General features: G+C 64.9%; 98 protein-coding genes, 1 tRNA gene and 1 pseudogene (1 of these 100 running past the window's edge). 61 read left to right on the top strand and 39 right to left on the bottom strand.

Annotation, left to right across the window (positions count from 1 at the left end; genetic code table 11):
- From U5A52_RS21030 to U5A52_RS21015, 4 genes are all read left to right on the top strand, one after another.
- A protein-coding gene (locus U5A52_RS21030) for an NAD(P)/FAD-dependent oxidoreductase (RefSeq protein WP_321936085.1) crosses the window boundary here: on the top strand, nt 1-1,584 show its 3' portion. The gene continues 39 nt to the left of window position 1, outside the view; only the last 1,584 of its 1,623 coding nucleotides appear in the window; its start codon lies beyond the left edge, outside the window; the stop codon is at nt 1,582-1,584.
- 300 nt (nt 1,585-1,884) lie between these two features.
- Nucleotides 1,885-2,730 (top strand): translesion DNA synthesis-associated protein ImuA, encoded by an 846-nt coding sequence (imuA, locus tag U5A52_RS21025; protein WP_321912432.1) that lies wholly within the window; start codon nt 1,885-1,887, stop codon nt 2,728-2,730.
- Complete coding sequence (locus tag U5A52_RS21020; protein WP_321936084.1) at nt 2,639-4,237, top strand: DNA polymerase Y family protein; 1,599 nt, start codon at nt 2,639-2,641, stop codon at nt 4,235-4,237. Before imuA ends, U5A52_RS21020 begins: the two co-directional genes overlap by 92 nt.
- A 34-nt stretch (nt 4,238-4,271) precedes the next feature.
- Nucleotides 4,272-7,766 carry an error-prone DNA polymerase gene (locus U5A52_RS21015; protein ID WP_321936083.1) on the top strand — a complete coding sequence of 1,165 codons (3,495 nt, stop codon included), beginning with the start codon at nt 4,272-4,274 and terminating at the stop codon, nt 7,764-7,766.
- Between the two features lie 76 nt (nt 7,767-7,842).
- Here the strand turns inward: U5A52_RS21015 and U5A52_RS21010 are convergent, their stop codons facing one another.
- Together U5A52_RS21010 and U5A52_RS21005 are read right to left on the bottom strand one after the other, a co-directional pair.
- A complete protein-coding gene (locus U5A52_RS21010; protein ID WP_321936082.1) occupies nt 7,843-8,754 on the bottom strand; it encodes an SDR family oxidoreductase in 912 nt (303 codons plus the stop codon).
- 11 nt (nt 8,755-8,765) lie between these two features.
- On the bottom strand, nt 8,766-8,972 hold the full coding sequence (locus tag U5A52_RS21005; protein WP_321912425.1) for a heavy-metal-associated domain-containing protein: 207 nt from the start codon (nt 8,970-8,972) through the stop codon (nt 8,766-8,768).
- 161 nt (nt 8,973-9,133) lie between these two features.
- On the opposite strand from U5A52_RS21005, the gene cueR reads away from it, so the two are divergent.
- From cueR to U5A52_RS20990, 3 genes are all read left to right on the top strand, one after another.
- Nucleotides 9,134-9,559, top strand: a complete 426-nt coding sequence (gene cueR, locus U5A52_RS21000; RefSeq protein ID WP_321912423.1) for a Cu(I)-responsive transcriptional regulator — start codon at nt 9,134-9,136, stop codon at nt 9,557-9,559.
- A 297-nt stretch (nt 9,560-9,856) separates the two neighbouring features.
- Nucleotides 9,857-10,006, top strand: coding sequence for a DUF3563 family protein (locus tag U5A52_RS20995; RefSeq protein WP_321912421.1), 150 nt, complete (start codon nt 9,857-9,859; stop codon nt 10,004-10,006).
- A gap of 194 nt (nt 10,007-10,200) precedes the next feature.
- Nucleotides 10,201-10,593 carry a hypothetical protein gene (locus U5A52_RS20990; RefSeq protein WP_321936081.1) on the top strand — a complete coding sequence of 131 codons (393 nt, stop codon included), beginning with the start codon at nt 10,201-10,203 and terminating at the stop codon, nt 10,591-10,593.
- Nucleotides 10,594-10,625: 32 nt separating this feature from the next.
- Here the strand turns inward: U5A52_RS20990 and U5A52_RS20985 are convergent, their stop codons facing one another.
- Both U5A52_RS20985 and U5A52_RS20980 read right to left on the bottom strand, forming a co-directional pair.
- Nucleotides 10,626-11,471 (bottom strand): 23S rRNA (adenine(2030)-N(6))-methyltransferase RlmJ, encoded by an 846-nt coding sequence (locus tag U5A52_RS20985; RefSeq protein WP_321912419.1) that lies wholly within the window; start codon nt 11,469-11,471, stop codon nt 10,626-10,628.
- A gap of 252 nt (nt 11,472-11,723) precedes the next feature.
- Nucleotides 11,724-12,695, bottom strand: a complete 972-nt coding sequence (locus U5A52_RS20980; RefSeq protein ID WP_321936080.1) for an aldo/keto reductase — start codon at nt 12,693-12,695, stop codon at nt 11,724-11,726.
- A 271-nt stretch (nt 12,696-12,966) separates the two neighbouring features.
- Between U5A52_RS20980 and U5A52_RS20975 the strand changes: the two genes are divergently transcribed.
- Nucleotides 12,967-13,770, top strand: a complete 804-nt coding sequence (locus U5A52_RS20975) for a 3-hydroxybutyrate dehydrogenase (protein ID WP_233882158.1) — start codon at nt 12,967-12,969, stop codon at nt 13,768-13,770.
- A gap of 29 nt (nt 13,771-13,799) precedes the next feature.
- A complete protein-coding gene (locus U5A52_RS20970; protein ID WP_321936079.1) occupies nt 13,800-15,077 on the top strand; it encodes a patatin-like phospholipase family protein in 1,278 nt (425 codons plus the stop codon).
- 99 nt (nt 15,078-15,176) lie between these two features.
- Here the strand turns inward: U5A52_RS20970 and U5A52_RS20965 are convergent, their stop codons facing one another.
- Entirely contained in the window at nt 15,177-16,376 is a 1,200-nt protein-coding gene (locus tag U5A52_RS20965; protein WP_321912412.1) for an amino acid aminotransferase, read from the bottom strand.
- 337 nt (nt 16,377-16,713) lie between these two features.
- Here U5A52_RS20965 and uvrB point away from each other — a divergent pair, with 337 nt between their 5' ends.
- From uvrB to U5A52_RS20935, 6 genes are all read left to right on the top strand, one after another.
- A complete protein-coding gene (gene uvrB / locus U5A52_RS20960) occupies nt 16,714-18,795 on the top strand; it encodes an excinuclease ABC subunit UvrB (protein WP_321912410.1) in 2,082 nt (693 codons plus the stop codon).
- Between the two features lie 295 nt (nt 18,796-19,090).
- Entirely contained in the window at nt 19,091-19,639 is a 549-nt protein-coding gene (locus U5A52_RS20955) for an iron transporter (RefSeq protein ID WP_201698127.1), read from the top strand.
- A 91-nt stretch (nt 19,640-19,730) separates the two neighbouring features.
- Nucleotides 19,731-20,084 carry a cupredoxin domain-containing protein gene (locus U5A52_RS20950; RefSeq protein WP_321912406.1) on the top strand — a complete coding sequence of 118 codons (354 nt, stop codon included), beginning with the start codon at nt 19,731-19,733 and terminating at the stop codon, nt 20,082-20,084.
- 66 nt (nt 20,085-20,150) lie between these two features.
- Nucleotides 20,151-20,996: an FTR1 family iron permease gene (locus U5A52_RS20945; protein ID WP_321912404.1), complete on the top strand. Its 846-nt coding sequence runs from the start codon at nt 20,151-20,153 to the stop codon at nt 20,994-20,996.
- A complete protein-coding gene (locus tag U5A52_RS20940) occupies nt 20,993-22,420 on the top strand; it encodes a 4Fe-4S binding protein (protein ID WP_321936078.1) in 1,428 nt (475 codons plus the stop codon). Before U5A52_RS20945 ends, U5A52_RS20940 begins: the two co-directional genes overlap by 4 nt.
- Nucleotides 22,421-22,550: 130 nt before the next feature.
- Nucleotides 22,551-22,958 (top strand): GlcG/HbpS family heme-binding protein, encoded by a 408-nt coding sequence (locus tag U5A52_RS20935; RefSeq protein ID WP_321936077.1) that lies wholly within the window; start codon nt 22,551-22,553, stop codon nt 22,956-22,958.
- 338 nt (nt 22,959-23,296) lie between these two features.
- On the opposite strand, the gene hemP is transcribed toward U5A52_RS20935, so the two are convergent.
- The 4 genes from hemP to U5A52_RS20915 form a co-directional block, all read right to left on the bottom strand.
- The gene (gene hemP, locus U5A52_RS20930; protein ID WP_321912397.1) at nt 23,297-23,557 is read right to left on the bottom strand and encodes a hemin uptake protein HemP; all 261 of its coding nucleotides are present in this window, start codon (nt 23,555-23,557) and stop codon (nt 23,297-23,299) included.
- Between the two features lie 177 nt (nt 23,558-23,734).
- Entirely contained in the window at nt 23,735-24,220 is a 486-nt protein-coding gene (locus U5A52_RS20925; RefSeq protein WP_321912395.1) for an SRPBCC family protein, read from the bottom strand.
- Between the two features lie 38 nt (nt 24,221-24,258).
- A complete protein-coding gene (locus U5A52_RS20920; RefSeq protein WP_321912394.1) occupies nt 24,259-24,657 on the bottom strand; it encodes an OsmC family protein in 399 nt (132 codons plus the stop codon).
- Nucleotides 24,658-24,793: 136 nt separating this feature from the next.
- Entirely contained in the window at nt 24,794-25,675 is an 882-nt protein-coding gene (locus U5A52_RS20915) for a pirin family protein (protein ID WP_321936076.1), read from the bottom strand.
- Nucleotides 25,676-25,796: 121 nt separating this feature from the next.
- On the opposite strand from U5A52_RS20915, the gene U5A52_RS20910 reads away from it, so the two are divergent.
- Nucleotides 25,797-26,837: a LysR family transcriptional regulator gene (locus U5A52_RS20910; protein WP_321912390.1), complete on the top strand. Its 1,041-nt coding sequence runs from the start codon at nt 25,797-25,799 to the stop codon at nt 26,835-26,837.
- Between the two features lie 429 nt (nt 26,838-27,266).
- On the opposite strand, the gene U5A52_RS20905 is transcribed toward U5A52_RS20910, so the two are convergent.
- The 9 genes from U5A52_RS20905 to U5A52_RS20865 form a co-directional block, all read right to left on the bottom strand.
- Nucleotides 27,267-27,686 (bottom strand): ExbD/TolR family protein, encoded by a 420-nt coding sequence (locus tag U5A52_RS20905; protein WP_133183537.1) that lies wholly within the window; start codon nt 27,684-27,686, stop codon nt 27,267-27,269.
- A gap of 18 nt (nt 27,687-27,704) precedes the next feature.
- Nucleotides 27,705-28,451: a MotA/TolQ/ExbB proton channel family protein gene (locus U5A52_RS20900; RefSeq protein WP_321912387.1), complete on the bottom strand. Its 747-nt coding sequence runs from the start codon at nt 28,449-28,451 to the stop codon at nt 27,705-27,707.
- Between the two features lie 47 nt (nt 28,452-28,498).
- On the bottom strand, nt 28,499-29,230 hold the full coding sequence (locus U5A52_RS20895) for an energy transducer TonB (protein WP_321936075.1): 732 nt from the start codon (nt 29,228-29,230) through the stop codon (nt 28,499-28,501).
- 288 nt (nt 29,231-29,518) lie between these two features.
- Nucleotides 29,519-29,773, bottom strand: coding sequence for a bacterioferritin-associated ferredoxin (locus U5A52_RS20890; RefSeq protein WP_321912384.1), 255 nt, complete (start codon nt 29,771-29,773; stop codon nt 29,519-29,521).
- A 363-nt stretch (nt 29,774-30,136) separates the two neighbouring features.
- The gene (murI, locus tag U5A52_RS20885; protein ID WP_321912382.1) at nt 30,137-30,997 is read right to left on the bottom strand and encodes a glutamate racemase; all 861 of its coding nucleotides are present in this window, start codon (nt 30,995-30,997) and stop codon (nt 30,137-30,139) included.
- 71 nt (nt 30,998-31,068) lie between these two features.
- Nucleotides 31,069-31,548 (bottom strand): bacterioferritin, encoded by a 480-nt coding sequence (bfr, locus tag U5A52_RS20880; RefSeq protein WP_233882110.1) that lies wholly within the window; start codon nt 31,546-31,548, stop codon nt 31,069-31,071.
- Between the two features lie 203 nt (nt 31,549-31,751).
- Nucleotides 31,752-33,275, bottom strand: a complete 1,524-nt coding sequence (locus U5A52_RS20875) for a fumarate hydratase (protein ID WP_321912380.1) — start codon at nt 33,273-33,275, stop codon at nt 31,752-31,754.
- A 52-nt stretch (nt 33,276-33,327) separates the two neighbouring features.
- Nucleotides 33,328-33,972: a TIGR00645 family protein gene (locus tag U5A52_RS20870; RefSeq protein WP_321912378.1), complete on the bottom strand. Its 645-nt coding sequence runs from the start codon at nt 33,970-33,972 to the stop codon at nt 33,328-33,330.
- Between the two features lie 176 nt (nt 33,973-34,148).
- Entirely contained in the window at nt 34,149-35,042 is an 894-nt protein-coding gene (locus tag U5A52_RS20865) for a DMT family transporter (RefSeq protein ID WP_321912376.1), read from the bottom strand.
- 356 nt (nt 35,043-35,398) lie between these two features.
- On the opposite strand from U5A52_RS20865, the gene acs reads away from it, so the two are divergent.
- The 3 genes from acs to U5A52_RS20850 all read left to right on the top strand — a co-directional run bounded on the left by acs (nt 35,399) and on the right by U5A52_RS20850 (nt 39,862).
- On the top strand, nt 35,399-37,381 hold the full coding sequence (gene acs / locus U5A52_RS20860; protein WP_321912374.1) for an acetate--CoA ligase: 1,983 nt from the start codon (nt 35,399-35,401) through the stop codon (nt 37,379-37,381).
- A gap of 100 nt (nt 37,382-37,481) precedes the next feature.
- The gene (locus U5A52_RS20855) at nt 37,482-37,847 is read left to right on the top strand and encodes a DUF4212 domain-containing protein (RefSeq protein WP_321936074.1); all 366 of its coding nucleotides are present in this window, start codon (nt 37,482-37,484) and stop codon (nt 37,845-37,847) included.
- Nucleotides 37,844-39,862 carry a VC_2705 family sodium/solute symporter gene (locus U5A52_RS20850; RefSeq protein ID WP_321936073.1) on the top strand — a complete coding sequence of 673 codons (2,019 nt, stop codon included), beginning with the start codon at nt 37,844-37,846 and terminating at the stop codon, nt 39,860-39,862. The genes U5A52_RS20855 and U5A52_RS20850 overlap by 4 nt, the downstream gene beginning before the upstream one ends.
- Before the next feature lie 665 nt (nt 39,863-40,527).
- Here U5A52_RS20850 and U5A52_RS20845 read toward each other — a convergent pair.
- The 3 genes from U5A52_RS20845 to U5A52_RS20835 form a co-directional block, all read right to left on the bottom strand.
- Complete coding sequence (locus tag U5A52_RS20845) at nt 40,528-41,160, bottom strand: hypothetical protein (protein WP_321936072.1); 633 nt, start codon at nt 41,158-41,160, stop codon at nt 40,528-40,530.
- Nucleotides 41,161-41,163: 3 nt separating this feature from the next.
- Nucleotides 41,164-43,479, bottom strand: a complete 2,316-nt coding sequence (locus tag U5A52_RS20840) for a M23 family metallopeptidase (RefSeq protein WP_321936071.1) — start codon at nt 43,477-43,479, stop codon at nt 41,164-41,166.
- Nucleotides 43,480-44,151: 672 nt separating this feature from the next.
- Nucleotides 44,152-44,242: transfer RNA gene (locus U5A52_RS20835), tRNA-Ser, on the bottom strand.
- A gap of 220 nt (nt 44,243-44,462) precedes the next feature.
- Between U5A52_RS20835 and U5A52_RS20830 the strand changes: the two genes are divergently transcribed.
- Nucleotides 44,463-45,668 (top strand): porin, encoded by a 1,206-nt coding sequence (locus U5A52_RS20830; protein WP_415774030.1) that lies wholly within the window; start codon nt 44,463-44,465, stop codon nt 45,666-45,668.
- 86 nt (nt 45,669-45,754) lie between these two features.
- On the top strand, nt 45,755-46,426 hold the full coding sequence (locus U5A52_RS20825; protein WP_321912366.1) for a nitroreductase: 672 nt from the start codon (nt 45,755-45,757) through the stop codon (nt 46,424-46,426).
- Nucleotides 46,427-46,446: 20 nt separating this feature from the next.
- Here U5A52_RS20825 and U5A52_RS20820 read toward each other — a convergent pair whose 3' ends face one another.
- Nucleotides 46,447-46,863, bottom strand: coding sequence for an HIT family protein (locus tag U5A52_RS20820; RefSeq protein WP_321912365.1), 417 nt, complete (start codon nt 46,861-46,863; stop codon nt 46,447-46,449).
- A 235-nt stretch (nt 46,864-47,098) separates the two neighbouring features.
- Between U5A52_RS20820 and cfa the strand changes: the two genes are divergently transcribed.
- Entirely contained in the window at nt 47,099-48,262 is a 1,164-nt protein-coding gene (gene cfa, locus U5A52_RS20815) for a cyclopropane fatty acyl phospholipid synthase (protein WP_321936070.1), read from the top strand.
- 67 nt (nt 48,263-48,329) lie between these two features.
- On the opposite strand, the gene crcB is transcribed toward cfa, so the two are convergent.
- The 5 genes from crcB to U5A52_RS20790 all read right to left on the bottom strand — a co-directional run bounded on the left by crcB (nt 48,330) and on the right by U5A52_RS20790 (nt 54,243).
- Nucleotides 48,330-48,710, bottom strand: coding sequence for a fluoride efflux transporter CrcB (crcB, locus tag U5A52_RS20810; RefSeq protein ID WP_321912362.1), 381 nt, complete (start codon nt 48,708-48,710; stop codon nt 48,330-48,332).
- 168 nt (nt 48,711-48,878) lie between these two features.
- Nucleotides 48,879-49,625, bottom strand: coding sequence for an SDR family oxidoreductase (locus U5A52_RS20805; RefSeq protein ID WP_321936069.1), 747 nt, complete (start codon nt 49,623-49,625; stop codon nt 48,879-48,881).
- Nucleotides 49,626-49,745: 120 nt separating this feature from the next.
- Nucleotides 49,746-51,224: a phenylacetaldehyde dehydrogenase StyD gene (styD, locus tag U5A52_RS20800; RefSeq protein WP_415774029.1), complete on the bottom strand. Its 1,479-nt coding sequence runs from the start codon at nt 51,222-51,224 to the stop codon at nt 49,746-49,748.
- Nucleotides 51,225-51,272: 48 nt separating this feature from the next.
- Nucleotides 51,273-52,253 carry a hypothetical protein gene (locus U5A52_RS20795; protein ID WP_321936068.1) on the bottom strand — a complete coding sequence of 327 codons (981 nt, stop codon included), beginning with the start codon at nt 52,251-52,253 and terminating at the stop codon, nt 51,273-51,275.
- Nucleotides 52,254-52,260: 7 nt separating this feature from the next.
- The gene (locus tag U5A52_RS20790) at nt 52,261-54,243 is read right to left on the bottom strand and encodes a primary-amine oxidase (RefSeq protein ID WP_321936067.1); all 1,983 of its coding nucleotides are present in this window, start codon (nt 54,241-54,243) and stop codon (nt 52,261-52,263) included.
- A gap of 207 nt (nt 54,244-54,450) precedes the next feature.
- Here U5A52_RS20790 and U5A52_RS20785 point away from each other — a divergent pair, with 207 nt between their 5' ends.
- The 9 genes and pseudogenes from U5A52_RS20785 to U5A52_RS20745 form a co-directional block, all read left to right on the top strand.
- Entirely contained in the window at nt 54,451-55,458 is a 1,008-nt protein-coding gene (locus tag U5A52_RS20785) for an AraC family transcriptional regulator (RefSeq protein WP_321936066.1), read from the top strand.
- Nucleotides 55,459-55,747: 289 nt separating this feature from the next.
- Complete coding sequence (locus tag U5A52_RS20780; RefSeq protein ID WP_321936065.1) at nt 55,748-57,199, top strand: APC family permease; 1,452 nt, start codon at nt 55,748-55,750, stop codon at nt 57,197-57,199.
- 153 nt (nt 57,200-57,352) lie between these two features.
- Complete coding sequence (locus U5A52_RS20775) at nt 57,353-58,564, top strand: porin (RefSeq protein WP_321936064.1); 1,212 nt, start codon at nt 57,353-57,355, stop codon at nt 58,562-58,564.
- A gap of 120 nt (nt 58,565-58,684) precedes the next feature.
- Nucleotides 58,685-59,428: a (Fe-S)-binding protein gene (locus U5A52_RS20770; protein ID WP_321912347.1), complete on the top strand. Its 744-nt coding sequence runs from the start codon at nt 58,685-58,687 to the stop codon at nt 59,426-59,428.
- Nucleotides 59,425-60,819, top strand: a complete 1,395-nt coding sequence (locus tag U5A52_RS20765) for a lactate utilization protein B (RefSeq protein ID WP_321936063.1) — start codon at nt 59,425-59,427, stop codon at nt 60,817-60,819. Before U5A52_RS20770 ends, U5A52_RS20765 begins: the two co-directional genes overlap by 4 nt.
- Nucleotides 60,806-61,393: a LutC/YkgG family protein gene (locus tag U5A52_RS20760; RefSeq protein WP_321936062.1), complete on the top strand. Its 588-nt coding sequence runs from the start codon at nt 60,806-60,808 to the stop codon at nt 61,391-61,393. The genes U5A52_RS20765 and U5A52_RS20760 overlap by 14 nt, the downstream gene beginning before the upstream one ends.
- A gap of 12 nt (nt 61,394-61,405) precedes the next feature.
- Nucleotides 61,406-63,655 carry a cation:proton antiporter gene (locus U5A52_RS20755; RefSeq protein WP_321936061.1) on the top strand — a complete coding sequence of 750 codons (2,250 nt, stop codon included), beginning with the start codon at nt 61,406-61,408 and terminating at the stop codon, nt 63,653-63,655.
- Complete coding sequence (locus U5A52_RS20750; protein ID WP_321912341.1) at nt 63,652-64,458, top strand: hypothetical protein; 807 nt, start codon at nt 63,652-63,654, stop codon at nt 64,456-64,458. The genes U5A52_RS20755 and U5A52_RS20750 overlap by 4 nt, the downstream gene beginning before the upstream one ends.
- Before the next feature lie 64 nt (nt 64,459-64,522).
- Nucleotides 64,523-64,768, top strand: a pseudogene (locus tag U5A52_RS20745) (hypothetical protein); the annotation flags it as partial.
- A 294-nt stretch (nt 64,769-65,062) separates the two neighbouring features.
- Here U5A52_RS20745 and U5A52_RS20740 read toward each other — a convergent pair.
- Together U5A52_RS20740 and U5A52_RS20735 are read right to left on the bottom strand one after the other, a co-directional pair.
- Nucleotides 65,063-66,427, bottom strand: coding sequence for an NYN domain-containing protein (locus U5A52_RS20740; protein WP_321936060.1), 1,365 nt, complete (start codon nt 66,425-66,427; stop codon nt 65,063-65,065).
- Between the two features lie 297 nt (nt 66,428-66,724).
- The gene (locus U5A52_RS20735) at nt 66,725-67,621 is read right to left on the bottom strand and encodes an IclR family transcriptional regulator (RefSeq protein WP_415774028.1); all 897 of its coding nucleotides are present in this window, start codon (nt 67,619-67,621) and stop codon (nt 66,725-66,727) included.
- A 162-nt stretch (nt 67,622-67,783) separates the two neighbouring features.
- On the opposite strand from U5A52_RS20735, the gene U5A52_RS20730 reads away from it, so the two are divergent.
- From U5A52_RS20730 to U5A52_RS20715, 4 genes are all read left to right on the top strand, one after another.
- Nucleotides 67,784-70,123 carry a cytochrome P450/oxidoreductase gene (locus U5A52_RS20730; protein WP_321936058.1) on the top strand — a complete coding sequence of 780 codons (2,340 nt, stop codon included), beginning with the start codon at nt 67,784-67,786 and terminating at the stop codon, nt 70,121-70,123.
- Nucleotides 70,124-70,170: 47 nt separating this feature from the next.
- Nucleotides 70,171-71,544, top strand: coding sequence for an MFS transporter (locus tag U5A52_RS20725; protein ID WP_321936057.1), 1,374 nt, complete (start codon nt 70,171-70,173; stop codon nt 71,542-71,544).
- Between the two features lie 320 nt (nt 71,545-71,864).
- A complete protein-coding gene (locus U5A52_RS20720) occupies nt 71,865-73,397 on the top strand; it encodes a class I adenylate-forming enzyme family protein (protein WP_321936056.1) in 1,533 nt (510 codons plus the stop codon).
- Between the two features lie 70 nt (nt 73,398-73,467).
- Nucleotides 73,468-74,625 (top strand): acyl-CoA dehydrogenase family protein, encoded by a 1,158-nt coding sequence (locus tag U5A52_RS20715; protein WP_321936055.1) that lies wholly within the window; start codon nt 73,468-73,470, stop codon nt 74,623-74,625.
- Nucleotides 74,626-74,677: 52 nt separating this feature from the next.
- Here the strand turns inward: U5A52_RS20715 and U5A52_RS20710 are convergent, their stop codons facing one another.
- Complete coding sequence (locus U5A52_RS20710) at nt 74,678-75,580, bottom strand: LysR substrate-binding domain-containing protein (protein ID WP_321912329.1); 903 nt, start codon at nt 75,578-75,580, stop codon at nt 74,678-74,680.
- A 307-nt stretch (nt 75,581-75,887) separates the two neighbouring features.
- Between U5A52_RS20710 and U5A52_RS20705 the strand changes: the two genes are divergently transcribed.
- The 13 genes from U5A52_RS20705 to U5A52_RS20645 all read left to right on the top strand — a co-directional run bounded on the left by U5A52_RS20705 (nt 75,888) and on the right by U5A52_RS20645 (nt 89,823).
- Nucleotides 75,888-76,793 (top strand): SDR family NAD(P)-dependent oxidoreductase, encoded by a 906-nt coding sequence (locus tag U5A52_RS20705; protein ID WP_321936136.1) that lies wholly within the window; start codon nt 75,888-75,890, stop codon nt 76,791-76,793.
- A complete protein-coding gene (locus tag U5A52_RS20700) occupies nt 76,793-78,085 on the top strand; it encodes an acetyl-CoA hydrolase/transferase family protein (RefSeq protein ID WP_321912328.1) in 1,293 nt (430 codons plus the stop codon). The genes U5A52_RS20705 and U5A52_RS20700 overlap by 1 nt, the downstream gene beginning before the upstream one ends.
- Nucleotides 78,086-78,144: 59 nt before the next feature.
- Complete coding sequence (locus tag U5A52_RS20695; RefSeq protein ID WP_321936054.1) at nt 78,145-79,344, top strand: acetyl-CoA C-acetyltransferase; 1,200 nt, start codon at nt 78,145-78,147, stop codon at nt 79,342-79,344.
- Between the two features lie 45 nt (nt 79,345-79,389).
- Entirely contained in the window at nt 79,390-80,565 is a 1,176-nt protein-coding gene (locus U5A52_RS20690) for a hypothetical protein (protein ID WP_321936053.1), read from the top strand.
- Nucleotides 80,562-81,698 (top strand): lipoyl protein ligase domain-containing protein, encoded by a 1,137-nt coding sequence (locus U5A52_RS20685; protein ID WP_321936052.1) that lies wholly within the window; start codon nt 80,562-80,564, stop codon nt 81,696-81,698. The genes U5A52_RS20690 and U5A52_RS20685 overlap by 4 nt, the downstream gene beginning before the upstream one ends.
- The gene (locus U5A52_RS20680; protein ID WP_321912321.1) at nt 81,695-82,486 is read left to right on the top strand and encodes an enoyl-CoA hydratase/isomerase family protein; all 792 of its coding nucleotides are present in this window, start codon (nt 81,695-81,697) and stop codon (nt 82,484-82,486) included. Before U5A52_RS20685 ends, U5A52_RS20680 begins: the two co-directional genes overlap by 4 nt.
- Nucleotides 82,487-82,507: 21 nt before the next feature.
- Nucleotides 82,508-83,377: a MaoC/PaaZ C-terminal domain-containing protein gene (locus U5A52_RS20675; RefSeq protein ID WP_321912320.1), complete on the top strand. Its 870-nt coding sequence runs from the start codon at nt 82,508-82,510 to the stop codon at nt 83,375-83,377.
- Nucleotides 83,378-83,409: 32 nt separating this feature from the next.
- Nucleotides 83,410-84,198, top strand: coding sequence for a citryl-CoA lyase (locus U5A52_RS20670; protein WP_321936051.1), 789 nt, complete (start codon nt 83,410-83,412; stop codon nt 84,196-84,198).
- 158 nt (nt 84,199-84,356) lie between these two features.
- Nucleotides 84,357-85,202, top strand: coding sequence for an FAS1-like dehydratase domain-containing protein (locus tag U5A52_RS20665; protein ID WP_321936050.1), 846 nt, complete (start codon nt 84,357-84,359; stop codon nt 85,200-85,202).
- A 38-nt stretch (nt 85,203-85,240) separates the two neighbouring features.
- Entirely contained in the window at nt 85,241-86,404 is a 1,164-nt protein-coding gene (locus U5A52_RS20660; protein ID WP_321912316.1) for an acyl-CoA dehydrogenase family protein, read from the top strand.
- 15 nt (nt 86,405-86,419) lie between these two features.
- Nucleotides 86,420-87,598 carry a CaiB/BaiF CoA-transferase family protein gene (locus tag U5A52_RS20655; RefSeq protein WP_321936049.1) on the top strand — a complete coding sequence of 393 codons (1,179 nt, stop codon included), beginning with the start codon at nt 86,420-86,422 and terminating at the stop codon, nt 87,596-87,598.
- A gap of 45 nt (nt 87,599-87,643) precedes the next feature.
- Entirely contained in the window at nt 87,644-89,023 is a 1,380-nt protein-coding gene (locus tag U5A52_RS20650) for an MmgE/PrpD family protein (protein WP_321936048.1), read from the top strand.
- The gene (locus tag U5A52_RS20645) at nt 89,020-89,823 is read left to right on the top strand and encodes a CoA ester lyase (protein WP_321912309.1); all 804 of its coding nucleotides are present in this window, start codon (nt 89,020-89,022) and stop codon (nt 89,821-89,823) included. The genes U5A52_RS20650 and U5A52_RS20645 overlap by 4 nt, the downstream gene beginning before the upstream one ends.
- A 100-nt stretch (nt 89,824-89,923) precedes the next feature.
- On the opposite strand, the gene U5A52_RS20640 is transcribed toward U5A52_RS20645, so the two are convergent.
- From U5A52_RS20640 to U5A52_RS20630, 3 genes are all read right to left on the bottom strand, one after another.
- Nucleotides 89,924-90,871, bottom strand: coding sequence for an electron transfer flavoprotein subunit alpha/FixB family protein (locus U5A52_RS20640; RefSeq protein WP_321936047.1), 948 nt, complete (start codon nt 90,869-90,871; stop codon nt 89,924-89,926).
- A gap of 14 nt (nt 90,872-90,885) precedes the next feature.
- The gene (locus U5A52_RS20635) at nt 90,886-91,635 is read right to left on the bottom strand and encodes an electron transfer flavoprotein subunit beta/FixA family protein (RefSeq protein ID WP_321912305.1); all 750 of its coding nucleotides are present in this window, start codon (nt 91,633-91,635) and stop codon (nt 90,886-90,888) included.
- A gap of 200 nt (nt 91,636-91,835) precedes the next feature.
- A complete protein-coding gene (locus tag U5A52_RS20630; RefSeq protein ID WP_321912303.1) occupies nt 91,836-92,828 on the bottom strand; it encodes a ferritin-like domain-containing protein in 993 nt (330 codons plus the stop codon).
- A gap of 518 nt (nt 92,829-93,346) precedes the next feature.
- Here U5A52_RS20630 and wecB point away from each other — a divergent pair.
- The 5 genes from wecB to U5A52_RS20605 all read left to right on the top strand — a co-directional run bounded on the left by wecB (nt 93,347) and on the right by U5A52_RS20605 (nt 102,668).
- Nucleotides 93,347-94,576: a non-hydrolyzing UDP-N-acetylglucosamine 2-epimerase gene (wecB, locus tag U5A52_RS20625; protein WP_321912640.1), complete on the top strand. Its 1,230-nt coding sequence runs from the start codon at nt 93,347-93,349 to the stop codon at nt 94,574-94,576.
- Nucleotides 94,577-94,702: 126 nt separating this feature from the next.
- The gene (locus U5A52_RS20620) at nt 94,703-97,006 is read left to right on the top strand and encodes a cellulose synthase (RefSeq protein WP_321936046.1); all 2,304 of its coding nucleotides are present in this window, start codon (nt 94,703-94,705) and stop codon (nt 97,004-97,006) included.
- Nucleotides 97,003-99,183 carry a glycosyl transferase family protein gene (locus tag U5A52_RS20615; protein ID WP_321936045.1) on the top strand — a complete coding sequence of 727 codons (2,181 nt, stop codon included), beginning with the start codon at nt 97,003-97,005 and terminating at the stop codon, nt 99,181-99,183. Before U5A52_RS20620 ends, U5A52_RS20615 begins: the two co-directional genes overlap by 4 nt.
- Nucleotides 99,180-101,726: an NfrA family protein gene (locus tag U5A52_RS20610; RefSeq protein ID WP_321936044.1), complete on the top strand. Its 2,547-nt coding sequence runs from the start codon at nt 99,180-99,182 to the stop codon at nt 101,724-101,726. The genes U5A52_RS20615 and U5A52_RS20610 overlap by 4 nt, the downstream gene beginning before the upstream one ends.
- A gap of 9 nt (nt 101,727-101,735) precedes the next feature.
- Nucleotides 101,736-102,668: a hypothetical protein gene (locus U5A52_RS20605; RefSeq protein ID WP_321936043.1), complete on the top strand. Its 933-nt coding sequence runs from the start codon at nt 101,736-101,738 to the stop codon at nt 102,666-102,668.
- A 46-nt stretch (nt 102,669-102,714) separates the two neighbouring features.
- Here the strand turns inward: U5A52_RS20605 and U5A52_RS20600 are convergent, their stop codons facing one another.
- A complete protein-coding gene (locus U5A52_RS20600; protein ID WP_321936042.1) occupies nt 102,715-103,332 on the bottom strand; it encodes a LysE/ArgO family amino acid transporter in 618 nt (205 codons plus the stop codon).
- Between the two features lie 143 nt (nt 103,333-103,475).
- Here U5A52_RS20600 and U5A52_RS20595 point away from each other — a divergent pair, with 143 nt between their 5' ends.
- Together U5A52_RS20595 and U5A52_RS20590 are read left to right on the top strand one after the other, a co-directional pair.
- Nucleotides 103,476-104,384 (top strand): LysR family transcriptional regulator ArgP, encoded by a 909-nt coding sequence (locus U5A52_RS20595; protein ID WP_321912291.1) that lies wholly within the window; start codon nt 103,476-103,478, stop codon nt 104,382-104,384.
- Nucleotides 104,385-105,176: 792 nt separating this feature from the next.
- Nucleotides 105,177-105,650: a DUF3331 domain-containing protein gene (locus tag U5A52_RS20590; RefSeq protein WP_051482004.1), complete on the top strand. Its 474-nt coding sequence runs from the start codon at nt 105,177-105,179 to the stop codon at nt 105,648-105,650.
- A gap of 212 nt (nt 105,651-105,862) precedes the next feature.
- Here U5A52_RS20590 and U5A52_RS20585 read toward each other — a convergent pair whose 3' ends face one another.
- Complete coding sequence (locus tag U5A52_RS20585; RefSeq protein WP_321912289.1) at nt 105,863-107,116, bottom strand: MFS transporter; 1,254 nt, start codon at nt 107,114-107,116, stop codon at nt 105,863-105,865.
- Between the two features lie 11 nt (nt 107,117-107,127).
- Nucleotides 107,128-108,165, bottom strand: a complete 1,038-nt coding sequence (locus tag U5A52_RS20580) for a PRC-barrel domain-containing protein (RefSeq protein WP_321912287.1) — start codon at nt 108,163-108,165, stop codon at nt 107,128-107,130.
- 532 nt (nt 108,166-108,697) lie between these two features.
- Here U5A52_RS20580 and U5A52_RS20575 point away from each other — a divergent pair.
- Complete coding sequence (locus tag U5A52_RS20575) at nt 108,698-110,098, top strand: NCS2 family permease (RefSeq protein ID WP_321912285.1); 1,401 nt, start codon at nt 108,698-108,700, stop codon at nt 110,096-110,098.
- Nucleotides 110,099-110,219: 121 nt separating this feature from the next.
- On the opposite strand, the gene U5A52_RS20570 is transcribed toward U5A52_RS20575, so the two are convergent.
- Nucleotides 110,220-110,615: a hypothetical protein gene (locus U5A52_RS20570; RefSeq protein WP_321936041.1), complete on the bottom strand. Its 396-nt coding sequence runs from the start codon at nt 110,613-110,615 to the stop codon at nt 110,220-110,222.
- A 141-nt stretch (nt 110,616-110,756) separates the two neighbouring features.
- On the opposite strand from U5A52_RS20570, the gene U5A52_RS20565 reads away from it, so the two are divergent.
- Genes U5A52_RS20565 through U5A52_RS20555 form a run of 3 tightly spaced genes read left to right on the top strand, consistent with a single transcriptional unit; the run spans nt 110,757 to nt 112,319 of the window.
- A complete protein-coding gene (locus U5A52_RS20565; protein ID WP_321936040.1) occupies nt 110,757-111,206 on the top strand; it encodes a metalloregulator ArsR/SmtB family transcription factor in 450 nt (149 codons plus the stop codon).
- Entirely contained in the window at nt 111,206-111,544 is a 339-nt protein-coding gene (locus U5A52_RS20560) for an SRPBCC domain-containing protein (RefSeq protein WP_321912279.1), read from the top strand. Before U5A52_RS20565 ends, U5A52_RS20560 begins: the two co-directional genes overlap by 1 nt.
- A gap of 34 nt (nt 111,545-111,578) precedes the next feature.
- Entirely contained in the window at nt 111,579-112,319 is a 741-nt protein-coding gene (locus U5A52_RS20555) for a thioredoxin family protein (protein WP_321936039.1), read from the top strand.
- A gap of 71 nt (nt 112,320-112,390) precedes the next feature.
- Here the strand turns inward: U5A52_RS20555 and U5A52_RS20550 are convergent, their stop codons facing one another.
- On the bottom strand, nt 112,391-112,573 hold the full coding sequence (locus U5A52_RS20550; protein ID WP_321912275.1) for a hypothetical protein: 183 nt from the start codon (nt 112,571-112,573) through the stop codon (nt 112,391-112,393).
- A 106-nt stretch (nt 112,574-112,679) separates the two neighbouring features.
- Nucleotides 112,680-113,585 carry an NAD-dependent epimerase/dehydratase family protein gene (locus tag U5A52_RS20545; protein ID WP_321936038.1) on the bottom strand — a complete coding sequence of 302 codons (906 nt, stop codon included), beginning with the start codon at nt 113,583-113,585 and terminating at the stop codon, nt 112,680-112,682.
- 116 nt (nt 113,586-113,701) lie between these two features.
- Between U5A52_RS20545 and U5A52_RS20540 the strand changes: the two genes are divergently transcribed.
- Nucleotides 113,702-114,634, top strand: coding sequence for a LysR family transcriptional regulator (locus U5A52_RS20540; protein WP_321936037.1), 933 nt, complete (start codon nt 113,702-113,704; stop codon nt 114,632-114,634).
- Nucleotides 114,635-114,758: 124 nt separating this feature from the next.
- The coding region (locus U5A52_RS20535; RefSeq protein WP_321936036.1) for an aromatic amino acid lyase at nt 114,759-115,343 on the top strand (585 nt) is incomplete at its 3' end.

Raw genomic sequence — 115,343 nt, 5'->3', positions numbered from 1 at the left:
GCCGAAAGCGATCTTGAAGCCGCGATTCGGGGACGCCTCGCGGAACTCGGCGTAGCGGCAGACGCGCTCGTCCGCTACACCGTCTTCCGCCGTGCGCACGATGCACGCAAGCGCTCGGATATCAAGCTGACCTATATCGTCGACATCGAAGTCAAGGACGAGGCGAAGGTGCTCAAGCGGATCGCCGGCAAGCCGCATTGCGGGGCGACGCCGGACATGACCTACCGCTTTGTCGCGAAGGCGCCGGAGCACTCGACGCGCCCCCGCCCGGTGGTGATCGGCATGGGGCCGTGCGGGCTGTTCGCAGGACTGATCCTCGCGCAGATGGGCTTTCGTCCCATCATCCTCGAACGCGGCAAAGCCGTGCGCGAGCGCACCAAGGACACTTTCGGCCTGTGGCGCAAGTCCGTGCTCAACCCTGAATCCAACGTGCAGTTCGGCGAAGGCGGGGCGGGGACGTTTTCCGACGGCAAGCTCTACAGCCAGATCAAGGATCCGAACCACTACGGCCGCAAGGTGCTCGAGGAGTTCGTCAAGGCCGGTGCGCCGGAAGACATCCTGTATCTGAGCCGGCCGCACATCGGCACGTTCCGGCTCGTGAGCATGGTGGAAAAGATGCGCGCCACCATCCACGAACTGGGCGGCGAAGTGCGCTTCGAAACGCGCGTCGAAGACATCGAGATCGAGCAGGGCAAGGTGCGCGCGCTCAAGCTCTCGAACGGCGAGACGCTGCCGTGCGACCACGTCGTGCTGGCGGTTGGCCACAGCGCGCGCGACACGTTCCAGATGCTGCACGATCGCGGCGTGTTCATGGAAGCGAAGCCGTTTTCGCTGGGTTTTCGCATCGAGCACCCGCAGGGGGTGATCGATCGCAGCCGCTTCGGCAAGTTTGCGGGCCACAAGGAGCTTGGCGCGGCCGACTACAAGGTGGTGCATCACGCGAACAATGGCCGGTCGGTCTATAGCTTCTGCATGTGCCCCGGCGGCACGGTGGTCGCGGCGACCTCCGAACCCGGCCGCGTGGTCACCAACGGCATGAGCCAGTATTCGCGGGCCGAGCGCAACGCGAATGCGGGCATCGTCGTCGGCATCACGCCGGAGGATTATCCTGGCGGCCCGCTTGCGGGCATCGCGTTCCAGCGCAAGTGGGAAGAGCGGGCGTTCGAGCTCGGCGGCGGCAATTACCAGGCGCCGGGGCAACTCGTGGGCGACTTTATCGCCGGGCGGCCGTCGACGTCGCTGGGCTCCGTGGTGCCGTCCTACAAGCCGGGCGTGCATCCGACCGATCTCAGCACCGCGCTGCCCGACTACGTGATCGAAGCCATCCGTGAAGCCCTTCCGCAGATCGACAAGAAGCTCGCAGGCTTCGCGATGCACGATGCGGTGCTCACGGGCGTCGAGACGCGCACGTCGTCGCCGCTGCGGATTCGTCGCAAGGACGATTACCAGAGCGTGAACGTCGAGGGTCTGTATCCGGCCGGCGAAGGCGCCGGGTATGCCGGCGGCATCTACTCGGCGGCCATCGACGGCATCGAGGTGGCGCAAGCCGTGGCGCTCAGTCTGACGTCGGCGCACGCGTCCTGATAGCGAAAAACGACGGGCGGGATGCGCCGGCGCGTCCCGCAGTTCGTCTTCCAGTTCGTCCCTCAGTGTTCCCCTTCAGCGCGCCCTTCAGCGTGCGCGCTACTCGCCTGCCTTAAGCGGCGTTTGCCCCGGACGTAAGCCCCAGCGTCCGGGAGTAATCAATCCCCCATTTCCCGCCTTCCTCCAATCCCATAAAATACTGTATAAATATACAGGTGGAGGCGAACCGGCCTCCTGCTTGCCGATGCCCCATTTCCTGCTGGGCAGGGCGGAGCGTTCCCATCAACCAGGCTACGAACCATGGCAGCAGCCGTGCAGACCACTGCGCAACTCGCCGCGCACTTGCCCCCCCGGCTGCAAAGCCGCGTGTGGCAGGGCGATCAGCTTGCGCACGCCAGCGAGCGCTCGGTGCCGAGCGGCCACGCCACGCTCGACGCCCAGCTTCCCGGCGCCGGCTGGCCCGCAGGCAGCCTGACCGAACTGCTCGTCGAGCAGGGCGGCGTGGGCGAGATGCGGCTCGTCGCTCCAGCGCTGCGCGCGCTTACCGCACAGGCGGGCCGGCACGTGCTGCTCGTCGCGCCGCCATGGCGCCCGTACGCCTGCGCGCTCAAGGCGTGGGGGCTCGCGCTCGAGCGCGTGATCTGGGTGCGTGCGGCCGAAGACGAGGCCGCCTGGGTGGCCGAGCAGGCGCTCAAGCAGGAAGGCATGGGCGCCGTGCTGCTCTGGCAGACGAAAGCGCGCCCCGACGCCGTGCGCCGTCTGCAGGTCGCCGCCCAGGATTCGCAGGCGCTCGCGTTTCTCGTGCGGCCGCTCGCCGCGCGCAACCAGTCGTCGCCGGCGCCGCTGCGCATGACCTGCTCGCCGGTGCCGCCGCCCGACGACGCGAACCTGAACCGGCGGCAATGGATGCAGCTTGCCGCGCTCTGCGTCGATATCTTCAAGCGCCGCGGGCCGCCGCCCGCCCAGCCACTCGTCATTACATTGCCGCTGCAGGACGCGGTGCTGCCCCAGCCGGACGCAGCCTCCGTCGTCATGCCGTGGCCCGGGGTCAATCATGCTGTGGATCGCCGTCACCTTGCCGTTGTTGCCGCTGGAGGCCGTCAGACCTCTGATGCCGCCGGCGCCGTCAACAGCGCGCCTGCCTGAAAGCGCCGATGCCGATGCCGTCAGCGCGCCGCGCTGCTACGCGCTCGCCGACCACACGCGCATCCTGATCGCCGATCTCGACGCGCTGCGCCTGGGCGTCGAGCCCGGCAACACGCGCTCGCATGCGCTGGCGCTTGCGCCGGGGCTCGTGCTGCTCGAAGCCGATCCGGCGCGCGAGACCCGTGCGTTCGAGGCGCTCGCGCTCGCGTTGCTCGCCTATACGCCCAAGGTGTCGTTCGCGCAGTCGCACACACTGTTGCTCGAAGTCGGCTCGGGTTTGCGTCTTTTCGGCGGCGTGCGCGCGCTGCTCGGGAAGGTTGCGGCGACGGTGGCGGGCTGCGGACACACCGCGCGCATCGCCTGCGCGCCCACGGCGTGGGGCGCGTGGACGCTCGCCCAGGCGCGCGTCACGCGTTCGTCGCGCCGCTGGCACGTGCTCAAGGAAACGACGCTCGCGCGCGTGCTCGATTCGCTGCCGGTCACGCTTGCGCCGTTCGCCGCGCAGCACGACCACGCGCTCACGCAGATCGGCTGCGCGACGCTCGGCGATCTGCGGCGGCTGCCGCGCGAGGGCATCGTGCGGCGTTTCGGCGACGGCGTGCTCGGCTGGCTCGCGCAGGCGCGCGGCGAAGCGCCTGATCCGCGTGTCTGGTTCGCCGCGCCGCCGTCGTTTCACGCGGCGCTCGAATTGCAGGCGCGCGTGGAGAGCGCCGAGGCGCTGCTCTTTGCCGCGCGCCGGCTCGTGATGCAGCTGGCCGGCTGGCTTGCCGCGCAGCACGCGGCGTTGAGCGGCTTCGAATTGCGTCTGGAGCACGAACTGGCTTCGCGGCATGCGCCGCGCACCTCGACGCTCGCGATCGCGTGGGCGTCGCCTTCGCGCGACGCCGAGCATCTGCTGTGGCTGCTGCGCGAGCGCCTGAATCAGACCGAGCTTGCCGCGCCCGTCATTGGACTTGCGCTCGTCGCCTCGCAGGTGAGCGAATACGCGGCACCCACCGACACGCTCTTTCCGATGGCCGAGGCCGCCGAAGCATCGCTCGGGCAGCTCTTCGAGCGCATCGGCGCGCGGCTTGGCGAGCAGAACGTGCTGCAGCTTTTCGTCGAGGACGATCATCGGCCCGAGCTGGCGATGTCGGCGCGGCCTTACCGCGAGAGCGGCGCCAAGCGTGCGCGCAAGCCGCGCAAGGCAGGCAAGCCGCAGCAGGAAGCGGACGCGAGCGCGCCCGTGCAAAGCGCCTTCGACCTGCCCGAGGTGCCGCTGCCGGCCCAGCCGCGTCCGGCGTGGCTGCTCGAAAAGCCGCTCAAGCTCGCGACGCGCGGTGACCGCCCGGTTTATCGACGGCCGCTGAAGACGCTCACACGCACCGAGCGCATCGAGTCCGGCTGGTGGGACGGCGAGGGCGTCGGGCGCGACTACTACGTCGCCGCCGACGACCAGGGCCGCATGTTCTGGCTGTATCGCGAGCGCATTGGCGGCCAGTGGTATCTGCAAGGCCTGTTCGGCTAGCGCTTGTTCGTCGCTCATTCGGGTTTCAGGAATCATGTCGACCAGCGGGACGGGCGCGCCGTCGCCTTCACAGTTGCCAGCGCAATCGCCTGCACAGTTGTCCGCGCAGTTGCCTGACTACGCGGAGCTGCACTGCCTCACCAACTTCACTTTCCTGCACGGCGCGTCGCGCCCGGGTGAGCTGGTCGAGCAGGCGATCCGCCACGGCTACCGTGCGCTCGCGATCACCGACGAATGCTCGTTCGCGGGCGTCGTGCGCGCCTGGAGTGCGCTCAACGAATACGACGAGGCGCGCAAGAAAGCGCATGACGAAGCCGTGCGCGAGGCCCGCGAACGCGGCGGCAACTCCGCCGCCGCGGCCTTGGGCCCGTTCGAACCGTCGCTGCATTTGCTGATCGGCAGCGAGCTGAATCTCGTCGATGAACATGGCGCGCCGTTCTGCACGATCGTTGCGCTCGCAACGAATCGCGAAGGCTACGGCAATCTGTGCGAGCTGATCACGCTCGCGCGCTCGCGTGCGGCGAAGGGCAGCTATCGCGTGCATCCCGCCGATTTCACCGAGCCCGATCCGGACTTCGAGCATCTGAAGCACTTGCGCGACTGCGTGCTGCTGCTCGTGCCGCAGCGCACGGCCACGCTCGCGCAAACGCTGCGCGCCGCGCACTGGCTCGCGGGCTTCGCGGCCGAACGCGCGTGGCTCGCGCTCGAACTCTGGCAAACCGGCGGCGACGACACGCAGATCGAAGTGCTGCGCCACGTCTCGCAGGAAAGCGGCCTGCCGCTCGTCGCGGCGGGCGGCGTGCTGATGCACGCGCGTTCGCGCAAGCCGTTGCAGGACACGTTGAGCGCGATTCGCATCGGCAAGCCGCTGGCTTCCTGCGGGCGCGCGCTGGAGGCGAATGCGGAGCGGCATCTGCGCTCGCGCGTGCGCCTTGGTGCGATTTATCCGCGCGAGGCACTCGACGCGACGCTCGACGTCGCGCGGCGCTGCACGTTTTCGCTCGGCGAGCTGGCCTACGAATATCCCGAGGAACTGGTGCCGCCCGGCGAAACCCCGCAAACGTGGTTGCGCAAGCTCGTGATGAAGGGCGCCCTGGAGCGCTGGCCCGACGGCCTGAACGACAAGCGCCGCAATCAGATCGAACAGGAACTCGAACTCATCGACGAGCTGAAGTACGAGAAGTACTTTCTCACGGTGCACGACATCGTCCGCTTCGCGCGCGAGCAGAAGATCCTGTGCCAGGGGCGCGGTTCGGCGGCCAACTCGGTGGTCTGCTATTGCCTGAAGATCACGGAGATCGACCCCGTGCGCATGAACATGCTCGTGGCGCGCTTTCTCTCTCGTGCGCGCAACGAGCCGCCCGACATCGACGTCGACTTCGAGCATCAGCGCCGCGAAGAAGTCATTCAGTACATCTACCGCAAGTACGGCACGCGCCGCGCCGCGCTGGCCGCGACGCTCATCACCTATCGCTCGCGCAGCGCGCTGCGCGACGTGGGCAAGGCGCTCGGCCTCGACAATGCGCTCGTCGAAAAGCTCTCGGGCGCGCATCAGTGGTGGGACGGCCCCGATTCGATCGCGCGCCATCTGGAGGAGGCGGGCTTTTCGCCGGACTCGCACGTCACGCAGCAGCTCATTCGTCTCACGCGCGAGCTGCGTGGATTTCCGCGCCATCTCTCGCAGCACGTGGGCGGTTTCGTGATCGCGCGCGACAAGCTCTCGCGGCTCGTGCCAATCGAAAACGCGGCGATGAAGGACCGCTACGTGATCGAGTGGGACAAGGACGATATCGACGCGCTGCGGCTCTTGAAAGTGGACGTGCTCGCGCTCGGCATGCTCTCGGCGATCCGGCGCTCGCTCGAATTCGTGGCGCTAAGGCGCGGGTTGCCGGAGATGCGCGTGCAGGACATTCCCGCCGAGGACCCGGCGGTGTATCGCATGTGCGCCAAAGCCGATACGGTCGGCGTGTTCCAGATCGAGTCGCGCGCACAGCAAAGCATGCTGCCGCGTTTGCGGCCGCGCACGTATTACGACCTCGTGATTCAGGTGGCGATCGTGCGGCCGGGGCCGATCCAGGGCGACATGGTGCATCCGTACCTCAAGCGCAGGCATGGCGACGAAGCGGTGGCGTACGCGAAGGAGGAATTGCGCCCGGTGCTCGAGCGCACGCTCGGCGTGCCGATCTTTCAGGAGCAGGTGATGCATCTCGCCATGGTCGCCGCCGACTACACCGGCGAGGAGGCCGACAAGCTGCGCCGCGCGATGGCCGCATGGCGGCGCGACGGCGATCTGCGTCCGTATCAGGCGGATCTCACGCAGCGCATGCTCAAGAAAGGTTACTCGCTGGAGTTCGCCGAACGCATCTGCAAGCAGATCGAGGGTTTCGGCGACTACGGCTTTCCGGAAAGCCATGCGGCGAGTTTCGCGCTGCTCGTCTACACGAGTTCGTGGCTCAAGCGTTACGAGCCCGCGGCATTTCTGGCAGGACTGCTGAACAGTCAGCCACTCGGTTTTTATTCGCCTTCGCAGCTCGTGCAGGATGCGAAGCGTCACGGCGTGCAGGTGCGTGCGCCCGATATCGCGTTGAGCGACTGGGCGTCGGTGCTGGAGCGGCGCGGCGCACCGGGGGAGCGGCTCGATGCCGGGGCGCTGCGCGTGCGCCATGCCGAGGTGCTGCGGTATCGCGCGCTGCTGGGCGCGGCTGCGCTGTTGCTGCGCGGCACGCTCAAGCGCGGCGGCCGGCGGCACAGGTTCATGGACGGCGCGAAGCGCGTCGTGCGCTCACGCATTGCGCTCGCGCCGCGGCGCTATGGACGCGACGGCCCGGCCGTGCGCCTCGGCTTCAGTCTCATCAAGGGCTTTTCCGAAGATGCCGCGCGGCGGGTGATGGAGGCGCGCGAGCGCGCACCGTTCACCGATGTCGACGACCTCGCGCGCCGCGCGGCGCTCACGCGGCGCGAACTGGAGGCGCTGGCGGCGTCGAACGCGCTTGCGAGCATTGCGGGCCACCGGCGCGAGGCATGGTGGGCCGTGACGGCGCAGCACGCGGTGCCTGCGCTGTTGCGCGATGCGCCCGTTGCCGAGGCGCCGCTCGCGTTGCCGCGTGCTTCCGAGGGCGCGGAAATCGTCGCCGATTATGCGAGCCTGCGTCTCACGCTCAATCGCCATCCGCTCGAACTGCTGCGCCACGGCCTCACCAAGCAGCGTTTTCGCACGGCGGAGCAACTGGCGCATTGCCGGCACGGCATGCTCGCGCGCGTGTGCGGCATCGTCACGGTGCGGCAGCGGCCGGGCACGGCGAACGGCACGATCTTCGTTTCTCTGGAAGACGAAACCGGCACCATCAACGTGATCGTGCACGCGGCGCTCGTCGAGTCGCAGCGCAAGGCGCTGCTCGGGTCTTCGCTGCTGGCGGTGGCGGGCGTGGTGCAGCGCGAAGGCGAGGTGGTGCACCTCGTGGCGCACCGGCTGGAGGACCACAGCCGGCTGCTTGGGCGGCTCGCAACGGAGAGCCGGAATTTCCATTGAATGTTCGCGGCGGGTTTCTACGTAGAAACCATGCGCGCAACGGCCTCGTGACGGGCCGCTGCGGTGCTCCCCCGCGCTATGCGCCGTCTTTCATGAAAGCGTCGAGCACGGCGCGAATCGCCGCGTCGAACGGCGTGCGGCGGCCCATGCCCAGTGTTTCGAGACGGCTCGAATCGAGATGGCAGTTGCGTGGGCGCGGCGTGGCGTCGGTGGGCGTCGGCTGTGCGAGCAGACGCGCTTCTACGCCCAGTGCCTGCGCGATGCGCTCGGCGATGTCGTACTTCGTCATCGGCTCGTCGCCGGACCATTGCGCGATGCCGCGCACGGGCGCGCCGTCCGCGCAGCGCAGCAGCAGTTCGCGGATCACGAACGCCACGTCGGGCGTGAAAGTGGGGTAGCGCGTGGCCCACGCGTCCATCGGCGCCGCCTGCGCCCCGGGCTGCGCCGACGCGCGGATAGCCGGCACGAGGCTCGTGACCGCCGATTCATGCCAGCCGACGATCGGCCCGTACAGCAAGGGCAGGCGCAGCACGAGCGCGTTGTCGCTGGTTTCGAGCAGGGCCTGTTCGCCTTCGAGCTTGCTGTGACCGTAGGCGTTGAGCGGATTGGGCGTGTCGTCGATACGGTAGGGCGGCTGCGTGCCGTCGAACACGTAATCGGTGGAGATCGAAAGCACCCACGCGTCGCGCTGGCGCGCCGCCGCAGCGACGCTGCGCACGGCATCGACATTGAGCGCACGCGCTGCCGCCGGATCGTGCTCGCACACGTCGGGGCGGCGCTCGGCGGCGGCCAGTACGATCGCGTCGGGCGCCTCGCGCTCGACGAATGCCTTCACGGCCTGCGCGTCGCGCACATCGAGCACGGTCTGCTGCGGGCCGCCATGGCGGAACGCGGTCGGCACGACCTGCCAGGGCGTTTCTGCGGCGAGTTCGCGGACGATGGCGCGACCTAGCAGGCCGGACGCGCCGATCACGGCAACCTTGAACATGGCGCGGCCTGTCAGACGCTGGCCGTGCCGACCACGGTGTAGCCGGCTTCGTCGATCGCCGACTTCAGGACTTCGGCGCTCTGGCTCGATTCGACCTTCACGCGACCGGCGGCCAGATCGATCTCGACTTTGGCTTGCGCGTCGTGTTCGTGGATCGCGCGCGTGACGGCGCCTACGCAGTGCTGGCAGCTCATGCCTTCGACGTTGAACTGGATCATCGTGTGTTCCTTTTTCAGAGATTGAGGCTTGCTACTACTCGATATGAGGCCGCCGGCGGATTATGCCAGCCGGGGCCAGTTGACGCGCTGGACCTTCCCATCATGGGAAGGTGTACGATCAAACCATTGATCAACCTTTGACCAGACAGCGGGAGAACGGCGTGAACATCGGCGAAGCGGCGCGCGAATCGGGCGTCACGGCGAAAATGATTCGCTACTACGAAAGTGTCGGACTGCTTGCGCCCAAAGGGCGTACGGAGTCCGGCTACCGGGTCTATGGTGCGCAGGAGGTGCATTCGCTGCGCTTCATCCGTCAGGCGCGCCGGCTCGGCTTTCTGGTGGACGACATCCGGCGCCTGCTGGCGCTCTGGCACGACCGCTCGCGCGCGAGCGCCGAGGTCAAGTCGATCGCGCTCGAACACGTCGCCGAACTCGACCAGCGCATCGCCGAACTGACCCAGATGCGCGACACGCTCGCCCATCTGGCTTCGCACTGCCAGGGCAACGACCGCCCCGATTGCCCGATCATCGAACGGCTTGCCGACACCGCCGCGACGGACTGCCACGAGCCCGGCCACGCGCACTGAGCGCAGGTGCAACCGCCATGGGCAAATTGCCGCAACCGCACTGACTAATTGCACTATGTTGGTGCGTTTGCGCGCGATTGCTGACAATCGCCTGCGAAAATGCTGAAAAATGTGTCGATAAAACATGATGTTGCCGATTCGTATCCCACCATCATTCCAAAATGGAATGCACGGTATTCGGGCAATTCACTAGCAAAGTTCGGTGCAACCGCTATAATACGGGTTATCCCTAATGAGGGTTATCCCTGATGCGAATTCACCGGGGATCGCCGAACCGAATCCTTGGAGCACACCATCATGTTTGCATTCCTTCTTGAAAAGCTGAGCAACTGGTTTGAAACTGCTGAACGTCGTCGCCGCGAAGCGTATCTCGCATCGTCGGCCGATATCGTCCAGCTCGAACAGCGCATTCGTTCGATCGAGTCGAACGGCTACAGCTCGCTGTAAGCCGGCGCTGCAGGCCACTGACCGGGTGTCGACCCGGTGAGAGCAGCACAGTTTCAAGCCCCGCATTGGCGGGGCTTTGTCATTTCTGCACCACCGATGGAGCAGAGTCTGAGCCTTCCCACCGCGGTAAGGTAAAGTCTTTTTTGCGACAAGCCGTCATAGCAATGGTGTCGCTATCTCTCCGGGGGCCGTTCATGGTGCAAGACCGCATTTCCCATCGCACATTGGTGTCGCCGCGCCGCGCGCCGCGGCGTTTTTCTGTTGCGCGTGCGGGGCTGATCGCCATCGCCATGGCGTGCGCCAGCGCCAGCGTGCATGCGGGGCAGCCGCTGATTCTGGATACGCAAAGAGGGATTAGCGACGGTCAACCGGGCATCGTTCTGCAAAACGCGCCGCTCTCGCACGAACCGATGGTGCAGGCGGCGCAGCCGGCGGGTCTTGCGCCGGATTCGTCGCAGCCCTATGTCGTCGCGCCGTATGTGGAAGTGCAGCAGGGCGGCGGTCGGCCGAATCCGCCGCCGCGGCCGCCACGCCCGCCTCATCGCGAAACGCCGCCGCTTCCCCAGCCGTTGCCGGCCGGGCAGTGACGCCTCAAGCGGAGTGAGGCGGTTCGCGCGGCTCAGTCGCCGCGCGACTCGATCTTGAACTGTGCGCCGGCGTCCTGGCCCAGCGTTTTCACGAGCCAGGGCAGCGCCTCTTTCATCGCCGCTTCGAGCGTGTAGGGCGGGTTCAGGATGAACATGCCGCTGCCGTAAAGGCCGAAACCGTCTTCGGGCGGATTGCTCACTGAAAGCGTGAGGTGCAGCCAGTTCTTGTCCTGCAGGCGCTTGAGTTGCTCCGGAAAGCGCTGCGACTCGGGGCGCGTGACCTGCGGATACCACACTGCATAGGTGCCGTTCGCGAAGCGCTTGAGGCTTTCCTCGACGCAGGTCAGCGTGCGCGCGTAGTCGCGCTTGTCCTCGAAAGACGGGTCGATCAGCACGAGCGCACGGCGCGGCGGCGGGGGCAGGAGCGCCTTGATGCCGTCGAAGCCGTCGCCTGCGTAGATCATCACGCGGCGTCCCGCGTCGTGGAAGCGGTGGCGCAGCACGTCGATTTCCGTGCTGTGCAATTCGAAGAGCCGCATGCGGTCCTGCTCGCGCATGAGACGCCACGCGAGATAGGGAGAGCCCGGGTAGAAGCGCAAGTCGCCATCGGGGTTCAGCGCCGCCACTTCGTCCACGTACTCGGCGAGCGCCGCAGGCAGGTCGTTGCGGCCCCACAGCTTGCCGATACCCGTGTCGAACTCGGCGTTCTTCGTGGCGTAGCCTTCGCGCAATGCGTAGGCGCCCGCGCCCGCGTGGGTGTCGATGTACCAGTACGCCTTGTCCTTCTTGCCGAGGTAATGCAGCAGTTGCACGACGACGGCGTGTTTCAGGACATCGGCATGATTGCCGGCGTGGAAGGCGTGACGGTAGCTCAGCATGATGGACGGGACACGAAGTCCGGTGAGAACGGGGAAAACGGCGGCGGCGCGATTGCTGCGCCGCCTGCCTGCGCCATACGCACACCGCTACCGAAGCAGCGGTGCGCGCAGCGAGGCCGCGTATTGTACGTCACCGCGAGTGCGCAGCCGCAACGCGAGTCACCCGCAGTACGCCAACCTCCCGGACGCGCTCAGGCGTGCCCCCATCCGACGGCGGCGAGCGCGCCGCGCGTTGCGGGCATGCGCGAGACGTCAGTCGTAAGCGTCGCCGACGATGGCCTCGATCTGCACCTTGACGTCCGGCGTGATCTTTTCCGCCACGTCGCGCGCCTTCATGTTTTCACCGATTTGCTCGATACGCGAGGCCCCGGTGATGACCGTGCTCACATGCGGATTCTTCAGGATCCACGCGAGCGCCAGCTGCCCCACCGAGCAGTCGAGCTGTTTCGCGAACTCGGCGAGCTTGCCGACGATCTCGTTCTTGTCAGGGTCGGTAACATTCTTGCGCAGCCAGTCGTAGCCCTGCAGTTCCGCGCGGCTGCCCGACGGCACGCCGCCGCGATATTTGCCGGTGAGCAGGCCCGAGGCGAGCGGGCTCCAGGTGGTGAGGCCGAGGCCAATGTCCTCGTAGAGCCGGCGGTATTCGTCTTCCACGCGCGTGCGATGGAACAGGTTGTACTGCGGCTGCTCCATGACCGGCTTGTGCAGGTGATGACGCTCCGCAATTTCCCACGCGGCGCGGATTTCGTCGGCGCTCCATTCCGACGTGCCCCAGTAGAGCGCCTTGCCGCGCGTGATCATGTCGCTCATCGCCCAGACGGTTTCCTCGACCGGCGTGTTCGGGTCGGGACGGTGGCAGAACACGAGATCGACGTATTCGAGCTGCAGCCGCTTGAGCGAGCCGTCGATCGCGTTCATGAGGTACTTGCGGTTGAGCGTGTGGTACTGGTTGGGCGCTTCGTTCAAGCCCCAGTAGAACTTGGTCGAGACCACGTAGCTCACGCGCGGCCACGCTAGCTCCTTGAGCGCCTGGCCCATGAGCTCTTCCGACTTGCCGCCTGCATAAGCCTCGGCGTTGTCGAAGAAGTTGATGCCCGCGTCGCGCGCCGCCGCGAGCGATTCGCGCGCGAGCCTGGCGTCGACCTGGTTTCCGTAGGTGACCCACGAGCCGATGGACAGTTCGCTTACCTGCAGGCCTGAGCGGCCCAGTCGCCGATAGTTCATTAACGCCTCCTTGTGAGCCGATAAAGCTAGCACGACTTGGCCATTGTTGCTGAACGGCCTTGCGGTGGCTGGCATGCCGCATTGCGCTTTGCACTGCGGCGAAAATCGCTTTTGCTTGTCTTGCTCGATGCTTGGACGAGACGGGTTCATGCACAATAGCCTGGTTGGCCGCGACGCAACATCCGGCCGGATGGCATAAGCCATTCGTCAGGTTTGACGGCGCGCGCTCCGAGGTTTCATCCTGTCCCGTTCACTCACCTGGAGGTGCCCGATGTCGTCTCTCTCACTGAACACGAAACTCGATGGCAAGGTCGCAGTCGTTACCGGCGCGGCCAGCGGCATTGGCAAGCAGATCGCCCTCACGCTCGCGCAGGCAGGCGCTGCGGTCGCCATCGCCGACCTGAACCAGAGCGGCGCGGACGCCGTGGCCGAAGAGATCAAGGGCGCAGGCGGCAAGGCCATCGGCGTCGCCATGGACGTGACCAATGAGGACGCCGTGAACCAGGGCATCGACCGCGTCGCGGCCGAACTCGGCCCGGTGGATATCCTCATCTCGAACGCCGGCATCCAGATCGTGAACCCGATCGAGAACTACGCGTTTTCCGACTGGAAGAAGATGCAGGCCATCCACGTGGACGGCGCATTCCTCACCACCAAGGCGGTGCTCAAGCACATGTACAAGGACGACCGCGGCGGCGTGGTGATCTACATGGGTTCGGTCCACTCGCACGAGGCGTCGCCGCTGAAGTCGGCCTATGTCGCGGCCAAGCACGCGCTGCTCGGCCTCGCGCGCGTACTCGCCAAGGAGGGCGGCAAGCACAATGTGCGCTCGCACGTGGTGTGTCCGGGCTTCGTGCGCACGCCGCTCGTGGAAAAGCAGATTCCGGAGCAGGCCAAGGAACTCGGCATCTCCGAAGAAGAAGTGGTCAAGCGCGTGATGCTCGGCGGCACAGTGGACGGTATTTTCACGACCGTCGAGGACGTCGCGCAAACCGTGCTGTTCCTCTCGGCGTTCCCGAGCGCTGCGTTCACCGGCCAGTCCTTCGTGGTGAGCCACGGCTGGTTCATGCAATAACGCAGGCATCGAGCGCAGGAGGCGCGGCAATGGCGCAACGCAAGAAAGGGCAGGTCCAGTCGAGCGCGGTCGACGACGAAGTCGGCGCGCATGCCGGTGCACAGTCCGGCGCGCATGCCGGCAACGCACCGCATCCGCATGTTTCCCAGTGCGGCCCGCAGGCCAAGGAGTGGGAAACCATCGCGCTCACGCTGCAGGGGGGCGGGGCGCTCGGCGCGTATCAGGCGGGCGTGTACGAAGGGCTCGTCGAGGCCGGCATTGCGCCCAACTGGATCGCGGGCATTTCAATTGGCGCGCTCAATACCGCCATCATCGCGGGCAATGCGCCTGAGCATCGCGTGGCGCGTCTGCGCGAGTTCTGGGAAACGATCTGCCAGCCGGCCTACAGCTTCCCGTTGCCGTCCTTCGTCGAGCACGCGCTCTTCAATGCGAATGCCGCCGTGCGCAAGACGTTCACGGCCATGCAGGCGGCAGGCGCGATCATGGAAGGGCAGAAGGGCTTTTTCGTGCCGCGCTTTCCGCCGCCGCTGCCTCATGGGTCGGGCTCGCCCGAAACGGCCAGCTACTACGACACGAAGCCGCTCAAGGCGACGCTGGAACGTCTGTGCGACTTCGAGCGCATCAACTCGGGCGAAACGCGCGTGTCGGTGGGCGCGGTCAACGTGGGCAGCGGCAACTTCGTCTATTTCGACAACAAGACCACGAAGCTGCGCCCCGAGCATTTCATTGCCTCGGGCGCGCTGCCGCCAGGCTTCGCGGCGGTGGAGATCGACGGCGAGTACTACTGGGACGGCGGCCTGATGTCGAACACGCCGCTCTACGAGGTGATCCAGACCACGCCGCGGCGCGACACGCTCGCGTTCCAGGTCGATCTCTGGAGCGCACGCGGACCGGTGCCCGACAACCTCATCGACGTGCAGGGCCGCGTGAAGGACATTCAGTATTCGAGCCGCACGCGTCTCGTGACCGACATCCTGCAGCGCTCGCAGCGTTACCGCCATGTGCTGCGCGAGGTGCTCGATCGCGTCGCGCCCGAGCATCGCAATGATCCGTGGGTCGCACTGGCGGACGAGCTGTCGTGCTCGAAGAAGTACAACGTAATCCACCTCATCTACCGGCAGAAGGAATACGAGGGGCACTTCAAGGACTACCAGTTCGGCATCTCGACCATGCGCGAACACTGGGCAAGCGGCTTGCTGGACATCCGCGCCTCGCTCGCGCAGCCGGGCTGGCTCGACAAGCCCGATAACGACTCGGGTTTCGTCACGCACGATATCCATCGCGACATGCGCGGCCACGGCGTCTGAGTCATTCGCGGCTTTTGCCACTCGACAAAGAAAAAGGCGTCCGTTCTTCGAACGGACGCCTTTTTTATCGGATCAGCACGCCGCGTTGCAGCAACGCCTTTACTTCAGCACTTGTGCGACTGCGCTTGCCACGACGTCGAGGTTGCGCGTGTTCAGCGCGGCCACGCAGATGCGGCCCGTGCTCACGGCATAGATGCCGAACTCTTCGCGCAGGCGGTCGACTTGTGCAGCCGTCAGGCCCGAGTACGAGAACATGCCGCGTTGCACGTTGATGAAGTTGAAGTCGCGGTCCACGCCAGCGGCCGTGAGGCGCTCGACGAGGCCCGTGCGCATCGCGCGGATGCGGTTGCGCATTTCGCCGAGTTCCGCTTCCCACATGGCGCGCAGGTCGGCCGAGCCGAGCACGGCGGCGACCACCGAGCCGCCGTGCGTCGGCGGGTTGGAATAGTTCGTGCGGATCACGCGCTTGAGCTGCGAGAGCACGCGCGCCGATTCTTCCTTGCTGCTCGTGAGGATCGACAGCGCGCCCACACGTTCGCCGTACAGCGAGAACGACTTCGAGAACGACGACGAAACGAACACGTTGAGTTCCGAAGCGGCGAAGAGGCGCACGACTTCGCCGTCTTCCGCGATGCCGTCGCCAAAGCCCTGATACGCGATGTCGAGGAACGGCACGAGGTTGCGCGCCTTCACGACTTCGATGATCTGCTTCCACTGGTCGACCGTGAGGTCCACGCCGGTCGGGTTGTGGCAGCACGCGTGCAGCACGATGACGGTGCCGGCGGCGTAGCCGTTCAGCGCGGTGAGCATGCCTTCGAAGTTCACGCCGTTGGTCTGCGCGTCGTAGTACGGATACGCGATGACTTCAAAACCTGCGCTTTCGAACAGGGCGCGGTGGTTTTCCCAGCTCGGGTCGCTGATCGCGACCTTGGCGTTCGGGTTCACGCGCTTGAGGAAGTCGGCGCCGATCTTAAGCGCCCCCGTGCCGCCCAGCGCCTGCGCCGTCACGACGCGGCCCGCGGCGATCAGCGGCGAATCGTCGCCGAGCAGCAGTTTTTGCACGGCGGCGTCATATGCGCCGAGACCTTCGATCGGCAGATAGCCGCGCGGCAGACCGGCTTCCACACGCGCCTTTTCGGCTTCGCGCACCGCGCGCAGCAGCGGAATCTTGCCTTCTTCGTTGGTGTACACGCCCACACCGAGGTTCACCTTGGTCGCGCGCGCATCGGCGTTATAGGCTTCGTTCAGACCCAGGATCGGGTCGCGGGGGGCGAGTTCGACAGCGGAAAAGAGGGACATGATCGTTCGGCAAAAGTGAAGGAAGATCGGTTGGGCCGCATGCTGCACCGGCCACGGAACTCGCTATTGTAACGAATCCTCAAGCCGGATTTCCGCGGATTTGCCATTCTCCGCGCCGCTTTCAGGGCTATTTCCGGCACGATTGGGCGGTTTCCGGCGCGCACTCGCTTTGGCGTTCGTCTGGGTGTTCGTCGTCGCCGCGGCGCGCGGCCCTTGCAGCGCCGCCGTTACGCCCCATGTATGCGTAAGCCCGCCTCGTCTCGCCCCAGGCTTGCTCATCGGCAAGATTCGGCAAGACGCTAGAATAGTTGTTTGCTCCGCGCACAGGATGCCCCCCATGTCCGACCACACCGTCGCCGACGCGAGCGCGCTCGACGAGTCGAAATTCGTCCAGTACGAAGGCTCGCCGTTCCAGCTCTACCAGCCGTACCCGCCGGCCGGCGACCAGCCGACGGCCATCGAAACGCTCGTGGAAGGCGTGGAGGACGGCCTCTCGTTCCAGACGCTGCTTGGCGTGACGGGCTCGGGCAAGACCTACACGATGGCGAACACCATCGCGCGCCTGGGCCGCCCGGCCATCGTGTTCGCGCCGAACAAGACGCTCGCCGCGCAGCTCTACGCCGAGTTCCGCGAGTTCTTCCCGCGCAATGCCGTCGAGTACTTCGTCTCGTACTACGACTACTACCAGCCGGAAGCCTATGTGCCGCAGCGCGATCTCTTCATCGAGAAGGATTCGTCGATCAACGAGCACATCGAGCAGATGCGGCTTTCGGCCACCAAGAGCCTGATGGAGCGGCGCGACGTGGTGATCGTTGCGACGGTTTCGGCAATCTACGGTATCGGCAATCCGTCCGAGTACCACCAGATGATTCTCACGCTGCGCCACGGCGACCGTCTCGGCCAGCGCGACGTCATCGCGCGCCTGATCGCCATGCAATACACGCGCAACGAGCAGGACTTCCAGCGCGGCACGTTCCGCGTGCGCGGCGACACCATCGACATTTTCCCGGCCGAACACGCCGAAATGGCCGTGCGCGTGGAACTGTTCGACGACGAAGTGGAAACGCTGCAGCTCTTCGATCCGCTCACGGGCCGCGTGCGCCAGAAGATTCCGCGCTTTACCGTCTATCCGTCGTCGCACTATGTGACGCCGCGCGAGACCGTGCTGCGCGCCGTTGAAACCATCAAGTCCGAATTGCGCGAGCGCCTCGAGTTCTTCCATACGGAAGGCAAGCTCGTGGAGGCGCAGCGCCTCGAGCAGCGCACGCGCTTCGACCTGGAAATGCTTCAGGAGCTGGGCTTCTGCAAGGGCATCGAGAACTATTCGCGGCACTTCTCTGGCGCGCTGCCCGGCGAGCCGCCGCCCACGCTCGTCGATTACCTGCCGACCGACGCCATGATGTTCCTCGACGAGTCGCACGTGCTGATCGGCCAGTTCAACGGCATGTACAACGGCGACCGCGCGCGCAAGGAAAATCTCGTCGATTACGGCTTCCGGCTGCCTTCTGCGCTCGACAACCGGCCGCTCAAGTTCAACGAGTTCGAGCGCAAGATGCGCCAGGTCGTGTTCGTTTCGGCCACGCCCGCCGACTACGAGAAGAAGGTGACGGGTCAGATCGCGGAACAGGTCGTGCGGCCCACGGGCCTCGTCGACCCGGTGATCGAGGTGCGGCCCGCATCGACGCAGGTCGATGACGTGCTCGGCGAGATCAACGAGCGCGTGGCCGTGGGCGAGCGCGTGCTCGTCACGACGCTCACCAAGCGCATGGCCGAGCAGCTCACCGAGTTTCTCTCGGACCACGGCGTGAAGGTGCGCTATCTGCATAGCGACATCGACACGGTCGAGCGCGTGGAGATCATCCGCGACCTGCGTTTGGGCACTTTCGACGTGCTCGTGGGCATCAACCTGCTGCGCGAAGGCCTCGACATTCCCGAAGTCTCGCTCGTGGCGATTCTCGACGCCGACAAGGAAGGCTTCCTGCGCGCCGAGCGCTCACTCATCCAGACGATCGGGCGTGCCGCGCGTAACGTGAACGGCAAGGCCATTCTCTATGGCGACCGCATTACCGACTCGATGCGCCGAGCGATCGACGAAACCGAGCGCCGCCGCGCCAAGCAGATCCACTTCAACGAAGAGAACGGCATCGTGCCGCGCGGCGTGGTCAAGCGCATCAAGGACATCATCGACGGCGTCTACAACGTCGATGAAGCCCGCGCCGAATTGCGCGAGGAGCAGGAGCGCGCGAAGTTCGAGGACATGTCCGAGAAGCAGATCGCCAAGGAAATCAAGAAGCTCGAAAAGCAGATGATGGACTACGCGAAGAACCTCGAATTCGAGAAGGCTGCCCAGACGCGCGATCAACTCGCGGTGCTGCGCCAGCGCGTGTTCGGGGCGAACGTGGGCGACCATCCGATCTGAGCATCGGGCCACGAGACGGGTGGGGCGGCTTTGCGCCGCACCCTGCCTGTTCCATTCGAATGCCTTTCGTCAGATCCCGACGCTGCAACCGGGCCGCTAGCCGCCGTAAGCCCCTGTTAACAAATCGCTGCTAAAACCCTGTCGCGGTTGGGTTTTCCGCGCCTCCGAATTTGTCCCTCATCTGCATCGGTGTTAAACTTCGCCATTATTGAGAATTGTTCGCATTAGCGTTATTACATGGACGCAGCGAACGTAGGTCGGATGTAACCCTCATATATAAAAACCAGGAGTTTCGATGCGGATTCACTCTCTCTTGCGCGGCACTGCCGTCATCGCGGCCGCCACGGCGGCGTTTGCGGCCAACGCGGCGGAATACCCGATCGGCAAGCAGGCAATCCAGGGCGGCATGGAAATTGGCGCGGTCTATCTGCAGCCGATCACGATGGAGCCGGAAGGCATGATGCGCAAGGCCTCGGATTCCGACATTCACCTCGAATCGGACATCCACGCGGTCAAGAACAACCCGACCGGCTTCGCCGAAGGCGACTGGATGCCGTATCTGCAGGTTCACTACGAACTCACCAAGCCGGGTTCGAGCTACGTGCAAAAGGGCGACCTGATGCCGATGGTCGCCAACGACGGCCCGCACTACGGCGACAACGTGAAGCTCGCCGGCCCCGGCAAGTACCACCTCAAGCTGATCGTCGAGGCGCCGATGCAGACGGGCCACATGGCGTTCGGCCGTCACGTCGACAAGGAAACGGGCGTGGGCCCGTGGTTCAAGCCGATCACGCTGGAATACGATTTCCCGTTCGCGGGCATCGGCAAGAAGGGCGGTTACTAAGTCGTAGTTAGTGTCACCCGGCAGTGCGAGCGGCGGCGCGTATCTCGTCCAGCGCCGCCGCATGAATGGCAGCAAGGAGCAGGTAAAACCCATGACTGGAAAGCGGAAGTTTGCGGCGCTCGCGCTCAGCGCGTCTTTTGCGGTGTCGCTCGCGGGCGTGGCCACGATCGCGCACGCCGAAGATCTGCCCACGTTCAAGCTCGAAATGAACGACGGCAAGCTCAACCCGGCGCGCATCGAAGTGCCGGCGGGCAAGCGCATCAAGATCGAGGTGCGCAATACGGGCAAGGGCGCCGCGGAGTTCGAGAGCGTTCAGTTGCGCAAGGAAAAGGTGCTGGCGCCCGGCGCGGATTCCTTCGTTGTGATCGCGCCGCTCGATCCGGGCGAGTACAAGTTCTTCGACGATTTCCACCAGCAGGCGCAGGGCGTGATCGTCGCGAAATAAGCGTCGCGAAATAAGCGTAGCGAAGTAAGGCCGCTGGCGTGTAGCGCCGGTAGCGGGAGGTGTTGAATGGGTCAGGTGATGTTCATCGTGTGGCGGGAGAGCGTCGAAGCGCTGCTCGTCGTCGGGATTCTTTATGCGTGGCTGAAAAACGGCGACGCCGATGCGCGGCGCGGCGTGCCGTACCTGTGGGGCGGCGTGGCGCTCGGCATCGTTGCCGCCGTCGCGCTCGGCGCGGCGCTGGTTGGCTTCACCGAAGTGCTGTCGGGCGACGCGCAGGACTACTTCCAGACCGGCATGGTGCTGGTGGCGTGCGTGCTGATCGTGCAGATGGTGCTGTGGATGAAACGCCACGGCCGCACGCTCAAGCGCGAGATGGAAGAGTCGCTGGAAAAGAGCACGCGCGACGCGAACTGGTGGGGCGTGACGATTCTCGTCGCGCTGGCCATCGCGCGCGAAGGCAGCGAGACGGTGATCTTTCTCTACGGCCTCGGCTTCGGTCAGTCGGGCCATGTGGATGCGAGCCAGTATCTCGCAGTGCTGATCGGCCTCGCGCTGGCGTTCCTCACGTTCTATCTGCTTCAGCTGGGCGGCAAGATCTTCTCGTGGCGGCACTTCTTCCGCATCACCGAGATCATGCTGCTGTTCCTCGGCGCGGGCCTGTTCCAGACCGGCGTAGACAAGCTGATCGACAAGGAAATCCTGCCGACCATCGTCGACCAGGTGTGGAACTCCTCGGCGATCCTCGACGACTCGAGCACCTTCGGCTCGCTCGTCGCGACGCTCACGGGCTACCGCGCGCATCCGGCGCTCATGAACCTGGTCGCCTATGCCGTGTACTGGCTCGTGGTGTGGTTCCTCGTGCGGCGCGCGACCGGCCGCGCGGGCGTGGTTGCGAAGAGGAAGGCAGCATGAGTTGTGCATCCGCTCGCCCGACGCAGCCAAACGGGCGCCCTGGCAAGCTCGCCCAGGCGGGCCAGTGGATGCAACGTCACGGCGCGGCGATCCGCGCCGTGCAGTGGGTCGTCGTTGCCGTCTACGCATTCCTGATTCTCGTGCCGGCGGCGATGCCGCTGCCCGGCGACACGGCGCACCTGTGGAACAACCTCACGCTCGCGGCGCAGTTCGTGTTCTGGGGCATCTGGTGGCCGTTCGTGCTGCTCTCGATGGTGATGCTCGGCCGCGTGTGGTGCGGCGTGCTCTGCCCCGAAGGCGCGCTCACCGAGTTCGCCAGCAAGTTCGGACGCGGCCGCGCGATTCCGCGCTGGATGCGCTGGGGCGGCTGGCCTTTCGTGGCCTTTGGCCTCACCACGATCTACGGTCAGATGGTGAGCGTCTACCAGTACCCCAAGGCGGTGTTGCTCGTGCTGGGCGGCTCGACGCTCGGCGCGATGGTGATCGGTTTTCTGTACGGGCGCGAGAAGCGCGTCTGGTGCAAGTATCTCTGCCCCGTGAACGGGGTTTTTGCGCTTCTCGCGCGTCTCGCGCCGTTTCGCTTCAAGGTCGACGAAGACGCCTGGCGCAACTCCTACACGCACGGCGAGCACGGCGGGCATCGCGTGATTCCCGTGAACTGCGCGCCGCTCGTGCCGCTGCGCAACATGAAGGGCGCCGCGCAGTGCCACATGTGCGGACGCTGCAGCGGCCATCGCGACGCCATTGCGCTCTCGTGGCGCTCGCCCGGGGAAGAAGTGGTCGAGTTGGGCGACAGCCAGGCGAACCCGTGGGACACCGCGCTGATTCTCTACGGCCTGCTCGGTGTGGCGATCGGCGCGTTCCACTGGACGGGCTCGCCGTGGTTTATCGGCATCAAGCAATGGCTCGCAGGCTGGCTCATCGACCGCGACATCACCTGGCCGCTCGACACGAACGCGCCGTGGTTCCTGCTCACGCATTACCCGGAGCAGAACGACGTGTTCTCGTGGCTCGACGGCACGATGATCGTGGGCTATATCGTCGCCACGGCGCTCGTGTATGGCACGGCGCTGCTCGTGATCCTCGCGGGCTCCACGGCCGTGCTCGGGCGTTTCGAGATGCGGCGCCTGCATCACTTCGCGCAGTCGCTGATTCCTCTGGCGGGCGCGGGCGTGTTCCTCGGCCTCTCGGCCACGACGCTCTCGCTTCTGCGCGCCGAGCACGTGCCGCTAGACTGGGCCGCCGAGGTGCGCATTGCGATTCTCGTCATCACGAATCTCTGGAGCGCCTGGCTCGCCTGGCGTGTGACGGGCCGCTACAGCTCGCGGTTCTGGCAGCGCGCACTGGCGTTCGCGGGCTTCGCGCTCGCGCTCGCCGTGGTGGACAGCGCGTGGTGGCTCATGTTCTGGGGCTGGGTGCGCTGACGTTTCTTCGTCTGCCGCTGATATAGCCGACATACGAGGCATCAGCGCGTCGCGGCACAAGTCTGGGTTACTCTCAAAGACCGGGTTGGCTATCTTGCCAAACCCGGTTTTTGACTTTTCGGAGAGACGCATGCGAACGCGAGCAGTACTGACCGACGAAGACGTGATCCGGGTAGCCGACGCAGCCGTTGCGCACGCCCGCGCGAATGAATGGATCGTGACGATTGCCATCGTCGATGATGGCGGCCATCTGCTGTATCTACGCCGGCTCGACGCCGCCTCGCCCATTACCTCGGAGATCGCCGTAGCCAAGGCCCGCACCGCCGCGCTAGGGCGCCGCGAGAGCAAGGTCTACGAGGACGTCATCAAGCAGGGCCGCACGGCGTTTCTCAGCGCGCCGCTCACCGGCATGCTGGAAGGCGGCGTGCCCGTGATCGTGAACGGCGATGTCATTGGCGCGGTAGGGGTGTCGGGCGTGAAGTCCGATCAGGATGCGGCTATTGCGCGTGCCGGCATTGTGGCGCTTGGGGTCGAGTAAGCGCATCCATCGCCGCGCGTAGCGGCGCCAGAAAAACAAAAGCCGCGGACCGTGCCGCGGCTTTTGCTCGGGGTGCATAGCCTCGGGCGGCTCACGCTTCGCGCGCCGCCCCGTGCTTTGCATGGGACCGGAGTAAGCGCTAAAGCGCCAACTCCGGATCGACACAGGTGTGAGAACAAAAAAATGGCGTGGCTTGCTTCGACGGCTGGCTTGAAGCTTGAAGGATGTCTGCACGAAGGGGTCTAGATCTCGCGTGCAAGCCGTCGTTGCTGGCTAATGCCCCAACGCCTCTCAGAGGAGGCGGTCCCCACAATACCCGGTTGAAACCTCGCGGTTTCCTATTTCGTCAGGATCAGCTTGCCGAGCCGGGTGGCCCGCAGCTGATACGTCTCGCCGTTGTGCATGATGCTCACATGGCTGCGGCCTTGCAGCAGCGCCGCGCTATCCAGCTTGCGCTCGTCGCCTGGCGCGGCGGCCGCCGTTTCGGCGATCTTGCGCGGCTTCGGCTGAGCGACGGCAGGTTTGGGCCGTGCGCTGGTCAGTGCCGAGCTGCCGTTGCGGCGCAAGCTTAGCGTGGAGGTGCGGTTCAGTTCGGTCATGAACGTGACGTCTTTGTCTCGATTCGATGGAATGATTCTAAATGATAATCGTTCACATTTACAACTACGAGATATTCATCGAAATCGAACACCGATAGCCTGAGCCGAAGCGGGCGTTGTGTCATGAATCGGCGTTTGCCATCCCGCACAGGGCGGTTTGACAAACGCCGGGTGCCTTCAGTGCAGCGCGTTCGGCGCGTTGCCGTCGCCTTGCACGAACTGGCGGATGAGCCGCACGGTGTCGATATCCGACTCGCGATAAGCCGACTTCACGATCTCGGAGGTCTGGCGATCGTCCTCGGTGTCGGCGGTCGGCAGCGTCGTGCGGTACTCAAAGCGCAGAAAGAGCTGCAGCGGATCGGGCTGCTCGATCGTCATCGTGAGCGAGCCGCCCACGTACTCGGGCGTTGCCATGATGTCGTAGCGCACGCTCTCGTTGGGTGTGAGCGTGACGCGGTCGCGCACCGTGGCGTGGCCATAGTGCAGCTCGCGCTCCATCGTGCTCTCGGTGCGCGAGAGGATCGTGCAGCTGTCGAGCCCGATCACGAAGAGCTGCGGCTGCTCGGCGCGCAGCACCAGCCCTTCCCACAGCTGCTCGCGCGTCATGGCCTCGACGAGCGGGTTCAGCGGATCGTTGATCTGGATGAGGTGTTCGAAATTCAAGGCGGCGCCTTCCTGTGTTTGTGTCCTTGCGCCGCCGCTCAAGCGACGACGAGGCCCGTGCGGATCGCGATCGTGTTCGTGAGCACCTTGTGGACCGGGCAGGCGTTGGCGATCTGCAGCAGGCGCTCGCGCTGCTCTTCGGTGAGTGCGCCTTCGAGCGCGATCTGGCGGTCGATCCTGGTGCCTTCGCTGCCGGTTTCCATCGTGAGCTTCACGCGTACGCCTTCGAGCGGCCACTCCTTGCGCTGCGCGTACATCTTCAGCGTGATGGAAGTGCAGGCGCCAAGGCTCGAGAGCAAGAGCGAGAAGGGCGACGGTCCGCGGTCGCCGCCGCCGAGCGAGGCGGGTTCGTCCGCGATCCAGGTGTGGGTGCCGTCGTCGAACTGGACCTGATAGTTCGTCGAGCCAATGTGTGCGGTGACTGCGGGTTCGGCCATGCGCTCCTCGCGGGCGGGACGGTTAAAGAGGGACGGGCGCGCGACCTGCGTTGCGCGCTCCGGAAACCTTATTGTGACGGAAAGCGGGCGTGCCTGTGGCGATGCGACAGAACCCGCTGCGGCGCTCGCCCCGGATTCAGTGAGCGATGCGTCCCATGCGCCCGGCTTGATAGTCGAGCACCGCCTGGCGGATCTCCTGCTCCGTGTTCATCACGAACGGGCCGTAGCGCACGACCGGTTCGTTCAGCGGCACGCCGCCGATCAGCAGCACCTCGAGCGGCGCGCTCGCGTCGGCCGGAGCGGCGATCGTGACGGTGTCGCCGTCGCTCGCGAACGTCACCATCTGCTGGGCATCGATGGCTTGCCCCTGCGGGCCGTACAGACCGGTGCCCGAGAGCCCGTATGCAAACACGCGGTATTCGCTCGGCACCGGCTGCTCCACGCGCGCGCCGGGCGCGAGCGTGAAGTGCTGGTAGAGAATCGGCGTGCGCGTTTCGATTGCGGCCTTTGCACCGAGCGCTTCGCCGGCAATGACCTTCACCGAGACCTTGCCGTCCTTCGAGCGGCCCACCGGAATTTGCTCCGTGGGCAGTTCCTGGTAGCGCGGCGCCATCATTTTGTCGCGCGCGGGCAGGTTCACCCACAGCTGCAGACCATGCATGCGGCCGCCCGTGCGCGTGAATTCGGGGTCGGGCATTTCGCTGTGGATCACGCCTGCGCCGGCCGTCATCCATTGCACGTCGCCGGGGCGCAGCGTGCCCGAGTGGCCCGCCGAGTCCTTATGGCCGAAGCGGCCCTCGACCATGTAAGTGACGGTTTCGAAACCGCGGTGCGGGTGGTCGGGCGCACCCTTGGCCTCGCCGGGCGCGTAATCAACGGGGCCCATCTCGTCGAGCAGCAGGAACGGATCGAAGTCCATCAGCTGGCGGGTCGGGAACGGCCGATGGACGATGAATCCGCCACCCTCGGTGGTGCGAACTGCGGGATAAACGCGTTCGATCGTGCGGGTCGTGGTCATGGATCTCACCTCGAATTGTGGGAATTGCGTTATATGCGAAACAAACCGCTATTATAGGTACCCAATTTGGCCTGTTTTACGGCCTCATCGCAATGGATTGTCCCATCGCTGGAACGACGACATGAAAATCGATTCGCATAACCTCAACGACCTGATGTACTTCTCGCAGGTGATCGAGCATGGCGGCTTTTCCGCTGCCGAACGCGTGCTTGGCATCTCGAAGTCGCGTCTGTCGCGACGGGTGAGCGAACTCGAGGCCTCGCTCGGCGTGCGCCTGTTGCAGCGCTCCACGCGCAAGCTCGCGCTGACGGAGGCGGGCGAACTCTTCTACGAGCATTGCCGTGCGATGCTCGCCGAAGCGCAGGCCGCGGTGAACGTCGTTCAGTCGCTGCGCTCGTCGCCGCGCGGCACGGTGCGCGTGAGTGTGCCCGTCACGCTTTCGCAGACCATCTTTTCGCAGGTGATTCCTGAATTCATGCATCGCTACCCCGAGGTGCGGGTGGTGATGCGCGTGACGAACCGCGTGATCGACCTGTTCGAAGATTCCGTGGATATCGCGCTGCGCGTGCGCTCCGAGCCGCCGCAGAACGCCAATATCGTGGTGCGGCCGCTGTGGCGCACCGAGCAGATGCTGGTGGGTGCGCCGAGCCTGCTCTCGCAGAACGCGCCGCCGCTCACCCCCGAGGACCTTTCGCGCTTCGAAACGCTCGATACACCCACGGGCGACGGGCGCCACGTGTTCCAGCTCATCGCACCCGATGGCACGCGTCATTCACACGAACACGAGCCGCGCCTCATCACCGCGGATCTCACGACGATCCGTGAGGCCGCCTTGCAAGGCCTTGGCATCGCTGCATTGCCGGAGATGATGTATGGCGCCGCGCTGCGCACGGGCAAGCTCTCGCCCGTGATGCCGGGCTGGACGTTGCCGGTGCCGCAACTCTATGCGGTATTCCTCTCGCGTCAGGGTATGGTTCCCGCCGTGCGCGCCTTCGTCGATTACCTCGTGGAAGTGCTCGATGCCGATAAAAGCTTGCAGCAGGAGTGTCCGCTCAGAAGCGACGTTGCCGCGCTTGCAGCGAAGGCAGAAGGGCAGAGCACACCGAGCGCGCAGGTTGGGCTGCCACGCACAAAGAGCGCCAGCAAGATCGAAACGGCATGAAGCTTTGCGAACGTGCACGCGCGTGCGCTTGTATGAAGCTTGGCTTGCTGCGCAGTGCATTCGTGCATTACGTATAGCGCCATTTGTTTTTAGGCATTCAAGCGTGACCAGCCATCGCTACATTCAATGGCCTAACTCTTGTAGGCGTGAAGCGAGAGGAATATATTGAAGTCCTTCTCGCCAAGCACCGGTCTTGAGCGGGAATTGATGGCCGCTATCATAGTGGGCCTTCAGGGCCGAAAGCGCAGTCCGTGTTGCCCACGGCAGTCGCATGTGCCGGTGTGAACCGATCGATTGTCGGGGAGTCGCCGCCACCGCCCGAATGCGCCGCGTGCGCACGAAAAAAGGCCTTCATCTGACGATGAAGGCCTTTTACTTTGTACCGCTGAATTAAGCGTGCTGCGCGCACCGATGCACGCAGCGAGCCGCTTAGTGATGCGCCGGGTCGGTGACGAAGCCAAGCTTCGTGAGGCCGCCGCTCTGCGCCGCGGACATCACCTGTGCAACGCGTTCGTATTGCACCTTGCGGTCCGCGTTCAAATGCAGTTCCGGCTGCGGCGTGGTTTGCGCCGCGGCCGCGATCTTCTGGTTCAGCGCTGCGTCGTCCACTTGCGTGCCGTCCCACAGCACCGTGCCGTCCGCTTCGATCGAGATATTGATCTGCGCGGGCTTCGTGTCTTCCTTCTGGCTGCTCGCGTGCGGCAGGTCGATCTTCACGGCGTGACGAATCACGGGAATCGTCACCATGAAAACGATCAGGAGAACCAACATGACGTCGACGAGCGGCGTCATGTTGATTTCGTTCATCAGGCCATCGTCGTCGTCGCTGGCAAAGGGGCTCATCGCCATGATGCTTGCCTCCGCTCTTTAATGGCTGCGCGCAGCGACACGCAGGTTGCCCGTGTTGCCTTCCTTCGACTGGCCACGGGCCGTCGAGGAGAGGCGCGCGCCCGTCACGAAGAAGGCATGCAGGCCGTGCGCGAAGCGGTTGAGCTTCGAGACGATTGCCTTGTTGGCGCGGGTGAGGGCGTTGTAGCCAAGCACGGCGGGAATGGCGACGAACAGGCCGAACGCGGTCATGATGAGCGCTTCACCCACCGGGCCGGCCACGGCGTCGATCGAGGTTTGGCCCGTTGCGCCAATCGTAAGCAGTGCGTGATAGATGCCCCACACCGTGCCAAACAGGCCGACGAACGGCGCCGTGCTGCCGATCGAGGCAAGAATGGCGAGGCCGCTTTGCATCTTCGCGACCGACTCGTCCATGGTGTCCTTAAGGCAGCGCGTGACCCAGTCCGACACGTCCATGCGGTCGTGCAGATGCGGCTGCGTCTGGTGATGATGATCGGCGGCTTCCTGGCCCGACAGCGCGAGCGCGAGGAACGGGTTGTCTTCAGGCGAGCCGCTGCCGAGTTTCTTCACGCCGTCGGCGAGATCGTCCGAGTGCCAGAACTGCTGCTCGGCGTTCTTCGTGAGGCGCTTGAGTCGCGCGACGTTCCAGCCCTTCACGACGATCACGCACCACGACAGCACCGACATGATCAACAGCGCGAGCGCGATGCCGCGCGTCACGAAATCCCCTTGCGCCCAGACGTGGGCGATACCGTAGTTCTGCATTGTTAGTCCTCTTTATTCAATTCATGAAAGCGTGTGACTTCAGCCGGTCAATCGTTCAGGCTGAACTCGAAGGGTTGCGTGTAGGCCGCGCGCACGGCTTCGCCGTTTTCCAGGTACGGCTTGCACGAGCTTTGGCGCATCGCGTCGAGCGCGGCGTCGTCGAGGCGGGCGGAGCCGCTCGACTTCTTCAGCTCGATGTTCTCGATCTTGCCGGTGAGGCCCACGACGAAGTGCACGAAGGCCGTGCCCGTTTCGCCGCGCCGGCGCGAGAGCGTCGGATAGTCGGGCTGCACGATGCGGCAGTCGAGGTGCGATACGTTCTTGGGCGCCGAAAGCGCCATGGTCGGCTTGGCGTCGGTGGCCGCGGCGGCTTGCGGTGCGGGCGCGGGCGGCGTGGGAGCCGGCGGCGTTGGCGCGCTAGGCGCGGCCGACTCGATCGCGTGCTGCGAGGGCGCTTCGGCCACGGGCAGCGGAGTCGGCTTGGGCTTGGGCTGCACCTTCGGCTTTTCGCGCGTCACGTGCGGGACCGGCTTGGGCGGTGGCGGCGTGGGCGTGGACTGAATCGCAGCGGGGGCGGCGACCGGCTCGGGCTTGAGCAGTTCGGCCGTCATCGTTTGCGACTGGAGTGCGACGGGCGTCACGGGTTCGCGCTTCATCAGCACGACGCCGATGAGCGCGGCATGCAGCGCGACCACGATCGCGCTCGCCGTGACGACACGGCGATTGACGTGAACAGTGGAAGACGGCAGCGTGCCAGCGGTGGTTTGGAAAGCCTGCATGTTTAGCGTGGCTGCCATGCGGACAGCGGCGCGCAGGCGAACCGGCGCGTCGTGTCGGGCAGCTTTATTTGCGAAAGATCAACAGCGAGATGCACAGCGTCGTTACGAATCCGATCAGCAATTCCATCACGACCTCCTTTGAGGGTCACGAGCGGTAGCTGGCTGGTCGGGAGACGGGCTTGCTGTCGGCGGCGATTTGACGTCCGCGGCGCCTGGCACGCGAGGCGCCTTTGGCTAAGCGGGCGGACGGGGCGGGCGCGCATCGGTGGCTGGATGCGCGCCATGGCTTCAGGCAGCCTTGCGCTCGTAAAACGTGAGCGGAACCGCATGAGGGACTACGGCGGGGGCGACCGGATGCGTCACCCCGCAGCGGCTCGCGCAAACACCGCTTTGCGCCATCACGTCACGAACGGATTCTTCGCACTTGCCGCAGCAGGTCGCGACGCCGAGCTCGAACTGCAGCTCGTCGAAAGAATCCATGCCTTCCTCGATGGAGGCGCGGATCGTCCGGTCGGAGACGGATTTGCAAACGCAGACAATCATGATGGACCGCAATAGAGAGAGTTAATGCGAATTATTATCATTATGTTTGCTGGGTTTGGCAAGCGGGTAGACGGATTTTTTGTAACAAAACCGGATGTTTAGCAGGGGTTTTGCTTTGGGTCAGGAAATGACGGACGAGAGAGGGATGGTTGCCAAGGCGCTGAACGGGCCGGCAAGCGGTCAGCCGTGGCATTAGCCCCGCAGGTTTGGGTAGCGGCGATGGAGCTTGCTAGCGGGCTTCAGGCAGGAGCCAGATGGTACGCGGGCGGTGAGTCAGGCGCGCAGAAACGGGGTTGAAACGACAACACCCTGCGAAACGCGAATCGCAAACTCTGGAATTGCGCCTGGTGTAGCGCCGGCGCGTCAGGCCGCGTTCGCTTCGAGTTCCCGCGTGCGGCGCGAGGGGATGACCACGCGTTCGACATTGGCGTCGAGCCCCAGCAGCGCGGCGGCCAGCTCATGCAAATGCGCGCCGTCGCTCGTCGAGCAGAAGCGGATGTCGTCGGCGCCCGCGCCTGCAGGCTCGCCGCCCGCGCGCAGGCCGTGCTGGTCGAGCACGCGTTCGAGCTGCCGGGCGATGGCGACGCTCGTGTCGACGAGCGTCATGCGTTCGCCGACGATCGAGCGGATCGCGGTGTCGAGAAACGGGTAGTGCGTGCAGCCGAGCACGAGCGTGTCGGCGCCCGCGTCGAGCATGGGCTCGACGTAGGCGCGCAGCAGCGCGAGCAATTCGGCCGAACTAATGTCGCAGCGCTCCACGGCTTCCACGAGGCCATGGCCAGGCTGGCACAGCACGCGCAGGTCGGCGGCGTGACGTTCCACGAGCGCCTGAAAGCGTGCGCTGCGCAGCGTGACCTGGGTGGCGAGCACGCCGGCCACGCGCGATTTCGAAACCAGCGCCGCCGGCTTGATCCCAGGCTCCACCCCGACGAGCGGGACGGAGAGCCGCTCGCGCACGAGCGCGATGGACTGCGCCGTGGCCGTGTTGCAGGCCACCACCAGCGCCTTCGCACCCTGCGCGACAAGCCATTCGCAGATCGCGAGCGTGCGGTCGGCAATGAAGTCGTCGTCGCGCTGGCCATACGGCGCGTAGCGCGAGTCGGCGACGTACACGAGCCGTTCCGCGGGCAGCAGCGCGCGCACGGCGCGAAGCACCGAAAGGCCGCCGAGACCGGAGTCGAAAATGCCGACAGGCGCAGCGCGGGAAGAGGCCGGTAGGTTCACGGAGATGGGCGCAGAAGGGTGGGTGCGCATCCGCAAGGCGGACGGATGCGCGCAAGCCGAGAGGCGTGCGATCAGGATTCTACCGAACCCATGGCCGACTGCTGGTAATTCTGGATGCCGATCTTACCGATGAGGTCGAGTTGCGTTTCGAGCCAGTCGATATGCTCTTCGGTGTCGTCGAGAATCTTCACGAAGATTTCGCGCGAAATGAAATCACGCACCGATTCGCAATACACAATGGCTTCCTTGCAGGTGGACTGCGAAATCTGTTCGAGCTTCAAATCGCACTCGATGATTTCCTTGGTTTCTTCACCAATCAGCAGCTTGTGCAGGTCTTGCAGGTTCGGCAGACCGTCGAGCATGAAAATACGTTCGATGAGCCAGTCGGCATGCTTCATTTCGCCGATCGATTCGTCATATTCATGCTTGCCGAGTTTCTCGAGGCCCCAGTGCTTGTACATGCGGGCATGCAGAAAATACTGATTGATAGCCGTGAGCTCGTTCTTGAGCTGCGCGTTCAGATATTCGATGACCTTCTTGTCGCCTTGCATAGTCTTTCCTTTCTTTGTGGGGCGGTGGCTGGTTTCCAACAATAAACGCTCAATACACAAAAGCCAAGGCCGAATCTACGTTGAATTGCGGTAAATATCGGCGATTTACTGTGTGCTGAGAATTAATCTCAGTACGCTTTCTCGCGGCGCAAATAAAAACCGGGGCGCGAGGCCCCGGTTTTTAAACAGGCATCAGGCGAGCATCAAACCGTGGCGACCGGAATCTTGCCGATCTTTGCTTGCCATTCGGCGGGGCCGGTCTTGTGGACCGAGGTGCCCGACGAATCGACCGCGACCGTCACCGGCATGTCCTGCACGTCGAACTCGTAGATGGCTTCCATGCCGAGGTCTTCGAACGCGAGGACCTTCGAGCCGCGGATCGCCTTCGAAACGAGGTAAGCCGCGCCGCCCACCGCCATCAGGTAAGCCGCCTTGTGCTTCTGGATCGCCTCGATCGCGACCGGGCCGCGCTCGGCCTTGCCGACCATCGAGATGAGGCCCGTTTGCGAGAGCATCAGTTCGGTGAACTTGTCCATGCGGGTGGCCGTGGTGGGGCCTGCCGGGCCGACCACTTCGTCGCGCACCGGATCGACCGGGCCAACGTAGTAGATCACGCGGTTCTTGAAGTCCACCGGCAGCTTCTCGCCCTTCGCGAGCATGTCGGCGATGCGCTTGTGCGCGGCGTCGCGGCCCGTGAGCATCTTGCCCGAGAGCAAGAGCGTCTGGCCCGGCTTCCACGAAGCGACTTCTTCCGGCGTGAGCGTGTTGAGGTCAACGCGCTTGCTGGTTTCCGTGTTCGGTTCCCAGTTGACCTTCGGCCATGCGTCGAGCGAGGGCGCTTCGAGCTTGGCCGGGCCCGAGCCGTCGAGCACGAAGTGCGCGTGGCGCGTGGCCGCGCAGTTCGGGATCATCGCGACGGGCTTCGAAGCGGCGTGCGTGGGAGCCGCGTGAATCTTCACGTCGAGCACGGTGGCGAGGCCGCCCAGACCCTGCGCGCCGATGCCGAGCGCGTTGACCTTCTCGTGCAGTTCTACGCGCAGTTCTTCGATCCAGTCCTTCGGACCGCGCTTGATGATGTCCTGAATGTCGATGGACTCCATCAGCGATTCCTTCGCCATCAGCATCGCCTTTTCGGCGGTGCCGCCGATGCCGATGCCGAGCATGCCCGGCGGGCACCAGCCCGCGCCCATCGTCGGCACGGTCTTGAGCACCCAGTCCACGATCGAGTCGGACGGGTTGAGCATGACGAACTTCGACTTGTTCTCCGAGCCGCCACCCTTGGCCGCCACCTGAACGTCGACCTTGTCACCCGGCACGATCTCGTAGTGGATCACGGCCGGCGTGTTGTCCTTCGTGTTCTTGCGGCCGCCTTCGGGCGGGCTCACGATCGAGGCGCGCAGCACGTTGTCCGGGTTCAGGTAACCGCGGCGCACGCCTTCGTTGATCATGTCGGTCACGCCCATCGTGGCGCCGTCCCAACGCACGTCCATGCCGACCTTCACGAAGATCGTGACGATGCCGGTGTCCTGGCAGATCGGGCGGCGGCCTTCGGCGCACATGCGGCTGTTCGTGAGGATCTGCGCGATCGCGTCCTTCGCGGCCGGGCTCTCTTCGAGCTCGTACGCGCGGCCGAGTGCCTCGATGTAGTCCTGCGGATGGTAGTAGCTGATGTATTGCAGCGAATCCGCAATGCTCTGGATGAGGTCTTCCTGTTTGATGACGGTCATGGCTAGCTTCTGTGGGGACGGGTGTTTTGAATTTATGTACAGCGAGCGCGGTTCAGTCTGCGTCGGCGGTTTCGGGAACCGCCTGACGCGCGAGCGCATGCCCGCCTGGCACCGGATGGCGCGCGGCGAGCTCCTGATAGTGTTCGGGGTGCGTATGCGTGGTGATGCGGTCGATCCACGCCATCACGAGCGCGGAAGCGAGGAACGCCACGTGGATGATCACCTGCCACATCACCGTATGCGACGAAGCGGCGTCGGGATTGATGAAGGTCTTGAGCAGGTGGATCGACGAAATGCTAATGAGCGCCATGGCGAGCTTGACCTTCAGCACGCCGGCGTTCACGTGGTCGAGCCATTCGGGCTCGTCGGGATGGCCTTCGAGATTCAGGCGCGAGACGAAGGTCTCGTAGCCGCCCACGATCACCATGATGAGCAGGTTCGAGATCATCACCACGTCGATCAGGCCGAGCACGGCCAGCATGATGCTGGTTTCGTCGAGCGTGGTGGCGTGGCTCACGAGGTGCCAGACCTCCTTGAGGAACAGCACGCAGTACACGGCTTGCGCGACGATCAGACCCAGATAGAGCGGCACCTGCAGCCAGCGGCTCATGAAGATGATGCTGGGCAGCGGACGCATGCGGCGACGGGCTTTACCCGGTGCGGCGGCGGAAGGCGGCTGGGGGCGTGCGGCGGACATGGGCAATCACGGTGGCGAAATCGGGCGGGGCCGCAGGGGCGAGGTCGTCTGGTTGGGGCCAGAAGGCGCGCGCGAGGGGCCGGGCGGGCGCTATTGTACAGCGTCGCAGGAGGGACCCGCCGGGATTCCGACAGGCCCGCGCCCGCTGCGATGCTTTCAACCTGATTACGCGGCGCTCATGAGACCACGGTCGGCAGACGCTTTGCCTTGAGGCTCGCGAGCCCGATGCCGGCTACCACGCAGGCGAGCGCAATGCCGTGCGCGGGTGTGGGGCGCTCGCCAAGGAACGTGATGCCATAGAGAGCGGCCGCCACGGGCAGCACGGCGGTAAACACGCCCGCGATACTGCCCGGCACGTGGCGAATGCCCATCATCCAGAGACAGAACGAGAACACGCTCGCCGAAAGCCCGTACCAGAGCGCGAGCCACCAGATGCCTGCGGGCACGGCAGAAAAATCGAACGACAGTGCGCCGGGCAGTCCCACGGGCAGCATCAGCAGAAAGCCGAACAAGTGTGTGTATGCGCAGATGTCGAGTGGCGCGAGCGTTTGGGTGAGCCGGCGCGACAGGATCACATAGAGCGATTCGCAGCACACCGCGCCGAGCACCATCAGGTTGCCGACGAACGAGCTTGCGCCGGTATCGCCGCCGCCCACGTGTGCGAGATTGATGACGGCGATGCCGGCAATGGCGAGCGCGATGGAGGCGAGCGCGCGCGCATCGGGGCGCTCGCGCAGGAAGAGCCAGGAGAAGAGGGCGACCACGGCGGGAATCGTGCTCGTGATGACGCCGGCCGCGACCGCGCTCGTGCGATGCACGCCGCCGAGCATCAGCAGCGTAAACCCGAATGTCCCAAAGAGCGCCTGGAGGAACAGATTGACCCATTCGCCGCGCTTCACCTGTTGCATTTTGGAGCGGCGCAGCAGCGGGCCGAGCACCGCGAGGGCGACCACGAAGCGCAGCAGCGCGAAGAGTGGAACAGGAATGAAGGCGACGATCGACTTGCCGATGCCGACGTTGCTGCCCACGAGCAGCATCGAGGCAATGAGAAACATGTAATAGCGATTCAAGCTGGAATCCGGGTGCGCAGTTCAGTTAGCATTCTAAATGTCTGCTTACTTGCGTGCCATGGCGCGCGACTTGCAATGCCTGCATGTGCGCGCGTAAGTGGGTGGTAAGTTGCTACGCTTAATCTTGCCGGCATGGGTGGTTTGCGCCGATCGTCTTGCCGCACGTTCGTGCTGCGAGTCGTGCTCAGAAGCGCGCCGCCATGCATGCTGCAATGCCACAATGGCGGCTTGCAGCGCAAGCCAATAGCGCCGCGCGCCCGTATGGGCGGCGGCGCACGGAGACGGCGCGCAGGGGCATTGAAGATGCTCATGCGTGTCCACGAGTTTGACGTTTCATCTTCACCAAGGGGTTGTCGATGTCTGCGATTGAATCGGTTCTTCAGGAACGCCGCGTCTTTGCGCCTTCCGAGCAAACGGTGGCTGGCGCCACGGTGTCCGGCATGGACGCCTACAAGGCGCTGTGCGCCGAAGCCGAACGCGATTACGAAGGCTTCTGGGCGCGCCTCGCGCGTGAAACGCTGACCTGGCAAAAGCCGTTCACGAAGGTGCTCGACGAATCGAAAGCGCCGTTCTACACGTGGTTCGAAGACGGCGAACTCAACGCCTCGTACAACAGCCTCGACCGCCACGTCGAAGCGGGCAATGGCGAGCGCGTCGCGATCGTCTTCGAAGCCGACGACGGCACCGTCACGAACGTCACCTACAAGGACCTGCTCGCGCGCGTCTCGCGCTTCGCCAATGCGCTGAAGAAACGCGGCGTGAAGAAGGGCGACCGCGTGGTCATCTACATGCCGATGTCGGTCGAAGGCGTAGTCGCCATGCAGGCCTGCGCACGTATTGGCGCGACGCACTCGGTGGTGTTCGGCGGCTTCTCGTCGAAGTCGCTCAACGAACGCATGGTCGACGTGGGCGCGGTCGCGCTCATCACCGCCGACGAACAGATGCGCGGCGGCAAGGCGCTGCCGCTGAAGAACATCGCCGACGAAGCGCTCGCCATGGGCGGCTGCGAAGCGGTGCACAGCGTGATCGTGTACCAGCGCACGGGTGGCAAGGTCGCCTGGCGCGAAGGCCGCGACCACTGGATGCACGAAGTCTCGGCGGCCGAGAGCGACACGTGCGCGCCGGTGCCCGTGGGCGCGGAACACCCGCTCTTCATCCTCTACACGTCGGGGTCGACGGGCAAGCCGAAGGGCGTGCAGCACAGCACGGGCGGCTACTTGCTGTGGGCCGCGCAAACCATGAAGTGGACCTTCGACTACAAGCCGAGCGACGTGTTCTGGTGCACGGCCGACATCGGCTGGATCACGGGCCACAGCTACATTGCTTATGGACCGCTCTCGATCGGCGCGACCCAGGTGGTGTTCGAAGGCGTGCCCACGTACCCGAACGCGGGCCGCTTCTGGGACATGATCGCCAAGCACAAGGTCACAGTGTTCTACACGGCGCCCACCGCCATTCGCTCGCTCATCAAGATGTCCGAAGCCGATGCGAAGGTGCACCCGAAGAGCTACGACCTTTCGTCGCTGCGCATTCTCGGCACGGTTGGCGAGCCGATCAATCCCGAAGCGTGGGTGTGGTACTACGAAAACGTGGGCGGCAAGCGCTGCCCGATCGTCGATACGTGGTGGCAGACCGAAACGGGCGGCCACATGATCACGCCGCTGCCGGGCGCGACGCCGCTCGTACCGGGCTCGTGCACGCTGCCGCTGCCAGGCATCATGGCCGCGATCGTCGACGAAACCGGCCAGGACGTGCCGAACGGGCAGGGCGGCATTCTCGTCGTCAAGCGCCCGTGGCCGTCGATGATCCGCAACGTCTGGGGGCAGCCGGAACGCTACAAGTCGGGCTACTTCCCCGAGGAACTGGGCGGCACGCTGTATCTGGCGGGCGACGGCAGCGTGCGCGACAAGGACACCGGCTACTTCACGATCATGGGCCGTATCGACGACGTGCTGAACGTCTCGGGGCACCGCCTTGGCACGATGGAGATCGAGTCGGCGCTGGTGGCGAACCCGCTCGTGGCCGAAGCCGCCGTGGTGGGCCGCCCCGACGACACCACCGGCGAAGCCGTGGTGGCGTTCGTGGTGCTCAAGGCCACGCGTCCGCAGGGCGACGAGGCCGTGAAGCTTGCCAACGATCTGCGCGCCTGGGTGGGCAAGGAAATCGGCCCGATCGCGAAGCCGAAGGACATCCGCTTCGGCGAAAACCTGCCGAAGACGCGTTCGGGCAAGATCATGCGCCGCCTGCTGCGCTCGCTCGCGAAGGGCGAGGCGATCACGCAGGACGTTTCCACGCTGGAAAACCCGGCGATTCTCGATCAGCTTGGCGAATCGCTCTAAACGCTGAGGTTCGCGCGGCGCCTTGCCTGGCGCCGCGCGTCGCATTGCTCCCCGCATTGACCCCGATTGCCGGCCATACGCGTTTTTGCTACACAGGCGCATGGCCGCGCCACACACGACACCACAGAACAATCTCAATCCCTTGCCTGAGCCGCCCCCGGTGAGCGAGGCGATGGCGCATGCGCATCGGCGCTACTGGCGCTTCAACGTCGCGCTGATCGCCGTGCTCATGACGATCGGCTTTCTCGTCTCGTTCGTCGCGCCGCACTTTGCGCGCACGCTCGCCAACGTGCGTTTCGCGGGTTTCAGCCTGCCGTTCTACCTGGGCGCACAGGGCGCGATCCTGCTGTACGTCCTGCTTGTCACGATCTATATCGTGCTGATGCAGCGCGCCGACCGCGTGCTGCAAGCCGCGCGCGAAGCCGACGCCGCCATACGCGAGGCGAGCAGGGCCCAGCAACGATGAAGCTCGCGCACCGGCTAATCCGCTCCTACGCGCTGTACACGCTCGGGTTTCTCGCCTTCGTCTATGTGATGTGGCGCATCGAGCTTTCCACCGGCCCCGGTATGTGGATCGGCTACGTGTTCCTGTTCGTGCCGATCGCGGTGTACGCGGTGATCGGGCTGCTTTCGCGCACGTCCGACCTCGTCGAATACTATGTGGCCGGGCGGCGCGTGCCCTCGTTCTTCAACGGCATGGCGACGGCCGCCGACTGGCTTTCCGCCGCGTCGTTCATCGGCCTCGCAGGTTCGCTCTACGCGAGCGGCTACGACGGCCTCGCGTATCTGATGGGCTGGACAGGCGGCTACTGCCTCGTCGCCTTCCTGCTCGCGCCGTATGTGCGCAAGCTCGCGCGCTATACGATTCCCGACTTCCTCGGCACGCGCTTTTCGAGCAACCTCGTGCGTGCGCTCGCCGTGCTCGCGACCATCCTCTGCTCGTTCGTCTACCTCGTCGCGCAGATCCAGGGTGTCGGGCTCATCGCCACGCGCTTCATCGGCGTGGATTTCGCCATCGGCATTTTTTGCGGGCTGGCGGGCATACTCGTGTGCTCGTTTCTCGGCGGCATGCGCGCCGTCACGTGGACCCAGGTCGCGCAATACATCATTCTGATTGCGGCCATCCTGATTCCGGTCTCGCTGATCGCGCATCGCGACGGCCTCGGCTGGCTGCCGCAAGCCGACTACGGCAACGTGATGCGGCGCGTGGAAGCGCTCGAGCGCGACGTGCGCGGCGCGAGTGCCGAGGCTACCGTGCGCGACGCATACCGCAAGGGCGCGGCGCAGTGGCAGACGCGCCTTGACACGCTGCCGCAGTCGTATGTCGCGGAGAAGACGCACCTCGTCGAGTCGCTTGCGGACCTGCGCCGCCACAACGGTCCGCTGCGCGATATCGATTCGCTCGAGCGTCAATTGAACGCGTTCCCGCGAGACGTGGACGCCGCACGCATGATGTGGACCCGCCAACGCGACGACCTGCTCGAGCGCGCCACGCCGCCCGTGCCGATGAACGAGCCGTTCCCCGCCGCCGACGAAGCGGAGCGGCGCATTCATCAACGCAATTTCCTCTCGCTGCTCTTGTGCCTGTCGCTTGGCACGGCGAGCCTGCCGCACATCCTCACGCGCTACAACACGACGACTTCGGTGGCCTCGGCGCGGCGCTCGGTGGGCTGGACGCTCTTCTTCGTCGCGCTCTTTTATCTGACCGTGCCCGTGCTCGCGGTGCTGATCAAGTTCGAGATCCTCACGCATCTGGTAGGGCAGCGCTTCGACGATCTGCCGCATTGGGTCATGCAGTGGCGGCGTGTCGAACCGTATCTCATCGGCATCGCGGATGTGAACGGCGACGGCGTGGTGCGATGGAGCGATATTCAGATGCAGCCCGACATGGTCGTGCTCGCTGCACCGGAAATCGCGGGGCTGCCGTACGTGATGTCGGGGCTCATTGCTTCGGGCGCGCTCGCGGCGGCGCTTTCGACTGCGGACGGCCTGCTGCTCACGATCTCGAACGTGCTTTCGCACGACGTGTACTACCACATGGTCGATCCGGACGCGTCGAGCCAGCGGCGCGTGACGATGTCGAAGATCCTGCTGCTCGGCGTGGCGCTGTTCGCTTCGTATGTGGCGTCGCTCAACGCGGGCAACATTCTTTTTCTGGTGGGGGCGGCGTTTTCACTCGCGGCTTCGAGTCTCTTTCCCGTGCTCGTGCTCGGCGTGTTCTGGAAGCGCACGACGCGGTTGGGGGCGGTGGCCGGCATGGTTGCGGGCTTGACCGTGTGCGTCTATTACATCGTCTCGACGTACCCGTTCTTTACGCAACTTACGGGCTTTGCGGGTGCGCGATGGTTTGGCATCGAGCCGATCAGTTCGGGCGTGTTCGGTGTGCCTGCAGGCTTTCTTGTGGCGATTGGCGTGAGTTTGCTCGATCGTAAGCCGGACGCTTATACGCTTGCGTTGGTGGACTATATCCGGCACCCGTGACGGTACGGACGTGATTGCGGGTGTGCGTTCGAGCACTTTGCCAATGCGCGGGAGAGGGGATACTGAAGTCCTCTCGTTCCCGCGCCGGTCCTCGAAGCAGTACGCGGGAATTCGGCGTCGGGCCGTGGCCCGACGCTTTTTTCTCCTTGGTGACTTGTCCTTCCTTCGTACGTTGAGTGTTCAACGACAGGCAGCGTGACTGCACGTTATCGATTGCTTTCTGTTGCGGCTTCAAGTCATTCGTTTTTTGTCCGTTGAATATTGTGCCTCATGCAGCGGCGCCTGCCGCTTGTGCCAGATCCTGATGGGGTAGCCGCTAGACTCACATTTGCGCGTACGACAATAATGGAGCACGCCAACAAGAAAATCTCGAGCTTAGATTTCATCGTTCAGTCTCTTCTCAGTTGTCGTCCTTCAGGAAATGCGAGCGGTTTTCCCTGTTCCTCGATAAACCACGCTTCACCGCGACTGCTAGTCAATCGTCTCCTGAGTGACCCCGCTAGTGTCATATGCAAGAACTCGAAATCGCGTTCGCCTCGCGAGTTCTGCCGTACCGCGGCGCTCTCAATCTAGTCGTATTCGCGTGTACAGATATACAGGGGCAACTCCATATGACGCGATCACTTCGCCATTGTGATCGGGGTCACCGAGTCGGATCATGATGATCATGGGTTTGTAGGCTTAGTGGATGCGCTTGGAGAGTCAATGAATTCAATGTTTCGGAGGATGCTCAGCGCATAAGGAAGCATGTCACTTTTAGTGTCCGCGAGTCTCTTTACTTCACCGTCTCCGCAAATCGCCTGCGCTTTATGAAACAGACAGTACGAAAAATGTCGGACGCGGCGAGCCGGCTCTCCAACAGTTTCATCTTGAATCGTATAGAAACCGCGACCGTTTCTGGAGATAAGTGGTAACGTTTTTGTCACCTTCCGCAGTCGGGACACCTCATCTGGTGATGCACCCGGAAAAGCGGAAATCCATTTGCTTTGCCCAGGCTTAAGATAACCACCGTAATCCGCCGCCACTTCATTTTCATCGCGAAATTGTGAGTGGCAGGAAAAGTTGAAGCCAAATGTTTTTTCCATACTCGCAATATGTACCACCGCTGAGTAGCCTGCCGATTGGAAATCGTTTTCTTTCCGGGGGGTAGTTATCAAGCTTTCGAGCGTGTCTTGAAATCGGAATTTGCATGATTTAACCTGTAGCACAACGTCCCGGGCAGATATATCTCGACTTTGGGCTGTGGATGGTAAAAGCATGAAAATCGCATATGAAAAAGCAATAATTTGATTAATCATTTTTCAATCTCGGCGTGGTTGATTACCCTTGGGGAAATCCAGGAGATTTCCCTGCGCATCAGGAAATCGGTATTCACCAACAACTGCTAGTACCTGGGCAAACCCGCCGCAGCGTGCGATGTATCCATTGAATGGTTGATTCGGATGGCCAAGGGCAGCCGGTAGATTGACGATTGCCGATGCATCACGGAAGTTCTCGCTGTGATAATAGGTTTTGATTGCGGGGCTTCCATTGCTCGCCGGATGTTGAGGCGGTGGGCGTGTCGCTGAAACTTCCCGTTGTTGCAGTCTGATATCGCAGTCGGCATATTTGGCCATCCCCATTTTTGACCAATAAAATCCGGCGCTATCTGCTGGCGATATTAAATCAAGATTTATATTTTCATCGCCAAGGTCGTTTCTCCACTGAATTAAGATTGGAGTCGTTCCATTAGCGCTGTCTGAGTTGTATTGTTGAGCTTGCGAACGATGCGAGTCAGCCATTGCATGAGCCTGTAATATCTTTTTTCGAGTCCGTTCTGAGATCTGGTTGCTACGTCCTTTGAAGTCCCAGTAACTAAAATAGTTCTCGGGGTGCGTGAGTTGGAGAAAGCCTCGCCCATCCCATGGGTAATACCACATCCCCGGATTGTTTTCATGCAACACGCTAAGCCAGATTGTTTCCTGCATGGCATTGCCGAAGAAAACGGCAACTCTACTGGGAGAATTGATCAGGTATTTTCTGAGCATCTTATTCAACGATGACTCGTACGCGCGTACAAGACTTTCACGAGAGGCGGTCCAATCTACACGCTCGTAATAGACCGCATGACGCGGGCCTTCACGCAATACCTCTCGCGGAACGAACTGCTTCAACTCGCGTGCACTAAACCACGCACACTTCCTGAACTGCCTTACGAACGCAGTCGGCGGAAAATGCCAGCACTCGTTGGCGGGCGGGAAATCCGCGTCCTGGACATCCTCCCAGAATGCAAAGTCATTCGCGTGATCCATCAACCTGTTGAATTCGGCATCGGACAGCGGATTGGTCAACGCCTCGTGCGGACGTTTCAGCCAGTTATAGCGCGCTTCGAGACCGTTCCTGCTCCATTCGGTCGGGAACTTGCAGACCGCGTGCGCAATGCGCTGCCGAACCGTTCCGACGTTCAGCGCCTCTACCGCCTCGGCATGATTGACGTGGCCAGAACGATCAAGGTCCAGCCAGCGTCTAACCGTTGGCGAATCACACAGGCTGTCGGGTGTCGGGTCATCGTTGATGAAACTCCAGCCCGCCCATTCGGGGAAATCTGCGTCGCTGTAGACGCGCACGTTCGACTTCGACAAGTTGATCCATCCGTCGCCATCCGGCGTTTTCACCTTTCGCCAGTGATTGAGCTGAACATCACTGGCTGGCTGTTCACCGATACAGCGCCCAAAACGAAGCATCTCGAACAATGCGCTGGGCGATGGCGCCACGGAAGCCGCACCCACACCCGCGATACTACCGTCAAGGAAGCGTCCATTTAGCGCCGTAGCGCGTTTGTACAGGTTGTATTCCGCGTCGCGTTCTGGCGGCATCGCACCGAGCACCCCCCAGTTGCCGTCCACATCCTGCACGTAAGTCGTCAGCGTGCAGTCCTTCTCGTAATGCATGCGGATGACGATGTCGCGACTGGTGCTGGCCACCACGAGGGGGGATTGCGGCGGTATCGAGCCAACCGCTGGCGCGCTGTCATCGTCGCGGAAAGGGTGCGGCTCACTGGCGAAGAGTTTCGCGCCGCGCGGAACGAAGAACCAGTTGTCACCGTAGACGGCATCCGTGCGTCCCTGTGCGCCGACCGGACCCGGCGCGCGGCCGATGATCTTCTTCAGGTTTGCCTCGTTGCAGACGATTTCGAAATGAATCTGCGGATACTGTCCGTATATCTGGCCGGGTGTGCCGAGCAGGTCCTTGCGATAGATCTTCCCGCCAACGGCGAGCGTCGGTTGTACGGTCTGCAGATGCAGGTACACCGAGTAGTAGGTGACCTTTGCGTTGTTGCCATCGCCGATTTCCGTATCGTGCCGGATGACGACACAGCCGTCGTCCGTGCGCACGTTACGGTAGTGAAGCGTCGGCTTGCCGTTGGGCCCGGTCTTGCGCAAATAGACGACCTTGCCGTCAGCAATTGCGCGCACGTAGGCTGGCTGATTGCCGTCGGAGGGAGCCATCAGGTGTGCGCCGCCATGCCAGCCAAGGTTGAAACTGACGGGATAGGCGCCATTGCCGGGTGCGCATTCCAGCATGTTGGCGGCGCATACGTCACCGTCGGGTGCGACTGAGTCGCCTGGCGCTGCCATGGGCATGTCGTCATTCTGCTGCGGCCCCCTCGCTGAAAGAAAAGGCGGGCTGATTATCATGAGGCTGCCGGTATTGTGTAGGGATCAGAGCGCATGGAGATGTTGACCGGTAGGCGTACCCGATGCGAATGCGGAAAATGTGGCACGCCGGCATCGCCCTCCGGTTTGTCCCAGGACAGTCTGCGCGCGTGTCGCGACCTGAACGTTGACGCGCCTATATCGGCGCCTATTCGCAGCGCGGCGTAGATTGTGTCTTTCATGGTGGTTTTGTTGTGAATGAAAAACAGCCGGGGAGTATTTTGACCGGCTACACGCGACGGCCAAGGACCGCCGGACTATGAATGTCAGCCGGATTTCGGGAGCACAGATATAGGTCAACTCTGAAAAACAAGCGCAACCGCGTTTGCATGCATCTGCGCAAAGTTCGCGTTTGCCCCGGGGCACTCGAGATCAGGTTTCGCATTGCCCGTGCGCGTGGGCGACCCGCGTTGGCATCCGTCGGCTTCGGATGGATACAAATCCGCTCATACGGACAGTTTTCAGACTATTAGCGGTCGAAGAACGCGACGATACGGACGCACAGAACTCGCGCTAGCTAATTGGCTAATTGACAGACTAGAAAAACAAAAACCCCGTAAGTCTTTGAACTTACGGGGTTTTGCTGTTTTGTTCTGGCGGAGAGAGGGGGATTCGAACCCCCGATAGGCTATTAACCTATACACGCTTTCCAGGCGTGCGACTTAAACCGCTCATCCATCTCTCCGGCGGGAGGCGAATTATAGCAGAGTCCGCGCGCGGGAGGAAAGCGCTTACGCAGAAGCTGGCACGCTCTGCGCTTTGCAAAGTCCGCCGAATCCCCTAAGCAACGCAGCAATCGTTCGTTCCCCGCTTCCCGGGCTTTCCGTAACGTTGCCGCACCGGCCTTGCAGCCGCCTCGCAAGGACCGCGCAGCGACCACCACCACACGCAACGGAACGCCCTGCATGAACAACAAAAACGCCGCCCTCTCACGCCGCCCGCTAACCGCTGCGCTCGCGCTCGCCTTCGCCGCAACTTGCGCGACACTCGCCACCACCGCTCACGCACAAAGCAGCGTCACGCTGTACGGCATTGTCGACGCCGGCATCGCCTACGTGCACAATGTCCAGAGCACGAGCGGCCAGAACCAGTCCACGCTCGTCAAGTTCAGCAGCGGCAATCTCTCGGGCAGCCGCTGGGGCTTGCGCGGCACCGAGGATCTCGGCAATGGCCTCGCCGCCATCTTCCAGCTCGAAAACGGCTTCAACGTGGGCACCGGCGCGCTCGGGCAGGGCAGCCGCGAATTCGGGCGCAAGGCCATCATCGGTCTCGCCAGCACGACGTGGGGCACGCTCACGCTCGGCCGCCAGTACGATCCGCTCGTCGATCTCGTGCAGCCGCTTACCGCCGACGGTCCATTCGGCGGTGTGTTCGGCACGCCAGGCGACCTCGACAACTACGACAACAGCCTGCGCGTGAGCAACTCGGTCAAGTACGCGAGCCCGCTCATCGCCGGGCTGCAGTTCGAAGCGTTGTACGCCTTCGGCGGCGTAGCTGGCGCCACCGGCAGCGGCCAGACCTACAGCTTCGGCGCCGCATACTCGAACGGCCCGCTCTCGCTCGCGGCAGGCTACTTCTTCGCCAACGGCGGCAGCACGCTCACTTCCGGCGTGCGCACGTGGACGAGCAGCTCGGACAGTCTCTTCAACACGGTCATCAATCAGGGCTTCGCGAGCGCAAGCTCCATCCAGATCGTGCGCGCGGGCGGCAGCTATGCGGTGGGCGCATTGAGTTTCGGGCTGGCCTGGTCGAACACGCAATACGCAAACGATGCGTACTCAACCTTCCACCAAACCGCAAAATTCAACAGCGGCTCGGCGTTCCTGAACTATCAGATCACACCGGCGCTGCGTGCGGGCGCGGGCTACAACTACACATCGCTCACCGGCCCCTCGTCGGCGCACTACAACCAGGTGAACCTCGGTAGCGACTACTCGCTTTCCAAACGCACCGATCTCTATGCGCTCGCCGGTTACCAGAAGGCGAGCGGCCACACGCTCAGCACGAATGGCTCCAGCATCGCTGCGCAGGCATCGATTGGCGACTTCGGCGTGAGTTCGGGCGCCGACAATCAGGCGCTCGTCGTGGTGGGGATCCGTCACAAGTTCTGACGCCAGCACGAGCACCTGCGGCAAGCGTCGGCAGCCGCGCGGGGGATCGCCGATAATGATTCGTCGATCCCCCGAGGAGAACCTGCTTGAAGGTCAGCGAAGCCGTTACCAGCCGCAAGTCCGTGCGTCAGTTTTTGCCCGATCCGGTGGACCCCGCCGTCATTCGCCGGGTGCTCGATACCGCTGCGCGCGCACCCTCTGGCGGCAATCTGCAACCGTGGCACGTTCATGTCGTGGGCGGCGAATCGCTCGCGAAGCTCAAGTCGATCATGGCCGATCGCATTGCGCAGGCGCCTGCGGGCGAGCCGATGGAGTACGACGTGTATCCGCGCGACCTGGGTTCGCCGTATCGCGAGCGTCGTTATCAGGTGGGCGAGGATCTCTACCGAAGCATCGACGTCGCTCGCGAGGACCGGCCGGGCCGGTTGCGTCAGTTTGCGCGCAACTACGCGTTTTTCGACGCGCCGCTCGCGCTCTTTTGCACCGTGGATCGTCAGATGGGGCCGCCGCAATGGGCCGACCTCGGCATGTTCCTGCAGACGGTGATGCTGCTCCTGCGCGAAGCCGGTCTGCATAGTTGCGCGCAGGAATGCTGGGCGCGCTACGCGCAAAGCGTTGGCGAGTTTCTCGCCTTGCCGCGCGAACGCATGGTGTTCTGCGGCATGGCGATCGGTCATGAAGACACGCGCGCGCCTATTAACCAGTGGCGCTCGGCGCGCGCACCGCTCGACGAATTCGTTCAATTCGACGGCATTTAAGCTTTAATAATACATATCGCTTACAGTGCTGCGCGAATGCGCGCGGCGAGCGCTTCGAGCTGCGCCATGTCGGCCATTTCACGCGAGTGCGGGCGCAGTTCTTCGCCCGCGCGGCGCGGAATCAGATGAAAGTGCACGTGCGGTACGGTTTGCCCGGCGGCGGCGCCGTTGAACTGCGCGATCAACAGGCCTTCGGGTGCAAGTACCTTGCGCAGCGCAGCCGCCATCTTTTGCACCGTCGCCATCGCAGCGGCACCGGCTTCCGGCGAAAGATCGTAAATCAATTCAGCGCCTTCCTTCGGCAGCACTAGCAAGTGGCCTTCGGATTGCGGCATGACGTCCATGATCGCGAGCGTCGCGTCGTCTTCATACACCTTGATGCAGGGCGCTTCGCCGCGCAGGATGCGGGCGAAGATATTTTTATCGTCATAGGCCATGGTGGGTTTCTCCAGTTCAGGCGCGCTGTTTGCCAGCGTCCGGGCGATGGGTTTTGTCGAGTTTGCGATTATGGCCCGCCCTGTATGGGCTGTGCGTGTTCCTGCACGTTTTTTGAAGTAGGTGCATCATAGAGTTTCTCGCAGCGCGCGCGACGACGAATGTCTTGATTGCAACCTCTTGAATGGCAGCGGAGCAAGGTACCAAGGACCCGACTCCAGCCGACATGGAGCACGTATGGCAACGACTGATCTCGAAGCAGCTCATCCCGTTCGTGAGGCCGCCGTATCGGGGGCCTGGCGCTTTATAGCCCAGCTATTGGCGCGCGCAGACGTCAAATTCAACGGCACCCGGCCGTGGGACATGCGCATCCATGACCCGCAGGTGCCCGAGCGCGTGCTGGCGCTAGGCAACCTGGGCCTTGGCGAGGCCTATATGGACGGCCAGTGGGACTGCGAGCAACTCGACGAATTCTTCGCACATGTGTTGCGCGCGCATCTGGATGACCAGATCGATCCCTCCCGTCTCGTCTTCTACGCGCTCAAAGCGCGCCTCATGAACCGCCAGACCGTGCGCCGGGCATGGAAGGTGGGCCAGCAGCACTACGATATCGGCAACGAGTTCTACGAGGCGATGCTCGACAAGCACATGGCCTATACCTGCGGCTACTGGTCGGGCGGCGCGAAGACACTCGATGAGGCGCAGGACGCGAAGCTCGATCTCATCTGCCGCAAGCTGGGTCTGAAGCCCGGTATGCGCCTGCTCGACATTGGGTGTGGCTGGGGCAGCCTCATGAAATTCGCGGCCGAAAACTATGGCGTGTCGTGCGTGGGCGTGACGATCTCGAAGGAGCAGGCCGCGCTCGGCGCCGAGCGCTGCAAGGATCTGCCCGTCGAATTCCGTTTGCAGGACTACCGGTTGCTCGACGAGAAGTTCGACCGCATCGCGAGCGTGGGCATGTTCGAGCATGTGGGCCCGAAGAACTATCGCACCTATATGGAAGTCGCACAGCGCTGTCTTGCCGACGACGGTCTCTTCGTACTGCACACCATTGGCAAGAACCGCCGCGACACCACGCCCGACCCGTGGGTCGACAAATACATCTTCCCGAACGGCATGCTGCCGACTATCGGCCAGATCGCCGACGCTTCGGGCGGCCTCTTCGTGACCGAGGACCTGCATAACTTCGGCGCCGACTACGATCGCACGCTCATGGCGTGGCATGCGAATTTCGAGGCAGCGTGGCCGCGGTTCAAGGCGCAGATGGGCGAGCGGTTCTACCGCATGTGGCGTTACTACCTGCTGTCGTGCGCCGGGGCATTCCGCGCGCGCGATATCCAGTTGTGGCAGTGGGTGTTTTCGAAGAACGGCTTGCTGGGCGGCTATCAGCGTCCTGCCTGATCTTCCCGTCGCATCACCCATGCGGCCGCGTTGCGCGAATGGCGAACGCGGCCGTTTGCTGTGCGCATCAGCGAATCAGTGCCGAGACCGTTGCAATGCCAAGGATCGTCATGATGACCGAGGCGCATACGTGTATGGCGATTTCGCCCGCGGCCCAGCCGAAACGTCCGTGCTGCAGATGCGAAACGACTTCTGCTGAGAAGGTCGAGAACGTGGAGAGCCCGCCCATAAGGCCCGTGATCACGAAGAGGCGCCATTCGGCGGAAAGCTGCGGCATGCGTCCGAAGTACGCGACTGCGACGCCGATCACATAGCCCGCGATGACGTTCGACGCGAGCGTGCCGAGCGGCAGCTCAGGGTAGAGGGCATTCAGACGCAGCCCGAGAACCCAGCGCAGCAGCGAACCGAGCGCGCCGCCAATGCCGACGGCGAGGATGGACAGATACATGGTCTGGAGTGGTTGAGGGCGCAATATGCGCCGGCGCGCCATCCCGCCGGCTCTGTTTTTCTACCGCTTTCGAGCACGGAGTGTAGCACCGGCCGAGACCGGCGGTTCCATGCCATGGCGCTTTATCCTCAGACCTGGTTCTGTCTCGAATCATTGCAGGGCGGTGCGTCAGACGATCCCGCCGTTCGCACGCAGCACCTGGCCGTTGACCCAGCCGCCGTCCAGCCCGGCGAGAAACGACACGACACTCGCAATGTCGTCAGGTTGCCCGAGGCGCTGAAGCGGCGGCATGTTCGCGAAATGCTGGACCTGCTCTTCGGTCTTGCCGCTGAGGAACAATTCCGTCGCCACCGGCCCCGGCGCGACCGCGTTCACGCAAATGGAGCGTCCGCGCAATTCACGTGCGAACACGCGCGTGATCGTCTCCACAGCGGCCTTGCTTGCCGTATAGAGCGCGTAGCCGGGCAGGTTCATCGCGAGCACGGAGGTCGAGAAGTTGACCACGCGGCCGCCGTCCGCGAGTTTCGTCGCCGCTTCGCGCAGCGTGTTGAGCGTGCCGCGTACGTTGATGTCGAAGGTTTCGTCGTAGAGTGCGTCGGTCGATTCCGCAACGGTGACCGTTTTCATGATGCCTGCGTTATTCACCAGCAACGTGGGCTGGCCCAGCGTTTCTGCTGTGGTTTCGAAGAGCCGCCGCACTTCGTCGGCCTTCGCGATGTTCGCTTGCACAGCGATGGCGCGACCGCCTTGCGCCGCGATTTTCGCGACCAGCGCTTCGGCTTCGGCGCTGCGCGAGGCGTAGTTGATGACGACGGCGTAACCGTCGCGTGCGAGGCGTTCGGCAATGGCGGCGCCTATGCCGCGCGAGGCGCCCGTGACGATGGCGACGCCGCTCGCGTTCGCGGATGCGTTCATGATCGGAACCCTTCTCGTGAGTGATGTGGACGGGCTCGATCATGAATGAAACCGCGGCGGCGATCATTGCTTGCCGCCGGGTTTCATCATTCCATTTCGATTAACAATGCACGGCGGCGCTCAATAGGCGATGCAGACGGATTTCGTCTCCGTGTACGCGTCGATGATCGCGCGGCCATGCTCGCGGCCAATGCCCGAGGCCTTGAAGCCGCCGAAGGGCAGCGCCGGATCGACCATGTTGTGCGTGTTCACCCATACCGTGCCTGCCTGAACGCCATCCACCACACGCAAAGCCTGGTCGAGCTGGTTGGTCCAGACGCTGGCGCCAAGACCGTACTCGGAAGCATTCGCCGCCGCGATGGCTTCCTCGACATCGTCGTACGGCATGGCGACGAGCACCGGCCCGAACACTTCTTCGCGCACGACGGTAAGCGGCTTGTTCGCCGCGTTCGAGATCACGGTGGGCTCGATGAAGTAGCCAGGACGATTGCCATCGCCGCCGCCCGCCACGATGTCGCCGCCCTCGGCGCGTCCCTGCGCGATCATTCCCGCAACCTTGGCGCGATGGCGCGCCGAAACGAGCGGGCCCATCTGCGTGGCCGCGTCGAAGCCCGAGCCGAGTACCGTTGCGCGCGCAACGTGTGCGATGCCATCGACGATCTGCTCGTAACGCGCGCGCGGCAGATACAGGCGCGAGCCAGCCGTACACACCTGGCCGTGATTGAAGAAGATCGCGCCGGCCGCGCCTTCGATCGCCCGCTGCGGATCGCAGTCGTCGAGCACGATCACGGGGCTCTTGCCGCCCAGTTCCAGCGACACGCGTTTGAGGTCGCTTGCGCATTGCTTGCCGATGATGCGGCCCACTTCGGTCGAGCCCGTGAAGGTGACCTTGTCCACCTGCGCATGGCGCACCAGCGCCGCGCCCGCCGTTTCGCCCTGGCCCGTGACGACGTTGAATACGCCCGGCGGAAAGCCGGCTTCGTGTGCAAGTTCGGCGAGACGTATGGCCGTGAGCGGTGTTTCCTCGGCGGGCTTGAGCACCACGGTGCAGCCGCAGGCGAGAGCAGGCGCGATCTTCCAGACCGCCATCAGCAGCGGGAAATTCCACGGCACGATCGCGGCGACCACGCCTGCGGGCACGCGACGCGTGGAGGCGTTGTAGCGCACGCCGGGCGGGAACGCGAGCGAGAGATCCACGGTGCTGCCCTCGATCTTGGTCGCCCAGCCTGCCATATAGCGCAGCCATTGCACGCTGCCGCCTACTTCGAGCATCTTCGAAAAGCCCAGCAGCTTGCCCTGATTGAGCGTTTCGAGCGCCGCGAGTTCGTCGCCGTGCTGCTCCACGAGATCGGCGAGCTTGAGCAGCAGGCGCTCGCGCGCGGCCGGCGGCATGCTTCGCCACGTATCGGCTTCGAAAGCGCGGCGCGCGGCCGTGACGGCAGCGTCGATGTCGGCGTCGCTCGCGTCGGGCACCTGCGCGATCTCGGCGCCGGTGGCGGGATTGAATACGGCGAACGTGCGGCCGTTGCCGCTTTCGCTAAAACGTCCGTCAACGAACATCTGCGTGCGGATCGTGTGCGTGAAGTCCTGGCGGTCCATACCGTCTCCTGGTTTAGGTAGTAATGCGAACGTATTTGGGTGGTGGTTTCAGCGTAAGTCGATCGTGCTGCCCGCCGCGAGTGCGGCTGAAGCGGAGTAGGGGGTACGCGTGCGGAATCGGCGCGGGGCCGCGAATGCGTATGCGCATGCAAGATTGAGCGCGCCCCCAACGAGAAACAGCACGTAGAACCCTTGTCCAAAGCCCCATGACGTGGTGGCGAGCGCCGCGCCTGCCAGCATGCCGGCATGGTGGGCGAGGCCCGGGCAGCCGGCACCCGATGCGCGGGTCGCTCGCCCGCCGCGCATGAGCGTGGGGAGCGTCAGATAGTCGAGCACGGCGAAAGCGGGCGCAGCGAGCGCGGCCCACGGTGCAAGCGAATCTATCGTGAGCGCGGTGAGCAACGCGCCGCGCAATACGAAGAGCGCTAGCAGCGCGCGCCGGTAATCGACGCGCTCGGCGAGCCAGCCTGCGACGCCCACCACGGCGAGCGAGATCGCCACCTGTGTCACGGAAACCGCAGCGCCGCCGCACAGCGCGAAGAACTGGAAGCGCGCGAGCACACCGCTCGAAAGCCCGGCAAGCAGCGCGGGTGCAACGAGCAGCATGCCGTTGCGCCACGCTGGCGTCGTTGCGTGCCTATGCGTCGAGCTTGCGGCGTTCTCACCTGTACGCCGCAAGTGCAGGCACGCTGCGGCGATCAGGGCGGCGCCGCCCAGTATGAGCGGCGTCTGTGCCCCCGTCGCGCCGGCACGCGCGCCTTCGCCCATTGCCGCCATCGTGAGTGCGAGTGCGCTCGCGACCGGTACGGTGGCGCGCGTAACGAAGCAGCGTGCCAGCACGCCGGGCAGCAGCGCCATCGAAAGCAAGGCAATTGCGCTTGCGGCGAATGTGGCGAACGATGCGCCGGCCTGCATCGCCGCGCTCATGATGCCTGCGGCAAGCGCGCTTGCGCCGCCTGTGATCGCCGCCCAGAGGCACAAGAGCCGTGCCACGTGCATCACAGCAAGGCGGCGCTCGCGCGGCATCATTGCGTGCTCACTGCTTGCTGTGGCAGCACGATTTCGCTTCGGGCGCAGGTGCGCCGTCCTGCACGCTGTGCGGATCGCGCCCGCCCGGCAGGTCCATCGCCGCATTGCCGTAGAAGAAGTTATTGGGCTTGAGCATGAAGCCCGCATACTCCACCGGCATCACGGGGAAATCCTCGGGCTTGCACACGTGCGTGTGGCCGAAGCTGTGCCACAGCACGATGTCCTCGTTCTCCACGTTGCGGTTCGCCTCGATGTAGCGCGGCAGGCCGTCGCCGCCCGCGTGCTGGTTCGGGTAATCGCCGCTCGCGTAGCGCTGCGTCGTGTCGTACGGCGTGACCCACACGTGGCGCGTGGCGAAGCCGCCGCGCTGGCGCACCTTCGAGTTGGGATCGGCGAGCATGAGCGGCGAGTCGTTGACGATGAGCTTGTAGCCCGGATTCGCGCCCACGCGGTTTTTCACGTTCGGATTCACGACTTTCCAGAAGCGCCCGGTCTGACCGTTGGCGTTGCGCGCCGCTTCCTGCTCGGTCTTGAGCACGCGTTTGGTCGTATCGAACACGTTGCCGTACGGATTCTCCGCGCCCATCGCACGCGGCACGAATTCGTGCTCGGTCACGGAGTTCTTCTCGCCATCCACCATCATGTGCAGGCGCGCGTTGAAGAAGTGCTGATGCGTCGGGCCGCCCAGGTTTTCCGTGACCATGCCGCCCCACGGGTACGTGTCGCCGTCTGCCACCGCCGAAGTCTGGATGATGCCCGTGAGCTTGCATTCGAGCTGGATCGTGCCGTCCTGATAGAAGTACCAGTAAAAGCCGTAGTCGTAGTTGCCCACGGTCGCGAAGAACGAGATGACGAGGCGGCGGGAGCGGCGCATCTCGAACACGCCGGTGCGGAATTCGTAGTGCTTCCAGAGCGTGCCGTAATCTTCTTCATGCAGGCACACGGCGTTCTTCATGGTGAAGCCGTTGCCGAAATCGTCGGCGGAAGGAATGTCGAAATAGCGGATCGTGCCAAGACAATCGCAGCCCAGTTCGAGCTGGTTCGCGAGCTTGCCGAGTCCGTATTCACCCGCGTCGAACGCGCTTTTCCAGTAGTGGTTCGTGGTGGGGTCCGAGTAGGGCACGCACATCTCGGTCACGCTCGCGCGGTACACGATCGGGCGCGGCGCGCTCTTGCCGTCGTCCCAGGTGATCTGGTGCAGCACGAGCCCTTCACGCGGCGTGAAGCCCACGCGGAATTTCCAGTTCTGCCAACTAACCTGCCAGCCGTCTATCGTAAAGCTCGGCCCTTCGGGCTGGCTGATGGAGAGCGGCTTGACGGTGGTGCGCGGCTCGCCGAGGCTCGGCGTGTCGTAGTTGTGCTTGGCGCGCGGGATGGGGATGATACGGCCGTCGTCGATCAGCTCGATCACCTTGTGCGCCAGCAGGTCCACCACGGCGACGACGCCTTCGATGGGGTGCGCATAGCCATTGTCGGTCAACGACTCGCGGTAGTAGCTCACGCAGCGCACGAGGCGGCGACCGTTTTCGTTAGGGCGGTCGAAGGCGCCTGCGGAGAACGGATCGACTTGCACACGCTCGAGATCGTCGTCGGTGAGGCCGCGCTTCTTGACGGCCGCGCGCCACGCAGTGTCTTCCTTCACGATGCGCTCCGCATTCATGAAGTCTTCGATCATCACGGGCGGCTGGCCATAGGGCGCGCTTTGCAGTGCGAGCGCCTTGCGCGATTCCACTTTTTTCTCGCGCAGGTCCACGACGAATTCGAGCGTCTGGCTGCGCGTGCGGTCGATCGCGATGACAAAGGCGCGGCGCGAATAGTACTCGCCGGGTTTGTAGGCGAGCACTTCCGCCTTGGGCGGTTCATGCAGTTCGGTAACGGGAAAGCGCCCATATTCATCGAGCTGCTCGGCGGCTTTCACGATGTCACAGGCAAGCTGCATTTCGGCGAGGCTCAATGGGTCGAGCGGATGCGCGTTCGGTTTCGTGTTCATAAGCATTTCGTAAGGATGACGTTGGGCGCAACAGGGCAGGGGACGGTATGAGGAATTCGCATTCGTCTCATGCCTTGTCGATGGGTCAATCGTAGAAACGCCGTATTTTTTTCGCGCTTGCAAAACGCGCCAAAGGGGCGATAGAGTGCGCCAGAGACGAACGATGGTTCAAGCCGTCGGCGCATACAGGCCCTAATGGAGCGAGACATGAAAAGAGTGCCTGTCAATAGCGGTTTCCCCATGATTCGTGGCGCCGTGATGGGTCCCATCGTGCGTGCGCTCGACGCCGCTGGTGCGGACTGCGATGCATTGCTGGCCGAGTTCGGCTTGAGCCGCCGGCAGCTTTCCAATCCCTATGAAATCGTGGCGCTGGGGCGTTATGTGGGCGCATTCGAACGCGCGGCGCAGGTGCTCGACGAACCGTTTCTCGGTCTGCGCTTAGGCGCCGAATTGCAGCTCACGGAACTGGGGCCAGCTGGCCTCGTGTTCATGTCGTCGCCCACGCTCGGCGCCGCAATCCGTAAGTTCACCGATACGCTTGGCTCGTGGCAGAGCGCAACGGCCGTCGATCTCGTGACCGACAACGCATGGCCGATGTGGAGCTACCGCATTGCACATACGCAGATCTGGCCGCGCCGGCAAGACGCCGAATACAGCGTGTCGGCGATGTGCCACATGATTCGTCAGGTGCGGGGCGCGGCGTGGACGCCGTGTGAGATTCATTTCGAGCACGCGGCGCCCGTGGATCTCAAGCCGTATATGCGCCTCTTTCGCGTGCCGGTGCGCTTCCAGCAGCCCGCAAACGGCGTGGTCGTGCACCCGCACGATCTCGACACGCCGCTCAAAAGCGCCGACGTGCAGATGGCGCGCATGATGGAGCGCCACGCCACCGACCTCATTTCGCGCGACACGATCCCGCATACGCTCGTGGACCAGGTGCGCGATCTCGTGACTCGGCGGCTCGCGCGCGAGAAGCTCGTGGTCGGCGATATCGCGAAGGACCTCGGGCTCTCGGACCGCTCCTTGCAGCGGCATCTCGCCGACGCCGGCACTTCCGTGCGCCAGATCATTCGCGAGGAGCGCGAACGCAGCGTGGCGGTGCTGCGCGAGCAGGAGGGCATGACCAACGCTGCTGTGGCCCGCGCGGTGGGGTATGCCGACGCCACCGTGCTATGGCGCGCAACGCGCAACTGGCAAGCAGTGAAAGCTAAATGATGGCTGTCGGTAAGTATGTGGACTGAATAAAGTACGAATTTCCAGCTCACGGCATTGATCAGGATGCCGAAGGTAATCTCGACCGCTTCACGGCGGTTAAGTGAAAACCCGCTCCAGCCCTGGCGCACTTTATCGAGTATTTGGCGCGTTGCGCCAAGTCGGCGAATTTATTAGCTGCCTACCATGCGCTCAATCCGAATCGGGAAATTCGATTCGTCGAGCGCCAGAGGCACGCGGTTCTTCATCGTGTCGTACGGCGAACCCAGAACAGACACCAGCAGAGGCAACGATGAACGAACCGTATTCTCCCGCTCACCTCGTTGGAGACGACGCGGCAGTGGACTCACAACGCAGCCTGCTCGGGCTTTGGCAGATCGTCTTTCTCGTCATTTCCGCAGCGGCGCCGCTCACCGGCATGCTCGGCGCGGTGCCGCCGGCCATCAGCCTTGGCAACGGCGCGGGCATTCCCGGCGCATTCGTGATTGCGGGCGTCGTGCTGCTCGTGTTCAGCGTGGGCTTCGCTTCGATGAGCCGGCACATCGTGCGCGCCGGCGCGTTCTACGCCTACATCACGGCAGGTTTCGGGCGTCCCGTCGGCATGGCCGGCGCGCTCGTCGCGCTGCTCTCGTACACGAGCATCCAGATTGCGCTGTACGGCCTGTTCGGCTTTTTCTGCACAGTGGTGCTCGGGCCATTGATGCATAGTTCGCTGCCGTGGTACGCGTATTCGTTCGCGTGCCTCGTCGTCGTGCAGTTCACCGGCATTCGCGGCATCGACCTGAATAGCCGTCTGCTCGGCGTGCTCATGTGTCTCGAACTCGGCATCCTGCTGCTGCTGAGCCTCGCGATCGTCATTCATCATGGCGGACCGGACGGCCTCACGCTTGCGCCGTTCTCGCCGCGCCACGTATTCAGCGGCCATCTGGGCATTGCGGTGATGTTCGCGCTCGCGTCGTTCATCGGCTTCGAGGCCACGGCGATCTACGGCAAGGAGTGCCGCGACCCGAAGGTCACGGTGCCGCGAGCCACCTATGTTTCCGTCACGCTGATTCTCGTGTTCTTCGCGTTTGTCACGTGGGCCATCGTTTGCGCCTACGGCATCAGCAACGTGACGGACGTGGCGACGAAGCAGCCGGGCGACTTCTGGTTCATCCAGTCGACGCAGTACCTGGGCGGCGCGATGACCACGACGATGAGCTTCCTGCTGCTTTCCAGCATCTTCGCGAGCCTGCTGTCGTTCCACAACACGATCGTGCGTTACATCCACGCACTTTCGGGTGAAGGGATTCTTCCGGCCGTGCTCGATCGTCTGCATCCGAAGTATGGTTCGCCGTATCTCGCGAGCTATCTGCAGACGCTTTCGGTTGCGGTGCCGGTGAGTCTTTTCGTAGTCGCGGGCAGCGATCCGTTCAATATCGTGTTCAGCTGGGGTTCGGCGCTCGGCACCATCGGCATCGTCATGCTGCAGGCGGTCACGAGCTTCTCGGTGGCGGCATTTTTCCGCGCCACGAAAAAGGACACGCGCCTCTGGCACGCGTTCCTCGCGCCTGTGCTCGGCGGCTGCGGTCTGCTCTCCATCGGCATCGTGCTGATCGGCAACCTCGACGCGCTCGCCGGCTCCGATAGCCCTGTCGTGCGCGCGTTCCCCTGGATCGTGCTCGCGGCCGCACTGGTCGGCGTGGCGATTGCGATCATCCTCAAGCGCTCGCGCCCGGACATCTACGCGCGATTCGGTCAATAGCACCGCGGCGCGCTTCGCGCGAAGCGTTCGATTCACGCAGTTTCCTGCGTTTCCCGTAGTTCCAGACAAGAGCGGCGCGCCAGACGCGCCGCGCTCCGGTCGCGTGCATGCATGCAAGGGCGTGGCCTACCTCCTCTTCGAAAAGACAACGACATGGCAAATACCGTCAAGCGCACGGCGCTGGCGCTGGCTTCCTGCGCCTTTGCGATTGGCGCGCACGCGCAATCTTCAGTCACGCTTTACGGCACGGTGGACGCGGGCCTCGTTTATTCGACCAACCAGCAGACCACGCACGCAGACGGCAGCACGAGCGGCCACGCAAACTGGCAACTGGGCGGCGGCAACCTCGTGCCGTCGCGCTGGGGTCTCACGGGCAGCGAAGAGATCGGTGGCGGCACGAGCGTCAATTTCACACTGGAAAACAGCTTCTTTTCGCAAAACGGTGCACTGCTGCAGGGCGGCACACTCTTCAACCGCAATGCCTGGGTAGGGGTCGCAAACAGCCGCTACGGCACGCTCACGCTTGGCCGCCAGTACGATCCGTTTTCCGACGACCTGGGCGCCTACGTGTCGAGCAACAACTGGGCAACGCTCTACGGTTCGCACTTCGGGGACGTAGACAATCTCAACGAAGCGTTCAACTTCAATAACTCGATCAAATATGTGAGCCCGAGTTTCGGCGGTTTCACGCTAGGCGGCCTGTTCAGTTTTGGCGGGGTGGCGGGGAATTTTTCGCAGAACCGTGGCTGGTCGCTGGCTGCGAATTACGCCAATGGGCCGCTTTCGCTTTCTGCCGGTTACCTCGAATTGCGCAATCCGCTGCAGGCAGCGCTCGGCGGCGAGAGCGGTTATATCGGTGACTTTAGCTGCAGCAATCCAAATGCATCGTACTGCGAACTACAGAACGCGCAACGCATCAGCATTTTTGGCGCAGGCGGCTCGTACGCGTTCGACAAGATCAGCGTGGCGCTCAGCTATACGCACACGCGTTTGTCGCAGAGTCTCTATTTCGCGGACGCGGCGCGACCACAAGGCGCGGACATCTCGTTCGACATTGCCGAGTTGAACACGACGTGGCAATACTCGCCCGCGCTGCAGTTCGGCTTCGCTTATATCTTCAACGATGCGCATCCGGACGGCGGATCGTCCACGCGGCTGCATCAGATCAACCTCGGCGCGGTGTACAGCCTGTCCAAGCGTACGGCGGTTTATGCCGTGGCGATCGGGCAGAAGTCGTCGGGTGCAGGGCTTGGGATCGACGCCACGAGCGGCGCGACGCAGAACCTGGCGCAGATCCCGAATCTCGTGAATTCGGACACCGACAAGCAACTCGCCGTGATCGCGGGCATTCGCCACAACTTCTAAGCGAGGAACCGCGGCGCAGCATGATGCGCCGCGGCAACTCCGCGCGCGTGCACGCTTCGCAAGCCGCCCGCGCCGTTCGGCAGTAGAATGTTCGGGTCCGCTTTTCGTGTGAGCCCGCACATGAAAGTTGCCTTGTTTGTCCCTTGCTTCATCGACGCGTTCTACCCCGAGGTGGCCATCGCCACACTGGAATTGCTCGAGCGCTTCGGCTGCGAGGTCGACTATCCGCTAGATCAAACCTGCTGTGGGCAGCCCATGGCCAACAGCGGCGCGCAGGCCGAGGCAGCCGGCGCGGAGCGGGTATTTGCCCGCGCCTTCGCGGGCTACGACTATATCGTCGGGCCTTCGGCGAGCTGCGTGAATCACGTGCGCGACCACTTCACCGCGATCGAGCAGACCGAAGCGGTGCGCAAGGTGCGCGAGAGCACGTACGAACTCGTCGAGTTTCTGCACGACGTGCTGGGCGCGCGCGAATTTCCCTGGGCCGAATTTCCCTGGCGCGTAGGTTTGCACAATAGCTGCAGCGCGCTGCGCCATTTGAAGGAAGCGTCCGTTTCCGAAATCGCAGGCCCGGTGTTCTCGAAGCCGCTCGCGCTGCTCGAACATGTGAAGGGCATCGAGTTCGTGAAGCCGGCGCGCCCCGACGAATGCTGTGGTTTTGGCGGCACGTTCGCCGTAACCGAAGAAGCGGTGTCGGTGCGCATGGGCCAGGACAAGGTGGTCGATCACGTGAGCGCGGGCGCGCAGTACATCGTTTCCGCCGACATGTCCTGCCTCATGCACCAGCAGGGCTGCGCCGAACGCATGAGCGCGGACATCCGCTTCATTCATATTGCCCAGGTGCTCAACGGAGCGCGCGAATGAAGCGAGTCGAACATGCAAAGCTCGCCGGCGCGTTTCTCTCGCGGCCCGAGCATGTGGCCTTTCACGACAAACGTCTGTGGGACTTGCGCTCGAAGCGCGACGCGCAGGCTCACGCCATTCCCGAATGGGAAATGCTGCGCACGCTCGCCTCGCAAATCAAGGCGCATACACTCTCGCATCTTGCCGACTACCTCGACCATTTCACGCGCACGGCGCAGGCCAATGGCGTACAGGTGCACTTTGCGGATACGGCCGAGGAGCACAACGAAATCGTGTATCGCATTCTGAGCGAGCGCGGCATGACCGCGCTCGTGAAGAGCAAGTCCATGCTCACCGACGAGTGCGAGATGCGCCCGTATCTGGAGTCGCGCGGCATCTCGGTGATGGAGACTGACCTGGGCGAGCGCATCCAGCAACTCGACAAGCAGCCGCCCAGCCATATCGTCGTGCCCGCCGTGCACAAGCTGCGCGACGACGTGGCCGAAGTGTTCGGCCGCACCATTGGCACGGACCCGCACAACAACGACATTCACTACCTGGCGGAAAGCCAGCGCATGAATACGCGGCCGTGGTTCGTGCGCGAGAAAACGGCGGGCATGACCGGCTGTAATTTCGCGGTGGCCGAAACGGGGACGGTGGTGGTCTGCACCAATGAGGGCAACGCGGACCTTTCCGCCAACGTGCCGCCGCTGCATATCGTCTCGATGGGCATCGAGAAGCTGATTCCCCGCCTTTCCGATCTCGGCGTATTCGTGCGCATGCTCTCGCGCAGTGCGCTCGGCTCGCCCATCACGCAATACACCTCGCATTTTCGCGCGCCGCGGCCCGGCGCCGAAATGCACTTCGTGCTCGTCGACAACGGCCGTACCGAGCGGCTCGCCATGCCCGAGTTCTGGTACTCGCTCAAGTGCATTCGCTGCGGCGCGTGCATGAATACGTGTCCCGTGTACCGGCGCAGCGGCGGTCTCTCGTACGGCAGCACCTATGCGGGGCCGATCGGCGCGATCATCAATCCGACCTTCGATCTCAAGCGCTTCAGCGCATTGCCGTTCGCGTCTACGCTCAACGGCAGCTGCACGAATGTGTGCCCGGTGAAGATCAATATTCACGAGCAGATCTATCAGTGGCGGCAAGTCATCGCGGCGCAGCACGAAGTGCCGTTCGTGAAACAGGAAGTGCTGAAGATGGCCGGCCGGTTGCTCGGCAGTCCGACGCTTTATCGCGGCGCGGTAAAGTCACTCGAGGGCGCGTTGCGCCGTTTGCCCAACTTCATGCTCTACAACCCGCTCAATATCTGGGGCAAACAGCGCGATCTGCCGCACGTGCCGCACACCACGTTCCACGCGTGGTACCGGAAAAACCGCAAGGGAGGCGGCGATGGCGGATCGTGACGCATTTCTCGCGCGCGTGCGCGCCGCGCAACCCGCGCACGAACCGTTGCCCGAGGTGCCGTTGTTCGCCGCCCCTCCTGGCGACTTGCGCGAGCGCTTTTGCGCTGCGCTCAAACTGATGGGCGGCAGCGAGACCGAGGTGGAGAGCGCGGCCGAGGTGCGCGCCATGATCCTGCGCCGCTTTGGCAGCGAGGCGCGCATCGCGTCGGCCACGCCGGAGGTGCAGGGCACGCGCGAGATCAGCGCCGCCACGCAGCCGGCGTCGCTCCAGGACGTCGACGTCGGGGTGGTGCGCGCGCGCTTCGGCGTCGCGGAAACGGGTTCGCTGTGGCTGAGCGAGCGCGAGTACGTGGTGAACGCGCTTGGCTATCTCGTGCAGCATCTCGTGGTGCTGCTCGATCCCGCGAAGCTGGTGGCGGGCTTGCAGGACGCGTACCGGCGCGACGATTTTCGCGGCTCGCGCTACGCGGCGCTCGTCACGGGGCCGTCCGCGACGGCCGATATCGAAGGCGTGCTGATCCAGGGGGCGCAAGGCGTGAGGTCGTTGACGGTGGTGTGGCTGCCGGCGCCGTGACGGTTGCACGCCATGGTCATCCACGTCCTTCTCCTGAGCGGCTTTCTGCTGGCGAGCATCGCGCTCGTTCAGGCAGTGAGCCTGCGCTGGTCGATTTCCGAATCGGTCTTGCTGGCGGCGTGGGGTTTCACGCTCGGCGGCATCTATCTCGTGAGCGGCGAGGCCTGGCCCGCGCTCTCTGCCAACTTCGTGATACCTGCGCTCGCGCCGCGGCTGCCGCCCGAGGCGTACTTGTGGATCTTCCTGCCGCCGCTGCTGTTCCAGGCCGCCCTCAGTGTGAACGTGCGCGAGATGCTCGGCGACGCGGCGCCCATTTTGCTGCTCGCCGTGGTGGCCGTGTTCGTCGCGACCGGCGTGGTGGGCGGCGCGGTCCGGCTCACGGGTCTCGGTCCGCTCGCCGACGGCCTCCTGCTCGGCGCGATGATCGCGACCACCGACCCCTCCGCCGTGCTGGCCGTGTTCCGCGAAGTGGGCGCGCCGGAGCGGCTCGTGCGCCTCGTGGAAGGCGAGAGCCTGCTCAACGATGCGGCCGCCATTGCCATTGCCGGCGTGCTGATCGCCGCGATCACGGGCGACGCCGCCAATGTGTCGGCCACGGCCGCGCTGCGTGCACTCGGTATCGCGCTTGGCGGCGGCCTGCTGGTCGGGGCGCTGGCCGGGCGCCTGTTCGCGTGGCTCTTGCCGTTGCTGGGCGGGGAGGGCAAGGCCGAGATATCGCTCAGTTTCGCGCTGCCGTATCCGCTTTATCTTCTCGCCGACCAGATGTTGCACGTCTCGGGCGTGGTGGCTGTGGTCGCGGCCGGGCTCGTCATTAGCGGCCTGGGGAGCACGCGCCTGTCGCCTGTGAACTGGAAACATCTGCAACTGATCTGGGAACAGATCGCGGCCATGGCGGGCGCGGCGATCTTTCTGCTCGCGGCCATGCAAATTCCAGCCACGCTGCGAAACGCGCAGTGGATCGATCTCGTCGCGCTCGCGGTGGTGGTGGTGGCGGCGTTCGTCGCGCGCGTGGTCGTGGTGTTCGGCATGCTTCCGCTCTTGAGCCGCGTGCGGCTCACCGAGCCGGTGAGCGCCGCCTACAAGCTCGTGATTGCCTGGGGCGGCTTGCGCGGCGCGGTGACGCTCGTGCTCGCGCTCGGTCTCGCGCAGGACACGGCGCTGCCCGATTCCACACGCCGTTTCGTCGCGATTCTCGCGACGGGCTTCGTGCTCGTGAGCCTGATCGTGAACGGCACGTCGCTCAAGCTGCTGATCCGCCGGCTGCATCTCGATCTGCTCTCGCCGCAGGAGCAGGCGTTGCAAAGCAAGGCGGTGCAGCTTTCGTCGATTGGCGTATCCGAGCGCGTACATATGGCGGCGCGCACCTTTCACATTCCCGATGCGATCGCCGACGAGGCCTGTCACACGTTCCGGCAGAGCGTCTATATCGGCGCCACGGGGTACGATATTGAAGCCGCGCTCTCCGACCGCGAGCGTCTCGTCATCGGCCTCGTCACGCTCGCGGCGAAGGAGCGCGACCTGATTCCGCAGTACGGCAGCGGTATCATCACGATCCGCAATCTCGACGCGATGATGCGCAACACCGACGCCATGATCGAAGAGGCGCGCGCGGGCGGGCGCCTCGGCTATCAGCGCGCCGCGGCGAAAATTCTCGCGGATACGGCGGGCATGCGCATCGCGCGCTTGCTCTATCGCTGGCTGCGCTTGCAGCAGCCGTATGTCGACGCACTCGCCGATCGCTTCGAACTCCTGATGTGTCGCCGGGTGGTGCTGCATCAGCTGATCGTATTCAACGACCAAAGCCTCACGCCGCTGCTAGGCGAGCGTCTCGCGGCGCTGCTCAAGACAATCTTGAAGACGCGCATCGAGAAGGCTGAACATGGGCTTGAGGACGTGCGCCAGTGTTTCGGTCACGCGGCCGACGTGCTCGAGCGGCGCATGCTGCTGCTCTACGCGCTGCGCGAAGGGCGCGAGCGCGTGCAGGCCATGTACGAAGACCGTTCCATTTCGAAAGAGATCTACGATTCGATCCAGCGCGAACTGGACGTCGCGTGGAAGCTCGCGGTGCCGCGGGCGCACCCGGATCTGGTGCCGGGCGAGGCTGAAGCGAAGGCTAAGGCGGTTCATACGCGCATCGACGCTTTGAACGGCGCCAATGCGCACACGGAGCCCGCTGCATCGGAAGTACCCGAAGCGGCGCCCGGCGATGCGGCCACGCCGGTGGAAAACGCCTCCGCCGAGGAGCGGAGGGCGTCGCCATGACCGAAGTGCAGCAGGCCGTGCTCGTATTCGTGCTGCTGCTCGGAGGCACGGGCCTGGGCGTCCTGCTGCGGCCGTTGTTGCCCGAGGAGCATCGCAAGCATGAAACCGTGCAGCTCGTGCAACTCGTGATCGGCATGCTGGTGACGTTTGCGGCGCTCGTGCTGAGCTTGCTCACCGCGTCGGCGAAATCGAGCTTCGATACGGCGACCAACGACATGCGCACCTACGCCGCGGACCTGATCCAGCTCGATCAACGCCTGCGCGATTACGGTCCCGACGCGGCAACGGCGCGCACCTTGCTGCGCGCCTATACGGCAAGCGCCATCGCCTCGACCTGGGAGCAGGAAAAGCCGCCGCCGGGCAACTACTATCCGCATGATCCAGGCGTTGGCAACGACGAACTCGAGAGCCGGCAGCTCGGCGCGCTGCTCGATTCGGTGGGGCACGAAATCGACACGCTCGTGCCGCACGACGCCTACCACCAGGCGCTCGTGAGCCCGCTCGCGCAGATGTTCGACCGCGTGACCGATACGCGCTGGCGTCTCATCGAAGAGGCGCATGGCTCGATTTCGCGGCCGTTCTTCACGATGCTGGCGCTCTGGCTGGTGCTGATCTTTCTGAGCTTTGGCCTTGTCGCGCCGCATAACGCGCTCGCGATCGTGCTGATCGTACTGGGCGCGGTGTCCATTTCGTCGGCGGTCTTCGTGATCGCCGACCTCGATACGCCGTTTACGGGACAGCTCGTGGTGCCGAGCGATTCGATGCGCGACGCGCTCGCGCACATGAATGCGCCCGCTACGTAGCGACGCGAGCGAGCCATTGCGCTAGACTCGCGCGACGTGACGCGTACAGGAAAGGAGATTCGCAATGTTGCGCAAGACGCTCAATGCTTCGCGGCTGCAAGAGGAGGTGCACCGGCGCATCCACCGGCTGCAGGAGGTGGTCGAAGACGGCGTGAAGATCGGCGTGCCGCGTCCGCAACTTCAAGCGCCCGATCGCAGCGGCTGCAACTGGACGATGCAGCACTTTCACAACGCGGCAGGCTTCGAGGCGAGCGTGGCGCGCGTGCTGGAGCAGATGCGCTCCGAGTACAACCTCACTGAGACACAGGACGAAGCTGTAGAGGACGATGCCGGCGAGACGCCCGACGCGCGCGATCCGTTCGGCGGGGCGAAGCGCGCTGCCGCGCAGAATCCGTTTGGCGGGGCGAAGCCCGCTTCGGCTGCGAACCCGTTTGGCGACGCGAAGCCGTCGGGCAAGCAGGATCCTTTTGGAAGTGCCACGCCCGCGAGCGACGAATCGCCGCCGGCCAAGGGCAAGCGGCCCGCGAACCCGTTCGGCGAATGATGGGTGCGCCGCGCGCCGCCCGTCTTGAGCGGCGTGCGCGGTGCGATATTCAGCCTATTTTCAGTTTTCTTCCGCGGCGGCCTTGCTGCGTGTGCGGCGTGCACGCGCGGGCGCTTTCCTGGCGGCGGGCTCGGCCGGCGTAGCGGCAGCGCTCGCTGGTTCGTCCGCGGCGCTCGGCGCCGGTTCGGCGGCTTTCTTCGAAGTCTTCTTGCGCGCGGGGCTCTTGCGCGCAGCCGTCTTGCGCGCTCGCGCGGGGGCGGGCGCGGCGGTCTCGACGGTTTCGAAATCGGCCACCGGTTCGGGCGTCACGGGCGCGTCGTGTGCCGCTTGCGGCGCGTGGTCACGCTCGTTCGCGTCGAATGGCTCGGCGAAGAAGGGCGGCGCGGCTTCGTGGCCGTGCGCTGCATGCGCTTGGACCGGCTCGAACGGAATCTCGCCTTGTGTCTCGACCGGTTGCTCGACCGCGGCTTCGCGCGCGTCCGCCGCGCCGCCACCGCGGCCATTGCGACGGCCTTTGCGCCTGCCGCGCGGCTCCTCGGTGCGCGGCGCCGGGCTTTCCGGCGCCGGCACGCTGGCGGCGGGCGCCGGGAGGGGCGGCGGGTTCAGCCGCGACACCCAGGTGCCAGACTTGTCGTCGCGGCCCACTTCAAGCAGGCCGCGCGACTGCGCCTCTTCGAGCAGATTGCCGAATGCGCGAAAGCCGTAGCGCGTTTCGTTGAAGTCGGGCCGGCGGCGCTTGATGGCGCTCTTGAGCACCGAGGCCCAGATCTTGCCGCTTTCGCCGCGCTCGAGCACGAGCGCGTCGAGCGTTTCGATCGCAAAGGTAACGGCCTTCGACTTGCGCTCTTCGCCGTCCTGCTTCGGCTGGCGTTCTTCGCCGCCCTGGCGTTTCGCGTCGCCGCCGTCCTTGTGCTTGCCTTTGCCGCGAGTCTGCTGATCGCGCACGAGGTCGCGCACCAGGTCGTCGTAGAAGATGAACTCGTCGCAGTTGGCGACGAGCAGGTCGGAGGTGGAGTGCTTCACGCCCACGCCGATCACCTTCTTGGCGTTTTCGCGCAGCTTCGAGACGAGTGGCGAAAAGTCGGAGTCGCCGCTCACGATCACGAAGGTGTCCACGTGCGACTTCGTATAGCAGAGATCGAGCGCGTCCACGACGAGGCGGATATCGGCCGAGTTCTTGCCCGACTGGCGCACGTGCGGAATTTCGATCAGTTCGAAGCTCGCCTCGTGCATCGCGGCCTTGAAGCCCTTGTAGCGCTCCCAGTCGCAATAAGCCTTCTTCACGACGATGCTGCCCTTGAGCAAGAGCCGCTCCAGCACGGGCTGGATATCGAAGCGGTCGATCTTCGCGTCGCGCACGCCGAGCGCGACGTTCTCGAAGTCGCAGAACACCGCCATGCTGACGTTTTCCTGTGGGGAAGCCATGTGATTGATTCGTTCCATCTACGTTGAATTCACATGATAGCCGGTTGAACCGCGGCAGGCCGGGAATCGCGATAGCGGCGCCGCTCCCTTCGAACGAGTTAGTTGTGTGCGCCAAGCATGGTTCTTGGCAACTATTTTCGAACACCCGGTCGTAAAACCCCTTTTTCACGTAAGCGTCACAGCGCATTCGTAGCGTTACGCCGCCCTGGCTTTCCGGATCGGCAGGGTACCCAAAGCCGCAAGCGCTCCCAGCCCCATAGCGGCAAAAAACCGAAAACGACTCGACGACGGTGGACGTTAAGCGCCGCGCGCCACATAGCCGAGCAGGGCGCTCACAGCCTGGGCCTCGCGGCGCACGGCGCGCCCGTTCGGCCCCTCGGGCGTCGCGTCGAAGCCGCCCGTGGCGCCCAGCACCGTGAGCGCGCCGCACAGCTTGCCGGTGTGATCGAAGAGCGGCGCCGAAACGGCGCTGATGCCCTTGAGATTCGTATCGCGCACGCTTGCGCAGCGCGCCGCCTGCACGTCGCGGCGCAGCGTGCCGATCGGGTCGCTCGCACTCAGTTGCGCACGCAACGAAGCGTCGGCGTGCGCGAGTTCTTCTTCGGCTTGCGCGAGCACGCGCGTGTCGTCGAGCAGGCCGAGGAAGACGCGGCCCGTGGACGACCATAGCAGCGACATCACCGACCCCACCCGCACGTTGACCGTCACGGGCAGCCCCGGCTCCTCGAAACGGATGATCGTGGGCCCCTTGTTGCCCATCACCGCGACGAACGACGTCACTTCGAGCGTCTCGCGCAGGCGCACGAGCGCAGGCTCCGCAATGCGCACCGGATCGGCCTGACGCATGGCGGCCACGCCGATCATCATCGCCTCGACGCCGAGCCGATACTGCTGGGTGGCGGTGTCCTGCGCGACGAGACCTTCCTCGATCAGGCTCACGAGGTAGCGATGCACTTTCGCGGGGCTCTCGTCCACGCAAGCCGCGAGACCCGAGAGGCTCGCACGGCCGCCCAGGCGCGCGAGCCCCTTCAGCACGGCCATGCCGGTTTGCGCGGACTGCACGCGCTGGCGGCGTTCGCGCGGTGCGGCGGCTTTCGTTTCTCGCGCGACTTTTGGGGCCGCCACCGTGGTGGCTGCTGCGGCCTCGGCGGCTTTGGCCGCGGGGCGGCGGGGAGTGGTTTTCCTGCTTTCCATGCTGGGCGGGGACGGACGTTCGGTTGGGTTCACGCGGGATTTTAGGGCGCATAGGCGCAGTACAGTGCCTGCCATGCTTGCACGTTAACCCCTATCTCACGATTACGCAATGCGTACTAGAGTTACGCAAAACGTAATTCATGCAGGATGCAGGAGAGGCATATGAGCGAGACATCTTCCCAGTCGGCGGGCCGCTGCCCGTTCCCCCACGCAGCGGGCGAGGCGCGAAACGCCGCGCCGCGCTGCCCGGTCAGCGCCAACGCCGCGGCATTCGACCCGTTCAGCGACGGCTACCAGCAGGACCCGCCCGAGTACGTGCGCTGGGCGCGCGAGCAGGAGCCCGTGTTCTACAGCCCGCAGCTTGGCTACTGGGTGGTCACGCGCTACGCCGACATCAAGGCGATCTTCCGCGACAACCTCACGTTTTCGCCCTCTATCGCGCTCGAAAAGATCACGCCCACGGGCCCCGAGGCGAACGCGGTACTGGAGTCGTACGGCTACGCCATGAACCGCACGCTCGTGAACGAAGACGAGCCTGCCCACATGCCGCGCCGCCGCGTGCTGATGGAGCCGTTCACGCCCGAACATCTGAAGCACCACGAACCGATGGTGCGGCGCCTCACGCGCGAGTACGTGGATCGTTTCATCGACGCAGGCCGCGCCGATCTCGTCGACGAGATGCTCTGGGAAGTGCCGCTCACCGTAGCGCTGCATTTTCTGGGCGTGCCTGAAGAGGACATGGACCTGCTGCGCAAGTACTCGATTGCGCACACGGTCAATACGTGGGGCCGCCCGCGCCCCGAAGAGCAGGTCGAAGTCGCGCACGCGGTGGGCAACTTCTGGCAGTTCGCGGGCAAGGTGCTCGACAAGATGCGCCAGAACCCGGACGGCACGGGCTGGATGCAGTACGGCATTCGCAAGCAGAAGGACCATCCGGAAGTCGTCACGGACTCCTATCTGCATTCGATGATGATGGCGGGCATCGTGGCCGCGCACGAAACCACGGCCAATGCCACGGCCAACGCGATGAAGCTACTGCTGCAGCACCCGCACGCGTGGCGCGAGATCTGCGAGGACCCGAGCCTCATTCCGAACGCCGTGGAAGAGTGCCTGCGCCACAACGGGTCGGTGGCGGCCTGGCGGCGCCTCGCGACGAAGGACGTGCAGATTGGCGGCATCGACATTGAGGCGGGCTCGAAGCTGCTGATCGTGACGTCTTCCGCGAATCACGACGAACGCCATTTTGCGGACGCCGACCTGTTCGACATTCGTCGCGACAACGCAAGCGATCACGTCACGTTCGGCTACGGTTCGCATCAGTGCATGGGCAAGAACCTCGCACGCATGGAGATGCAGATCTTCCTCGAAGAGTTCACGCGCCGCTTGCCGCACATGCGTCTGGCCGAGCAGACGTTTACCTACGTGCCCAACACGTCGTTCCGGGGTCCTGAGCATTTGTATGTGGAATGGGACCCCGCGCAGAACCCGGAACGCGCGAATGCGGCGCTGCTCGGCGCGCACGTTCCAGTGCGCATTGGCGAGCCTTCGGCGCATGCGCTTTCGCGGCCCGTGGTGGTCGAGCGGGTGGACGCCGTGGCCGAAGGCATCGTCCGCCTGCGGCTCGTTGCGCCCGACGGCGGCGCGCTGCCGCGCTGGGCGCCGGGCGCGCATATCGACGTGGAATGTGGCGACACCGGCATCTCGCGCCAGTACTCGCTGTGCTCGGACCCCGCCGACACGCGTGCATTCGAGATCGCCGTGCTGCGCGAAACGCAAAGCCGCGGCGGTTCGGCCTGGGTGCACGACACGCTGCGCACAGGTATGCGCCTGAAGATCCGCGGCCCGCGTAATCACTTCCGGCTCGACGAGGAAGGGCGTCGCGCGATCTTCATTGCCGGCGGCATCGGCATCACGCCGGTGAGCGCCATGGCGCGCCGCGCGCGCGAACTGGGCATCGACTATGAATTGCACTACAGCGGACGCTCGCGCAAGACGATGGCGCTTGCCGACGAACTCGCGCAACTGCATGGCGAACGTCTGCATATGCACGTATCGGAAGAGGGCACACGCAACGATTTCGCCGCGCTGCGCGTCGACGAACAGACGCGCGTGTACGCCTGTGGCCCCGCACGCATGCTCGAAGCGCTCGAAGCCTGCAGCGAGGCGTGGCCAGAAGACGCGCTGCGCGTGGAGCACTTCGCCGCAACCGGCGGCAAGCTCGACCCCGCGCAGGAACAGGCGTTCGAAGTCGAGTTGAAAGACTCGGGGCTCGTGCTGAACGTGGGCGCGGACCAGACCGTGCTCGACGCGCTGCGCCGCGCGAACATCGACGTGCAAAGCGACTGCGAAGAAGGCTTGTGCGGCTCGTGCGAGGTGCGCGTGCTGGCGGGCGAGATCGATCACCGCGACGTGGTGCTCACGCGCGCCGAACGCGACACGCAATCGCGCATGATGACCTGCTGCTCGCGCGCGAAAAGCGGGCGGCTGGTACTCGAACTCTAGTCGCCGCAGCGCGATCGAGACAATAAAACAAGGATTGGAGACACAACATGAACAAGGCGGTGGAGGTCACCGGCATCATCGACGAAAGCCGGTTCGGGCCGTATCAGTTGCTCGTGGTCACGCTGTGCGCGCTATGCCTCGTCATGGACGGGTTCGACGTCCAGGCGATGGGATATGTGGCGCCGGTCGTGATCCGCGAGTGGGGCATTGCGAAGGAAACGCTCTCGCCGGTGTTCGGCGCGGGCCTCTTCGGCATGCTGGTGGGCTCGCTCACCTTCAGCACGCTCGCCGACAAGATCGGCCGCCGGCCGGTGCTGATCGGCGCGACGCTGTTCTTTTCCGCGTGCATGCTCGCCACGGGCTTCGCGCATTCGATCGCGGAGCTGGTGGCCTGGCGCTTCGTCGCGGGGCTTGGCCTCGGCTGCATCATGCCGAACGCGATGGCGCTCGCAGGCGAGTACAGCCCGCGCCGCATGCGCGTCACGCTCATGATGATCGTTTCGTGCGGCTTTACGCTCGGTGGCGTGGTGGGCGGGCTCATCACCGCGGCGTTGATTCCGGCGTTCGGCTGGCGCGCCGTGTTCTTCGTGGGCGGGGCGATTCCGCTCGTGCTCGGCGTGCTGATGTGGCTCGCGCTGCCCGAGTCGATTCAGTTCCTGCTGTTTCGCAATCGCGGCGAGCAAACCGAGGCACGTGTGCGCCGCAATCTGTTGCGTGTGGCGCCCGCCCTGCATCTGCCCACGGGCGCGCAGTTCACGACCACGGAAACGCGCTCGCGCGGCGTGCCGTTCGTCGAATTGTTCAAGGAAGGGCGCGCGCGGGTGACCGTGCTTTTGTGGGTCGTGAACTTCGCGAACCTGCTTGCCATGTATTTCCTCTCGAACTGGTTGCCGACCGTGATCCGCGACGCCGGCTATTCGACGCAGACCGCCGTGTTCGCAGGCACGGCGCTGTGGGGCGGCGGCGTGATCGGCACGCTGCTGCTCGGGCGCATCATCGACATGGCGGGCTTTACGCGCGTGCTCGGCACGACGTTCCTGATCGCCATCGTCTCGACGGCGGCGATCGGCAATCCGGCAGTGATGGTCTCGGTGGCCGCGATGTTCGTCGCGATCTTTATCACCGGCTTTACGATCATCGGCGGCCAGCCGGCGCTCAACGCGCTTGCCGCGACCTACTATCCGACCTCGCTGCGCTCGACCGGCATCGGCTGGAGCCTCGGCGTGGGCCGTATCGGCTCGGTCGTCGGCCCGGTGCTCGGCGGCGCGCTTCTGCACCTGCAATGGTCGTCCTCGTCGCTCTTCATCGCGGCTGCCGTGCCGGCCTGTGTCTCGCTCGCGGGCATCGTGGCGATTCATCGGGCGAATAACGCTTCCAGGGGCGCGATGGGAGGCGAGCGTGCGGCGGCGCAGATGGAGTGACTGGCGGCAGCGCCTGCGTCTGGCGGCGCTCGCAGCCGCTAGGCGCCCGCACGGACATGGCGGCGACGGCGCGTGGACTGCGCCCGCGAGGCTGTGCGCGGAGCGCGCCGGCGCGAGCGCCCGCAGGCGCTTCGCCCGCATAACCAGCGAGGAGTGAACGCCCGGTCATCGGGGTCAACTCCGACTTCTCGGCAGACGAATGCCGGCTTTCTCGAAAACGAATTGTTGGCAGGCCGCGCCTGAACCACACTGATACCTGTCGCGATGCGGCGTGCCACGGCGCGCCGTACGCAGTCAAAGAGCAACGACGGGAGGTGACAGTGGTGAGGCGAGCGGCGCGCAAGATCAGCGATATCGCGCGGCACTGGGCGGAGGTGTCGCCCGAGGCGGTGGCGATACGCGAAGAAGCAAAGGTGACGAGCTTCGGGCAGCTCTGGAGCGACGTTGAGCAGGCGCAGCGGTTTTTGCGCGAGCAGGGCGTGGACGTGGGCGACCGCGTGCTGATCGTGGCCGAAAATTGTTCGGCCGTGGTGACGCTGCTGTTCGCGCTTTCGGAAATCGGCGCGTGGCCGGCTGTCGTCAACGCGCGGCTTTCGGAGCGCGAGATCGAGACGATCCGCGCGCATTGCGGACCGCGTCTCATGCTGTTTACGCACGGCGCGTCGCCCGACGCGCTGCGTCATGGCGTGCGTTATCGCGCGCGCGAAATCGCTCCGGCCGGACTCGGGCCGCTGATGATGGCCGCGCCCGACTCCAACGCCGTGCGCGAACCCGAAGCGCTCGCGCACGAAGTGGCGGTGCTCATCTATACGTCGGGCACGACGGGCCAGCCCAAGGGGGTGATGGCCACGCATCGCGGCTTGCTGCATTTCGCGCATGTCTCGGCCACCTCGCGCGACATGACGCAGGCCGACTGCGCCTACGCGGTCATGCCGATGTCGCATATCTTCGGCCTCGCCACGTTGCTGCTCGCCACGTTCGAAGCGGGCGCGAGCCTGCATCTCGCGGCGCGCTTTTCGGCGGAGGAGGTCGTGAAGGCGCTCAACGCCTCCGAAATCTCCATTCTTCAGGGCGTGCCAACGCTCTTCACGCGTATCGTCGCCTATGTGCGCGAGCACGGCGGCGCGGTGCATGCGCCGCGTCTGCGCTACCTCTATACGGGCGGCGGTCCGCTCGATCCCACGCTCAAGCAGCAGGTCGAAACGCTCTTCGGCATGCCGCTGCATCACGGCTACGGCATGACCGAGTACGCGGGCTCGCTCTTCATCACGCGCATGGACCGTCCGCGCAAGGATGTGTCCTCGGGCGAGATCGTCGAGGGTGCGGAGCTGCGCGTGGTCGGACCCGACGGCCACGATGCGCCGCGCGGCGAGCCGGGTGAGCTGTGGGTGCGCGGTCCCGGCGTCATGCGTGGCTACTATCGCGAGCCGGGCCTGACCGCCGAAGTGCTCGACGCGCAAGGCTGGCTCAAGACCGGCGACCTCGGGCGGCTCGACGCCGACGGCGCGCTCTTCATCGTGGGCCGCTCGAAGGACCTCATCATCCGCTCGGGCTTCAACGTCTATCCGATCGAGGTCGAGTCGGTCATCAATACCTACGAGGCGGTGCGCCAGAGTGCCGTGGTGGGGCGGCGCGACGCCGAAGGCAACGAGGAAGTCGTGGCCTTCGTGGAAGCGAAGGAGGGCGCGACGATCGACGCGGCCGATCTCGCCCACTACCTGAGCGAGCGGCTTTCGGCGTACAAGCGTCCCTCGGAGATCGTGACCATCGACATGATTCCGACCACGGCGAGCGGCAAGCTGCAAAAGCAGCCGCTGCGCGAAATGGCCAAACGCGCCGTGCGCACTCGCTGAGCATTCCCGATTATTTCTCTCTCACCGGGCGGCCCCGTGCTGCCCGATCAACGATTGCAGGACATACACCATGATTCGCGACCAGGAAACGATGAACGTTCTGCTCGACAACGTCGCGCGCTTCGTGCGCGAGCGTCTCGTGCCGAACGAAGAGCGCGTAGCGGAAACGGATGAGATTCCGGCCGAGATCGTCGACGACATGAAGGCCATGGGCCTCTTCGGCTTGACCATTCCGGAGCAGTACGGCGGCCTCGATCTCACGATGGAAGAAGAAGTGCTCGTGATGTTCGAGCTGGGCAAGACCTCGCCCGCGTTTCGCTCGATCATCGGCACGACGGTGGGCATCGGTTCGCAGGGCATCGTGATCGACGGCACCGAGGAGCAAAAGGCCCGCTGGCTGCCGAAGCTTGCGAGCGGCGAGATCATTGCGAGCTTCGCGCTCACGGAGCCGGGCGCGGGCTCGGACGCCGCATCCATCAAGACGCGTGCCGAGCGGCGCGACGACCATTATGTGGTGAACGGCACCAAGCGTTTCATCACGAATGCGCCGCAGGCCGGCATGTTCACGCTGATGGCGCGCACCAATCCCGACGAGCCGCGCGCGGGCGGCATCACCTCGTTCATCGTCGACGCGAAAACGCCCGGCATCAGCTTCGGCAAGCGCGACAAGAAGATGGGGCAGCGCGGCGCGCATACCTGCGACGTGATTTTCGAAGACGTGAAGGTGCCCGCGGAAAACATCATCGGCGGCAAGGAAGGCGTGGGCTTCAAGACGGCGATGAAGGTGCTCGACAAGGGGCGCATCCATATCGCGGCGATTTGCGTGGGCGTGGCGCAGCGCATGCTCGACGACGCGCTGCGCTACGCAATGGAGCGCGAGCAGTTCGGCGAAAAGATCGCCGAGTTCCAGCTCGTGCAGGCCATGCTTGCGGATAGCCAGACCGAACTCTATGCGGCGCGCTGCATGGTGCTCGACGCGGCGCGCCGCCGCGACGCCGGCCAGAACGTGAGTACGGAAGCGGCGTGTGCGAAGCTGTTCGCATCGGAAATGTGCGGGCGTGTGGCAGACCGCGCGGTGCAGATCTTCGGTGGCGCGGGCTATATGTCCGACTATGGCATCGAGCGCTTTTACCGCGATGTGCGCATTTTCCGCATCTACGAAGGCACGAGCCAGATCCAGCAGATCGTCATCGCGCGCAACATGATTCGCGCGGCTGGCGGGCGGTAAGCAAGAGGCAGCGGCGCGCAGCACGCGCGCCGCTTGATGGGTTTATTCGGGCTTATTCGAGCCGGCCGATGCCGTCAGCCACGAGCAGATCGACGAGCTTGCGCGCGAACAGCGGCAGCGCGTCGCGATCGGCCATGCAGATCTGCAGCTTGCGCACGGCCCACTCGTCGGTGAGAGGCACGATCTTCAGCGACATGGTTTGCGCGTGGCGGCGCGCCGTGCCCTCGGGCAGCACGCCAATGCCGATGTTCGCTTCGATCATGCGGCATGCGGCCTCGAAATTGCCGATCTGGATGCGCCAGCGTATGGTGCGCTGCAAATCCGACGACGCACGCTTGAGGAACGAGAAAATCGCGCTTTCCTCGGGCGGCCCGATGAAGTCGTAGTCGAGCGTATCGGCAAATGCCATTTCGCTCGCTTGCGAGAGCGGGTGGCTCAGCGCCGTGACGAGCACGAGGCGATCGCGCCGGTAGGGCAGCACCTGCAAGCCCTCGGTGCGCACATTGCCGGCCACGATGCCGATATCGATCGTGCCGTCCTGCACGGCGCGCACGATATCGGGCGAAAGACGCTCGTGAATATCCACGTACACGTCGGGATGGTTGATGAGGTAGGTGCGCAGCACGGCGGGCAGGAATTCGCTCATCGCCGTGGTGTTCGCAAACACGCGCACATGGCCCTTCACGCCCTGCGAATACTCCTGCAGGTCGCCCGTGAGTTGCTCGAGTTGCTTGAGCACGCGGCGCGCGTGTGCGAGCAGCGTTTCGCCGGGCCCGGTTAGCGTGACCCCCTGGCTCGTGCGGCTCAAGAGCTTCACGCCCACCTGTTCTTCGAGATTCTTGATACGCGTGCTGGCCGCGGGCAGCGAGAGGTGCGCGCGTTCCGCGCCGCGGGTGAGGCTGCTCGCCTCGGCTACGTGGGTGAAGAGCTTCAGGTCGACGAGATCGAAATGCATGGGTTGACGTGCCGTGACTCCAGTTCCTGCGGGTTTTCCTGCCTGCGTCTGCCTGCCCGTTCGTTCGAGAAGACACGGGGCACGAGCGGACTCCGAGCATTATTGCGCCGCAGCGCAATGCACGCCATTAGCGATAGTACGGGTTAATCCTGGCCGAAACGGGCGTTCGGCATATCCAAATTGTGCACCCGTACCCGATGCGTCAAGCTGCAACACGAACGGCACAGCTTGCCGCATAACGATTCAAATCGAATGAACGCCCGGCGCAAAGCGGGCTGGAGGAGCGAAAACGATGACGACGCAACGAATGCTGGACGGTAAGGTTGTGGTGGTGACGGGGTCGGGAGGCGGCATTGGCCGCGATATCGCGCTCATGATGGCGCGCCACGGCGCGAAAGTCGTGGTGAACGACGTGGGCGCTTCGCTTACCGGCGAGGGCCATAACGACGGTCCCGCGCAGGCCGTGGTGAACGAGATCAAGGCTTTCGACGGCCAGGCCACCGCGAACACCGACAGCGTGGCCGACGCCGCTGGCGCCGCACGCATCGTGCAGAACGCGCTGGATGTGTTCGGCCGCATCGACTGCGTGGTCAACAACGCGGGTATTTTGCGCGACCGCTTCTTCCACAAGATGAGCGAAGAAGAATGGGACGCCGTGCTGAAGGTTCACCTCTACGGCTCGTACTATGTCTCGCGCGCCGCCGCCGACCACTTCAAGGAACAGCGTAGTGGGGCGTTCGTGCATATGACGTCCACGTCCGGCCTGATCGGCAACCTTGCGCAGGCCAACTACAGCGCGGCGAAGCTCGGCATTGCGGGCCTGTCGAAATCCATCGCGCTCGATCTGGAAAAGTTCGGTGTGCGCTCGAACTGCATTGCGCCGTTCGCCTGGAGCCGCATGATCAACTCGATCAAGATCGACTCGCCGGAGCAGGAAGCGCGCGTTGCGAAGATCAAGCAGATGACGCCCGCGAAGATCGCGCCGCTTGCCGTCTACCTCGCGAGCGAGCAGGCCGCCGATGTGACGGGCCAGATTTTCGCGGTCCGCAACAACGAAATCTTCCTGATGAGCCAGCCGCGGCCCGTGCGTTCAGTGCATCGCGGCGAGGGCTGGACGCCGGAGACGATTGCCGAGCATGCCATGCCGGCCCTGCGCAGGTCGTTCCACACGCTCGACGTGTCGGCCGACGTCTTTAGCTGGGACCCCGTCTGATGATGCGCGGCCCGCGCGCGGCGCGCCAGGTCGATGCCGCGCAGCTCGATTTCGCGCAGTACGTGCGTCCGGGCGACACGGTTGCGTGGGGCCAGTGCGGTGCGGAGCCGTGCACGCTCACCGCGCTGCTGATGTCGCAGCGTCAGGCGATGGGCGGTCGGTTTCGCGTGTTCGTGGGCGCTTCGTGGTCCGAAACGCTCGATCCCGCGTTTGCCGACTGTATCGACTTCATGGCCTATGGCGCATCGGGTACGAACCGTCGGCTCGAACGCGAGGGCGTGCTCGACATCCTGCCGTGTCACTACTCGCAGTTTCGCAGCGTGCTGACTGGCGGCCCGAATCGCGTTGACGTGCTGCTGCTGCAAGTCGCTCCAGCGGACGAAGCGGGCTGCTACAGCCTCTCGATTGCGCATGAGTATCTCGTGCCGTTGATCGACAGTGCGCGCGTGGTGATTGCGGAGGTGAATGCGGCGGCGCCCTGGACTTACGGCGAGCGCAGGTTGCGAGCCGAAGACTTCGACGCGCTGATCCACACCGACCGCGCGCCGCTGGAAGCGCCGGCAACGCAGGCTGGCGACACCGAGCGGCGCATCGCGCAACATGCGGCCTCGCTGATCGAAGACGGCGCGACGATCCAGTTCGGGCTAGGCGCGCTGCCCGAGGCTATCGTCGCGCAGTTGCACGATCGTCGCGACCTGGGCGTGCATAGCGGCACCATCGGCGACGCTGTAGTCGACCTGATCGAAGCCGGTGTGGTGACGAATGCCCGGAAGTCGCGGGACCGAGGCGTGAGCGTGGCCGGCACGATGATGGGCACGCGCAAGGTCTACGCGCATGCGCACCGCAACGCGCGGATTCAGTTCCGCTCCACGGCTTATACGCACGACATCGACGTGCTCGGCGGCCTCGATCGGTTCGTGGCGATCAATTCGGCGCTGGAAGTCGACTTAACGGGGCAGGTCAATGCGGAAGCGGCTGGTGGCCGCTATGTGGGTGCGGTGGGCGGGGCGCTCGATTTCATGCGCGGCGCGGCGCGCTCGGCCGGTGGCGTCGCGATCGTTGCGCTCGCCGCGAGCACGCGGCACGGGAGCCGTATCGTCGCGCGTCTTTCCGGGCCGGTCAGCACGCCGCGTAGCGACGCGGCCGTGATCGTCACCGAGCACGGCGTGGCGGACCTGCGAGGGCTCACGCTCGCGCAGCGCGTCGAGCGCATGCTCGCCATCGCACCGCCCGAGTGGCGCGAACCACTCGCCGCCGAGCACCACGCGCGAAGGCACACGCTCGCAGCTTGACACCGTGTAGGCGCACAGCGAAGCGGCAGACAACCAGACAACATGAAAAGGAATCCGAAATGAGAAGAGCAGCGATAGTTGCGCCGGTGCGCACGCCGGTGGGCACGTTCGGCGGCAGCCTGCGCCCTGTTTCCGTCGAAACGCTCGCGGCCACCGTGCTGCGCGAAACCATCGCGCGCAGTGGCGTGGACCCGGCGCGCATCGAAGACGTGGTCTTCGCGCAATCGTACGCGAACAGCGAAACGCCTTGCATCGGCCGCTGGGCCGCGCTCGAAGCGGGGCTGCCGGTGCAGGTGCCCGGCTTGCAGCTCGACCGCCGTTGCGGCGGCGGGCTGCAAGCGGTCGTGACCGCCGCGATGATGGTGCAGAGCGGCGCGGCCGATGTGGTCGTGGCCGGTGGCGTGGAGAGCATGAGCAATATCGAGTACTACACGACCGATATGCGCTGGGGCGCGCGCGCAGGCTCGGTGAAGATGCACGACCGCCTCGAGCGTGGCCGCGAACGCTCGCAACCCGAAGCGCGCTTTGGCTACATCTCGGGAATGATCGAAACGGCCGAGAACCTCGCAAAAGAATATGGCATCACGCGCGAGGAAGCGGACGCGTACGCGGTGCGCAGCCATCAGCGTGCGGCGGCGGCATGGGAAGCGGGCCGCTTCGACGAGGAAGTGGTGGCGGTAACGGTGCCGCAACGCAAGGGCGACCCCGTACGGTTCGCGCGCGACGAAGGCGTGCGCGCCGACGCGACCGAGGCATCGCTCGCCAAGCTCAAGCCGCTCATGAAAGGCGGCACGGTGACGGCGGGCAACGCGAGCCAGCAGAACGACGCTGCGGCCGCGTGCCTGATCGTCGCCGAAGATCAGCTCGACAAACTGGGCCTCGCGCCGCTGGGCTATCTGACCGGTTGGGCGGCCGCGGGATGCGAGCCTGCGACGATGGGCATCGGCCCGGTGCCCGCGGTGCAAAAGCTGCTGCAAAAGACCGGAATCACATTCGATCAACTCGATCTCGTCGAGCTGAACGAGGCCTTCGCGTGCCAGGTGCTCGCGGTGCTCAAGGGCTGGGGTTGGCACGACGAATCGCGGTTGAACGTGAACGGCTCGGGCATTTCGCTCGGTCACCCGATCGGCGCGACCGGCGTGCGCATGCTGACCACGTTGCTCTACGAACTGCAGCGCCGCAAGGGCCGCTACGGCCTCGAAACAATGTGCGTGGGCGGCGGGCAGGGGATTGCGGCGATCTTTGAGCGCGCGGCTTGAGTACGAAAGATTCGCACCCCTACTGAACATAAAAAGGAGGAGACGATGCTCGATGCACTGAACGCGCAGCTAGCGCGACTGCAAGCGCATCCGTTCTACGAGGGACGTTTGCCGCGCAGCGTCGCGAGCGCGGCGGAGTTCGCCGAGCGCGTGCCGCTCATGACGCGCGCCGAACTCGTGGCAGAGATGAATCGGCCGGGCTACGGCAAGTTTGCGCCTGCGGTGCCGCCGGTGCGCGTGCATCTCACGCCAATGGGCGCTGCGCTCGTGCCGATCCTGCACAGTGCAGCCGATCTGCGCGCAATCGAAGCCGCGTGCGGCCAACATCTCGACGCGTGCGGCATCGGCCCCGGCGACGTCTGCATGGTGACCTTTGGCTATCACCTCTTCGTTGCCGGGCTTTTCTATCAGACCCAGATGGAAGCGCGCGGCGTGGCGTGCATTCCGCACGGCCCCGGCGAAACCGAGCGTGCCGCGCGCGTTGCGCAGCAATGCGGCGTGACGGTGCTCGCCGGCAATCCGTCTCACGCGCTCAAACTCATCGAAGCGGGCTGCCCGGTTCCGCGCGTGTTCTTTGCGGGCGGCGAAGCGTTCACGGGTAATGCGGCGCTTTACGCGCGCGTGCGCGAAGCGATGCCGGGCACGTTGCTGATCGACAGTTACTCGCTTTCCGAATGCCTGCCCGTTGCACGTACGTTCCCCGGCGGTACGGGCGTGCATGTGTTCGATGAACTGCTGTATGCCGAAGTCATCGACCCCGACACCGGCATGCCTGTTGCCGAAGGCGAGCGTGGCGAGCTTGTGCTCACGCATCTGAAGAAGGAACTGCAGCCGCTCGTGCGCTACCGCACCGGCGACCTTACCGTGCTCGAACATACCGCGCCCGTGCATGGGCGCACGGTGTCGTTGCCGCGCGTGGTGTTCGGCCGTGCCGATTCGATGGTGAAGATCAAGGGCGTGAAGGTTTATCCGTCCGAGTTGAAGACGGTGCTGCTGGGCGTGGAAGGCGCGTCGGGCACGTACCGCCTCGTGGTCGGCACCAAGGAACATGGCGGCGACCATCTTACGCTGCAGGTGGAAGGCCCGGTGGAGCGTTCCGCCATCGAGGCCATCGCGGAGCGCTTCAAGCGCCAGACGCTGATACACGCGGACGCGATCGAGATTGTGCCGAAGCTCGAAGGCGCAACGCTGGTAGAAGATCAACGGAGACAAACAACATGAATGCAAGCGCAACGAACACCCACACCCCGTGGCGCCTCGTCGTAGGCGGCCACAGCTATGCTGACTTCTCGATTTCGGTATCGCCGGCGGTCGAGCGCGCCGTGGCCGAGAATCTCGCGCCACCCACGGTCTATCTGAACGTCTTCGACGAAGACAGCATAACCGTAGGCGTGAACGAAGATCCGAACCAGGTGCTCGATCTGCCGTTCTGCCGCGAAAACGATGTAATCGCGCGGCGGCGCGTGAGCGGCGGCGGTGCGATCTATGCGGGGCGCGGTTCGGCCTTCCTCGCGTTCTATCTGCCGATCGGTCTGCCCGGTGTGCCCCAAACGGCGACGCAGGCGTTCCCCACGATACTCGGCCACGTTGCTGAAGCACTACGCGATGTGTTCGGCCTGCAGGCCGCTTATCGTCCGCTCAACGACGTCGAGATCGACGGACGCAAGCTCGTGGCTACGTCGCTGAAGATCGAAGGCGGCGTGCTGACATTCCGCATTCTGCTGAACGTGAAGGCGATCGACACGGCAATTGCGGCGCGCGCGATGCCGATGGCGCCCGAAAAGGTCAAGGACAAGAAGCACAAGGATCTTGGCTCGCGCTATACGTATCTGGAGCAGGAACTGGGCCGCGAAGTGAGCGCCGATGAACTGAGCGCCTGGGTTGCGGCCTGCGTTCGCCGCACGTTCGGTGAGATGGCGCTGGAGTCAGGCGCGCTAGGCAGCGAAGAACTCGTTTTCGCGCAGCAATACGAGCGCGAACTGCATGAGGAAAGCTGGTTCCATGAGAAGAGCGAAGCGACGCGTTACAGCCCTGTCACCCGCGCGGGCGACCGTGTCTTGCGCGGACGCGAAAAGGCCCCGGCCGGGTTGATCTGGCTGAGCCTGCTCGTGCGTGACGGCACCGTGGTCAAAGCGATCGTGAATGGCGACTGGCATCCGCGTCCGCTCGCTTCGGTCGCGTGGCTCGAAGACGGGTTCACCGGTCTCGCCGCCACGCGCGAGGCGTGCGCGGCGCATATCGAGGCGTTTCTCGCGCGTCCCGACGTGGAGTTCGCGGGCGTCGAACCCGTGCATCTCATCACGGCGCTCGACAAGGCGCTCGCTGAACTGGCAAACGCGGGGGTGAGCGCATGAGCGAAAAGACGCTACGGGTCGAACAGGAGGCGGGCGTTGCGACGCTCACATTCAATCGCCCGGAGGCCAAGAACGCGCTCAACGCCGAGATGCGGGGGGAACTGCTTGAAGCCGTACAGCGCATACGCGCCGATCGCAGCGTGCGTGCGGTCATTTTGCGCGGCGCGGGCAATGACTTCTGCTCGGGCGGCGATGTACGCGCCATGAATGTGACCAGCGCCGACGCGGGACGCGATCGTATCGACGATCTGCACGGCTGGGTGAGCATGCTGATTGACCTCGATCGCCCGGTGATCGCGGCCGTGGACGGCGTGTGCTACGGCGCGGGCTTCAGCTTTGCGCTCGCCGCCGACTTCGTGATCGCCAGCACGCGCGCGCGTTTTTGCATGCCTTTCATGAAAGTCGGCCTCGTGCCCGATTGCGGGGCGTTTTATACGCTGCCGCGCGTGGTGGGGCTAGCGCGCGCGAAAGACCTCGTGTTTACGGCGCGCGAGATACGCGCTGCCGAAGCGAGGGAGATCGGCGCGGTGCTCGAAGTGGTCGAGCCGGACAAGCTTCATGCACGCGCCGCGCAGGTCGCGGGCGGCCTCGCGGCTGCGTCTCCCATTGCTTTCGGCCTCGCCAAGCGCGCGCTGAACCAGTCGCTTGGCAGCGATCTGCGCGCGATGCTCGAAATCGAGTCGGCGGCGCAGGGCATTGCGTTCACGACCGAATTCCATCGCGAAGCCGTGAAGCGCTTTCGCGAGAAGGCCGATCCGCTCTTCAAGTGGCCCGCCGCCGAGGCCTGATCTCTCACCGAGCACACAGCCATGACGATCGACTATCACACGCTGCGCAACTGGCCGTTCAAGGACGTTGAGCAGACCTATACCGCGCGCGACGCCATGCTCTACAGCCTGGCCGTGGGCTACGGCGCCAATCCCGTTGATTCGGACGACCTGGCATTCGTCTACGAAAAGGAGTTACGCGTGCCGCCGACACTTGCCGTCGTGCTCGGCTTTCCCGGCTTCTGGGCGCGCGACCCGCGCTCGGGCATCGACTGGGTTCGGCTGTTGCATGGCGAGCAGAGCCTCGTGATGCACAAGCCATTGCCGCCGTCCGCAACCGTGGTCGGCCGCTCGCGCATCACGCGCGTGGTCGATAAAGGCGCGGGCAAAGGCGCGCTGCTCGAAATCCAGCGTAGCATTACAGACAAGGCAAGCGGCGAACTGTACGCCACCGTCACGCAGCTCACGTTCTGCCGCGGCGATGGCGGCTTCAGCGCGGACAACGGCTTGAGCGACGAAGCGCCCGCGCCGCCGCCGCCGATGCCTGAGCGCGACCCTGATCATCATTGCGATCTGCCTACGCGCCCGGAAACGGCGTTGCTCTACCGCCTGTGCGGCGACGACAACGTGTTGCATGCCGACCCCCAGGTTGCGCGCGCGGCGGGGTTCGAGCGGCCTATCCTGCATGGACTTGCCACGTGGGGCGTGGCCGCGCATGCCGTGCTCAAGACGCTGTGCGCAAGCGACCCGCAACGCCTTGCGGCATTTCACGCGCGTTTTACCGCGCCGGTTTATCCGGGCGAGACGATCCGTACCGAGATGTGGCGTGACGGCAACGAGGTGAGCTTTCGCGCGCGTGTGCTGGAACGCGACGTGCTCGTGCTCAACCACGGCCGTGCTCAACTGCGCTAAACGCTATTCTGTATAACGAAGGAATCAGGATTATGGCCCGTCAACCGAAACCGCTCGTGCGCTCCGATATTGCGTACAGCACACCCGATCGTATTATCGTGCGCGGCAAGAGCCTGCCCGACGAAGTGCTCGGACACATGAATCTCGGCGACTTCGCATTTCTGCAACTCACGGGCAAGACGGCCACGCCGCAGCAGTCCGCGATGTTCAACGCCATCGTCATTACGCTCGTCGAGCACGGCATGACGCCTAGCGCCATCGCCGCGCGCATGACGTATGCGGGCGCGCCCGAGTCGCTGCAGGCTGCCGTCGCGGCAGGGCTATGCGGGCTTGGGTCGGTGTTCGTCGGCAGCATGGAAGGGGCGTGCCGCATGCTTTCCGAAGCGCTGCCTTATGACGCCCAGTGCGACGACCTGGAAAAGCTCGCCGTCGATACCGTCGCCGCATGGCGCGCGCGCGGCACGCCGATTCCGGGGCTCGGTCATCCACTGCACAAGCCAATCGATCCGCGCACACCGCGCCTTTTCGAACTGGCCGCGCAAAACGGCATGTCGGGGCGCTATGTGAAGCTCATGCAGCTGATTGGCGCGGAGGCCGAGCGGGCGTCGGGCAAAGCCCTGCCGATCAACGCAACGGGCGCAATCGGCGCGATTTGCTGCGAATTCGGCTTTCCCTGGCGCATCGTGCGCGGCTTCGGCGTGATGGCGCGCGCGATCGGCCTCGTTGGCCATCTGCTCGAAGAGGGCGAGCGCCCCATGTCGTTCGAGCTGTGGCAGCGTGTGGAAGACGAAGCCTCTGCTCATCTGCGCGGCGAAGCGTAAGGGCGGCGCGCGGCTGTGGTTGAAAGCCGCGCGCAAGTATCGCGCAGCAATGGTCGGGGGATTAACGAAAGCGAAAGGGCTGATTCGGCAAAGGCAACTTCGCGAAACGGCGTGAGCCGTTCATAGTATGGCAACTAGTCTCGCAACGGAGAAACGCCATGCCGGAATTGCAAACGCCATCGCTCAGTGCGTGGCTCGACAAGACCGAAACGCTCACCGACGATATCACCGCGTTCCCGCTGCGCGCGCTCGCCGCCACACTCGACCGCGAAGCGCCCGGTAGCGCCGTGCCGCCGCTGTGGCACTGGCTCTATTTTCTGCCTGTCTCGCCGCTCGCCGAAGCGGGTCCCGATGGACACCCGAAACGCGGCGGCTTCCTGCCGCCCGTCGAACTGCCGCGCCGCATGTGGGCAGGCGGGCGCCTGACGTTTCATACACCGCTCCATGCGGGCAACGTGGCCGCTCGCACTTCCACTATCGCGAACATCGAGGACAAGACCGGTCGCAGCGGCCGCCTCGTGTTCGTGACGGTGCAGCATCGCTACGAGAGCGGCGGGGCGCTGTGCATCGAGGAAGAGCACGACATCGTCTATCGCGACGCGCCGCAGCCCGGTGCGAGCGCGCCCAAGCCCGTCGTGGCGCCGCAAGGCGAGACCTGGTCGCGCACGCTCAACGCCAGCGCGCTCATGCTGTTCCGCTATTCCGCGCTGACCTTCAACGGTCATCGCATTCACTACGACTTCCCGTATGTCACGCAGGAAGAGGGCTATCCGGGCCTCGTCGTGCACGGCCCGCTCATCGCCACGCTGCTGCTCGACCTCGTGCACCGTGAGCGGCCCGACGCCACGATCGCAACGTACGCATTTCGCGCGGTACGGCCCACGTTCGCGGGCAACGCATTCACGCTGTGCGGCAAGCTCTCCGACGACGCGCGCTCGGTCGAACTCTGGGCGAAAGACCACGACGGTTATCTGACGATGCAGGCCACCGCAACGCTCGCCTGAACGGCACCACGAACATTCATAGCGACTTCATATCGATCATGCAAACCACGCAACAAGATTCGTTTCAGGACATCCGCGAAGCCGTACGTGACCTGTGCCAGCAGTTTTCTGGCGAATATTTCCGCAAGATCGACGAGGCGCGCGGCTATCCCGAGGAATTTGTCGACGCACTCACGAAAGCCGGCTGGCTCGCTGCGCTGATTCCTCAGGAGTACGGCGGATCGGGGCTGGGCCTGACCGAGGCGTCGGTCATCATGGAGGAGATCAACCGGGCGGGCGGCAACTCGGGCGTGTGCCACGGCCAGATGTACAACATGGGCACGCTGCTGCGCCACGGCTCGGCCGAGCAAAAGCGCAAGTATCTGCCGAAGATCGCTAGCGGCGAACTGCGCCTGCAGTCGATGGGCGTGACCGAACCCACCACGGGCACCGACACCACGAAGATCAAGACCACGGCGGTGCGCAAGGGCGACCGCTACGTGATCAACGGGCAAAAGGTGTGGATTTCGCGCGTGCAGCATTCGGACCTCATGATCCTGCTTGCGCGCACTACGCCGCTCGCCGACGTGAAGAAGAAGTCCGAGGGCATGTCGATCTTCGTGGTCGACCTGCGCGAAGCGATCGGCAACGGCCTCACCGTGCAGCCGATTCTCAACATGGTCAATCACGAGACCAATGAGCTCTTCTTCGACAACCTCGAAATTCCGGCGGAAAACCTGATCGGCGAAGAGGGCATGGGCTTCAAGTACATCCTCGACGGCCTGAACGCCGAGCGCACGCTTATCGCGGCGGAATGTATCGGCGACGGCTACTGGTTCATCGACAAGGTGAGCGCCTATGCGAAGGAGCGCATCGTGTTCGGACGGCCTATCGGCCAGAACCAGGGCGTGCAGTTTCCCATTGCACGCGCGTTCGTCAACGTCGAAGCCGCGAGCCTGATGCGCTTCGAGGCCGCGCGCCGGTTCGACGCGCACGAAGCCTGCGGCGCACAGGCCAACATGGCGAAACTGCTCGCAGCCGACGCTTCGTGGGAAGCCGCGAATGCCTGCCTGCAGTTCCACGGCGGTTTCGGCTTCGCCTGCGAATACGACGTGGAGCGCAAGTTCCGCGAAACGCGCCTCTACCAGGTCGCGCCGATCTCCACCAATCTGATCCTCTCGTACGTGGCGGAGCATGTGCTCGGCCTGCCGCGTTCGTTCTGAGCTGAGGCGCGCGCCATGAGACCACTCGACGGTATCAAGGTCGTCACGCTCGAACATGCGATTGCCGCGCCGTTCTGCACGCGCCAGCTTGCCGATCTCGGCGCGCGCGTGATCAAGATCGAGCGGCCTGGCGTGGGCGACTTCGCGCGCGGCTACGACGAGCGCGTGCATGGACTCGCTTCGCACTTCGTGTGGACGAACCGCTCGAAGGAAAGCCTCTCGCTCGACGTGAAGCACAAGGAGGCCGCACCGATTCTCGACGCGTTGCTCGCCGACGCCGACGTGCTCGTGCAGAATCTCGCACCGGGCGCAGCGGCGCGGCTCGGGCTCAGCTACGAGGCGCTCAGCGAGCGCTACCCGAAGCTGATCGTGTGCGATATCTCCGGTTACGGCGACGACGGCCCCTACCGCGAGCGCAAGGCGTACGACCTGCTGATCCAGAGCGAATCGGGCTTTCTCTCGATCACGGGGTCGCCCGGCGAACCGGCGAAAGCGGGTTGCTCGATTGCCGACATTGCCGCGGGCATGTATGCGTATTCGAACATTTTGAGCGCGCTGCTGATGCGTGGGCGCACCGGACGTGGGTGCCGCATCGACGTTTCGATGCTGGAAAGCATGGTGGAGTGGATGGGCTATCCGCTCTATTACGCGATCGACGGTCAATCGCCGCCGCCGCTCGCAGGTGCCTCGCACGCGACGATCTACCCGTATGGCCCGTTTCCGGCAGGCGACGGCAAGTCGGTGATGCTCGGCCTGCAGAACGACCGCGAATGGAAGCTCTTTTGCGAACACGTTCTGTCGCAGCCGGAGCTAGCCGCCGATGAACGCTTTGCCGCGAATTCACAGCGCTCCGCGCGCCGCGACGAATTGCGTGAGTTGATCGTCGAGGCGTTTTCGAAGCTCAGTGCGGCGCAGGTCATCGAACGGCTCGACCGCGCTGGCATCGCCAACGCGCAAATGAACACGATGGCCGATGTGTGGGCGCATCCGCAGCTGCAGGCGCGCGAGCGCTGGCGCGAGGTGCAGACACCGGCGGGAACGGTGCCGGCGCTGTTGCCGCCAGGCGCGCCCTGCGCATTCGATGTGCGCATGGATGCCGTTCCCGCACTCGGTCAGCATACCGAATCTATTTTGCGTGAGCTTGGCTTTGACGCGGCGCGTATCGGTGCGCTGCGCGAAGACGGCGCAATCTGATCGCGCCTCGCGCGTCGCAAACCGACATTACTGAACTACGCTGCCATGACAGATCATCCCAGCCGCGCGCTCGCGGCCTTCGCCTCGCAACTGCGTTTCGATTCGATTCCGCCTCACGTGGTCGAGCGCACCGTCAATCTCTATGTGGACTGGCTCGGCTCCGCGCTGGGCGGCAAGGGCGCGCGCCCGGTCGAGACGATCGCGCGTTTCGCGCGCGCCGCGCGCGGTGCGCCCGACGCACAAGGTCCGTGCGACGTCATCGTCGACCGCACTCGCACCACGGCGTATTTCGCGGCCATGACCAACGGCGCCGCTTCGCATTTCGTCGAGCAGGACGACGTGCACAACGGCTCAGTGCTGCATCCGGCTACCGTCGTGTTCCCGGTGACACTCGCGCTCGCACAGGCGCTGGGCGCTTCAGGGCAGGAGTTCATCGCAGCTTCGGTGGCCGGCTATGAAGTGGGTATACGGGTAGGCGAATTCATGGGTCGTTCGCACTACAAGATATTTCACACGACCGGCACGGTGGGCACGATTGCGGCGGCTGCCGCGGCGGGCCGGCTGCTCAAGCTCACGCCCGAGCAGATGCTCGACGCGTTCGGCTCGGCGGGTACACAGGCGAGCGGCTTGTGGGAGTTCCTGCGCGACGCGGCCGATTCGAAGCAACTGCACACGGCCATGGCGGCCGCAAACGGCTTGATGGCCGCACAACTCGCGGCGGACGGCTTTCGCGGCGCGCAGCGTATTCTCGAAGGCGCGCAGGGCATGGCGGCGGGCATGTCGAGCGACGCCGATCCCGCAAAGCTGGTCGATCGCCTTGGCGAGCGTTGGGCGACGGTTGAAACGTCGTTCAAGTATCACGCGGCGTGCCGCCACACGCATCCGGCCGCCGACGCGTTGCTGTCTGTGATCGAAGCGCACCGTCTGAATCCCGACGAGATTGCGAGCGTGACGGCGCATGTGCATCAGGGGGCGATCGACGTGCTCGGCAGCGTGATCGTGCCGAGCACCGTTCACCAGGCGAAGTTCAACATGGGGACCGTGCTGGGCCTCGTTGCTTATCGCGGGTACGCGGGCGTGAACGAGTTCGAGCGCGACTATTCGGCGGGCGATATCGCCGCGTTCCGTGAGCGTGTGACGATGGCGCTCGACGAGGAAGTGGACCGCGCGTATCCCGCTCGCTGGATCGGCAAGGTGAGCGTCACGACGCGCGATGGCCGCACGTTGCAAGGGCGCGTGGATGAGCCGAAGGGCGACCCGGGCAATACGCTCTCGCGAGACGAGATCGCAGCGAAGTTCGCGCGCCTCGCCGCATTTTCGGGCGCGGCGAGCGATAGCGACGCACAGCGCCTGCTCGACGCCGCGTGGGGCATTGCCGAGGCGCAGCGAGTTGGCTCGCTGTTCGGCGCAGGGGCGAGCGCATGAGCGCGACGCTTTCCCGCTCCTATCTGTTCGTGCCGGGCAACCGGCCCGAGCGATTCGAAAAGGCACGCAGCGCAGGCGCCGATGCCGTGATCGTCGATCTGGAGGATGCGGTTCCGCCCGCGGAAAAGGGCGCCGCGCGCGACGCCGTGCTCAAGGCGCTGGACGCTGCGCGCCCCGTGTGGGTGCGCGTGAACGGCACCGACACACCCTGGTTCGCCGACGATGCCGCTGCGCTTGGCGCACACGCGGGCGTGGCGGGCATCATGCTGCCGAAGGCGGAAAGCGCGGAGCAGATCACGGCGGTACGCTCAGGCGCGCACGGCACGCTGCATGTGCTGCCGATCGTGGAGACCGCGCGCGGCATCGCGGGCCTGAACGCGCTGTGTGGCGCGCAAGGCGTGCTACGCGTGGCGTTCGGCACGCTCGACTTTCAGGTGGACATGGGTATCGACGGAGACGGCGAAGAACTCGACACGTTCCGTTCGCAGATCGTGCTGGCCTCGCGGCTCGCGGGCATTGCAGCGCCCGTCGACGGCGTGTCGACCGTATTCGACGACGCAGAGGCGCTGGAGCGCGAGGCGCGGCGCGGTCGGCGATTTGGCTACGGCGGCAAGCTTTGCATTCATCCGAAGCAGATCGAGCCCGTGCATCGCGCGTACGCGTGGAGCGAGGCGGAGCGCGCATGGGCGCAGCGCGTGCTCGACGCAGTGCAGGCGAGCGGCGGGGCGGCCGTGGCGCTCGACGGCAAGATGGTGGACATGCCGGTGATCCTCAAGGCACGCCGGATTTTGGGTGTTTGATCACGAAAGCAGCTGAGCTTGCTGCGGTAGCGTCGATAAAGAAGGCGCCTTTGTTTTCGCAAAGGCGCCTTGGTTTTTGCTAGCGAGCTTGCGGCTGGTTTTAGCCGATTGCGCCAGCCAGTTCGGGCACGGCCGTAAACAGGTCGCCCACAAGGCCATAGTCGGCCACGCTGAAGATCGGGGCTTCTTCGTCCTTGTTGATCGCGACGATGACTTTCGAGTCCTTCATGCCGGCGAGATGCTGGATCGCACCCGAGATGCCGACTGCCACGTACAGTTGCGGCGCGACGATCTTGCCGGTCTGACCGACCTGGTAGTCGTTCGGCACGTAGCCTGCGTCAACTGCCGCGCGCGAAGCGCCGAGCGCTGCGTTGAGCTTGTCGGCGAGCGGCTCCAGCACCTTCGTGTAGTTCTCGCCGCTGCCAAGACCCCGGCCGCCGGAGACGATGATCTTCGCGCTCGTGAGTTCCGGGCGGTCGAGCTTCGTGACTTCGCGGCTCACGAACTGCGAAAGGCCGCTGTCTGCTGCGGCTTCGATCTTTTCTACCGTTGCGTTGCCGCCTTCGGCTGCCACTGCGTCGAACGCCGTCGTACGAACCGTGATGACCTTGATCACATCCTGAGATTGAACCGTCGCGATCGCATTGCCTGCGTAGATCGGGCGCTCGAACGTGTCGGCGCTATGCACGGCGGTGATGTCGCTGATCTGCGCGACGTCGAGCTTCGCGGCGATACGCGGCGTGACGTTCTTGCCCGCTGCCGTGGCCGGCGCGAGGATATGCGAGTAGTGCTTCGCCGCATTTTGCACAAGGGCAAGGACCGTCGATTCGACGTTCTCGGCAAGGCCTTGCTCGAGTTGCGGGGCGTCGGCGAGCAGCACCTTCGCAACGCCTGCGATCTTCGCGGCTGCGTCGGCTGCGGCCTGCGCGTTGTGGCCCGCGACCAGCACGTGCACGTCGCCACCAATTTTCTGTGCTGCTGCGACGGCGTTCAACGTCGCGGCCTTGATGCACTGATTGTCGTGTTCGGCAATAACCAGATTCGTCATTTCTCTCAACTCCTTTACAGCACCTTGGCTTCGTTCTTCAGCTTCGCGATGAGCGCCGCAACGTCCGGCACTTTCACGCCTGCGCTACGCTTGAGCGGCTCGGCAACCTTCAGCGTCTTCAGACGCGGCGTGACATCGACGCCCAGGTCTTCCGGCTTGACCGTTTCCAAAGGCTTCTTCTTCGCCTTCATGATGTTCGGCAGCGTGACGTAGCGCGGCTCGTTCAGGCGCAGGTCCGTCGTGACCACGGCGGGCAGCTTCAAAGACAGCGTTTCCGCGCCGCCATCCACTTCGCGCGAAACCGTGGCTTTACCGTCTGCGACGACAATCTTCGAAGCGAACGTCGCTTGCGGCAGATTCGCAAGCGCAGCGAGCATTTGCCCGGTCTGATTCGAATCGTCGTCGATAGCCTGCTTGCCGAGAATGACGAGCGACGGTTGCTCTTTATCGACGAGCGCCTTCAAAAGCTTCGCCACCGCGAGCGGCTGCAGATCGTCATTCGACTCGATCAGCACGGCGCGATCTGCACCGATGGCCAGCGCCGTGCGCAGCGTTTCCTGCGCTTGCGTGACGCCCGCGGAAACGGCGATGACTTCGGTCGCCACGCCCGCTTCCTTCAGGCGTACCGCTTCTTCAACCGCAATTTCATCGAACGGGTTCATCGAGAACTTCACGTTGGCGATATCCACGCCCGTGCCGTCCGACTTCACACGAACCTTCACGTTGTAATCGACCACGCGCTTGACGGGCACCAGAATTTTCAAGCTCTCTCTCCTCGATAGGGACAATGCTTTCGTCGTTGACGAACGCCTTCGTCACTGTGACAGACGCGTGAGCGGCGTGGAATTCAGCTTTGTGGAAGGCGTGCTTCGAGCGCGTTGAAGCGGAGCAAGCAAGCCGCGCGCGCCGCAATCGTCCGTTCGAACGAAGCGGCGCACGCGCACGTACTGGCGAGAGGGAAGCGTCAGTTCTTCTTGTCGCGCACGAAGCGCAGTGCGAAGCGCACGAGTCGCGGCATGGTTTCAGGCCGCAGCAAGCGCGTGTCGTAGCCCGAAAAGCGCCGGTCGTTTTCGGCGAGGCACAGGCGCATGAGATCCGGCACGCTGATATCCACGTCGGTCACCTGCTGTGCGCCGTTCATCGTGAAGTTGTTGTCGTGCTTGTGCTCATTGCCCTCGGCATCCATGGCGCGCGCGAGTCCGATGCGCTCCCACGCCAGAAAGGCCCATACGCCGGCCACTTTCAGCTCGAAGCGAATGCGTTGCCACCAGGAGAGCCGGGCGCGGTGCCAGGCAACCCAGTTCGCGAATAGCAGGATATGGCGGCATTCTTCCTGCATGACGGGCTCGAACGTGTCGATGAGCTCGGGCGGAAAGAGGCCCGAGCGATGTGCGACTTCGAAGAGGCCGAACGCGAAGAAGCTGTCCACGCATTCGCTATAGCCCGTCACGAGATAAGCCCATTCGGCGTCCTTAGGGTAGACGTAGGGCGGCTCGCTCGCCAGCTTGATGCCATACGCCGCCACCATGCGCGAAAGCACTTCCTTGTGGCGGTGCTCCTCCCACGCGTTGAGCGCGAGCGCGTCGCGCATCACCGCGTCGTCGAGCGAGGCGGCGTAGGCGGCCATGCGCAGGCGCGCGCGGCCTTCCGTTTGCACCGCGATGTCCCAGATGGGCAGATCGGTGATGCGCTTGAGCGCGGCGGGTTCAAGCGTGGGCCAATCGAGCACCGAGGGCCGGTAAGGATTGAAGGTCTCGCGGAACATGCGGCACATTTCGTCGCGGTGAACGTCGGTGCCGCGCGTAAGCGCACCACTTACACGGCTCGTCCAGTGGCGCGTGTTGTGCTCGGCGGCGTCGAGCGTCTCGCGGTCCGGACGCTCGACGGGCAACGCCGGCGCATGGAAACCGGGAATGAGTTGCGACGCATCGAAGGCGTCGAGTATCAGGTCGTCCATCTCGCTGTTCTTTTGCTGGTGGCCAGGACACGCGGTTTGCAGGCGATTTTTTCACGGCCGCGCGCCGCCGCGGCAGGGGCCTGGCAGGAGCCTTCGACGGGTGTCGCCGTGCGTGCACGAGTTGATGCAGAAGAGATCGCTATCGTCTCACGAGCTTACTTCGAACCCGCGCAAAACGCGACGAGCGTGCCGTCTCGTTGAGTCGTTAGCTATCGTTCATGCCCGCGCATGGACGAATGCGGCTTGAATATCGAATACGTCTCGCCCGAAGCAATAATCGTTCGGGTCATATCGATTCCTTGAACAATCGCGGCGCGACCGGACGCGCTGAGCTTTGCGTCGCGGCACGCCCGAACGCAATGGTCTAATTAAGCATGTAGAGTACGGCTGACCGGTCCCTTAGCCGCCTTCAACGAGGCGGCAGCGAACAGATGGCCGGCGCAATGGCATGAAGACAGTCGGTAAAAGGGGGCGTCGGGCAACGCCGCGGCGCCTGGACACTCCAGCTAACCGGAAACCTGCCTGTGCGCATCCTGTCGATATTCGGTACGCGGCCCGAAGCCATCAAGATGGCGCCGCTCGTCAAACGTCTTGAGGCTGAGCCAGGTGTGCAGTCCATCGTCTGCGTGACGGGGCAGCATCAGACCATGCTGCAGCAGGTGCTCGATCTCTTCGGCATCGTGCCCGACCACAACCTTGGCGCGATGACCGCGAACCAGACGCTCAACGGCCTCGCCGGGCGCCTGTTCGGCGGGCTCGACGACGTGCTCGCTGCCGAGCAGCCCGAGCGCGTGCTCGTGCACGGCGACACCTTGACGAGCATGGCCGGCGCCATTGCCGCCTTTCATCGGCGCATACCGGTTGGTCATGTGGAGGCCGGGCTGCGCACCGGCAATCTGTTCGAGCCTTGGCCCGAGGAAATGAACCGGCGCGTGGTGGACGTCGTGAGCGATCTGCTTTTCGCGCCTACGGCAAGCTCGCGGGCGAATCTCGAAGCGGAGGCGTTGGGTGGGCGCGTGGTCGTGACGGGCAATACCGTGATCGATGCCCTGCATCTCATGTGCGAGCGGCTCGACAACGACGCGGCGTTGCGCGAGCGCCTCGATGCGCAATTTCCGTTTCTCGAACCCATGGACAGCGGCCGCCCGTTGCTTCTCGTGACCGGCCATCGGCGCGAGAGCTTCGGCGAGGGCTTCGAGCATATCTGCGCGGCGCTCGCCACGCTCGCGCATTCCGGCAAGATGCAGATCGTCTATCCCGTGCATCTGAATCCCAACGTGCGCGGCCCCGTGCTCGCCACGCTCGGCAACGCACCCAACGTTCACCTTACCGACCCGCTCGATTATCCCGAGTTCGTGCGCCTCATGCAGCGCGCGGCGATCGTGCTGACCGATTCGGGCGGCGTACAGGAAGAGGCGCCCGCGCTCGGCAAGCCCGTGCTCGTGATGCGCGACGTGACCGAGCGCCCCGAAGCGCTCGCTGCGGGCACGGTGAAACTCATCGGCACCGACCGTGTGGCGATCGTGCGCGCGGTGCTCGAACTCGTCGAGAACGAAGACGAGCGGCGCGCCTATGCACGGCGCGTCAACCCCTACGGCGACGGGCACGCTTCGGAGCGCATCGTCGCATCGCTCACCGGCCGGCCGTTCGAGCCATTTCCGAGCCGCGAGTTGCCTGGCTACCGGCATCCGGTGGTCGCCATGCGGCCGGAGCCCGGCGAGACGGATGAGGCCGACGCGGCGTCCTGACGCCGATTCGACACCGGCTTGGCAGTTGTATCGCAGTACCAGGCAATCAGTGCATTCCATAGGCGGGATGGCCAGTACCGCGACGCGGCGGGTGCGCCGCCGCGCCCACAAAATGAGGCATGACACGTGAGACTCCATTCGATCCGGCAGGTGAGTGCAGGGGGGCGCAAGGGCGTGGGTGCGCGGCATTGCGCGTATGTGGGCGCAGCGCTTCTCGCCGCGCTGGGGCACTGCGCGTACGCAGCGCCTGGCGACCTGGCCGGCGCGTTTGCGCAGTTGGGGGCCGGGCGCGTGGAATCGCGAACCGTGTCGCTGGCCGATCTCGGCGTGCGCGATCCGGTCGTGCTGCGCGCGCCCGACGCGATTCAGGAACTCTATTTGCCCGTGCCCGCGGGCTTGCCGATCAGCAACGCAACGCTGCAGCTCGACGCGAATTATCTGCGCGGCAACGGCGGACGCACGACCTTCCTGCTCTCGCTCGACGGCTCGCCCGTACAGGTGCGCAACGTCACCGACGCGCAGGGCGACGGGTCGCTCAACATCGGCGTGGATGGCGCACCGCGCCCTTCGGGTTTCGTGCGCGTGGGGCTGCAATGGTCGTCGGTTCTCAACGACAACGTTTGCACGGACCAGACGGCCATCGGCAATGTCTGGAAGGTCGCGCCCACCACGCGCCTCACGTATCAGTTCGACACCTCGGCCGTGAACGACGTGCGCACCGCGTGGAGCGCGCTGCCTGCGAAACCAGTGGTGCTCGTGAGCGGCGGCAAGCTCGACGCCGCGGCTTATGACGTCGCGTGGCGGCTCGAAGCCCTGTTGATGCGCGGCGGTGCGACACCCGTCACGACGCGCATGCCTGCGGTGGGCGACACTGTGAATCTCGGCACCGTGCAGGTGCCGGCCGCGCTGCAGGCGATGCCCGCTTTCGCCGCGCTCGCAGCGGGCGGTTCGCACAAGATCGCGAATCCCGCCGAACTGGGCGCGCTCATCGCGCTTGCGCCGGCGGGCGCTTTCGCGCCCAACGTCGTGGTCGCCGACGACGCACTGCGCGCACAGGCGGGTGCAGCGCTCGACGCGTTGCGCGGCGAAGCGCTGGCCGTTTCCGCCGATGCCGCGAGCGCCTTCGATGCATGGCGCACGCATTCCGGCGGTGCGCTTGCCACGCCATTCGAGAAGGGCGAGCTGCGCCTCGCGCATCTGGGCGGCCTGCCCACCGTGGTGGTCGGCGACGACACCGGCGTGAGCGCGCTTTCGCGCACGTGGAGCGGGATCGACGTGTCGCGCAGGCTCGTCGTGCACGAGCTGGCTGCGTCGCCGAACCTGAGCGCAGGAGGCACGAGCGACCGGATCGCACTGTCGCTGATCGGGGGCACGCCGAGAACGGTAGATGTGCTAACGAGCGCGGCATGGGACGCCAACTTCGATCTTGCAGCCGTCTCGGGCGATGGACGCATTCCGCGCCGCGTCGTCCTCGACCTGGCTGCCGCGCCTGCAGCGGACCGCAATGGCCAGACGGCGTCGATTTTCTTCAACGGCGTGCTGATCGGCTCGCATCTGCTCGACACCGACGGTCATGCGCAGCGAGTGAGCGCGGACATTCCCGTCTATGCGCTCGGCACCACCAATACGCTGCGCGTGTTGTTCCAGCGGCAGCCGGCGGGCGGCTGCCGCCCGCGCGAGCAGGGCTATCCCGCGGCCGTGCTGCCGGGTAGCCATCTGGTCGTCGGCCAGGGGCCGCTCGGCGAGAATTTCACGGGCATGGTGGCGCGCTTCTCGCGCACGGCGGACGTGCTCGTGCCCGACGCCTATCTGGCCGACCCGGTAACGACGCTGCCGCGCGTGGCACGGCTTGCGAACGCGGCGGGCGTCGCGCCCACGCGCGCGACGCTTCAGGTGGTGCCCAACGGCCAGAGCGCGCAACCGAAAGACGCCTTTCTCGCCGCCGACGTCGCGCTCGACAGCGAGGCGGGCCATGCGAGCTTCGCAGACGGCCGCCTCACGCTCAAGGCGCGCGGCGGCTCGATGCTCGCCGACATGTCGGGTCTCGCGAATCTCGGGCTGATTCAGGTGGTGCGCGCCGGCACGACGCCCGGCGTCGTGTACCGCAGCGTGGGCAATGCGCCCGTTCTGCCGCCGGGCATGCAGTTGCAGCAGGGCGACGTGGCCATCGTCGACGCGAGCGGCGTACTCAAGACCTTCGACACGCAGTATCCAGGCGGCGTGCCGCCGACCGACGATCAGCGCGGTTGGCTCACGCGGCACTGGGCGGGCTGGGGCGTGCCGAGCATCGCCACCGCGGTGCTGGTGTTGCTGCTGCTCGCCGCGGGCTTCGCGCGCAAGCGGGCGCGGGCGAGGACGGCGGCGGCCGCCGCGGCGCGCGCGGCGCAGGAGAGCGCCGAAAACCCGGACAACACGCAGAGCGGATCGTGAGCACGCACGCCATCGACTGGTGGCTCAACTACTACGCCGGCCGCTATTACGAGGGCATGGAGTATCTCGCGGCGGTGGTGGCGGTGGTGATCCTGCTATCGAGCATCGACGATCTTTTCATCGACGCGTGGTACTGGGTTCGCCGCGTCATCCGTCACTTCACGATCGAGCGCCGCTACGAGCCGTTGCGCGCCGAGCAGCTCTACACGCGCGAGCAGCAGCCGCTGGCGATCATGGTGCCCGCCTGGCGCGAGGAGGATGTGATCGCCTCGATGGTGACCGACCTCGTGCGTGTGCTCGACTACAAGAACTATGTCGTGTTCGCCGGCACCTACCAGAACGATGCGGCGACTATTGCCGAAGTCGAGCGCATGCGGCGGCGCTACAAGCAGCTTCACCGCGTGGAGGTGCCGCACGACGGTCCCACCTGCAAGGCCGATTGCCTGAACTGGATCGTGCAGGCGATCTTTCGCATGGAGAAGGAAACCGGCATCGAATTCGCGGGCGTGATCCTTCACGACAGCGAGGACGTGCTGCATCCGCTCGAGTTGCGCTTCTTCAACTATCTGTTGCCGCGCAAAGACATGATCCAGTTGCCAGTGGCTTCGCTCGAGCGCGAATGGTACGAACTCGTTGCGGGCACGTATATGGATGAGTTCGCCGAGTGGCACGCAAAGGATCTCGTGGTGCGCGAGAGCCTGGCCGGCACGGTGCCGTCGGCGGGTGTGGGCACGTGCTTTTCGCGCCGCGCGCTGGCCGGGCTCGCGGAGCAGACGCAGAATCAGCCCTTCAATACGGAAACGCTGACCGAAGACTACGACGTGGGCGAGCGGCTGGGCCGCATGGGCATGCATTCGATCTTTGCGCGCTTTCCCGTGGAGTTCGCCACGCGGCGCAAATCGTGGTTCGGCTTCGGGCCCGAGCGCGACGTCACGCTGACCATGCCGCTGTGCGTGCGCGAGTTTTTTCCCGATACGTTTCGGACCGCTTACCGTCAACGCGCACGCTGGACGCTCGGCATCGGCCTGCAGGGCTGGGAGCAAACAGGCTGGGTCGGCACGCTCGCCAACCGCTATCTGCTTGCGCGGGACCGCAAGGGCATCGTCACGGCGTTCGTCGGCATCATTGCTTATGTGCTGCTCGCGCAGTTCCTGCTCTTTGCGTACGCCGAGTTCCTAGGCATCCGGCCTGATCTCATTGCGTCGCCGTTCGCGAATTCGCGCTTTCTGACCATTGTGCTGTGGGCCAACGGTGTCGCGTTGCTGCTGCGCGTAGTTCAGCGCGTGTACTTCGTTTCGCGTCTGTACGGCTGGGAGCATGGCGTGCTTTCGGTGCCGCGCATGGTGATCGGCAACTTCGTGAACTTCATGGCGGTCTCGCGCGCGTGGAAGATGTATCTCGCGTATCTCGTCACCGGCAAGCGGCTCGTGTGGGACAAGACCATGCACGACTTCCCCTCGTCGGACGGCTTTACGGATCGCAAGCAGCGTCTTGGCGAGCTGTTGCTTTCCTGGCAGGCGATCGGGCCGAAGGAACTGGAGCAGGCGCTAGCGGAAGAGCACGCGCATGAAGCGCCGCTCGGGCGCGTGCTGATGGCGCACGGCTGGCTCGATGAAGAAACGCTCGCGGAGGCCATCGCGTTCCAGGCAGACCTGCCGCGCGGCCGGCTCGATCACGAGCGGCTCACGCGCTACGCGGGCGATGTGCCGCTCGAACTCGCGGTGCGCTACCGCGTGCTGCCACAAGGCGACGACGGCAAGGGGCACGAGGTGCTGCTATGCGCGAGCCCGCTTGCGCAAGCGTCGCTCGCGGAACTGCAGGCCCAATGCGCGTTGCCGATCGTGCAGCGCATTGTGCGCGAGGGCGAGGTGGCGGACGGCTTGCGCCTGTTGCGCGGCGTGCCGCCGGTGCAGGTGCGCGAAGCGCATGAGGCGAAGGCGAGTGCCGAAGCACGCGGCGCCGCCACGCCGGGCGTTCCGCTGCTAGGCGATCTGCTGATCGAACGCGGTGCGGTGAAGCGCGCCGCGTTCGAAGGCGCGCTGCTGCGCTACCGGCCTGCCGAGCACGGGCGCATCGGCGATTTCATGGTCGAGCAGGGCGTGATCACTCGGGATGCGCTGGCCGCGGCGATCGCGGAGCAGGAACGTTTGCGCACCGAAGGCGCCGCTACGCCATGAGACGGACTCCGAAGCATTTTGCGGCGAGGCGATTTTCACGCGGTCGCGCGAACGTGCCGCGAGCGTTGCTGCTCGCCGCGTTGTGGGGTGCGCTCGCAGGCACGGGCCGCGCCCATGCCCAGGCGCTGCCGCAAGGCACGCAGCCTTTGCCGCTGAGCGGCGCGGCTTATCGCGTCGCCCAGCAAGGCTACGAAGCCTTCGCACGCCACGACTATGCTGGGGCCGAGCGCTACGCGCGCGAGGCAATCCGTCAACGGCCCGATCTCGCTTCGCTGCGTTTGTTGCTTGCCAATTCGCAGGCGGCGCGCGGACAGTGGCGCGAGGCGAGCCGCACGCTGTCCGACGCGATCGCGCAGATCGGTCCCGACGCGACGCTCGCGGCACGGCGCCGCGAGGTCGATGTGCAGGTGGCGGCACTGGCGCGGCCAGGCGCAGCGACAAGTGGTGCTCGCACGACGCGCCCGGCGCCGCCGCCGGGCTCAGGACCGCCCGACTATCTGACTGGCCGGGCATGGCAGCTTGCTCAGGATGCCTACAAATCATACGGCGCGAAGCAATACGACGCCGCCTGGCGCGAGGCGAACGCCGTGATCGCGTTGCGGCCGGACATATTGCGTCTGCGCCTGCTCGCCATCGACGCCGCCTCGGCGGGCGGCCACGACCGCGAAGCCTGGCAGGCGGCGCAGGAAGCGCAGCGGCGTTTCGGCGACAGCCAGGCGCTGCGCGAGCGCCGCACGCAGATCGGCGCGCGACTCGCGCCCACGGCGGTGCAAGCGGCGCAGGCCGCGCGCAAGCGCGGCGACCACGCGCAAGCGATCGCGCTCATGCGCGAGGCGATCGGTTACGCGCCAATGCAGCTTGGCAACTGGCTGCTGCTCTGCCAGATGCTGCTCGAACAGAACGACATGGCCGGACTCGAGACCGCGGCGGGCGATGCGATTGCATCGGGTGCCACGCCGACTCTCATGCCGTACGTGTTGCGCGGCTATGCGCGTGCGGCACAGGGCAGGGCGGCACAGGCCGATGAGGATTTTGCGCAGGCGCTGCTGAGCGAAGGCGCGTCGGTGCGCGACGAGCGGGTGGCGCACGCGATCATCGCCGATGTGTGGACGGCCGAAGGCCAGCCTCAGCGCGCGCTCGATCTGCTCGCCACGCTGCCGCCCGTTGGCGACGACACCGACGCGCTGATCGCCATGCGCCGCTACTACGCGCGCGCGGCGCTCGCGCAGCCTGCCGGTCCATCCACGCCCGGCGAGCGTGTTGCCACGGCGGCGCGCCCGGTGCTCGATTGCACGGTCGACCAGTACGGCAGCGCCTGCGACGTCTACGCAGCCGATCCCGGCTTCGCCGACCGGCGCGCCGCGATCGTCGCAGCGCAAAGCGGCGATCAGGCAGCCGCGCTCGCCGCGCAGCGCCGGGCTGTTGCCGCAGACCCGCGCAATCCGCAGCATCGGCTCGAACTGATCGATGCGCTCACCGCCGCAGGCGACACGGAGGGTGCAAAGCGCGAAGCACGTGCGATGGCCGACGCGGGCCTGCTCGACGCGCTGCCGCCGCTTTCTGCGGCGTACCTGGCGCAACGCGCAGGAGAGGACCGCCGCGCCGCCACGTATTTCGCGCGCGCCGACGAAGCCGGGCAGTTGCCGCCGCAGGCTGCCGGCGATGCGGGCTACAGCGCGTATCGCGCGAATTTCGACGCGCTGGCCGCAAGCTATTTCAAACGCGCGATCGACTACGGCACCTCATCGCCGCCCGGTGTTGCGCCCGCCACGTTGGTGCAGCTGCAGGACCTGCGTAACGCGCACGCGGAAGTCACGCGCGACTGGGGCGCCATCGCCGCGGTCAACTATCGCGGCTCGGGCCTGCAGCCCGGCGTGTCGACGGGTGAAGTGCCAGGCTCGTACAACAACTGGCAGATGGGCCTCGAAGGATACTGGCGTCCGTTCGGCGCGCTCGGCGACCGCAACTTCGAGGTCTACGCGCGCGTGTATCAGGACGTCGGCGCGAAGGGCGACGCGCCTAGCGGCATTTCCACGGCGCTCGGGGCGATCGGTGCGCGTGCGAAGCCGTTCGAATCGATCAACGCGGTTATCGCGTTCGAGCGGCTCATCCCCATTGGCTCGCGCGCGCCTTCTGACTGGCTGCTGCGTCTGGCTTACTCGGGTGGCATCGGCACCGAGCGGCGGCTCGACGTGCCGTCGTGGTGGACGGTGCAAGACTACGGCGAAGTCGGCCATTACGTGAGCAACGGCTGGAACTACGGCACCGGCTATATCGAGGCGGGCCGCACTTGGCGGCTCGACACCATCAGCCCGAAGCTCACGGTCTTTCCATACGCGGTGGCCGGCGTGGATTACGATTCGAGCATCAACCACAGCGTGCCGGTGGGGATGGGGGTAGGCGTTTCCACGCGCTACTGGTTCCGCGACAGCTTCTACGATATGCCGCGCTCGTATGTCGACGTGACGGTGCAATACCGTTGGCGTATATCGGGCGACGACCGGGCGGGCGGCGTGTTCTTCGGCGCCGTGCTTTCTTATTGAGGAAACCTGATGATCGTGCGAAGAACGGCCCAGGGCAATGCGGGCCACGCGGCAGAAGCCGCACGAAAGCGCTCGTGCGTTGTGCGGCGCTGCGCGCGTCTGGCAGGCGCGGCACTGTGCGCGCTGGCTGCCGCCGGTTGCACGCTGCAGGTTCCCGCACACGCCGATGCGCTCGCGCAAGGCATCGTCTGGCAGCCCGATAACGACCATCTCGACCTGCGCGGCGACTGGGACCGGTTAGGCTTGAACGAACTGCTGGTGCAATGGATCGCCGTGGACGACGTGGCGTTCATGGCGGGCGCGGGCATTCCCGCGCCGCGCGTGCCCGACTGGGTGCGCATTGCCAATGAACCGTGGGCGCGCGGCGTGATCGTCGGGCTGGCGGGCTATTCGGACGAGAAGAAAGCGCGCGAGAACCTCGAAACGCTGGTCGAACGATCGCTGAAGCTAGCGGCTGTGCGGCCGCCGGTGCACATCACGGGCTGGTATTTCCCCGTCGAAGTCGATCCCACCTGGGCCGACGCGCCACGTATGGCGCCGCTGCTGGAAAAGCTGCCGCATCCGTTGTGGATCAGCGTGTACGACACCAGCAACATGGGCGGCGAGGCGCTGGCGAAATGGCTCGACACCTGGCTGCCGAAAGATGTCGGCGTGCTGCTGCAGGACGGCTGCGGTGTTTATGCGCGCGGCCCGGCGGCGGCGCGCGAATACGCGGACGCCTTATCGGCGCATCTGGGCCACAAGCGCGTGCGCATCATTGCGGAGGCGTTCCGCCCGAAGCAGGGTGGGGGCTTTCGTGCAGCCACGGCCGCGGAACTCGCGCCGCAGCTCGAGGCGTATCACGGTTATCGCGTCTATCTCTTCGACGGGCCGCACTATATGTCGCCGGAACTCGTCGAGGGCCTGCTGCAGCAGCAGAAGGCGAGGGGCGCGGCACAGTAGCGGCGCATGCGCCGATCGCCAACCGCGTGTTGAGTGGGCGCGCGTGTTAGCGCAATTGCGCAAATGCGATCAATAGCACCATGCCGCCGATGGCGCCGTCGAGCACGCGCCACGCACTCGCACGCCGGAACAGCGGCGCGAGCGCACGTGCGCCGTAGCCTAGCGCGACGAACCATACCGCGCTCACGCACATGGCGCCGATCGCAAAGGCGAGGCGGCTGCCCTGCGGTTCGCGCGCGCCGGCCGTGCCGATCAGCAGGAAGGTGTCGAGATACACGTGCGGATTGAGCCAGGTGAACGCGAGCGTCATGAGGATGATCGGCCATGCGCGCTGCTCGGGCGCATCCGCCGCGGCATTGCTTTCCAGCACCGCGTGCGAAGGGCGCACCGCGCGCCGCAGCGCGCCAACGCCGAACCACACGAGCCAGGCAAGCCCCACATACAGCACGACGTGCACGAAAGTCGGATAGCGCTCGACGAGCGCCGAGGCGCCGCCCACCCCCGCGCCGATCAGCACGAAGTCGGACAGCGTGCAAAGCAGGACGATCTTGCCGACGTGCGAGCGCAGGATGCCCTGACGCAGTACGAACGCATTCTGTGCGCCGATCGTGACGATGAGCGAGGCGCAAAGCGCTGCGCCGTGAGTGAAAGCGAGCCAGTTCATGACGGTTGCGGGCAAAGTGGGAGCGCGGGCGGCGCGGTACGCGGCGCCTGCGATCGTTGGACATCGACAGGGAATGGCGCTAGTCTGCCGCCATGAGCCGCATAAGAACAGCTCATTTTCATTAACCGGATTAAGGAACGCTAATGCTCGACTATGCCTTGCTCGATGCGCTCGCCGCCGTCGTGCGGCATGGTTCGTTCGATCGTGCTGCGGGCGCGCTCAACGTCACGCCGTCGGCGGTCTCGCAGCGCGTGAAGCTGCTGGAGGAGCGCGTGGGCACCGTGCTCGTGAAACGTGGCCAGCCTTGCGTCGCGACGGCTTCGGGTGCGCTGCTGTGCCGTCACACGGAGCGCGTGCAGTTGCTCGAGGCGGAGTTGGGCGGGGCGATGCCGACCTTCACGAGCGCGCTGGGGGCAGCGCGGCCGACGCTGCGGGTGGCAGTGAACGACGACAGCGTGGGCACCTGGTTCATCGACGCCGTGGCGGCCTTCTGCGTTGAGCGCGGCATTCTGCTCGATCTTGTGATCGACGACCAGGATCACACCGCGCAACGCATGCGCGACGGCAGCGTGCAGGGCGCCGTCACGACGCAGGCCGAGCCCGTGCAGGGCTGCCGCTCGACACGCCTTGGCCGCATGCGCTATCTCGCGGTGTGCTCGCCGGCGTTCTTCGCGCAGTATTTTGCGCAGGGCGTGACGCGCGACACGCTGCGCCGCGCGCCGTGCGTCGAGTTCAATCCCAAGGATCAGCTGCAAAAGCGCTTCATTCGCCGCATCACGCGTGCGCAGATCGATGCGCCGCTGCACTGGATTCCGCATGTGGCCGGTTTTCTGCGTTGCTGCCTGAATGGTCTGGGCTGGGGCATGTGCCCCGAGCGCATGATCGCGCCGCATCTCGCGCGCGGCGAACTCGTTGAGCTCACGCCGGGCCGGGCGCTCGACGTCGAACTCTACTGGCAGAGCTGGCGGCTTTCCATTGGCTGGCTCGACGACTTCGGCTCGATGCTCAGAGTACGCGCCGGCGAATTTCTCGATCAGGGCCGCGCCACCTGAGGCGAAACCAGGACGCACCTAAGACGCACCTAAGACGAACCGCGCGATATCTTCATTCGTTTGTCTTTATCCGCGGATTCAATGGGGGTTTAGTGTGCATTCTTTCGGTGCGGATGATGGTGCTTGTAACATCACCGCTTTGTTGCTATTCGTATGGAACGCATCGCACAATGACAGGATTGACAGGTAGCAAAGCCGCTAAAGGAATATTCAAAATCCATTAATTGCTATTCCGAATAGTGGAATGTCTCGATATTCGATGCACAGGATGATGCAAGCTTCGTGCGAGAATATTACGGTCAATAGACTGACGTTTAGTATGTGATATGTCTGATGCACCTATGTCGAATAGGGCATTGCGTTTCATTGATCGGTCACGTGTCGTGTGTAAGAGTGGAGCCAGTGCGTTCCGCGTAAAGACCGCTAGACGGGCACTGGGCGGGCGTTTCGGGCGGCATGCGCCTATCGGACGCAGCGGGCGCTGTAACAATTCAGTTATGTTCGAAAGTCACGCCGCTAGTGACATCAAGCCAGAAACCGGTTATTTTTTCCGCAGCGGGATTGTTAAGTATCATCAAATCGGCAAAAAAGTTCACGGATGTAAAGAAACCAACATTGGAGGCTTACAGTCGGAACTGAAAGCTCCGCCATCTCGTTTTTTGCGTTTGGCATTATCGTGTGAAAATTGCGTTTTTCCTGTGGATTGCGAGTTAGACACGCTATAATCCGGACGTGGCAGAGTGCTTATTCGACCGGCATATTTGAATCGTTTCCACGTGCACGAGGTGCATTATGACGAAATTAGATACCGGCAGCGTTTGGCAACAAACCATTGACCTTCTGTCCGCGGCTTCCGAGCCGCTAAGCCTGGACAGCGAATTCGAAGGCGGCAGAAGCTGCAAACCGGTACCCATCACACGCGGCGCTTCGGAGGCGGCCAACCGGCGGCGTGCCACCGTACGTTCGTGGGACGCGCAGGGCATTACCTTGATCCGGCGGCATGATCCGGACAGCATCACCGTTTGCTGGAGCGACGCCACCTATGGCCGGTACTCCGACCAGTTGTGGCGGGTTTGCACAGCGCGCCGCAGCGCCGTTTGCGCACTGACCGGCGAGAAGATCCGCCGCGGCGACGCGGTGTTCCGGCCGAGCCCGAATCGCCGTCATCGTCCGGCCAATGCCGACGCGATGATCCTCGCGAGCAAGCTCGACAACCTTCCCAACGCCGTCGTCGCGGCGCGTCTGGACGAGGCACTGGCCGCCTGAGCGGCGTGCACGGGCGTACCGGTCGCCCGCGCGGGTTTGCGGGGTTTGCCTCTTTCTTTGTCCTTGAACCGGGCCACACCCCGTCAGCCACCGTCATGAATTTGCACGAACCGGCGCCCTAAGGGCGCCGGTTTTCGTGCGTCCCGACAAAAGCGGGTTGCCACCGTCCGCCGGGGCAGGCGCAACCGGCGCCCGCTGCGGCGGCGCACCGCTCAAACCGTGGCGTCGCGGGCGTTTTCTTCTTCGAGCGCGTCGCGCGTCTCGGGCATCGCAAGCCAGACCATCAGCACCGCAGCGGCGCCCGCGCTCGCGAGCGCGAGGAAACTCACCGTATTGCCCAGGTGGTCGGCGATAAAGCCGGCAAGCGCCGTCGAGAGCGTGGCCCCAATCCCCGCCGAAAGTCCGAAGAGCCCGATACAGAGGTTGTAGCGGCCCTTGCCGCCCGCCACGTCGGCGGCGATGAGCGGCAGCATCACGCCGAACACGGCAGCCGAAAGGCCGTCGAGCATCTGCACCGGCACGAGGAAGTACGGGTTGCCGACCGCCGCGAACAGGAGCGCCCGCAGCGGGAGCGCACAGAAGCCGAGAATCAGCACGGGGCGGCGCCCCCAGGCCTGGGCGGTGCGGCCCACCCACGGCGACATCAGCGCGACGATGGCCTGAGGCACGATGATGCACGCCGCGATCACGAGCTGAACGTTGTCGCCCATACCGGCCGTCACCTCGCCGGCGGCGAGGTTGAGCATCGCTGCGTTCGAGAGGTGGAACAGCACCACACAGGCCGCGAAGGTCAGCATGCGCCGGTCGCGCAGCAGGTCGAAAATCGTCTCGCGAGCTTCGCCCGAGCCCGCCGCGGCGCCAGCCTTGCCGGGCTTGGCTGCGGGTTTGGCGTAGGCGGCATTCTGGTCGTATTTGATCATCGCGAGGGCGACGAGTGCGGGCAGCGCGAGCGCGGCCGTCAGCCAGAACACGGAGCGCGGCGAGAAGTACTCGCCGCACAAGCCCATGAGCCCGGCGGCCACCGCGCTGCCGATCGAGGCCCAGCGCGCATTGCGGCCGAGCCGGTCGCCCAGGTTCTGGCGGCCCACCAGCGCGAGCGCGAGCGCCGCCATGGCCGGCACGAGCATGCAGCTGGCGAAGCCGTGGAACACCTCGGCGGCCATGACCGCCACGACAGTCGGGCTTGCGGCGAGCAGCACGGCAGAGACGATGATCGCGATGATCGCCCACGCGGCAGCGGCCTTCTTGTTGCGCAGGGCATCCACCGCCGCGCCGCCCGGCACCTGGCTCACCATCGCGCTGATCGTGCCCACCGAAAGGGCGAGGCCGATCTCGCCCTGCGTCCACTTGTGCGATGCCAGATACGACGCGATGAACGGCCCGAAGCCCGTCTGCACGTTCGCTACGAAGAAGTTCAGCCAGTCGAGCGCGCGCACGCTGCGCGGGTCTGGATTGGGTTGTTGCATGGTGCCGTCCGTCATTTGGCACCGTGGGCATTGGCTGCGGAGGCGACAGGCGATGCAGCGGGCGCGGCTTGGGCCGGCGGGGCGGCTTGTCCAGCCGGGGCGGCTGGGGGCGGCGGAGCCGCGGGCGTCACGGCGCGCACCGGCTGGTCGGGAGCGTAGGGCGGCGAGGCATCCACCTGCTGATCGCTCATTTCGAGCTGCGCCTCGAGCGCATTGTTCTTCGTGACGAAGCGCAGCGCGGACCAGTCGGCCGCGATCGTATGACGCTTCTCGAGCGTGCCGCTTACGTCGAGCACCACGGCCTGCGGGGCGGCGCTGCCGTCGAGCAGCACGTCCACCACGCGGCCCACCTTGGCGCCGTTGGCGCGCTCCACGTCCGCGTCGAGCATGGGCAGGCGCGTCGCGCTCGCCTCGGGGTTGCCGGGCTGCGGCGCGCCGGCCTTGGGCCGGTCGGGCACCTGCAGCTGGCTCGCGGGCAGGGCGAGCGTGATGGCGGGTGTTTTTGCCTGGGTGTTCACGCGCACGCCGCTCCACGGGAAGTTGGCCTTGCGATCGCCAATGCCCATGAAGCCTTGCAGGTTCACCACGACGTCGACCGGCTTGCCGCCGGGGCCCGTGACCATATCGACGGCACGGCCCACGACCTTGCCGTCGGTTTTTTGGACTTCGCTGTCGAGTAGCGTGCGGAAGGTGCCGCGCTCGAGTGTGCGTACCTGCACGAGCGGCGGCCGGGGCGGTGCCGGCGGGGCACTCGCGGGCGCGGGCGGCGGCGGCGCCGGACGGGGGCGGCGCACCAGCGCGGGCCGCGGCTTCTTCGGCGCAGGCCTCACCGTGCTCTCCGTTTCCGGCTCGCTCGCCGCCTCCGGCGCGGACGCGGCCTCGGGCTCGCTTGCGGCCGGCTCGGGCTCCGTGGCCACGGGCGCTTCCGGCTCGGGCGGCGGGGCCGGCCGGAACAGGCTGCAGCCCGAAAGCGTGAGCAGCATCAGCAGCGTCAGGGCGTACGGAAAGTGAAAAACAGGACGTGCGGAACGCAAGATGCCGCGTCTCATCTACTGAAACTCCTTGGAGCAGCCGGCGCGACGCGCGCGGCGGGGGGAAACCGGGTCGGGATGCGTGAGTGTAACCCGCGCGCCAGGCCGATCCGCTTAATGACGACGCGGTTGACGTGCCGCAAACGCCGCGCCGGGCGGCAGGATGCCCGCTCGAGCCGTAGCAATGGCGATTCGTCGCGCCTTCGTCAGACGAAACAGGTCAGGCCGCCCTGAAAACCGCCCGCGCCGCGTTCAGGGGCTTCCAGGCGCGTCCAGGTGTAAACGCGGGGCCAGCCCGCGCGGCGCGCCCAGTACACGGGCATATAAGCATCGCGGCATGAACTCAATGCGACTCATGCGATGGGAGCGCATAACGTGTTCGCCTAACCTTCGCTCCATCCATAAAGAGATGTCAAAACGATGAGCGCCGGACGTTGAGCCAGGCGCCGGCAACGCGTCGACACAACTACATCATTCGAGACAAACCTGATGACGGATCGGCTGGTGAGCCGTGAACCGTTTCAGCATGCTGATAAAGGAGGCACTCACCATGATCGAACCCCACGCGCAGCCGCTTGCCGGCACGACCGCCGCCGAAGCCGAGCCCATCGAGTTGGGCGAGGCCTCGGGCTTCATCGACCGTTATTTCGACATTGCCGCGCGCGGCAGCTCGCTGCGCCAGGAGGCGATTGCGGGCGTCACGACCTTCCTCGCGATGGTCTATTCCGTGTTCGTCGTGCCGGGCATGCTCGGCAAGGCGGGCTTCGACACCAGCGCCGTGTTCGTGGCCGTGTGTCTGACCACGGCGTTCGGCTCGTTGCTCATGGGCCTGTGGGCGCGCCTGCCGATCGCCATCGGCTGCGCCATCTCGCTCACGGCGTTCACGGCCTTCGGCCTCGTGCTCGGCAAGGGCTTGAAGCCGGAAGTGGCGCTCGGCGCGGTGTTCCTCATGGGCCTCGTGTTCACGGGCATTTCGGTGACGGGCGTGCGCTCGTGGATCCTGCGCAACCTCCCGCACGGTATTGCACATGGCACGGGCATCGGCATTGGCCTGTTCCTGTTGCTGATCGCCGCCAATGACGTGGGCCTCGTCGTCAAGAATCCGGGCGCGGGCCTGCCGGTCTCGCTCGGCCACATTACTTCGCTGCCCGTGATCCTCTCCGTGGTCGGCCTTGCCGCGATCTTCGGCCTCGTGCGCCGCCGTGTGCCGGGCTCGATCCTGATCGTGATCGTCGCGATCTCGGCGCTCGGCCTCGCCATCGACCCGGCCGTGAGCTTTCACGGCGTGTTCGCGTGGCCGTCGCTTTCGGCGCCGGGCCATGCCTCGCTGATTGGTGCGATGGATATCAAGGGCGCGCTCTCGCTCGCCGTGCTGCCGAGCGTGCTGGCACTCGTGATGACGGCCGTGTTCGACGCCACCGGCACGATCCGCGCCGTGGCGGGGCAGGCCGGTCAACTCGACGCGAACGGACGTATCGTCAACGGCGGGCGGGCACTGACGGCCGACTCGGTCAGCTCGATCTTCTCGGGCTTCCTGGGCGGCGCGCCGGCGGCGGCCTATATCGAATCGACGGTGGGTGTGGCCGCAGGCGCGAAGACGGGCCTCGCCGCCGCTACGGTGGGCGTGCTGTTCCTCGCAGTGATGTTCTTCGCGCCGCTCGCGGGCCTCGTGCCCTCGTACGCCACGGCGCCCGCGCTGATGTACGTGGGCCTCATGATGCTGTCGAGCGTGAGCCGCCTCGACATGGCCGATATGGTCGATGCGATGTCGGGCCTCGTGTGCGCTGTGTTCATCGTGCTCACGGCGAACATCGTCACCGGCATCATGCTGGGCTTCTGCACGCTCGTGATCGGCCGCGTGGTGAGCGGCGAGATCCGCAAGCTGAATGTGGGCACGGTGGTGATCGCCGGCGTGCTGGCCGCGTTCTACCTGGGCGGCTGGGCCATCTGAGAATCGGATGACCCGGTCATTCGCCCGGCGGCCACGGCGGCCCGTCCGGGCGGCTGCACGGCCCGCGTCGCTTCACGGCGGCGCGGGCCGTGTGGCTTTCGGCGCGTGATGTTTTGGCGCGTCACTTCGGCAGCACGCTGTTACGCCCCTTGCCCGCGTTGCGTGGCTTGCGCGGTTTAGGCTCCACGCCGATGCGCGGGTCGCGCGCGAGGACAAGCGCGCTCAACGTCGCGGCGGTATCTTCGAAGGCCGCATCGGCTTGCGGCACATAGAGCCATTTGCCGAGCACGGGATGCGCTCGCAACGCCGGGATCGTTTCGATGAGCGACGCATGGTGCTCCCGCGACGTGCAGACAAGTACGCCGTTGAACGGCGCGTCGCGGTCGGCGGCCACGAGGCACAGCAGGCCGTCCACATACGCGGCGTCGCAGCCGAACATGGGCTTGCAGAGGTAGCTGGGCTCGCGCTCGAAGGCGTCGAAGATCCAGAGCAGCGAGTTGCGGATTTTGGACGGCATGGCGTGACGTGGCAGAGATGGGGAAATGCGCGGCGCGGTGAAACGGCCATTTTAGTGGCGGCTGTGCGGCCGTGCGCGCCGCCGCCAGTCCATGCCGGCGCTTTCCTTGACATCGCGCGCTCGCCGTCTATGCTTAACCGCATGGTTAAGTATGAAGACGACACCCTCGACCGCACCTTCGCGGCGCTCGCCGATCCCACGCGGCGCGCGCTGCTCGCGCGCCTCTCGCAGCACGACGAACTGTCGGTGAGCGCGCTCGCGCAGCCGTTCTCGATGTCGTTGCCCGCGGTCATGAAGCATCTGGATGTACTCGCCCAGGCGGGCCTCGTCACGCGCGCGAAAACCGGCCGCACCGTGGCGTGCCGGCTCGCGGCGGGGCCGATGGAGGACGCGATGCAGTGGCTCGCGCACTATCAACGCTTCTGGAGCGAAACGCTCGATCGACTCGCCGCTTTCGTGGAGGAAGATGCATGTCTACCCAGCCCGCAGCCGGACCCGGCACCTGGCAAGCTCCAAGTCTCACCATCCGGCGGCGGCTCAACGCCACTGCCGCGAAGGTCTACGCCGCGTGGACGCAGCCGGCGCAGCTGATGCGCTGGATGCAACCGCTCGACAACACTTGCATCCACGCCGAAGCGGATGTGCGCGTGGGCGGGCGCTTTCGCGTGATCATGCGTGGCGCGAACGGCGAGGAGCACGACGTGAGTGGCACGTATCTCGAAGTCGTGCCGGACGAAAAGCTCGTATTTACGTGGGCGTGGCGCAGCACGCCGGAGCGCGAGTCGCTCGTTACGGTGACGCTGCGCGCCGATGGGCCCGCCACCGACCTCACGCTCAAACACGAACGCTTCTTCGACGAAGCGGCGCGCGATTCGCATAACGAGGGTTGGACAAGTGCGATGGATCAACTGGTGGCGCTGTTCGCCTGAACGGCGCGCATGTAACCGAAAGGAGGATTGGACGATGGAGACGCACAAGATCGTTTCGGAGGCCGAATGGCTGGAGGCGCGCAAGGCGTTGCTGGCAGAGGAGCGCGCATTCACGCATGCACGCGACGCGCTGGTGGCGAAGCGTCAGGCGCTGCCGTGGGTGAAAGTCGAGAAAACCTATACGTTCGATACGCCGCAAGGTGCGCGCACGCTTGCCGAGCTATTCGGGTCGCGCAGCCAGCTGATCATTTACCACTTCATGCTCGGGCCGGAGTGGGAAGAGGGGTGCCCGGGCTGCTCGTTCCTCTCCGACCACGTGGACGGCATGCTGCCGCATCTGGAGCATCACGACGTGACCTACGTGGCCGTATCGCGCGCGCCGCTCGCGAAGATCGAGGCGTTCAAGCGGCGCATGGGCTGGCGTTTTCCGTGGGTGTCGTCGAATGCGAGCGACTTCAACTTTGACTATCACGTGTCGTTCAGCGAGGCCGACAAGGCGCGCGGCAAGGCAATCTACAACTACACCGAGCAGGAATACATGAGCGACGAACTGCCCGGCGTCAGCGCGTTCTATCGCGACGAAGCGGGCAACGTGTACCACACGTATTCGACATACGCGCGCGGCGGGGACATGCTGATCGGAACGTATGCGATGCTGGAACTCACCGCGAAGGGGCGCAACGAAGAGAAGGACATGCGCGAGTGGATGCGTCACCACGATCGCTATGAAGATGCGCCCGCGCAGTCGTCGTGCTGTGCGCACGAGAAGCAGTAAATGCCGCGCAATGACGATAGACGGTTGTTAGTACAGCGAAAGACTGCTGCGATGTCAGCGTAAGAAATGGGCTAGAGCGACATCTCGAACGCGGGGCGCAGCAGCACTTCGATCGCCATCACGATCAGTCCCATCGCGCTGGCGGCGAGCGTCAGCGTGCCATATTCATCGTAGCGCGTGTCGTAGAGGCACGCGACGATGATCAGGACGGCCAGCAGATTGGTCAGCCAGTAGAAGTTCAGCGCGAGTAGCATCGGCGTATCCGGTGCCGGCGCGCAACGCGCCAGCAGCTAGTGCAAGACGCTCGGATTCTAGCGAATCGACCTTACGGATACGCAACAATAACGTGCTCTACAGCACTTATCTTTGCGGTTTTGGCATCTCTTTACGAATCCAGTCCGTGACCGAGGTGCGCTGCGGCTGCCAGCCGAGCAGCTTGCGGGCGCGCTCGCCGCGCACGCGGCTGTTCGAGCCGAGGCCGTACGACGCCATCTCATAGCCCCATTCCTCGATCGCTGCTTCGAGCGGCCAGTCCTGCGGTTCGCCGAGACCCATCACATCGGCGAGCGCCGTGGTCATGTCGCGGAAATTCGCTTCGCCGCTTTCGACAAAGTAGAACGTGCCCGCCGGCGTATTGTCGAGCGCGAGGCGATAGAGTTCGGCCACGTCGTCGACATGCACGTTCGACCAGATATTCAGGCCGCGCCCGACGTGGCGCATCACGCCGCTCTTTTGCGCCTGACGGATGAGCCGCGGCAGTTGCACGCTCGCGGCGCCCGGCACGGCGCCCACGCCATAGATCAGCGTGTTGCACAGCACGGCGCTCTTCACGCCGCGCGCCGCCGCCGCGAGCACGAGATTGTCGATGGCCACGCGCGGCGCCTTGTCGGCGGTCGGCTCGGGCAGGGCGTCTTCGTAATAGATGCGATCGGTCGCCTCGCCGCCCGATGCGTCGCCCACGATGCTCGAGCCGCTCGTGTGCAGGAGCGGCTTGCCGGAGCCTGCGAGCGCGTCGATGAGCGCCTCGACCGCGCCGCGATGGTCGCTGCTGGCCGCGTTGATCACGGCGTCGGCGGCGCGTGCTTGCTCCATCAGCGTCGCACGGTCGTCGAGATCGCCCTGCACGGGTGTGATGCCGAGTTTTTCGAGGTCGGCGAACTGCTCGGGGCGGCGTACGAGGCCGCGCACCGTGTGGCCCGCGCGCACGAGATGCGCTGCGATCGTGCCGCCGATAAAACCGCCTGCGCCTGTCACGAATACTTTCATGGGTTGCTCCTGGTCCTGTTCTCGATTGCGATGGAAGTCAGTATCGGGGCATCCGGCGTTTGCAAAAACCGTGTTAGTCTCAAATGAATCTTGACTGCAAATCAACAATAGCAACGATGAAGACGTCGACCGACGAACTGCTCGTATTCGTCACCGTGATCGATGCGGGGTCGATCACCGCCGCCGCCGAAAAGCTCGAGCAAACCGTATCCGGCGTGAGCCGCGCGCTGACGCGGCTCGAAAAGCAACTGGGCGTCGCGTTGATTCTGCGCACCACGCGGCGCTTGCAGCTCACGGAGGAGGGCGAGCTGTTCCTCGATCGCGCCCGCGCCATTCTCGCGGCGATGGCCGATGCCGAAGAGGCCGTCACGCGCCACCGCGAGCGTCCTTCGGGGCGCTTGCGCGTGGATGCGGCCACGCCGTTCATGCTTCACTGCATCGTGCCGCACGTCGCGGCGTTCGCCGAGGCGTATCCCGAGATCGAACTCGAGCTCACGAATAACGAGCGCATCGTCGATTTGCTGGAGCAGCGCGTGGATATCGCCATTCGCATCGGCACGCTGCAGGACTCCACGCTGCACGCGCGCTCGCTCGGCACGAGCCGTTTGCGCATCGTCGCGAGTCCCGGCTATCTCGCGGCGCACGGCACGCCGCGCAGCGTGGCCGCGTTGCGCGAACATCGGCTGATCGGTTTTACGGCGCCCGCGCATCTGAACGGCTGGCCGCTGCGTGCGGCTGGCGGCGGCGAAGCGGGCACGGCCGCAAGGACGCAAGAGACCGAATCCGGCTACACCATCGCACCCGCGCTTTTGGCGTCGAGCGGCGAGACGATACGCCAGCTCGCGCTCGCCGGAAGCGGCATCGCGTGCCTTTCCGACTTCCTCACCACGGCCGACCGTGGGGCGGGACGCCTCGTCACGGTGCTGGACGACGCGCTGATCGAATCGCGCCAGCCGATCCACGCCGTGTACTACCGCAGCGCGGCGCTTGCGGCGCGCGTGCAGTGCTTTCTCGCGTTTATTGGGGGCAGGCTGCAACTCGATACGTGACGGTCGCTCGCGGCCTTCTCGTGGATAGTCCCAGGCCACAAGGGCCGCAAAGAGGAGTTGTATAGACAGGCGCGCCAGGCTAGACTTCGGCCACTTTCGCGACTTGTATAGACAGGATTCGACCATGCTCCCGACCCTTCGCCTCACGCCCGGCCATCTGACCCTGCCCCAACTGCGCCAGATCGCGCGCGAGGCAGTGCGGCTCGAGCTCGATCCGGCCAGCTTCGCGGCCATCGACGCCGGCGCACGCGCCGTTGCCGAGATCACGGCAAAGGGTGAGCCCGCCTACGGCATCAATACGGGCTTCGGGCGTCTGGCGAGCACGCACATCCCGAGCGACCAGCTCGAACTGCTGCAGCGCAACCTGGTGCTTTCGCACGCCGTGGGCGTGGGCGAGCCGATGTCGCGTCCGGTCGTACGCCTCTTGATGGCGCTGAAGCTGTCGAGCCTCGGCCGCGGCTATTCGGGTATCCGCCGCGAAGTGATGGACGCGCTCATCACGCTCTTCAACGCCGACGTGCTGCCGCTCATTCCCGTGAAGGGCTCGGTCGGCGCCTCGGGCGACCTCGCGCCGCTCGCGCATATGTCGGCCGTGCTGCTCGGCATTGGTGAAGTGTTCATCCGCGGCGAACGCGCCAGCGCAGAGGCGGGTCTGGCGGCCGCGGGCCTCAAGCCGCTCGCCCTGCAGGCGAAGGAAGGTCTCGCGCTC

Source organism: Paraburkholderia sp. J8-2 (genome assembly GCF_905220195.1).
Classification (GTDB): Bacteria; Pseudomonadota; Gammaproteobacteria; order Burkholderiales; family Burkholderiaceae; genus Paraburkholderia.
This window is presented reverse-complemented; position numbering and strand designations above follow the sequence as displayed.

Bases quoted from the DNA above. Each gene is read 5' to 3' on its own strand.
- U5A52_RS20890 (WP_321912384.1), bottom strand. From the start codon at position 29,773: ATGATTGTCTGCGTTTGCAAATCCGTCTCCGACCGGACGATCCGCGCC.
- U5A52_RS20805 (WP_321936069.1), bottom strand. From the start codon at position 49,625: ATGAACGCATCCGCGAACGCGAGCGGCGTCGCCATCGTCACGGGCGCC.
- cfa (WP_321936070.1), top strand. From the start codon at position 47,099: ATGGCAACGACTGATCTCGAAGCAGCTCATCCCGTTCGTGAGGCCGCC.
- U5A52_RS20575 (WP_321912285.1), top strand. From the start codon at position 108,698: ATGATCGAACCCCACGCGCAGCCGCTTGCCGGCACGACCGCCGCCGAA.
- U5A52_RS20555 (WP_321936039.1), top strand. From the start codon at position 111,579: ATGGAGACGCACAAGATCGTTTCGGAGGCCGAATGGCTGGAGGCGCGC.
- U5A52_RS20950 (WP_321912406.1), top strand. From the start codon at position 19,731: ATGACTGGAAAGCGGAAGTTTGCGGCGCTCGCGCTCAGCGCGTCTTTT.
- U5A52_RS20670 (WP_321936051.1), top strand. From the start codon at position 83,410: ATGGCCCGTCAACCGAAACCGCTCGTGCGCTCCGATATTGCGTACAGC.
- U5A52_RS20710 (WP_321912329.1), bottom strand. From the start codon at position 75,580: ATGCATTTCGATCTCGTCGACCTGAAGCTCTTCACCCACGTAGCCGAG.
- U5A52_RS20975 (WP_233882158.1), top strand. From the start codon at position 12,967: ATGTCGTCTCTCTCACTGAACACGAAACTCGATGGCAAGGTCGCAGTC.
- U5A52_RS20955 (WP_201698127.1), top strand. From the start codon at position 19,091: ATGCGGATTCACTCTCTCTTGCGCGGCACTGCCGTCATCGCGGCCGCC.
- U5A52_RS20895 (WP_321936075.1), bottom strand. From the start codon at position 29,230: ATGCAGGCTTTCCAAACCACCGCTGGCACGCTGCCGTCTTCCACTGTT.
- U5A52_RS20820 (WP_321912365.1), bottom strand. From the start codon at position 46,863: ATGGCCTATGACGATAAAAATATCTTCGCCCGCATCCTGCGCGGCGAA.
- U5A52_RS20970 (WP_321936079.1), top strand. From the start codon at position 13,800: ATGGCGCAACGCAAGAAAGGGCAGGTCCAGTCGAGCGCGGTCGACGAC.
- U5A52_RS20945 (WP_321912404.1), top strand. From the start codon at position 20,151: ATGGGTCAGGTGATGTTCATCGTGTGGCGGGAGAGCGTCGAAGCGCTG.
- U5A52_RS20870 (WP_321912378.1), bottom strand. From the start codon at position 33,972: ATGTCCGCCGCACGCCCCCAGCCGCCTTCCGCCGCCGCACCGGGTAAA.
- U5A52_RS20705 (WP_321936136.1), top strand. From the start codon at position 75,888: ATGCTGGACGGTAAGGTTGTGGTGGTGACGGGGTCGGGAGGCGGCATT.
- U5A52_RS20590 (WP_051482004.1), top strand. From the start codon at position 105,177: ATGACGAAATTAGATACCGGCAGCGTTTGGCAACAAACCATTGACCTT.
- U5A52_RS20875 (WP_321912380.1), bottom strand. From the start codon at position 33,275: ATGACCGTCATCAAACAGGAAGACCTCATCCAGAGCATTGCGGATTCG.
- U5A52_RS20990 (WP_321936081.1), top strand. From the start codon at position 10,201: ATGGTGCAAGACCGCATTTCCCATCGCACATTGGTGTCGCCGCGCCGC.
- U5A52_RS20855 (WP_321936074.1), top strand. From the start codon at position 37,482: ATGGCCGCGCCACACACGACACCACAGAACAATCTCAATCCCTTGCCT.
- U5A52_RS20695 (WP_321936054.1), top strand. From the start codon at position 78,145: ATGAGAAGAGCAGCGATAGTTGCGCCGGTGCGCACGCCGGTGGGCACG.
- U5A52_RS20550 (WP_321912275.1), bottom strand. From the start codon at position 112,573: ATGCTACTCGCGCTGAACTTCTACTGGCTGACCAATCTGCTGGCCGTC.
- U5A52_RS20965 (WP_321912412.1), bottom strand. From the start codon at position 16,376: ATGTCCCTCTTTTCCGCTGTCGAACTCGCCCCCCGCGACCCGATCCTG.
- U5A52_RS20740 (WP_321936060.1), bottom strand. From the start codon at position 66,427: ATGGCTTCCCCACAGGAAAACGTCAGCATGGCGGTGTTCTGCGACTTC.
- U5A52_RS20780 (WP_321936065.1), top strand. From the start codon at position 55,748: ATGAACGAACCGTATTCTCCCGCTCACCTCGTTGGAGACGACGCGGCA.
- U5A52_RS21010 (WP_321936082.1), bottom strand. From the start codon at position 8,754: ATGTTCAAGGTTGCCGTGATCGGCGCGTCCGGCCTGCTAGGTCGCGCC.
- U5A52_RS20585 (WP_321912289.1), bottom strand. From the start codon at position 107,116: ATGCAACAACCCAATCCAGACCCGCGCAGCGTGCGCGCGCTCGACTGG.
- U5A52_RS20795 (WP_321936068.1), bottom strand. From the start codon at position 52,253: ATGATGCCGCGCGAGCGCCGCCTTGCTGTGATGCACGTGGCACGGCTC.
- U5A52_RS20730 (WP_321936058.1), top strand. From the start codon at position 67,784: ATGAGCGAGACATCTTCCCAGTCGGCGGGCCGCTGCCCGTTCCCCCAC.
- U5A52_RS20685 (WP_321936052.1), top strand. From the start codon at position 80,562: ATGAATGCAAGCGCAACGAACACCCACACCCCGTGGCGCCTCGTCGTA.
- U5A52_RS20680 (WP_321912321.1), top strand. From the start codon at position 81,695: ATGAGCGAAAAGACGCTACGGGTCGAACAGGAGGCGGGCGTTGCGACG.
- U5A52_RS20560 (WP_321912279.1), top strand. From the start codon at position 111,206: ATGCGCTGGATGCAACCGCTCGACAACACTTGCATCCACGCCGAAGCG.
- U5A52_RS20650 (WP_321936048.1), top strand. From the start codon at position 87,644: ATGACAGATCATCCCAGCCGCGCGCTCGCGGCCTTCGCCTCGCAACTG.
- U5A52_RS20830 (WP_415774030.1), top strand. From the start codon at position 44,463: ATGAACAACAAAAACGCCGCCCTCTCACGCCGCCCGCTAACCGCTGCG.
- U5A52_RS20600 (WP_321936042.1), bottom strand. From the start codon at position 103,332: ATGAACTGGCTCGCTTTCACTCACGGCGCAGCGCTTTGCGCCTCGCTC.
- U5A52_RS20700 (WP_321912328.1), top strand. From the start codon at position 76,793: ATGATGCGCGGCCCGCGCGCGGCGCGCCAGGTCGATGCCGCGCAGCTC.
- U5A52_RS20985 (WP_321912419.1), bottom strand. From the start codon at position 11,471: ATGCTGAGCTACCGTCACGCCTTCCACGCCGGCAATCATGCCGATGTC.
- U5A52_RS20785 (WP_321936066.1), top strand. From the start codon at position 54,451: ATGAAAAGAGTGCCTGTCAATAGCGGTTTCCCCATGATTCGTGGCGCC.
- U5A52_RS20610 (WP_321936044.1), top strand. From the start codon at position 99,180: ATGAGACGGACTCCGAAGCATTTTGCGGCGAGGCGATTTTCACGCGGT.
- styD (WP_415774029.1), bottom strand. From the start codon at position 51,224: ATGGACCGCCAGGACTTCACGCACACGATCCGCACGCAGATGTTCGTT.
- hemP (WP_321912397.1), bottom strand. From the start codon at position 23,557: ATGACCGAACTGAACCGCACCTCCACGCTAAGCTTGCGCCGCAACGGC.
- crcB (WP_321912362.1), bottom strand. From the start codon at position 48,710: ATGTATCTGTCCATCCTCGCCGTCGGCATTGGCGGCGCGCTCGGTTCG.
- U5A52_RS20920 (WP_321912394.1), bottom strand. From the start codon at position 24,657: ATGGCCGAACCCGCAGTCACCGCACACATTGGCTCGACGAACTATCAG.
- U5A52_RS20660 (WP_321912316.1), top strand. From the start codon at position 85,241: ATGCAAACCACGCAACAAGATTCGTTTCAGGACATCCGCGAAGCCGTA.
- U5A52_RS20910 (WP_321912390.1), top strand. From the start codon at position 25,797: ATGAAAATCGATTCGCATAACCTCAACGACCTGATGTACTTCTCGCAG.
- U5A52_RS20715 (WP_321936055.1), top strand. From the start codon at position 73,468: ATGATTCGCGACCAGGAAACGATGAACGTTCTGCTCGACAACGTCGCG.
- U5A52_RS20755 (WP_321936061.1), top strand. From the start codon at position 61,406: ATGGTCATCCACGTCCTTCTCCTGAGCGGCTTTCTGCTGGCGAGCATC.
- U5A52_RS20580 (WP_321912287.1), bottom strand. From the start codon at position 108,165: ATGAGACGCGGCATCTTGCGTTCCGCACGTCCTGTTTTTCACTTTCCG.
- U5A52_RS20640 (WP_321936047.1), bottom strand. From the start codon at position 90,871: ATGACGAATCTGGTTATTGCCGAACACGACAATCAGTGCATCAAGGCC.
- U5A52_RS20900 (WP_321912387.1), bottom strand. From the start codon at position 28,451: ATGCAGAACTACGGTATCGCCCACGTCTGGGCGCAAGGGGATTTCGTG.
- U5A52_RS20850 (WP_321936073.1), top strand. From the start codon at position 37,844: ATGAAGCTCGCGCACCGGCTAATCCGCTCCTACGCGCTGTACACGCTC.
- U5A52_RS20915 (WP_321936076.1), bottom strand. From the start codon at position 25,675: ATGACCACGACCCGCACGATCGAACGCGTTTATCCCGCAGTTCGCACC.
- U5A52_RS20845 (WP_321936072.1), bottom strand. From the start codon at position 41,160: ATGATTAATCAAATTATTGCTTTTTCATATGCGATTTTCATGCTTTTA.
- U5A52_RS20750 (WP_321912341.1), top strand. From the start codon at position 63,652: ATGACCGAAGTGCAGCAGGCCGTGCTCGTATTCGTGCTGCTGCTCGGA.
- U5A52_RS21020 (WP_321936084.1), top strand. From the start codon at position 2,639: ATGCTGTGGATCGCCGTCACCTTGCCGTTGTTGCCGCTGGAGGCCGTC.
- acs (WP_321912374.1), top strand. From the start codon at position 35,399: ATGTCTGCGATTGAATCGGTTCTTCAGGAACGCCGCGTCTTTGCGCCT.
- U5A52_RS20940 (WP_321936078.1), top strand. From the start codon at position 20,993: ATGAGTTGTGCATCCGCTCGCCCGACGCAGCCAAACGGGCGCCCTGGC.
- U5A52_RS20595 (WP_321912291.1), top strand. From the start codon at position 103,476: ATGCTCGACTATGCCTTGCTCGATGCGCTCGCCGCCGTCGTGCGGCAT.
- U5A52_RS20840 (WP_321936071.1), bottom strand. From the start codon at position 43,479: ATGGCAGCGCCAGGCGACTCAGTCGCACCCGACGGTGACGTATGCGCC.
- U5A52_RS20630 (WP_321912303.1), bottom strand. From the start codon at position 92,828: ATGGACGACCTGATACTCGACGCCTTCGATGCGTCGCAACTCATTCCC.
- U5A52_RS20545 (WP_321936038.1), bottom strand. From the start codon at position 113,585: ATGAAAGTATTCGTGACAGGCGCAGGCGGTTTTATCGGCGGCACGATC.
- U5A52_RS20980 (WP_321936080.1), bottom strand. From the start codon at position 12,695: ATGAACTATCGGCGACTGGGCCGCTCAGGCCTGCAGGTAAGCGAACTG.
- U5A52_RS20905 (WP_133183537.1), bottom strand. From the start codon at position 27,686: ATGGCGATGAGCCCCTTTGCCAGCGACGACGACGATGGCCTGATGAAC.
- U5A52_RS20790 (WP_321936067.1), bottom strand. From the start codon at position 54,243: ATGAACACGAAACCGAACGCGCATCCGCTCGACCCATTGAGCCTCGCC.
- imuA (WP_321912432.1), top strand. From the start codon at position 1,885: ATGGCAGCAGCCGTGCAGACCACTGCGCAACTCGCCGCGCACTTGCCC.
- U5A52_RS20570 (WP_321936041.1), bottom strand. From the start codon at position 110,615: ATGCCGTCCAAAATCCGCAACTCGCTGCTCTGGATCTTCGACGCCTTC.
- uvrB (WP_321912410.1), top strand. From the start codon at position 16,714: ATGTCCGACCACACCGTCGCCGACGCGAGCGCGCTCGACGAGTCGAAA.
- U5A52_RS20540 (WP_321936037.1), top strand. From the start codon at position 113,702: ATGAAGACGTCGACCGACGAACTGCTCGTATTCGTCACCGTGATCGAT.
- U5A52_RS20775 (WP_321936064.1), top strand. From the start codon at position 57,353: ATGGCAAATACCGTCAAGCGCACGGCGCTGGCGCTGGCTTCCTGCGCC.
- U5A52_RS20690 (WP_321936053.1), top strand. From the start codon at position 79,390: ATGCTCGATGCACTGAACGCGCAGCTAGCGCGACTGCAAGCGCATCCG.
- U5A52_RS21005 (WP_321912425.1), bottom strand. From the start codon at position 8,972: ATGATCCAGTTCAACGTCGAAGGCATGAGCTGCCAGCACTGCGTAGGC.
- U5A52_RS20655 (WP_321936049.1), top strand. From the start codon at position 86,420: ATGAGACCACTCGACGGTATCAAGGTCGTCACGCTCGAACATGCGATT.
- U5A52_RS20565 (WP_321936040.1), top strand. From the start codon at position 110,757: ATGGTTAAGTATGAAGACGACACCCTCGACCGCACCTTCGCGGCGCTC.
- U5A52_RS20770 (WP_321912347.1), top strand. From the start codon at position 58,685: ATGAAAGTTGCCTTGTTTGTCCCTTGCTTCATCGACGCGTTCTACCCC.
- U5A52_RS20765 (WP_321936063.1), top strand. From the start codon at position 59,425: ATGAAGCGAGTCGAACATGCAAAGCTCGCCGGCGCGTTTCTCTCGCGG.
- U5A52_RS20605 (WP_321936043.1), top strand. From the start codon at position 101,736: ATGATCGTGCGAAGAACGGCCCAGGGCAATGCGGGCCACGCGGCAGAA.
- U5A52_RS20725 (WP_321936057.1), top strand. From the start codon at position 70,171: ATGAACAAGGCGGTGGAGGTCACCGGCATCATCGACGAAAGCCGGTTC.
- U5A52_RS20935 (WP_321936077.1), top strand. From the start codon at position 22,551: ATGCGAACGCGAGCAGTACTGACCGACGAAGACGTGATCCGGGTAGCC.
- bfr (WP_233882110.1), bottom strand. From the start codon at position 31,548: ATGCAAGGCGACAAGAAGGTCATCGAATATCTGAACGCGCAGCTCAAG.
- U5A52_RS20675 (WP_321912320.1), top strand. From the start codon at position 82,508: ATGACGATCGACTATCACACGCTGCGCAACTGGCCGTTCAAGGACGTT.
- U5A52_RS20735 (WP_415774028.1), bottom strand. From the start codon at position 67,621: ATGGAAAGCAGGAAAACCACTCCCCGCCGCCCCGCGGCCAAAGCCGCC.
- U5A52_RS20645 (WP_321912309.1), top strand. From the start codon at position 89,020: ATGAGCGCGACGCTTTCCCGCTCCTATCTGTTCGTGCCGGGCAACCGG.
- U5A52_RS20995 (WP_321912421.1), top strand. From the start codon at position 9,857: ATGTTTGCATTCCTTCTTGAAAAGCTGAGCAACTGGTTTGAAACTGCT.
- U5A52_RS20760 (WP_321936062.1), top strand. From the start codon at position 60,806: ATGGCGGATCGTGACGCATTTCTCGCGCGCGTGCGCGCCGCGCAACCC.
- U5A52_RS20665 (WP_321936050.1), top strand. From the start codon at position 84,357: ATGCCGGAATTGCAAACGCCATCGCTCAGTGCGTGGCTCGACAAGACC.
- U5A52_RS21015 (WP_321936083.1), top strand. From the start codon at position 4,272: ATGTCGACCAGCGGGACGGGCGCGCCGTCGCCTTCACAGTTGCCAGCG.